Origin of the sequence: Streptomyces rubrogriseus (assembly GCF_027947575.1) — a bacterium.
Taxonomy (GTDB): Bacteria; Actinomycetota; Actinomycetes; order Streptomycetales; family Streptomycetaceae; genus Streptomyces; species Streptomyces rubrogriseus.
The window spans coordinates 1712559-1824127 of record NZ_CP116256.1; the positions used below are offsets into that span (position 1 = coordinate 1712559).

The 111569-nt window shown below is 72.9% G+C and carries 107 protein-coding genes, 1 other RNA gene and 1 pseudogene (2 of these 109 cut by a window edge); 45 read left to right on the top strand and 64 right to left on the bottom strand.

Annotation, left to right across the window (positions count from 1 at the left end; all coding sequences use genetic code 11):
* A protein-coding gene (locus tag Sru02f_RS07405; RefSeq protein ID WP_109031658.1) for an MFS transporter crosses the window boundary here: on the bottom strand, positions 1-166 show its beginning. It extends 1592 nt beyond the left edge of the window; only the first 166 of its 1758 coding nucleotides appear in the window; the start codon lies at positions 164-166; its stop codon lies beyond the left edge, outside the window.
* Positions 167-458: 292 nt separating this feature from the next.
* On the opposite strand from Sru02f_RS07405, the gene Sru02f_RS07410 reads away from it, so the two are divergent.
* On the top strand, positions 459-1919 hold the full coding sequence (locus Sru02f_RS07410) for an MFS transporter (RefSeq protein ID WP_167469502.1): 1461 nt from the start codon (positions 459-461) through the stop codon (positions 1917-1919).
* A gap of 141 nt (positions 1920-2060) precedes the next feature.
* Here Sru02f_RS07410 and Sru02f_RS07415 read toward each other — a convergent pair whose 3' ends face one another.
* From Sru02f_RS07415 to Sru02f_RS07430, 4 genes are all read right to left on the bottom strand, one after another.
* Positions 2061-2741 carry a response regulator transcription factor gene (locus tag Sru02f_RS07415; RefSeq protein ID WP_373103410.1) on the bottom strand — a complete coding sequence of 227 codons (681 nt, stop codon included), beginning with the start codon at positions 2739-2741 and terminating at the stop codon, positions 2061-2063.
* A gap of 78 nt (positions 2742-2819) precedes the next feature.
* The gene (locus Sru02f_RS07420) at positions 2820-4061 is read right to left on the bottom strand and encodes a sensor histidine kinase (protein WP_109031661.1); all 1242 of its coding nucleotides are present in this window, start codon (positions 4059-4061) and stop codon (positions 2820-2822) included.
* A gap of 37 nt (positions 4062-4098) precedes the next feature.
* The gene (locus Sru02f_RS07425) at positions 4099-4815 is read right to left on the bottom strand and encodes an ABC transporter permease (protein WP_109031662.1); all 717 of its coding nucleotides are present in this window, start codon (positions 4813-4815) and stop codon (positions 4099-4101) included.
* On the bottom strand, positions 4812-5738 hold the full coding sequence (locus Sru02f_RS07430) for an ABC transporter ATP-binding protein (RefSeq protein WP_109031663.1): 927 nt from the start codon (positions 5736-5738) through the stop codon (positions 4812-4814). Before Sru02f_RS07430 ends, Sru02f_RS07425 begins: the two co-directional genes overlap by 4 nt.
* A gap of 226 nt (positions 5739-5964) precedes the next feature.
* Here Sru02f_RS07430 and Sru02f_RS07435 point away from each other — a divergent pair, with 226 nt between their 5' ends.
* The gene (locus Sru02f_RS07435; RefSeq protein ID WP_109031664.1) at positions 5965-6861 is read left to right on the top strand and encodes a MaoC/PaaZ C-terminal domain-containing protein; all 897 of its coding nucleotides are present in this window, start codon (positions 5965-5967) and stop codon (positions 6859-6861) included.
* 113 nt (positions 6862-6974) lie between these two features.
* Here Sru02f_RS07435 and Sru02f_RS07440 read toward each other — a convergent pair whose 3' ends face one another.
* Together Sru02f_RS07440 and Sru02f_RS07445 are read right to left on the bottom strand one after the other, a co-directional pair.
* A complete protein-coding gene (locus tag Sru02f_RS07440; protein WP_109031665.1) occupies positions 6975-7142 on the bottom strand; it encodes a hypothetical protein in 168 nt (55 codons plus the stop codon).
* Positions 7143-7239: 97 nt separating this feature from the next.
* Positions 7240-8508, bottom strand: coding sequence for a hypothetical protein (locus Sru02f_RS07445; protein WP_109031666.1), 1269 nt, complete (start codon positions 8506-8508; stop codon positions 7240-7242).
* Between the two features lie 208 nt (positions 8509-8716).
* On the opposite strand from Sru02f_RS07445, the gene Sru02f_RS07450 reads away from it, so the two are divergent.
* From Sru02f_RS07450 to Sru02f_RS07460, 3 genes are read left to right on the top strand one after another with little or no spacing between them, the layout of a single operon-like run.
* Positions 8717-9574: a Nif3-like dinuclear metal center hexameric protein gene (locus tag Sru02f_RS07450; RefSeq protein WP_109031667.1), complete on the top strand. Its 858-nt coding sequence runs from the start codon at positions 8717-8719 to the stop codon at positions 9572-9574.
* Positions 9571-10314 (top strand): zinc ribbon domain-containing protein, encoded by a 744-nt coding sequence (locus Sru02f_RS07455; RefSeq protein ID WP_164275393.1) that lies wholly within the window; start codon positions 9571-9573, stop codon positions 10312-10314. Before Sru02f_RS07450 ends, Sru02f_RS07455 begins: the two co-directional genes overlap by 4 nt.
* Before the next feature lie 11 nt (positions 10315-10325).
* Positions 10326-11798 (top strand): bifunctional RNase H/acid phosphatase, encoded by a 1473-nt coding sequence (locus Sru02f_RS07460; RefSeq protein WP_109031669.1) that lies wholly within the window; start codon positions 10326-10328, stop codon positions 11796-11798.
* On the opposite strand, the gene eda is transcribed toward Sru02f_RS07460, so the two are convergent.
* The 4 genes from eda to Sru02f_RS07480 form a co-directional block, all read right to left on the bottom strand.
* Positions 11773-12432 carry a bifunctional 4-hydroxy-2-oxoglutarate aldolase/2-dehydro-3-deoxy-phosphogluconate aldolase gene (gene eda / locus Sru02f_RS07465; RefSeq protein WP_109031670.1) on the bottom strand — a complete coding sequence of 220 codons (660 nt, stop codon included), beginning with the start codon at positions 12430-12432 and terminating at the stop codon, positions 11773-11775. The genes Sru02f_RS07460 and eda overlap by 26 nt on opposite strands.
* Positions 12433-12505: 73 nt before the next feature.
* Positions 12506-13288: a peroxide stress protein YaaA gene (gene yaaA / locus Sru02f_RS07470; RefSeq protein WP_109031671.1), complete on the bottom strand. Its 783-nt coding sequence runs from the start codon at positions 13286-13288 to the stop codon at positions 12506-12508.
* Between the two features lie 39 nt (positions 13289-13327).
* Complete coding sequence (locus tag Sru02f_RS07475; RefSeq protein WP_109031672.1) at positions 13328-13942, bottom strand: hypothetical protein; 615 nt, start codon at positions 13940-13942, stop codon at positions 13328-13330.
* Positions 13939-14700, bottom strand: coding sequence for a MerR family transcriptional regulator (locus Sru02f_RS07480; protein WP_109031673.1), 762 nt, complete (start codon positions 14698-14700; stop codon positions 13939-13941). Before Sru02f_RS07480 ends, Sru02f_RS07475 begins: the two co-directional genes overlap by 4 nt.
* 111 nt (positions 14701-14811) lie before the next feature.
* Between Sru02f_RS07480 and Sru02f_RS07485 the strand changes: the two genes are divergently transcribed.
* The 3 genes and pseudogenes from Sru02f_RS07485 (at position 14812) to rnpB (ending at position 16968) form a co-directional block, all read left to right on the top strand.
* A complete protein-coding gene (locus Sru02f_RS07485) occupies positions 14812-15648 on the top strand; it encodes an AraC family transcriptional regulator (RefSeq protein ID WP_109031674.1) in 837 nt (278 codons plus the stop codon).
* A gap of 82 nt (positions 15649-15730) precedes the next feature.
* Positions 15731-16495, top strand: a pseudogene (locus Sru02f_RS07490) (DMT family transporter); the annotation flags it as partial.
* Positions 16496-16565: 70 nt separating this feature from the next.
* An RNA gene (gene rnpB / locus Sru02f_RS07495) (RNase P RNA component class A) lies at positions 16566-16968 on the top strand.
* Between the two features lie 50 nt (positions 16969-17018).
* Here the strand turns inward: rnpB and Sru02f_RS07500 are convergent.
* Positions 17019-17660 (bottom strand): LysE family translocator, encoded by a 642-nt coding sequence (locus tag Sru02f_RS07500; RefSeq protein WP_109031676.1) that lies wholly within the window; start codon positions 17658-17660, stop codon positions 17019-17021.
* Positions 17661-17741: 81 nt separating this feature from the next.
* On the bottom strand, positions 17742-18791 hold the full coding sequence (locus Sru02f_RS07505) for an LLM class flavin-dependent oxidoreductase (RefSeq protein WP_109032080.1): 1050 nt from the start codon (positions 18789-18791) through the stop codon (positions 17742-17744).
* Between the two features lie 322 nt (positions 18792-19113).
* On the opposite strand from Sru02f_RS07505, the gene Sru02f_RS07510 reads away from it, so the two are divergent.
* Together Sru02f_RS07510 and Sru02f_RS07515 are read left to right on the top strand one after the other, a co-directional pair.
* On the top strand, positions 19114-20136 hold the full coding sequence (locus Sru02f_RS07510; protein ID WP_109031677.1) for a glycoside hydrolase family 11 protein: 1023 nt from the start codon (positions 19114-19116) through the stop codon (positions 20134-20136).
* 34 nt (positions 20137-20170) lie between these two features.
* Complete coding sequence (locus Sru02f_RS07515; protein WP_109031678.1) at positions 20171-21178, top strand: polysaccharide deacetylase family protein; 1008 nt, start codon at positions 20171-20173, stop codon at positions 21176-21178.
* A gap of 64 nt (positions 21179-21242) precedes the next feature.
* On the opposite strand, the gene Sru02f_RS07520 is transcribed toward Sru02f_RS07515, so the two are convergent.
* A complete protein-coding gene (locus Sru02f_RS07520) occupies positions 21243-21584 on the bottom strand; it encodes a MazG-like family protein (protein ID WP_109031679.1) in 342 nt (113 codons plus the stop codon).
* 32 nt (positions 21585-21616) lie between these two features.
* Positions 21617-22159: a DoxX family protein gene (locus tag Sru02f_RS07525; protein WP_109031680.1), complete on the bottom strand. Its 543-nt coding sequence runs from the start codon at positions 22157-22159 to the stop codon at positions 21617-21619.
* Positions 22160-22312: 153 nt separating this feature from the next.
* Between Sru02f_RS07525 and Sru02f_RS07530 the strand changes: the two genes are divergently transcribed.
* The gene (locus tag Sru02f_RS07530) at positions 22313-22639 is read left to right on the top strand and encodes a nuclear transport factor 2-like protein (RefSeq protein WP_109031681.1); all 327 of its coding nucleotides are present in this window, start codon (positions 22313-22315) and stop codon (positions 22637-22639) included.
* A gap of 235 nt (positions 22640-22874) precedes the next feature.
* On the opposite strand, the gene Sru02f_RS07535 is transcribed toward Sru02f_RS07530, so the two are convergent.
* Positions 22875-23666 carry an SDR family oxidoreductase gene (locus tag Sru02f_RS07535; protein WP_109031682.1) on the bottom strand — a complete coding sequence of 264 codons (792 nt, stop codon included), beginning with the start codon at positions 23664-23666 and terminating at the stop codon, positions 22875-22877.
* Between the two features lie 132 nt (positions 23667-23798).
* On the opposite strand from Sru02f_RS07535, the gene Sru02f_RS07540 reads away from it, so the two are divergent.
* Complete coding sequence (locus Sru02f_RS07540; RefSeq protein WP_109031683.1) at positions 23799-25469, top strand: alkaline phosphatase D family protein; 1671 nt, start codon at positions 23799-23801, stop codon at positions 25467-25469.
* Here Sru02f_RS07540 and Sru02f_RS07545 read toward each other — a convergent pair.
* Positions 25456-26502 (bottom strand): Gfo/Idh/MocA family protein, encoded by a 1047-nt coding sequence (locus tag Sru02f_RS07545; protein WP_167469503.1) that lies wholly within the window; start codon positions 26500-26502, stop codon positions 25456-25458. The two genes, Sru02f_RS07540 and Sru02f_RS07545, sit on opposite strands and share 14 nt — an antisense overlap.
* Positions 26503-26620: 118 nt before the next feature.
* On the opposite strand from Sru02f_RS07545, the gene Sru02f_RS07550 reads away from it, so the two are divergent.
* The 6 genes from Sru02f_RS07550 (at position 26621) to Sru02f_RS07575 (ending at position 32797) form a co-directional block, all read left to right on the top strand.
* Positions 26621-27907, top strand: a complete 1287-nt coding sequence (locus tag Sru02f_RS07550) for a multidrug effflux MFS transporter (protein WP_109031685.1) — start codon at positions 26621-26623, stop codon at positions 27905-27907.
* On the top strand, positions 27868-29040 hold the full coding sequence (locus tag Sru02f_RS07555; RefSeq protein WP_174855062.1) for a serine hydrolase domain-containing protein: 1173 nt from the start codon (positions 27868-27870) through the stop codon (positions 29038-29040). The genes Sru02f_RS07550 and Sru02f_RS07555 overlap by 40 nt, the downstream gene beginning before the upstream one ends.
* Positions 29041-29572: 532 nt before the next feature.
* The gene (locus Sru02f_RS07560) at positions 29573-30553 is read left to right on the top strand and encodes a small ribosomal subunit Rsm22 family protein (RefSeq protein ID WP_109031687.1); all 981 of its coding nucleotides are present in this window, start codon (positions 29573-29575) and stop codon (positions 30551-30553) included.
* A 31-nt stretch (positions 30554-30584) separates the two neighbouring features.
* Complete coding sequence (locus tag Sru02f_RS07565; RefSeq protein ID WP_174855082.1) at positions 30585-31247, top strand: response regulator transcription factor; 663 nt, start codon at positions 30585-30587, stop codon at positions 31245-31247.
* Positions 31248-31306: 59 nt separating this feature from the next.
* The gene (locus tag Sru02f_RS07570) at positions 31307-31960 is read left to right on the top strand and encodes a TetR/AcrR family transcriptional regulator (RefSeq protein WP_109031689.1); all 654 of its coding nucleotides are present in this window, start codon (positions 31307-31309) and stop codon (positions 31958-31960) included.
* 105 nt (positions 31961-32065) lie between these two features.
* Complete coding sequence (locus tag Sru02f_RS07575) at positions 32066-32797, top strand: bifunctional DNA primase/polymerase (RefSeq protein ID WP_109031690.1); 732 nt, start codon at positions 32066-32068, stop codon at positions 32795-32797.
* Positions 32798-32812: 15 nt separating this feature from the next.
* Here Sru02f_RS07575 and Sru02f_RS07580 read toward each other — a convergent pair whose 3' ends face one another.
* The 7 genes from Sru02f_RS07580 to Sru02f_RS07610 all read right to left on the bottom strand — a co-directional run bounded on the left by Sru02f_RS07580 (position 32813) and on the right by Sru02f_RS07610 (position 40273).
* Positions 32813-33802 (bottom strand): hypothetical protein, encoded by a 990-nt coding sequence (locus Sru02f_RS07580; protein WP_164278156.1) that lies wholly within the window; start codon positions 33800-33802, stop codon positions 32813-32815.
* Positions 33762-34634, bottom strand: a complete 873-nt coding sequence (gene efeU / locus Sru02f_RS07585) for an iron uptake transporter permease EfeU (RefSeq protein WP_109031691.1) — start codon at positions 34632-34634, stop codon at positions 33762-33764. Before efeU ends, Sru02f_RS07580 begins: the two co-directional genes overlap by 41 nt.
* 2 nt (positions 34635-34636) lie before the next feature.
* The gene (efeB, locus tag Sru02f_RS07590; protein ID WP_109032082.1) at positions 34637-35899 is read right to left on the bottom strand and encodes an iron uptake transporter deferrochelatase/peroxidase subunit; all 1263 of its coding nucleotides are present in this window, start codon (positions 35897-35899) and stop codon (positions 34637-34639) included.
* 14 nt (positions 35900-35913) lie between these two features.
* Positions 35914-37068, bottom strand: coding sequence for an iron uptake system protein EfeO (efeO, locus tag Sru02f_RS07595; RefSeq protein WP_109031692.1), 1155 nt, complete (start codon positions 37066-37068; stop codon positions 35914-35916).
* Positions 37069-37311: 243 nt separating this feature from the next.
* Positions 37312-38154, bottom strand: coding sequence for a heme ABC transporter ATP-binding protein (locus tag Sru02f_RS07600; protein ID WP_109031693.1), 843 nt, complete (start codon positions 38152-38154; stop codon positions 37312-37314).
* On the bottom strand, positions 38151-39248 hold the full coding sequence (locus Sru02f_RS07605; RefSeq protein WP_174855063.1) for a FecCD family ABC transporter permease: 1098 nt from the start codon (positions 39246-39248) through the stop codon (positions 38151-38153). Before Sru02f_RS07605 ends, Sru02f_RS07600 begins: the two co-directional genes overlap by 4 nt.
* Complete coding sequence (locus Sru02f_RS07610) at positions 39245-40273, bottom strand: heme/hemin ABC transporter substrate-binding protein (protein ID WP_109031694.1); 1029 nt, start codon at positions 40271-40273, stop codon at positions 39245-39247. Before Sru02f_RS07610 ends, Sru02f_RS07605 begins: the two co-directional genes overlap by 4 nt.
* A 103-nt stretch (positions 40274-40376) precedes the next feature.
* Between Sru02f_RS07610 and Sru02f_RS07615 the strand changes: the two genes are divergently transcribed.
* The 4 genes from Sru02f_RS07615 to Sru02f_RS07630 are packed head-to-tail and all read left to right on the top strand — an operon-like array spanning position 40377 to position 45042.
* Positions 40377-41807, top strand: a complete 1431-nt coding sequence (locus tag Sru02f_RS07615; protein ID WP_109031695.1) for an HtaA domain-containing protein — start codon at positions 40377-40379, stop codon at positions 41805-41807.
* Between the two features lie 42 nt (positions 41808-41849).
* Positions 41850-43469 (top strand): HtaA domain-containing protein, encoded by a 1620-nt coding sequence (locus Sru02f_RS07620; protein WP_109031696.1) that lies wholly within the window; start codon positions 41850-41852, stop codon positions 43467-43469.
* A 41-nt stretch (positions 43470-43510) separates the two neighbouring features.
* The gene (locus Sru02f_RS07625; RefSeq protein ID WP_167469504.1) at positions 43511-44389 is read left to right on the top strand and encodes a hypothetical protein; all 879 of its coding nucleotides are present in this window, start codon (positions 43511-43513) and stop codon (positions 44387-44389) included.
* Between the two features lie 8 nt (positions 44390-44397).
* Complete coding sequence (locus tag Sru02f_RS07630) at positions 44398-45042, top strand: PhzF family phenazine biosynthesis protein (protein ID WP_003976544.1); 645 nt, start codon at positions 44398-44400, stop codon at positions 45040-45042.
* 1 nt (position 45043) lies between these two features.
* Here the strand turns inward: Sru02f_RS07630 and Sru02f_RS07635 are convergent, their stop codons facing one another.
* Together Sru02f_RS07635 and map are read right to left on the bottom strand one after the other, a co-directional pair.
* Positions 45044-45691, bottom strand: coding sequence for a biliverdin-producing heme oxygenase (locus tag Sru02f_RS07635; RefSeq protein ID WP_109031697.1), 648 nt, complete (start codon positions 45689-45691; stop codon positions 45044-45046).
* Positions 45692-45834: 143 nt separating this feature from the next.
* Positions 45835-46692 carry a type I methionyl aminopeptidase gene (gene map / locus Sru02f_RS07640; RefSeq protein ID WP_109031698.1) on the bottom strand — a complete coding sequence of 286 codons (858 nt, stop codon included), beginning with the start codon at positions 46690-46692 and terminating at the stop codon, positions 45835-45837.
* 58 nt (positions 46693-46750) lie between these two features.
* Here map and Sru02f_RS07645 point away from each other — a divergent pair, with 58 nt between their 5' ends.
* The gene (locus Sru02f_RS07645; protein WP_167469506.1) at positions 46751-46993 is read left to right on the top strand and encodes a hypothetical protein; all 243 of its coding nucleotides are present in this window, start codon (positions 46751-46753) and stop codon (positions 46991-46993) included.
* Here Sru02f_RS07645 and Sru02f_RS07650 read toward each other — a convergent pair whose 3' ends face one another.
* Both Sru02f_RS07650 and Sru02f_RS07655 read right to left on the bottom strand, forming a co-directional pair.
* Positions 46994-48337, bottom strand: coding sequence for an MFS transporter (locus Sru02f_RS07650; RefSeq protein ID WP_373103412.1), 1344 nt, complete (start codon positions 48335-48337; stop codon positions 46994-46996). It lies immediately after the preceding gene.
* Positions 48338-48395: 58 nt separating this feature from the next.
* Positions 48396-49010, bottom strand: coding sequence for a hypothetical protein (locus Sru02f_RS07655; RefSeq protein ID WP_003976549.1), 615 nt, complete (start codon positions 49008-49010; stop codon positions 48396-48398).
* A gap of 131 nt (positions 49011-49141) precedes the next feature.
* Here Sru02f_RS07655 and npdG point away from each other — a divergent pair, with 131 nt between their 5' ends.
* Together npdG and Sru02f_RS07665 are read left to right on the top strand one after the other, a co-directional pair.
* Positions 49142-49861 (top strand): NADPH-dependent F420 reductase, encoded by a 720-nt coding sequence (gene npdG / locus Sru02f_RS07660; protein ID WP_109031700.1) that lies wholly within the window; start codon positions 49142-49144, stop codon positions 49859-49861.
* A 53-nt stretch (positions 49862-49914) separates the two neighbouring features.
* Positions 49915-50115, top strand: a complete 201-nt coding sequence (locus Sru02f_RS07665; RefSeq protein ID WP_167469507.1) for a hypothetical protein — start codon at positions 49915-49917, stop codon at positions 50113-50115.
* Between the two features lie 22 nt (positions 50116-50137).
* Here Sru02f_RS07665 and Sru02f_RS07670 read toward each other — a convergent pair whose 3' ends face one another.
* On the bottom strand, positions 50138-50935 hold the full coding sequence (locus Sru02f_RS07670; RefSeq protein ID WP_003976552.1) for a site-2 protease family protein: 798 nt from the start codon (positions 50933-50935) through the stop codon (positions 50138-50140).
* 187 nt (positions 50936-51122) lie between these two features.
* Here Sru02f_RS07670 and Sru02f_RS07675 point away from each other — a divergent pair, with 187 nt between their 5' ends.
* Positions 51123-54473: an AfsR/SARP family transcriptional regulator gene (locus tag Sru02f_RS07675; protein WP_455431895.1), complete on the top strand. Its 3351-nt coding sequence runs from the start codon at positions 51123-51125 to the stop codon at positions 54471-54473.
* Positions 54474-54494: 21 nt separating this feature from the next.
* Here the strand turns inward: Sru02f_RS07675 and Sru02f_RS07680 are convergent, their stop codons facing one another.
* From Sru02f_RS07680 to panB, 3 genes are all read right to left on the bottom strand, one after another.
* Entirely contained in the window at positions 54495-55340 is an 846-nt protein-coding gene (locus tag Sru02f_RS07680) for an ABC transporter permease (protein WP_109031703.1), read from the bottom strand.
* Positions 55337-56368 (bottom strand): ATP-binding cassette domain-containing protein, encoded by a 1032-nt coding sequence (locus tag Sru02f_RS07685; RefSeq protein WP_164270950.1) that lies wholly within the window; start codon positions 56366-56368, stop codon positions 55337-55339. The genes Sru02f_RS07680 and Sru02f_RS07685 overlap by 4 nt, the downstream gene beginning before the upstream one ends.
* A gap of 165 nt (positions 56369-56533) precedes the next feature.
* Positions 56534-57409: a 3-methyl-2-oxobutanoate hydroxymethyltransferase gene (gene panB / locus Sru02f_RS07690; protein ID WP_109031705.1), complete on the bottom strand. Its 876-nt coding sequence runs from the start codon at positions 57407-57409 to the stop codon at positions 56534-56536.
* 319 nt (positions 57410-57728) lie between these two features.
* Here panB and Sru02f_RS07695 point away from each other — a divergent pair, with 319 nt between their 5' ends.
* The 4 genes from Sru02f_RS07695 to Sru02f_RS07710 all read left to right on the top strand — a co-directional run bounded on the left by Sru02f_RS07695 (position 57729) and on the right by Sru02f_RS07710 (position 61289).
* Positions 57729-58781 carry an endonuclease/exonuclease/phosphatase family protein gene (locus Sru02f_RS07695; RefSeq protein ID WP_109031706.1) on the top strand — a complete coding sequence of 351 codons (1053 nt, stop codon included), beginning with the start codon at positions 57729-57731 and terminating at the stop codon, positions 58779-58781.
* A gap of 121 nt (positions 58782-58902) precedes the next feature.
* Complete coding sequence (locus Sru02f_RS07700; protein ID WP_109031707.1) at positions 58903-60138, top strand: MFS transporter; 1236 nt, start codon at positions 58903-58905, stop codon at positions 60136-60138.
* A gap of 78 nt (positions 60139-60216) precedes the next feature.
* Entirely contained in the window at positions 60217-61071 is an 855-nt protein-coding gene (locus Sru02f_RS07705) for a helix-turn-helix domain-containing protein (RefSeq protein ID WP_109031708.1), read from the top strand.
* A complete protein-coding gene (locus Sru02f_RS07710; protein WP_109031709.1) occupies positions 61068-61289 on the top strand; it encodes a DUF397 domain-containing protein in 222 nt (73 codons plus the stop codon). Before Sru02f_RS07705 ends, Sru02f_RS07710 begins: the two co-directional genes overlap by 4 nt.
* On the opposite strand, the gene Sru02f_RS07715 is transcribed toward Sru02f_RS07710, so the two are convergent.
* The 6 genes from Sru02f_RS07715 to Sru02f_RS07740 all read right to left on the bottom strand — a co-directional run bounded on the left by Sru02f_RS07715 (position 61273) and on the right by Sru02f_RS07740 (position 67028).
* A complete protein-coding gene (locus Sru02f_RS07715; protein WP_239106616.1) occupies positions 61273-61860 on the bottom strand; it encodes a hypothetical protein in 588 nt (195 codons plus the stop codon). The two genes, Sru02f_RS07710 and Sru02f_RS07715, sit on opposite strands and share 17 nt — an antisense overlap.
* Before the next feature lie 133 nt (positions 61861-61993).
* The gene (locus tag Sru02f_RS07720) at positions 61994-62821 is read right to left on the bottom strand and encodes an MBL fold metallo-hydrolase (RefSeq protein ID WP_109031710.1); all 828 of its coding nucleotides are present in this window, start codon (positions 62819-62821) and stop codon (positions 61994-61996) included.
* A gap of 158 nt (positions 62822-62979) precedes the next feature.
* The gene (locus tag Sru02f_RS07725) at positions 62980-63204 is read right to left on the bottom strand and encodes a hypothetical protein (RefSeq protein ID WP_109031711.1); all 225 of its coding nucleotides are present in this window, start codon (positions 63202-63204) and stop codon (positions 62980-62982) included.
* 400 nt (positions 63205-63604) lie between these two features.
* Positions 63605-64102, bottom strand: a complete 498-nt coding sequence (locus tag Sru02f_RS07730; RefSeq protein ID WP_109031712.1) for an FBP domain-containing protein — start codon at positions 64100-64102, stop codon at positions 63605-63607.
* Between the two features lie 52 nt (positions 64103-64154).
* Complete coding sequence (locus Sru02f_RS07735) at positions 64155-65696, bottom strand: MFS transporter (RefSeq protein WP_174855064.1); 1542 nt, start codon at positions 65694-65696, stop codon at positions 64155-64157.
* A 732-nt stretch (positions 65697-66428) separates the two neighbouring features.
* Positions 66429-67028 (bottom strand): TetR/AcrR family transcriptional regulator, encoded by a 600-nt coding sequence (locus tag Sru02f_RS07740; RefSeq protein ID WP_109031713.1) that lies wholly within the window; start codon positions 67026-67028, stop codon positions 66429-66431.
* 128 nt (positions 67029-67156) lie between these two features.
* On the opposite strand from Sru02f_RS07740, the gene Sru02f_RS07745 reads away from it, so the two are divergent.
* On the top strand, positions 67157-67993 hold the full coding sequence (locus Sru02f_RS07745; protein ID WP_373103709.1) for an SCO6745 family protein: 837 nt from the start codon (positions 67157-67159) through the stop codon (positions 67991-67993).
* Positions 67994-68143: 150 nt separating this feature from the next.
* Here the strand turns inward: Sru02f_RS07745 and Sru02f_RS07750 are convergent, their stop codons facing one another.
* The gene (locus Sru02f_RS07750; protein ID WP_109031715.1) at positions 68144-68722 is read right to left on the bottom strand and encodes a TetR/AcrR family transcriptional regulator; all 579 of its coding nucleotides are present in this window, start codon (positions 68720-68722) and stop codon (positions 68144-68146) included.
* Between the two features lie 90 nt (positions 68723-68812).
* Here Sru02f_RS07750 and Sru02f_RS07755 point away from each other — a divergent pair, with 90 nt between their 5' ends.
* Positions 68813-69259, top strand: coding sequence for a DUF1772 domain-containing protein (locus tag Sru02f_RS07755; protein WP_109031716.1), 447 nt, complete (start codon positions 68813-68815; stop codon positions 69257-69259).
* A 34-nt stretch (positions 69260-69293) separates the two neighbouring features.
* On the opposite strand, the gene glnA is transcribed toward Sru02f_RS07755, so the two are convergent.
* Entirely contained in the window at positions 69294-70655 is a 1362-nt protein-coding gene (gene glnA, locus Sru02f_RS07760; protein ID WP_104631010.1) for a type I glutamate--ammonia ligase, read from the bottom strand.
* 291 nt (positions 70656-70946) lie between these two features.
* Here glnA and Sru02f_RS07765 point away from each other — a divergent pair, with 291 nt between their 5' ends.
* From Sru02f_RS07765 to Sru02f_RS07775, 3 genes are all read left to right on the top strand, one after another.
* Positions 70947-71615, top strand: a complete 669-nt coding sequence (locus Sru02f_RS07765) for a DUF3105 domain-containing protein (RefSeq protein WP_109031717.1) — start codon at positions 70947-70949, stop codon at positions 71613-71615.
* A complete protein-coding gene (locus Sru02f_RS07770) occupies positions 71612-72238 on the top strand; it encodes a DUF305 domain-containing protein (RefSeq protein ID WP_109031718.1) in 627 nt (208 codons plus the stop codon). The genes Sru02f_RS07765 and Sru02f_RS07770 overlap by 4 nt, the downstream gene beginning before the upstream one ends.
* A gap of 82 nt (positions 72239-72320) precedes the next feature.
* The gene (locus Sru02f_RS07775) at positions 72321-74090 is read left to right on the top strand and encodes an NAD+ synthase (protein ID WP_174855065.1); all 1770 of its coding nucleotides are present in this window, start codon (positions 72321-72323) and stop codon (positions 74088-74090) included.
* 46 nt (positions 74091-74136) lie between these two features.
* Here Sru02f_RS07775 and Sru02f_RS07780 read toward each other — a convergent pair whose 3' ends face one another.
* The 3 genes from Sru02f_RS07780 to Sru02f_RS07790 form a co-directional block, all read right to left on the bottom strand.
* Complete coding sequence (locus Sru02f_RS07780; RefSeq protein WP_059302823.1) at positions 74137-74583, bottom strand: VOC family protein; 447 nt, start codon at positions 74581-74583, stop codon at positions 74137-74139.
* 62 nt (positions 74584-74645) lie between these two features.
* On the bottom strand, positions 74646-74900 hold the full coding sequence (locus Sru02f_RS07785; RefSeq protein WP_109031720.1) for a Txe/YoeB family addiction module toxin: 255 nt from the start codon (positions 74898-74900) through the stop codon (positions 74646-74648).
* Entirely contained in the window at positions 74897-75160 is a 264-nt protein-coding gene (locus Sru02f_RS07790; RefSeq protein ID WP_109031721.1) for a type II toxin-antitoxin system Phd/YefM family antitoxin, read from the bottom strand. The genes Sru02f_RS07785 and Sru02f_RS07790 overlap by 4 nt, the downstream gene beginning before the upstream one ends.
* A gap of 174 nt (positions 75161-75334) precedes the next feature.
* On the opposite strand from Sru02f_RS07790, the gene Sru02f_RS07795 reads away from it, so the two are divergent.
* On the top strand, positions 75335-78337 hold the full coding sequence (locus Sru02f_RS07795; protein ID WP_109031722.1) for a bifunctional [glutamine synthetase] adenylyltransferase/[glutamine synthetase]-adenylyl-L-tyrosine phosphorylase: 3003 nt from the start codon (positions 75335-75337) through the stop codon (positions 78335-78337).
* 158 nt (positions 78338-78495) lie between these two features.
* On the opposite strand, the gene Sru02f_RS07800 is transcribed toward Sru02f_RS07795, so the two are convergent.
* Together Sru02f_RS07800 and Sru02f_RS07805 are read right to left on the bottom strand one after the other, a co-directional pair.
* Positions 78496-79359 (bottom strand): phosphatase PAP2 family protein, encoded by an 864-nt coding sequence (locus Sru02f_RS07800; RefSeq protein WP_109031723.1) that lies wholly within the window; start codon positions 79357-79359, stop codon positions 78496-78498.
* 94 nt (positions 79360-79453) lie between these two features.
* Positions 79454-80488 (bottom strand): LacI family DNA-binding transcriptional regulator, encoded by a 1035-nt coding sequence (locus Sru02f_RS07805; protein ID WP_109031724.1) that lies wholly within the window; start codon positions 80486-80488, stop codon positions 79454-79456.
* A gap of 391 nt (positions 80489-80879) precedes the next feature.
* On the opposite strand from Sru02f_RS07805, the gene Sru02f_RS07810 reads away from it, so the two are divergent.
* The 6 genes from Sru02f_RS07810 (at position 80880) to Sru02f_RS07835 (ending at position 92064) form a co-directional block, all read left to right on the top strand.
* Positions 80880-82151 (top strand): extracellular solute-binding protein, encoded by a 1272-nt coding sequence (locus Sru02f_RS07810; RefSeq protein ID WP_109031725.1) that lies wholly within the window; start codon positions 80880-80882, stop codon positions 82149-82151.
* 115 nt (positions 82152-82266) lie between these two features.
* Positions 82267-83271: a carbohydrate ABC transporter permease gene (locus Sru02f_RS07815; protein ID WP_003976584.1), complete on the top strand. Its 1005-nt coding sequence runs from the start codon at positions 82267-82269 to the stop codon at positions 83269-83271.
* Positions 83272-83284: 13 nt separating this feature from the next.
* Positions 83285-84196 carry a sugar ABC transporter permease gene (locus Sru02f_RS07820; RefSeq protein WP_109031726.1) on the top strand — a complete coding sequence of 304 codons (912 nt, stop codon included), beginning with the start codon at positions 83285-83287 and terminating at the stop codon, positions 84194-84196.
* A gap of 136 nt (positions 84197-84332) precedes the next feature.
* Complete coding sequence (locus tag Sru02f_RS07825) at positions 84333-86015, top strand: glycoside hydrolase family 13 protein (RefSeq protein WP_109031727.1); 1683 nt, start codon at positions 84333-84335, stop codon at positions 86013-86015.
* Between the two features lie 209 nt (positions 86016-86224).
* Positions 86225-91639, top strand: coding sequence for a pullulanase-type alpha-1,6-glucosidase (gene pulA / locus Sru02f_RS07830; RefSeq protein ID WP_167469510.1), 5415 nt, complete (start codon positions 86225-86227; stop codon positions 91637-91639).
* 65 nt (positions 91640-91704) lie between these two features.
* Positions 91705-92064: a 5-carboxymethyl-2-hydroxymuconate Delta-isomerase gene (locus tag Sru02f_RS07835; RefSeq protein ID WP_109031729.1), complete on the top strand. Its 360-nt coding sequence runs from the start codon at positions 91705-91707 to the stop codon at positions 92062-92064.
* An 18-nt stretch (positions 92065-92082) separates the two neighbouring features.
* Here Sru02f_RS07835 and Sru02f_RS07840 read toward each other — a convergent pair whose 3' ends face one another.
* From Sru02f_RS07840 to Sru02f_RS07865, 6 genes are all read right to left on the bottom strand, one after another.
* Positions 92083-92529 (bottom strand): hypothetical protein, encoded by a 447-nt coding sequence (locus Sru02f_RS07840; RefSeq protein WP_109031730.1) that lies wholly within the window; start codon positions 92527-92529, stop codon positions 92083-92085.
* Positions 92526-93218: a TetR/AcrR family transcriptional regulator gene (locus tag Sru02f_RS07845; RefSeq protein WP_109031731.1), complete on the bottom strand. Its 693-nt coding sequence runs from the start codon at positions 93216-93218 to the stop codon at positions 92526-92528. Before Sru02f_RS07845 ends, Sru02f_RS07840 begins: the two co-directional genes overlap by 4 nt.
* A 66-nt stretch (positions 93219-93284) precedes the next feature.
* Positions 93285-94418 (bottom strand): PDR/VanB family oxidoreductase, encoded by a 1134-nt coding sequence (locus Sru02f_RS07850; RefSeq protein WP_109031732.1) that lies wholly within the window; start codon positions 94416-94418, stop codon positions 93285-93287.
* Complete coding sequence (locus tag Sru02f_RS07855) at positions 94415-95308, bottom strand: metal-dependent hydrolase (RefSeq protein WP_109031733.1); 894 nt, start codon at positions 95306-95308, stop codon at positions 94415-94417. Before Sru02f_RS07855 ends, Sru02f_RS07850 begins: the two co-directional genes overlap by 4 nt.
* Before the next feature lie 119 nt (positions 95309-95427).
* Complete coding sequence (locus Sru02f_RS07860) at positions 95428-97359, bottom strand: hypothetical protein (RefSeq protein WP_109031734.1); 1932 nt, start codon at positions 97357-97359, stop codon at positions 95428-95430.
* A 91-nt stretch (positions 97360-97450) separates the two neighbouring features.
* Complete coding sequence (locus Sru02f_RS07865; RefSeq protein ID WP_244941835.1) at positions 97451-97960, bottom strand: tetratricopeptide repeat protein; 510 nt, start codon at positions 97958-97960, stop codon at positions 97451-97453.
* 134 nt (positions 97961-98094) lie between these two features.
* Between Sru02f_RS07865 and Sru02f_RS07870 the strand changes: the two genes are divergently transcribed.
* Positions 98095-98541 (top strand): hypothetical protein, encoded by a 447-nt coding sequence (locus tag Sru02f_RS07870; RefSeq protein WP_109031736.1) that lies wholly within the window; start codon positions 98095-98097, stop codon positions 98539-98541.
* A gap of 75 nt (positions 98542-98616) precedes the next feature.
* On the opposite strand, the gene Sru02f_RS07875 is transcribed toward Sru02f_RS07870, so the two are convergent.
* The 8 genes from Sru02f_RS07875 to Sru02f_RS07910 all read right to left on the bottom strand — a co-directional run bounded on the left by Sru02f_RS07875 (position 98617) and on the right by Sru02f_RS07910 (position 106915).
* On the bottom strand, positions 98617-100125 hold the full coding sequence (locus Sru02f_RS07875; protein ID WP_109031737.1) for a DUF1996 domain-containing protein: 1509 nt from the start codon (positions 100123-100125) through the stop codon (positions 98617-98619).
* A gap of 159 nt (positions 100126-100284) precedes the next feature.
* Positions 100285-100938 (bottom strand): LuxR C-terminal-related transcriptional regulator, encoded by a 654-nt coding sequence (locus Sru02f_RS07880; RefSeq protein WP_109031738.1) that lies wholly within the window; start codon positions 100936-100938, stop codon positions 100285-100287.
* A complete protein-coding gene (locus Sru02f_RS07885) occupies positions 100923-102200 on the bottom strand; it encodes a sensor histidine kinase (protein ID WP_109031739.1) in 1278 nt (425 codons plus the stop codon). Before Sru02f_RS07885 ends, Sru02f_RS07880 begins: the two co-directional genes overlap by 16 nt.
* A gap of 52 nt (positions 102201-102252) precedes the next feature.
* On the bottom strand, positions 102253-103287 hold the full coding sequence (locus Sru02f_RS07890; RefSeq protein WP_109031740.1) for an SDR family oxidoreductase: 1035 nt from the start codon (positions 103285-103287) through the stop codon (positions 102253-102255).
* A 70-nt stretch (positions 103288-103357) separates the two neighbouring features.
* Entirely contained in the window at positions 103358-103945 is a 588-nt protein-coding gene (locus tag Sru02f_RS07895; RefSeq protein WP_109031741.1) for a winged helix-turn-helix domain-containing protein, read from the bottom strand.
* A 340-nt stretch (positions 103946-104285) separates the two neighbouring features.
* Entirely contained in the window at positions 104286-105215 is a 930-nt protein-coding gene (locus tag Sru02f_RS07900) for a DUF6891 domain-containing protein (RefSeq protein ID WP_109031742.1), read from the bottom strand.
* A gap of 55 nt (positions 105216-105270) precedes the next feature.
* Positions 105271-106302, bottom strand: coding sequence for a glutamine synthetase (gene glnII / locus Sru02f_RS07905; RefSeq protein ID WP_109031743.1), 1032 nt, complete (start codon positions 106300-106302; stop codon positions 105271-105273).
* 136 nt (positions 106303-106438) lie between these two features.
* Entirely contained in the window at positions 106439-106915 is a 477-nt protein-coding gene (locus Sru02f_RS07910) for a MarR family transcriptional regulator (RefSeq protein ID WP_174855066.1), read from the bottom strand.
* 169 nt (positions 106916-107084) lie between these two features.
* On the opposite strand from Sru02f_RS07910, the gene Sru02f_RS07915 reads away from it, so the two are divergent.
* Positions 107085-107957, top strand: a complete 873-nt coding sequence (locus Sru02f_RS07915) for an alpha/beta fold hydrolase (RefSeq protein ID WP_109031745.1) — start codon at positions 107085-107087, stop codon at positions 107955-107957.
* 3 nt (positions 107958-107960) lie between these two features.
* On the opposite strand, the gene Sru02f_RS07920 is transcribed toward Sru02f_RS07915, so the two are convergent.
* Both Sru02f_RS07920 and Sru02f_RS07925 read right to left on the bottom strand, forming a co-directional pair.
* Positions 107961-108632 (bottom strand): RlpA-like double-psi beta-barrel domain-containing protein, encoded by a 672-nt coding sequence (locus tag Sru02f_RS07920; protein WP_109031746.1) that lies wholly within the window; start codon positions 108630-108632, stop codon positions 107961-107963.
* A gap of 118 nt (positions 108633-108750) precedes the next feature.
* Positions 108751-109110 carry an arsenate reductase family protein gene (locus Sru02f_RS07925; RefSeq protein ID WP_109032088.1) on the bottom strand — a complete coding sequence of 120 codons (360 nt, stop codon included), beginning with the start codon at positions 109108-109110 and terminating at the stop codon, positions 108751-108753.
* A gap of 174 nt (positions 109111-109284) precedes the next feature.
* Between Sru02f_RS07925 and Sru02f_RS07930 the strand changes: the two genes are divergently transcribed.
* The gene (locus tag Sru02f_RS07930) at positions 109285-109599 is read left to right on the top strand and encodes a hypothetical protein (RefSeq protein ID WP_109031747.1); all 315 of its coding nucleotides are present in this window, start codon (positions 109285-109287) and stop codon (positions 109597-109599) included.
* A 54-nt stretch (positions 109600-109653) separates the two neighbouring features.
* Here Sru02f_RS07930 and Sru02f_RS07935 read toward each other — a convergent pair whose 3' ends face one another.
* From Sru02f_RS07935 to htpX, 3 genes are all read right to left on the bottom strand, one after another.
* On the bottom strand, positions 109654-110841 hold the full coding sequence (locus Sru02f_RS07935; protein ID WP_109031748.1) for a winged helix DNA-binding domain-containing protein: 1188 nt from the start codon (positions 110839-110841) through the stop codon (positions 109654-109656).
* An 86-nt stretch (positions 110842-110927) separates the two neighbouring features.
* On the bottom strand, positions 110928-111506 hold the full coding sequence (pspAB, locus tag Sru02f_RS07940; RefSeq protein WP_109031749.1) for a PspA-associated protein PspAB: 579 nt from the start codon (positions 111504-111506) through the stop codon (positions 110928-110930).
* Positions 111507-111515: 9 nt separating this feature from the next.
* Positions 111516-111569, bottom strand: partial view of a zinc metalloprotease HtpX gene (gene htpX, locus Sru02f_RS07945; RefSeq protein WP_109032089.1) — the 3' portion only. 861 nt of this gene lie beyond the right edge of the window; the window shows 54 of its 915 coding nt (coding positions 862-915); its start codon lies off the right edge, out of view — the gene reads right to left on this strand; it ends in the stop codon at positions 111516-111518.

A 111569-nucleotide genomic window follows, 5' to 3' on the forward strand; every position in this document is an offset into this window, starting at 1 on the left:
CCCAGCTGGCGTTGCTGGGTGAGGTGTCCAGGAGTCGGGGCAGGTCCTTGATGACCGGGACCAGCAGGGTCTGCATCACCGCGACGACGATGCCCGCGAACGCGAGCACCGGGACGGTGGCCCCGCTCGCTCGCCGCGCGGGCTCGTCGGTCGTCGTGTGGGACATGGGGTGGGGCCTCCAGGCCGGAGTTGGCGGGTGCGGAGCGTGATCGTGATACGTGCAGACTGAACCTCGTGCGCCGGGGCAACTATTCCGTTGCTTCGAGTCCCTAACTAATTCTTGACCTTCTCTTGGCGTTCACGGGAGGAGGACGGAGGAAGGAGGGAGGGCGGGGGAGGGACGGACGGGAGAAACGGACGGGAGAACGGATGGGGGGCGGCTAGGTCGTGAGACCTAGGCCGGGCGGGGGCCGAAATACCGATGCAAGGGTCAGGTCGGGGTTGAGACCATGACACCCATGCTCGAAGCCACCGGTTCCCCCGCCTCCGCCACCGCGCGGATATCCCCGCGCCGTACTCCGCCCACCTGGCTGGTCGTGGCGCTCGCCTGCGCCGGACAGTTCCTGGTCGTGCTCGACGTGTCCGTCGTCAACGTCGCCCTGCCCTCGATGCGGGCCGACCTCGGCCTGAGCGCGCAGGGGCTCCAGTGGGTGGTCAACGCCTACGCCATCGCCTTCGCCGGGTTCATGCTGCTCGGCGGTCGGGCCGGCGACCTCTACGGGCGCAAGCGGATGTTCCTGGTCGGGCTCGGGCTCTTCACGCTGGCCTCGCTGGGCGGCGGCCTCGCCCAGGAGGGCTGGCAGCTGCTGCTCGCCCGCGCCCTGCAAGGGCTCGGCGCGGCCGTACTCGCCCCCTCGACGCTGACGATCCTGACCGCCGCGGTGCCCGAGGGCGCGGCGCGGGCCCGCGCGATCGCGACCTGGACCGCCGTGGGCGCGGGCGGCGGCGCAGCGGGCGGTCTGGTGGGCGGCGCCCTGGTGGACGGGCTGTCCTGGCGCTGGGTGCTGCTGATCAACGTGCCGGTGGGCGCGGTCGTGCTGGCCGGTGCGGCGCTGTGGCTGGCCGAGAGCAAGGGCGGTCCGCGGCGCCGACTCGACCTGCCCGGCGCGCTGCTGGTGACCGCCGGTCTCGCCACGCTGGCCTACGGCATCTCGCAGACCGAGTCCGAGGGGTGGGCGGCGTCGGCGGCCCTGGTACCGCTGGTGGCCGGACTCGCGCTGCTCGGACTCTTCCTCCTCGTCGAGGCGCGGACGGCGGCGCCGCTGATGCCGCTCGGGCTGCTGCGGCTGCGGTCGGTGGCGTCGGCGAACGTGGCGATGCTGGTGTCCGGCTCGTCGATGTTCTCGATGTGGTTCTTCATGACCCTGTACGCGCAGAACGTGCTCGGCTACTCGCCGCTGGAGGCCGGAGTCGCCCTGGTGCCCAGCTCCCTGGCGGTGATCCTCGGCTCGAAGGCGGCCCCGCGGTTCATGCCGGTGCTCGGGGCCCGGAACGTGGCCGTGCTCGGCACGCTCGTCGCGGCGGTCGGCTTCGGCTGGCAGTCCACGATGACCGCCGACGGCGGCTATCTGACCGCGATCATGATCCCCGGCGTACTGATGATGCTGGGCGCGGGTACGGCGGCGACTCCGCTGGCCTCGCTGGCCATCTCCGGCGCGGCACCCGGGGACGCCGGACTGGTCTCCGGGCTGATCAACACCTCCCGGACGATGGGCGGTTCGCTGGGACTCGCGGTGATGTCGACGATCGCGGCCACCCGGGCCGGGGGCGAGGGCGCGGGCCCGGTGGCCCTGACGGACGGCTACGCGCTGGTCTTCCGCACGGCGGCGGTGGTCCTGGTCGCCGCGGCCCTGCTGATGTGGACGTGGCTCCCGGCAGGCCGCCCGAAGCCCGAGCCGATGGCCCACAGCACGGACTGAGCGCCCCAACGGGCACCGTCTGCCGCCGGGTTCTCGGAGCGTCCCTGAAAGGGGCGCGGGGAACTGCGCGACCAACCCCCACCGGCCCGCGGCCGACGGACCGCCCCGGCCCGTAGGCCGACGAGCCGCACCCGGGTCAGATCAGAGCCACCCCTGCGCCCGAGCCGCGCGCAGCGCCTCCGCACGGTTGCGGGTGGCGGTCTTGCCGATGGCCGCGGAGAGGTAGTTGCGGACCGTGGACTCGGACAGGTGCAGCGCGCCGGCGATGTCGGCGACCGTCGCGCCGTCCGCCGAGGCCCGCAGGACGTCGCACTCCCGCGCGGTGAGCGGGCTGGGACCCGCGCTGAGCGCGGCGGCGGCGAGCGCCGGGTCGACGACCGTCTCGCCGCGCAGCACCCGGCGGATCGCCCCGGCCAGCTCCTCCACCGGACCGTCCTTGACCAGGAAACCGGCGGCGCCCGCCTCCATGGCCCGCCGGAGGTACCCGGGGCGGCCGAACGTGGTCAGGATCAGCACCCGGCAGCGGGGCGCCCGCTCCCGCAGTTCGGCGGCGGCGTCCAGGCCGCTCAGGCCCGGCAGTTCGATGTCGAGGAGGGCGATGTCGGGGCGGTGCGTGAGCGCGGCGGCGACGATCTCGTCCCCGGCCGACACCTGGGCGACCACCTCGATGTCGTCCTCCATCCCGAGCAGCAGCGCGAGCGCGCCCCGCATCATGCCCTGGTCCTCGGCGAGGAGGACACGGACGGGGTGGGCGCGGGGCGTCTCGTCGGTCACGGGGAAAGGGTAGAGGGCACGCGCCGGAGGGCAGGCGCCGGAGCACATCGGGTGGAGCGCATCGGGTGGAGGGCACGCGCCGGAGGGCAGGCGTACCGGAGCCCGGCGCCTCGCACGGCACGGGTGCTACGCCGGTGCGCCCACCGGTTCCCCCTCCGCCGGAACCGGCAGCTCCGCCGTCACCGAGAACCCGCCCCGCGGTGCCACCCCCGCCGTCAGCGATCCGCCCGCGGCGGCGAGGCGTTCCCTGAGCCCGGTCAGACCGGTGCCCGGCCCCCGGGCGGAGACGGCGGCGCCCGTGCCGTCGTCCGTGACCGTCAGCCGGACCCGGTCCGCGCTGCCCGCGACGGCGATCTCGCACCGGCTCGCCCCGCTGTGCCGTACGACGTTGGTGACCGCCTCCCGCACCACCCACCCGAGGAGCGCCTCCGCCTGCGGGGGCAGCGGCGGGCCGGAGCGGCGCACCACCGGGTCCACGTCCGCCGCGCTCAGCGCGGAGCGGGCCCGGTCCAGCTCGGTGCCGAGGCTGCCCTCCCGGTAGCCGGTGACCGCCTCGCGGACCTCGGTCAGTGCCTGGCGGCCGACCGACTCGATGTCCGTGATCTGGGTCAGCGCCGCGTCCAGGTCGCGGGGCGCCAGCCGCCGGGCGGCCTCCGACTTGACCACGATCACCGACAGCGTGTGTCCCAGCAGGTCGTGCAGGTCCCGCGAGAACCGCAGCCGCTCCTCCGCCACCGCCCGCGTGGCCAGTTCCTCCCGGGCGGCCCGCAACTGCCGTACGGCGTCGGACAGGCTCAGGATCGCGGCCGTCACCATCGTCGACAGGAAGGTCCCGTAGGCGATGTTCAGGCCCGTCCAGCCGTCCTTGACACCCGCCACCGCACCGGCCACCACCGCCAGCGACCAGCCCCACCGGCCCAGCCACCGGCCGCGCAGCGCCGCCCCCGCGGCCAGGCCGAGCAGCGGGAAGAAGAGCAGCCAACTGCCCCCGTACGCAAGAGCCAGACCACAGGTCACCAGCGCCATGGCGGCCAGCGCCAGCCGCGTGGACGGCGACTCGCGCAACTCCTTGTCGAAGGAGCGGAAGGCGACGTAGATGTAGAGCGAGTTGAAGACGAACAGGCCGAGGCCGCCGACCCAGGGGTTGGCGCTGTTCCCCTGGAAGATGTTCGCCAGGCTGCCCAGGCCCATCAGCAGCCACGGCAGCAGGGTGAATCCGGTGGGCGGCGGTCCCATCCGCTCCGGCCGCTCGCCCGCCCCCGCCCCCTCCGCCGCCCCGGCCGGGTCGGCCGGATCCGACTGCCGTGCCAGCTGCCACGCGTCCAGACGGCACGACATCCCACGCAGCCGCCCTCGGGTCCCGGTCATGGGTGTCGGCTCCCTTCCACTCCGGCGCCCGCGGCGCTCAGTCTTTCGCCGCGCCGCGACGGTAGGACAGGACGGCGTACGCGCCGAAGGCCAGCAGCCACCCCGTCAGGACGAGAATGGCACCCGCGGGGGGCGCGTGCCCCGTGGCGACCGAGGTGCCCAGTTGCGCGAAGCGGTTGGTCGGGGTGTACGCCGACACCGTGCGCAGCCACTCCGGGAACAGCACCAGCGGGAACCACAGCCCGCCGAGCACCGCGAGACCCAGGTTGGCCACCATGTTCGCCACGCCCGTGGTCTGCCCGGTCAGCCGGTAGCCGTTGCCCAGCCCCAGCAGCGTGAACGGCACCGACCCGAGCCACAGCAGCAGCGCCAGCGCCGCCCACTGCCAGGCGTCCAGCCGTACGCCGTTGAGCAGACCGCCCGCGGCGAGCACCGCCGTGATCGCGGGCAGCACGGTGACCGAGGCGGTCAGGGCACGGCCCACGACCACCTGGTGCGGGCGCATCGGAGTCACCCGCAACTGCCGCAGCCAGCCGATGGCACGGTCCTCGGCGACCCCGCCGCCGGTGTTGAGGGCGGAGCCGACCGCGCCGTACGCGGCCATGCCGACCATCGCGCCCGTCTTCCACTCGCCCGCGTCGCCCCCGAGGTTGGTGAACAGCAGGTACATCAGCACCGGCATGGCGACACCGCCGACCACGAAGCCGGGGTCGCGCAGTGTGCGGCGCGTCTCGAGGATCAGGTAGTCCCTCATCGCACGCTCTCCTTCTCCGGCACCGGTGCCGCCGTCGTCAGGGCCAGGAACGCGTCGTCCAGGGACGCGGGGGCGACCTCCAGGCCGCGTATCGCGCCGAGCCGCGCGAGCGCGATCACGGTCGCGTCGGAGTCCTCGGTGCGCAGCAGCGCGCGGTCCCCGCGCACCTCCAGCGAGTGGACCCCGGGCAGCAGTGTCAGGTCCTCGGTGGTCCGGCCGGCCAGGTCGAAGGAGACGCGGCTGCCGCCCGCCGCCCGGCGCAGCTCGTCACCGGTGCCGTCCGCGACGATCCGTCCCCGGTCGACGACCAGGATCCGGTCGGCGTGCGCCTCGGCCTCCTCCAGGTAGTGGGTGGAGAACAGGACCGTGCTGCCGCGCCGGGCGTACGCCCGCATCGACTGCCAGAAGGCCTGCCTGGCCTCCACGTCCAGGGCCGCCGTCGGTTCGTCCAGGACCAGCAGGTCGGGGCGGCCGGCCAGGGCGAGCGCGAACCGCACGCGCTGGGTCTGCCCGCCCGACAGCCGGTCCACGCGCCGCCCGGCCAACCGCTCGATCCCGGCCAGCTCCAGGGCCTGCCCGACCGGCATCGGCGCCGGATAACGGCCGGCCACGAAGGCCACCAGTTCCCCCACCGTGACCCGGGGCACCGCCCGCGCCTCCTGGAGCATCGCGCCCACCCGGCCGGCCCGCACGGCACGCTCCGCAGGCCCGCCGAACAGCTCCACGGTGCCCGCGTCGGGCGGGCACAGGCCGAGCAGCAGTGCGATCGTCGTCGACTTGCCCGCGCCGTTGCGGCCGAGCAGCGCGACCGTCTCGCCGCACCCGATGCGCAGGTCCACGCCGTCGACGGCGCGGACGTCGCCGTAGGCCTTGGCCGCTCCCGTGAAGGCTACGGCGGGGGTGGTGCCCTCTGTCGGTCTCATACCGGTGACGCTACGGAGCCGGCCCGGACGGGCGGCAGATGCGGTTGTCCGGAGTTGGCGATGACAAATGTCATGGGTGGCCGGCGTCCCGTACGGTCGGGGTGTCCGTGATCGTCGTCGCGTCCGGGGCGTCGCGTCCGGGGCGTTGTGCCCGGTGCGTCGCGTCCGGGGCGTTGTGCCCGGTGCGTTGTGCCGGGTCGTGCTGCCCGGGAGGAGCAGGAGGGCCATGCCCGTCGACGCAGCGGGGGCGCTCGCCGCCGCACCCCGGGTCCGTGAGATCGCCTGGGACCACAAGGACGTCCAGCTCTACCACCTGGGCATCGGCGCCGGACGGCCCGCCGCCGACCCGCGCGAGCTGCGCTACACCCTGGAGTCCCGGCTGCACGTCCTGCCGAGCTTCGCGACGGTGGCCGGCGGCGGCGCCCCGGGGGTGATCGGCACCCTGTCCGCACCCGGCGTCGACGTCGACCTCGCCCGCGTCCTGCACGGCGGGCAGCGTCTGCGCCTGCACCGGCCCGTCCCGGTGCGCGGCCGGGCGAGCGCGGCCTCGCGGGTCGTCGCCGTGTACGACAAGGGCACCGCGGCCGTCCTCGTACTGCGCACCGAGGTCACCGACGCGGACGGGCCGCTGTGGACCGACGAGGCCGAGGTCTTCGTACGCGGGGAAGGCGGCTGGGGCGGTGAGCGGGGCCCGTCCGGGCGCCCCTCGCCACCGCCCGCCGACCCGCCGGACCAGATCGTGGAACGGGCCGTACGGGAGGACCAGGCGCTGCTCTACCGGCTCTGCGGCGACTGGAACCCCCTGCACGCCGACCCGGAGTTCGCGGCGCGGGCCGGCTTCGAACGGCCCGTGCTGCACGGCCTGTGCACCTACGGCGCCACGCTCAAGGCGGTGGTCGACACGCTGCTGGACGGCGACGTGGCCCGGGTGCGCGACTACCGCACGCGGTTCGCCGGAGTGGTGTACCCGGGCGAGACACTGCGGGTCCGGATGTGGCGGACCGCCGGGACGGGGAGTGCCGGGCCCGGCGGTGCCCGGACGGGGGAGGCGCGGGTGGCGGTGAGCGCCGTGGAGCGCGACGACGCGCCCGTCCTCGCCGACACGGTCGTCCGGTACGGGTGACGGCGACCGGACGACGACAACGGCCCCGTCCGCCGGATGCGACGAACGGGGCCGGAGCCGCTTGCTTTCGTGTGTGCCTGTGCCTGTGCCCGTGCTTGTCCTCGCGCGGGCCGTCAGGCGGCCGTCTCGGACTCCTCGGCCGGCTTGCGGTGGCGGCCCTTGGGAGTCACCACGCCCTCCTGGCTGGAGACCGGTCCGCGGTGCTTGCCGTGGCCGGTGTCGGTCTCGGGAACGTCGGCACCGGCGGCCTGCATCGGCTGGGTCGTGCTGGCGTCGTTCATCGGAAGGAATTCACCCCGTCAACATGATCTTTCCTACAGCCGGGCGAGTCTAACCGGCACACCTCGGGCCGAATCCAGGCGGCCACGCCAACCGGCACTACTTCGTTACAAGCCGTGCCAGCGGGGCCTGTTGGAGCGGTACGGGGCAAGGACGACCGGGTGCGGAGGCGCGCGTCGAGGGGGCCGTCGCGGCCGGGTCGCCGGACTCGTCCGGAGCCGATTCCGCCGATTCCGCAGTATCCGCCGTATCCCTCGTATCCGCCGCACCCCCAGAGCCCCCCGGGGTTCCCGCGCCCCCCTCGTCGTTCGTCCCCTCCGTCCGTCCATCGCCCGCGTCGGGTGCGGCCAGCCGGGCCACGCCGCACGGCGACTGCGGTGTGGAGCAGGGCAGCCGCAGCTCCCCGTCCGGGGTCCACAGCCCGGCGCCCGTCAACCAGCCCTCGGGGGCGGGGACATGCCGCACCCGCCGTTCGGCGGGCCGCCACACCCCGACCCAGCTGCCGAACGCGCCGTCCACCCGCAGGGCCACCGCACAGCGTTCCGGGGTCAGCACCTGCCCCGGCTGGATCGCGAACGGCGTCACGACGCAGTCCGGCATGCGCAGGCACTCCGGGAAGCGCACCGGCAGCGTGCTGCCGAGCACGCCCCAGCCGAGCCGCTCCCGCCCCGGCGAGGGGGCGTCCGAGCCGATCAGCACCAGCCCGCTGTCGGGGTCGGCCAGCAGGAGCCGGTCGTCGCTGTCCGCGGCGATCTGCAGCAGCGGCGAGACCTCGCCGCCCCGTTCCAGGTCCACCACGACCGCCTTGGTGCGCCCGCCGGTCTCCCGGTCAACCGCCAGCATCCGGCCCGTGCGGTCCAGCCAGACCCCGCCCGAGCAGCGGCCGGGGATCTCCGCCACCCGCTCCGGTCCGAAGGCGCCGCCCGCGACCTGCCACAGCACCGTCGAACGCGGACCGGCCGCGAGGGCGTACGCCCGCTCGCCGTCCGGGGCCGGCGGCAGCAACCGCAGTCCGGTGGTGTCCGCCGGGCACTCGACCGCGCCGAGCGGCAGCTCGCCGGTGCCGGGCCCGGTCGGGTACAGCAGCGCGAAGACGTGCCGCCCGGCGGCGACGCGGTGGACCAGGACCCGCCCGTCGCCCATCGGCTGCACCTCGGTGCCCGCCTCCTCGGGCTGGTTGCCCGGCAGCGGCACCGCGTACGGCTCGGGGCCGTCCAGGGTCCAGCGCTCCGGGTACCAGGCGTCGCCGTCCGGCCCGCTCCGGGCGAGACGGGCGGCGTAGGCACCCGCCGCGGTGATGCTGCAGCCCGCCCGCGGGGCCCCGCTGTTCCCGGGGTCCGCCGAGGGCTCGATCGCACAGGCCGTCATCGTTCGGTCACCTCCGGCGACGAAGCTAGTTTTCGTACGCACGGGCGGGGGACCGGAGCGGCCCCCATCACACATACGTGTGTCACAGGAACGATTCGCCTGAGGGAAGGGCACGGTGTGTGCTGCGCCGGACCGGCCGGTCGCGGGGGCGGGCGGGGAGTGCGTCCGCGGGTACAACGGCGCAGAACCTCCAGGTAGCCTTGCACGCGTGCCCCGTCTGTCAGAAGTCATCGCCGCGCTGGACGCCCTGTGGCCCGCCGAGCGGGCCGAGTCCTGGGACGCGGTCGGCACCGTCGTGGGCGAGCCCGACCAGGAGGTCTCCCGGGTCCTGTTCGCCGTGGACCCCGTCCAGGAGACCGTCGACGAGGCGGTGAGGCTCGGCGCCGACCTGCTCGTCACCCACCACCCGCTGTACCTGCGCGGGACGACGACGGTCGCGGCGTCCACCTTCAAGGGCCGCGTGGTGCACACGCTCATCAAGAACGACATCGCCCTGCACGTCGCCCACACCAACGCCGACACCGCCGAGCCGGGCGTCTCCGACGCGCTGGCCGGCGCCCTCGACCTGAACGTCGTACGGCCTCTGGTGCCGGACCCGGGCGACCCCGAGGGACGCCGGGGCCTGGGCAGGGTGTGCGAGCTGACGCACCCCCTGACGGTCCGCGAGCTGGCCGCCCGCGCCGCCGAGCGGCTGCCCGCCACGGCGCAGGGCATCCGGGTCGCCGGCGACCCGGATGCGACCGTGCGCACCGTCGCGGTCAGCGGCGGCTCCGGCGACAGCCTCTTCGACCACGTGCGGGCGGCCGGCGTCGACGCCTTCCTCACCGCGGACCTGCGCCACCACCCGGTCTCGGAAGCCCGCGCCCACAGCCCCCTGGCGCTGCTCGACGCGGCGCACTGGGCCACCGAGTGGCCCTGGTGCGAGCTGGGCGCCGCCCAGCTCGACGAGATCTCCGACCGCCACGGCTGGGACCTCAGGGTCCACGTCTCGAAGACGGTCACCGACCCCTGGACCGCCCACGTGGCGTCCGCCCCGACCTCTAGCGCAATGGGAGCCCCCAACTGAAAGCCGCGCCCGCCGACCAGATCCGACTCCTCGACGTCCAGGGCCTCGACACGCGGCTCCAGCAGCTCGCGCACAAGCGCCGGTCCCTGCCCGAGCACGCCGAGATCGAGTCGCTGACCAAGGACCACACCCAGCTGCGCGACCTGCTCGTGGCCGCGCAGACCGAGGAGAGCGACTGCGCCCGCGAGCAGACCAAGGCCGAGCAGGACGTGGACCAGGTGCGCCAGCGCGCCGGCCGCGACCAGCAGCGCCTGGACTCCGGCGCCGTCACCTCCCCGAAGGACCTGGAGAACCTCCAGCGCGAGATCGCCTCCCTCGCCAAGCGCCAGGGCGACCTCGAGGACGTCGTCCTGGAGGTGATGGAGCGCCGCGAGTCCGCGCAGGAGCGGGTCGCCGAGCTGACCGAGCGAGTCGGCGCGGTCCAGGGCAAGATCGACGACGCCACCGCGCGCCGGGACGCCGCCGTCGAGGGGCTGGACGGCGAGGTGACCTCGGTGACCAAGGAGCGCGAGGTCGTCGCGGGCTCCGTCCCGGACGACCTGCTGAAGCTCTACGACAAGCTGCGCGAGCAGCAGGGCGGCGTCGGCGCGGCCAAGCTGTACCAGCGCAGCTGCCAGGGGTGCCGCCAGGAGCTGGCCATCACCGAGCTGAGCGAGATCCGCTCCGCGGCGCCCGACACGGTCGTACGCTGCGAGAACTGCCGACGCATCCTGGTGCGTACGGCCGACTCCGGGCTGTAGGCGGCGGCCCGGTGGCTGACCAGGCGCCGCGCCCCGCGCGGGAGTTCGTCGTCGAGGCCGACGGCGGGTCGCGGGGCAACCCGGGGCCCGCGGGCTACGGCGCGGTGGTCCTCGATCCGGTGACGGGGGAGGCTCTGGTGGAGGCCGCCGAGTACCTCGGCGTCGTCACGAACAACGTGGCCGAGTACCGGGGCCTGCTGGCCGGCCTGCGCGCGGCCGCGGAACTGGACCCGGACGCCGCGGTGCACGTCCGCATGGACTCCAAGCTCGTCGTCGAGCAGATGTCGGGGCGCTGGAAGATCAAGCACCCCGACATGAAGCCGCTGGCGGCCGAGGCGGCCCGCGTCTTCCCGCCCGGCCGCGTGACGTACGAGTGGATCCCCCGCGCGAGCAACAAGCACGCCGACCGCCTGGCCAACGAGGCGATGGACGCGGGTGCGCGCGGCGAGGCGTGGTCCCCGTTCGACTCGACGGCGGAACTGGACGCGGCCGCCGCCGACCGTGCCGCACCCGCCGGTCGTACGGCCGGATCCCGCCGGACCGGGGCCGCGTCGGCCGTCGCTCCCGCCGGGACCGGAGGCGGCGACGGCGGGGAGCCCGCCCCGGACGGGGGCGGAGCGGCGGCGGGCGAGCGCCTCGCGCGGGCGGGCCGGGGCCGCGTCGAAGCCGCGTCGCCCGGTGCGGGGACACGCGCCGCCCTCGGCACCCCCGGCACCGACGCACCCGCCACCGGTGCTCCCGCTATCGGCACTCCCGCCACCGGTGCTCCCGGCCCCGGTGTCGCCGCCGAGACCTCGGGTGAGGCCGACGTGCGCGCCGCGAAGGTCGTGGCCTCGCCCGGCTGGGGGCCGCCCGACATGGGTGCCCCCGCCACCTTCGTCCTCCTGCGGCACGGGGAGACCCCGCTCACCCCGCAGAAGCGGTTCTCCGGGAGCGGCGGCAGCGATCCGTCCCTGTCGCCCGTCGGCCGGGAGCAGGCCGAGAGGGTCGCCGAGAGCCTCGCCCGGCGCGGCACGATCGAGGCCGTCGTCGCCTCGCCCCTGGCCCGCACCCGCGAGACCGCCGGCATCGTCGCCGCCCGCCTGGGTCTGGAGGTGGCGGTCGAGGAGGGGCTGCGCGAGACCGACTTCGGCGCGTGGGAGGGGCTCACCTTCGGCGAGGTGCGCGAGCGCCACCCCGCCGACCTGGACGCCTGGCTGGCCTCCCCGGACGCGGAGCCGACCGGCGGCGGCGAGAGTTTCGCGGCCACCGGCACCCGGATCGCCGCCACCCGCGACAAGCTCGTCGCGGCGTACGCGGGCCGCACGGTGCTGCTGGTCTCCCACGTCACGCCGATCAAGACGTTCGTGCGCCTCGCCCTGGGCGCCCCGCCCGAGTCGCTGTTCCGGATGGAACTCTCGGCGGCGTCCCTGTCGGCGGTGGCGTACTACGCGGACGGCGGCGCCAGCGTGCGCCTGTTCAACGAGACGTCCCACCTGCGCTGAGCGCGGCCGCCTCACGGGCCAGCGCCTCCACGCGCGCCCAGTCCCGGCCGACCACCGCGTCCTTGGGCAGCATCCAACTGCCGCCCACGCAGCCGACGTTGGGCAGCGCCAGGTACTGGGGCGCGGAGGCCGGGGTGATCCCGCCGGTCGGGCAGAAGCGCGCCTGCGGCAACGGCGCGGCGAGCGCCTTGAGATAGGCGGTGCCGCCCGCCGCCTCGGCCGGGAAGAACTTCATCTCCCGCACCCCGCGCTCCAGCAGCGTCACCACCTCCGACGTGGTGGACACCCCCGGCAGGAACGGCACCCCGGATCCCCGCATCGCCTCCAGCAGTGCGTCCGTCCACCCCGGGCTGACCAGGAACCGCGCCCCGGCCGCCACGACCTCCGCGACCTGCTCCGCGGTGACGACCGTGCCCGCGCCGACCACCGCGTCCGGCACCTCGGCGGCGATCGCCCGGATCGCGTCGAGGGCGACCGGCGTCCGCAGCGTCACCTCGATCGCGGGCAGCCCGCCGGCGACGAGCGCCCTGGCGAGCGGCACGGCGTCGGCGAGGTCGTCGACGACCACGACGGGTACGACGGGCGCGAGATCCAGCACCGAGGCGGCGGGGGAGGAGGGCAGCGGAGAACTCATGCCCTCATCGTGCCGCCGAAACGCACTCCCTGCAATCACCGTTGCAACAAGTGCAACGGCCGAGGGTGACGGTTCAGTGGACCTCGTGCACGAGTACGTCCAGCGACCACGGCCGCCCGCCCTTCGCGGGCGCCTCCGCCTCCACCTCGTACCCCAGGTCCCGCAGCGCCTCCACCAGCTCCGCCGGTCCCTCGGGCGCGGTCCCGGACGCCAGCAGGCTCCGGACGATCCGCCCCTTGGTCGCCTTGTTGAAGTGGCTGACCACCTTCCGGGTCGGCGCGTGCAGCACCCGCACGGTCGCGGTCCGCGGGGCGACCTCGCCCTTCGGCTTCCACGCCGCCGCGTACGCCGCCGACCGCAGGTCGAGCACCAGCCCGTTCCCGGCCGCCTCCGGCAGCACCTCGGCCATCGGCGCCCGCCAGTGCGCGCCCAGCGCCCCCAGGCCGGGCAGCTTCACGCCCATCGAGCACCGGTAGGAGGGAATCCGATCGGTCACCCGCACGGCACCCCACAGTCCCGAGAACACCAGCAGCGACCTGGCCGCCCGCCGCTTGGCGGCCGCGTCCAGCGAGGTCAGGTCCAGCGCGTCGTACAGCACACCGGTGTAGATCTCCCCCGCCGGACGCGCACCCGCCGTCAGCAGCTCCGTGTTCTTGGCGACCTCGCCGCGCAGCCCCTCGCTCAGCCCGAGCACCTCGCGCGCCTTCTCCTCGTCACCGGCGCACAGCTCCACCAGCTCGCCGAGGACGGCCTCCCGGGCCGCGGTGAGCCCCGGCAGGGACAGCGACCCGGTCTTCAGCGGGGCGCCCCGGCCGGACGCGGCCTTCCCCTCGGACGGCGGCAGCAGGACAAGCACACGTACTCCTTCACATCGAACTGGGTCCCCAGCCCCCGGTCAGGGTACGGCGTGCCCCTCCCGCGCCTGCTCGACGGCCCGGACGAACGCCCCCGGATCGTCGGCGTGGCACCGCACCACGCGCACCTCGCGCCGGCGCCCGAAGAAGGAGAGGTGGGCGACGGGCTCGGTGAGCTCGACGGTGACGGAGGTCTGGGACCCCACGGCCAGATCGAGCTCCCCGTCCGCGGGCGTGTGCGTCGTGCGCAGCTCGCGCCGGACGGAGGCGATCCGCTCCAGCGGTATCCGCACGTCGACGTGGAGGGCCCGGCGGACGCGCAGCGTCCCGGCGGCCGCGTCCAGGACATGCGGCCGGACCACGGACGCGGCGTGCAGCCCGACCACCATCACCACGGTGTACACGTCCAGCACCAGCACCACATGGTGTGCGGCGGGCCAGTCCCGCAGCAGCACGGACATGGTCACGGACTCGACGACACACACGAACGCGAGCCCGAACATCATCGCGCCCTGTCCCCGCGCGTACCCGAAGGCCGCCCCGCCGGCCGCCGAGTCGTGCGTCCGCCGGGCCGCCCACAGCCACAGGCTCGCCCACAGCCGCAGCTCGTGCCGGGCGAGCAGGTACGGAAACGCGGCGGGACCGGTGGCTCTCACGACCGCCGTCCCCGGGCGGCGATCTCCATGGCCCGCCGGACCGCCTCCGCCTGGGCCGGCGCGAAGTCGGCGTACAGGGCGCGCAGCAGACCGTGGCCGGGGTCGAGGTCGAAGCCCTCCTCGGGCAGCAGCTCCGCGGGCATGCAGTCGGCGAGTACGCGGGCCGCCTCCGCCACACGGGGGTCGTCGGCGTCGGCGTCGGCGAGTTCGTCGAGCAGCTCATAGGTACGGCGGGCCCGTGCCGCCGCCTCCGGCGAGCCCAGGGCACCGCGCATCGCGGCCAGCAGCCCCGCCCGCTCCTCCGGGGCGACGGTGCTCTCCAGCAGCACCAGCATCTCCCGGTCCCGCAGGGCCATCGGCGAGCCGGACACGTCCCCGATCCCGGCGAACAGTTCGGCCAGCTCGGGCGAGACCGGCCCCTCGGGCGGCACCCCGCCCTCCGCCCCCAGCAGCGCCCGCAACCGCGTCCGGCGGTCCCGGATCGCCGCCTCCTGCCGTGCGAGATCCGCGTCCAGCTCCTCCAGCACCTCGGCGAGATCCTTCCCGGCGTCGTCCGCCAGCACGTCCCGTACCTCCGCCAGGCCGAGCCCCAACTCGGTCAGCCGCCTGATCCTGGCCAGCACGACGACGTGCCGCAACGTGTACGTCCGATACCCGTTGGCCAGCCGCTCCGGTTCGGGCAGCAGGCCCTGATGGTGGTAGTGCCGCACGGTCCGCGTGGTGACGCCGACGGCGTCGGCGAGTTCTCCGATCCGCATGACCTCAGTAGAAACGTTGACGTTGCGGCAGGGTCAAGCGGACAGACTCCGCGGCCCTGGACACCGCGGGCTTCCTCTGATCGGCTGGGGGAGGAGAGGGGGTGTGCGGCGATGGCGGGCGCGCGCGAGCAGGCACGGTGGAGCAGGGCCCGGCTGGGAAGGGGCGGCCCGCCCCTCGACCTCCTCACCGCACGCTTCGACCGGCACGTCTACGCCCCGCACGCCCACGACGAGTACACGGTCGGCGTCACCGTCGGCGGCCTGGAGGTCATCGCCTACCGGGGCGGCCACATCCACTCAGGACCGGGCTCCATCGTCGTCCTGGAGCCCGGCGAGGTGCACACCGGCGGCCCCGCCGCCCCCGAGGGCTACTCGTACCGTGCCCTGTACGCGGCCCCGAACCTCCTCACCGACGGCGCCCGGACGGACACCGCCCTCCCGCACTTCCGCGAACCCGTCCTCGACGATCCCGAACTCGCCGCCGCCCTGCGCGCCGCGCACACCGACCTGGCCCGCTGCCCCGACCCCCTGGAGGCGGAGTCCCGGCTGCCCTGGCTGCTCACGGCGCTCGCCCGCCGCCACTCCACGGCCCGCGCGGCCGACGACACGGTCCCCGGCGCCGACCGTGTCGCCCGCGTCGTACGCGACCGGCTCGCCGACGAACTCCTCGCCCCGCCGTCCCTGGCGGCCCTCGCCACCGACCTCGGCCTGTCCCGCTACCAGCTCCTGCGGGCCTTCCGTACGGCGACGGGGATGCCGCCGTACGCGTGGCTCGCCCAGCACCGGGTGGCCAGGGCGCGCGGGCTCCTGGACGCGGGCCTGCGCCCGGCCGAGGCGGCGGCCCTGGTGGGCTTCGCCGACCAGGCGCACCTGACCCGCTGGTTCCGGCGGGTCCTCGGGGTGACCCCGGCCGCGTACCGCAACAGCGTTCAAGACCGCACCGGGTGAGGCGGCCGAGACTCACCGCATGACTGCACGCGGCTGGTTCCTGTTCTCCCTGATGGGAGTGGTCTGGGGCGTCCCCTACCTGATGATCAAGGTGGCGGTGGACGAGGTGTCCCCGTCCGGGGTGGTGTTCGCGCGGTGCGCGCTCGGCGCGGTCCTCCTGCTGCCCTTCGCCCTGCGCAAGGGAGACCTCCTCGGCACCGTACGGCGCCACTGGAAGCCGATGCTGGCCTTCGCCGTGATCGAGATCATCGGCCCCTGGTGGACCCTGACGGACGCCGAACGGCACCTGTCCAGCTCCACCGCCGGGCTGCTGATCGCGGGCGTGCCGATCGTCGCCGTCCTCCTGGCCCGGTTCTTCGGCGCCGAGGAACGGGTCGGCGCCCGCCGGATCACCGGCCTCGGCCTCGGCCTCGCAGGCGTCGCCGTCCTCACCGTCCCGCACCTCACCGGCGGCGACGCCCGCTCGCTGGCCGAGGTGCTGGTGACGGTCGTCGGTTACGCCACCGCCCCGCTGATCGCCGCCCGCCACCTCAAGGACGTCCCCACCCTCCAGCTCATCACCCCCTGCCTCACCCTGGCCGCCGTCGTCTACGCCCCCGCCGCCTTCCTGACCCGGCCCACCACCCTCCCCTCCGGCGAGGCCCTGGCAGCCCTGGCCGGTCTCGGCCTCGTCTGCACCGCGATCGCCTTCGTGGCCTTCCTGGAGCTGATCAAGGAGGTCGGCCCGACCCGGGCCGGCGTCATCACCTACGTCAACCCGGCGGTCGCCGTCGCCGCGGGCGCGCTCCTCCTGGACGAGGAGCCGACCCTCGGCATCGGCGTCGCCTTCACCCTGATCCTGGCCGGCTCGGTCCTCGCCACGGCGGCTGCCGGTCCGGGGCGGGAGGCCCGCCGGGTACCATGGTCGACACGGCAGACGAGCCGGGCGGGCGGCCGCGTGGAGTCCCTCACGGGACTTCCCGAGGAACGTCCGGGCTCCACAGGGCAGGGTGATGGCTAACGGCCACCCGGGGTGACCCGCGGGACAGTGCCACAGAAAGCAGACCGCCGGAGGCTTCGGCCCCCGGTAAGGGTGAAACGGTGGTGTAAGAGACCACCAGTGCCCAGGGCGACCTGGGCAGCTAGGTAAACCCCACCCGGAGCAAGGTCAAGAAGGAAGCACCCCGGTGCTTCTGCGCGGACGTTCGAGGGCTGCCCGCCCGAGTCCGCGGGTAGACCGCTGGAGGCCGGTGGCAACGCCGGTCCTAGATGGATGGCCGTCGCCGACGGGACCGCGAGGCCCCGTCGGAACAGAACCCGGCGTACAGCCCGACTCGTCTGCCGCTCACCGCCCCGGGGCGGGGCGGTGGCCCGAGCCGGAGCCGCGCGCGTCAGTCCTTGCGCCCCGTCGCCGCGACCGTGACGCCGAGGCCGATCATCGTGAGGCCGCCGATCCCGCCGACCAGGGAGAGCCGCCGGGGTGAGCGGGCGAACCACTCCCGACCGGTCGCAGCGGCCAGTCCCCACACGCTGTCGCAGGCCACCGCGATGAGGTTGAAGACCAGGCCCAGCAGCAGCATCTGGACGACCACGTGTCCCTGGGCGCGGTCCACGAACTGGGGGAGCACCGCGGCGAAGAACACCATCGTCTTGGGGTTGGCCACCCCGACCGCGAACCCCTCCCACAGTGTGCGCGGACCGCCCCCGCGTGCGCTCCCGTCCGTGGTGACCGCGGCCTGCAACGAGCCGCGCTTCCGCCAGGCCCGCACGCCCAGGTACACCAGGTAGGCCGCGCCGACGAGCTTCAGCGCCGTGAAGACGAGGACCGAGCGCTCCACGACCGACCCGACGCCGAGCGCCACCGCCACGACGAGCACATAGGCGCCCACCGTGTTTCCCACGACCGTGGTCAGCGCGGCCCGGCGGCCCTGGGCCAGCGCCCGCCCGATCACGAACAGCACGCTGGGCCCGGGGACCACGATCAGCAGGAACGACATCGCCGCGAAGGCGAGCAAGCGCTCGGAGGACACCATGGCCTCATCGAAGCACGGCCGGGTGCCGGGCCTCAGCCCCTTTTCGCGGGGTGCTGAGCCTGCCGCCATGCAGCCTTGCCCTCACCCGAACCCCGGCATCACCCGTTCCGCGATCAGACGCAGCTGGGTGTTCACGTCCGCCGCGCCCGGCAGGTCCCGGCCCGTGAACGTCTGCACCAGGGCGCGGTCGGTGATCGCGCAGATCATGTGGTTGACGCCGCTGGGTGCGATGTCCCGTTCGATCTTCTCCCGGCACTCCTCGGGCGTGCCCGCGACCGAGAGGCGGTCGGCGATCTCCGGGGTGGTCAGTTCGATGCCGCGGGCCAGGTCGCCGGCGCCGATCGCGTCGATGACCGGCTTCAGCTCCGCCGGGTCGACGCCGTTGCGGCGCAGTTGCTCCTCGGGCATGGAGGAGGCGTAGATGCCGACCATGCTGCGCGCCGCTTCCTTGGCGACCGCCGAGTCGGGGCCGGTGGCGAAGACCACCCAGGCCCCGATGTCCAGCGAGCGCCAGTCCTTGCCCGCCCGCTCCGCGCCCGCCCTGATGTGCCGCACCGCGTAGTCGTAGGCCTCGCGGGTGTAGCTCAGGGCGTGGTGGCAGCCGTCCGACAACTCACCGGCCGCCTCGAAGGACTTCGGCCCCCGCATCGCGCCGAGCTTCAGCGGCAGCCGGTCCTGCACCGGGCGGGCGAAGGTGAACAGGCCGTCGTAGGAGAAGAACTCGCCCTCGTGCGTGATGGTGCCCTCGTCGAGGAACGTGCGCATCACGTGCAGGGCTTCCTTGACCCGGGACAGCGGTCTGGTGCGGGCCCAGTCGATGCGGTACTGGGCCAGCAGGCCGAAGTTGCCGCTGGACAGCACGCCTTCGGCGCGGCCGCCGGAGAGTTCGTCGAGCGTGGCGAGGGCCTGCGCGACCAGGGTCGGCTCGCGCAGCGTCACCGGGGAGACGCTCGGTCCGAGGCGGATGCGGTCGGTGCGGCCGGCCGCCACCGCGAAGAGGAGCCACAGGTCCTTGTGCCAGGTCTCGTCGGCGGCGTAACAGGCGTGGAAACCGAGTTCGTCGGCGAGCCGGATCGACTCCAGGGACTCGGCCAGGGGGTAGTCCGGGAGCATCGCGTAGCTGAACTTCACGAGCGCCAACCTCCGTTGTTCCGTCGTGGGGAACGGTGCGCTGCCTCTACCGAGGATGTGAGTTCGGGGGTCGGCTGTCCAGGGAGCGATGCTTCGAAATTTTCGAACCCACTCAGCCTCCTTTCCGGGAGAGTTGGCGAGAAGGTCCCGGGGGATGTGTGCTGGCTTCGAGTAGGGGCTGAGTGATCTGCGGCTTTGCGTTTCGCACCGTTCTTCCTGGCGTGCCGAAGGTTTCGAAACTTCTACCGAAACTGTTGACGCTTGATGGGTGCAGGTCAACACTGTCGCCGTTGTCCGAACCCGCAGGAGAGGAACACCCCCCATGAACCTGCTCGTCCAGCCGGGGCGCCGCAGACGCGGTCCCGTCGCCTTGCTCGTCAGGAGCGCGTGGGCCGTCGCGCTGGCGGCGCTCGCCGCGCTGATGCTGCCGGGCACCGCCCAGGCCGACACGGTCGTCACGACCAACCAGGAGGGCACCGACAACGGTTACTACTACTCGTTCTGGACCGACAGCCAGGGCACCGTCTCCATGAACATGGGCTCCGGCGGTCAGTACAGCACCTCGTGGCGCAACACCGGCAACTTCGTCGCGGGCAAGGGCTGGAGCAACGGCGGGCGCAGGACCGTGCAGTACTCGGGCAGCTTCAACCCGTCCGGCAACGCGTACCTGGCGCTCTACGGGTGGACGTCGAACCCGCTCGTCGAGTACTACATCGTCGACAACTGGGGCACCTACCGGCCCACGGGCGAGTACAAGGGCACCGTCACCAGTGACGGCGGCACCTACGACATCTACAAGACGACCCGTGTCAACAAGCCCTCCGTCGAGGGCACCCGCACCTTCGACCAGTACTGGAGCGTCCGGCAGTCGAAGCGGACCGGCGGCACCATCACCACCGGCAACCACTTCGACGCGTGGGCCCGGGCCGGGATGCCGCTCGGCAACTTCAGCTACTACATGATCATGGCCACCGAGGGCTACCAGAGCAGCGGCAGCTCCAGCATCAACGTCGGCGGGACCGGCGGCGGCGACAACGGCGGCGGCGACAACGGCGGCGGCGACAACGGGGGCGGTGGCGGCGGGTGCACCGCCACGCTGTCCGCCGGGCAGAAGTGGGGCGACCGGTACAACCTCAACGTCTCCGTGAGTGGCGCCAGCAACTGGACGGTGACGATGAACGTGCCGTCCCCGGCGAAGGTCATGTCGACCTGGAACGTCAACGCGACCTACCCCAGCGCGCAGACACTGACCGCCAAGTCCAACGGCAGCGGCAACAACTGGGGCGCCACCATCCAGGCCAACGGCAACTGGACCTGGCCCAGCGTGTCCTGCAGCGCGGGCTGACCCACCCCACCAGCGGAGAGGAGGAATCACTCGCATGCGTACCAGTACCGGACCACGCGCGTCCTCGCGCACCCTGCGCACCCTGGCTTCCGGCGTCGCCGTCACCGCGCTCGCCGCCGCGGGCACGGTCGCGGCCGGCGCCGCCCCGTCCCAGGCCGCGGCCTGCAACGGCTACGTCGGGCTCACCTTCGACGACGGCCCCTCCGGCAGCACCCAGTCCCTGCTCAACGCGCTCAGGCAGAACGGGCTGCGGGCCACCATGTTCAACCAGGGCCAGTACGCCGCCCAGAACCCGTCCCTGGTCCGGGCCCAGGTCGACGCCGGGATGTGGGTCGCCAACCACAGCTACACCCACCCGCACATGACCCAGCTCGGCCAGGCCCAGATGGACTCGGAGATCTCCCGGACCCAGCAGGCGATCGCGGGCGCGGGCGGCGGGACGCCCAAGCTGTTCCGCCCGCCCTACGGCGAGACCAACGCGACGCTCCGGTCGGTCGAGGCCAAGTACGGGCTGACCGAGGTGATCTGGGACGTCGACTCCCAGGACTGGAACAACGCCAGTACCGACGCGATCGTGCAGGCCGTCTCGCGGCTCGGCAACGGCCAGGTCATCCTCATGCACGACTGGCCCGCCAACACGCTCGCCGCCATACCGCGCATCGCGCAGACCCTGGCGAACAAGGGGCTGTGCTCCGGCATGATCTCGCCGCAGACCGGCCGTGCGGTGGCTCCCGACGGCAGCGGCGGGGGAGGAGACGGCGGGGGCGGTGGCGGTGGCGCCTGTACCGCGACGCTGTCCGCCGGGCAGCGGTGGGGGGACCGGTACAACCTCAACGTCTCCGTGAGCGGGTCCGACGACTGGACGGTGACGATGAACGTGCCGTCCCCGGCGAAGGTCATGTCGACCTGGAACGTCAACGCGAGCTATCCCAGTGCGCAGACGCTGACCGCCAAGTCGAACGGCAGCGGCAACAACTGGGGTGCCACCATCCAGGCCAACGGCAACTGGACCTGGCCCAGCGTGTCCTGCAGCGCGGGCTGACCGAGCCCGGACCCCCCGGGTCCGTACCCGTGGACGAGGCCCACGGGTACGGACCTTCGGTCACTCACTCACCCAGCGACCGGTCCGCCACCCGCGCCAGATGCCGCCCGAACACCTCGCGCGCCTCGGGCGTCAGCGTCCGCAGGGCCACCATCGCCGTGATCACGACGTCGCACAGCTCCGCCTCCACGTCGTCCCAGGTGTGCGTGACACCCTTCCTCGGGTTCTGGCCGGTCGCGCCGATCACCGCCTCGGCGACCTCGCCGACCTCCTCCGACAGCTTCAGCATGCGCAGCAGCAGGCCCTCCCTGCCGCCGACGGGCCGGTCCGCCTCCAGCCACCTCCACAGGGCGTCGACGGTGGTCCAGAGGTCGTCGGCCCGCGCGCCGTCCGGGTTGTCGCTCATGTGGAGCAGCGTGCCACGTCCCCGAGGGGGCGTCAGTCGAAGAGCGTCTCCTGCTGCCCCTCGGCCGCCCTGCGCAGCCGCCTGTTCCGCGCCCCCACGACCACCGTCGTGGCCGCCGCCGTCACCGCGAAGGCGGCCGGGACCATCCAGTTCCGGTTGACCGCGTGACCGAGGGCGTGGTCGAGGGAGAGCCGGCCGGGGCCCGAGACCGCGAGGCTCGCCGCCGTCAGGCCGAGGGAGACGGCGTACTCGTAGCCGCCCGCCTGGGCGAAGAAGCCGTTGGGGGCGTGCACCGCGGCGGCGCCCGCCATCGCGCCGACCGCGGCCGCGCCCGCCGCCGGAGTGGCCAGTCCCAGCGCCAGCAGCGTCCCGCCGCCCGCCTCCGCGAGACCCGCCGCGGTGGCGCTGGCCCGGCCCGGCGCGTAGCCCATGGCCTCCATGGCCCGACCGGTCTCCCCGAGGCCGCCGCCGCCGAACCAGCCGAGCAGCTTCTGCGTGCCGTGCGCGGCCAGGACCCCGCCGGTTCCCAGGCGGAGCAGCAGCAGTCCGAGATCCCGCCGGTCACAGCACTTCACGTCGACTCCCTCGCGGACGGTGGCGGCTCATCTGCCCACCGTCGCCCCTCCGCGGCGTACGGGCCCGTCGCCGGGCGCCGTTCGGGTGGTGGCGGGCGACGGCGGGCGGTACGCCCGGTGGCGGGGGCGTGGAGCCGGTGTGACGCTGCCGCCATGACCATTCAGACCACGCGACTCAGCGACCCGGCCGTCCGCGCCTTCGTCGCCGCCGTCAACGCCCACGACCGCGAGGCCTTCCGCGCGCTGCTCGCGCCGGACGCCACCATGGCCGACGACGGGGACGACCGGAACCTCGACCAGTGGGTCGACCAGGAGATCTTCTCCTCCAACGGCCACATGGAGGTCGACAACGAGTCGAACGGCGGTCGCGCCCTCATCGCCCGCTACCGCAACGACACCTGGGGCGAGATGCGCACCCGGTGGGACTTCACCGTCGACGAGGACGGGCGGATCGCCCGCTTCGAGACCGGGCAGGCATAGCCGGGAAACGGTGCGGCAGCCGTTCCCCCCACCGGTGCGACCGGTGTGGCGGAACGGCTGCCGCCTCCCCCCTCGGTATGGCATGTGCGGCGTTGTGGATGCCCAACGCCTCATATGTGAAAGTCTGGTGAAGGAGATTTGAGCATACGTCCGCCACCGGCCGCAATACGGCGGACCTTGAAATTCCGATTGTATGAATCGATGTGTTGCGCGCGTGTGTGCCCGCGGGCCGCGCTCAGCCGCGCCCCACGTACGGCATCGCCGTCGCCATGACCGTCGCGAACTGCACGTTCGCCTCCAGGGGCAGCTCGGCCATGTGCCGCACCGTGCGCGCCACGTCGGCGACGTCCATCACGGGCTCGGGTGCCGTCTCCCCGTTGGCCTGGAGCGCGCCGGTCCGCATCCCGGCCGTCATCTCGGTCGCCGCGTTGCCGATGTCGATCTGGCCGACCGCGATGCCGTAGGGACGGCCGTCCAGCGACAGTGACTTGGTCAGACCCGTCAGCGCGTGCTTGGTCGCGGTGTACGCCACCGAGTGCGGACGCGGCGTGTGCGCGGAGATCGAGCCGTTGTTGATGATCCGGCCGCCCCGCGGGTCCTGCTCCTTCATCTGCCGGTACGCCGCCTGCGCGCACAGGAACGCCCCGTTGAGGTTGGTGTCCACCACGTGCCGCCAGGCCTCGTAGGGAAGGTCCTCGACCGGCACGCCGCCGGGACCGAACGTCCCCGCGTTGTTGAACAGCAGGTCCAGTCGCCCGAACCGGTCGCGCACGGCGCCGAACAGGGCCGCCACGTCCTCCGGGCGCGACACGTCGGCGCGGACGGTGAGCGCCGTGCCGCCGCCCGCCGGTGCCGCCGCGGCCGTCTCGGCCAGGGGCTCGGGGCGGCGGCCGGCCAGGGCGACCGACCAGCCGGCGGTGAGCAGTTCGACGGCGACCGCCCGGCCGATGCCGGATCCGGCGCCCGTGACGACGGCGACCTTCCGCACGCCGGCGCTTTCCTCGTCGGTGGTTCTCACGGTGTTCATGACTCGGCAGCGTACGGGTCGCGGAACATGCGGAACTCATCCGTCCGACACGCGATCGCCATGTCCGTGCCAAACCGGGGACGCTCCCGGCGCTTCGAATGCCCCTTGCAACCACCGCAAGGGGAGGAACGGATGACACCCGCGAACCACCAGGCCCCGACCCGGGTCCCGGCCCAGTCGCAGTCCTCGCACGCGCCCGAACTCCGCGCCGCCGCCCGCAGCCTGGGCCGCCGCCGCTTCCTGACCGTCACCGGCGCCGCCGCCGCGCTCGCCTTCTCCGTCAACCTGCCGGCCGCCGGCACCGCGAGCGCCGCCGAGCTGGACGCCGCGCGGCTGACCGCCGACCCCTTCACGCTCGGTGTCGCCTCGGGCGACCCGCAGCCCGGTTCGGTGCTGCTGTGGACGCGTCTGGCCCCGGTGCCGTACCAGGCCGACAGCGGGCTGCCGGCCGAACGCGTCGAGGTGAGCTGGGAGCTGGCCCTGGACGAACGGTTCCGCCGCGTCGTCAGAAGGGGCCGGACCACCGCCCACCCCGAGTTCCACCACACCGTGCACGTCGAGGTCGACCACCTCGCGCCCGGCCACGTCTACCACTACCGCTTCCGCGCCGGCCGGTACGTCAGCCCGGTGGGCCGTACCCGCACCGCGCCCGCGCAGCACAGCCGGGTGCCCGGCCTCACCTTCGGCCTCGTCTCCTGCCAGAAGTACGACCAGGGGTACTACACCGCCTACAAGCACCTCGCCCAGGAGGACGTGGACGTCGTCTTCCACCTCGGCGACTACCTGTACGAGTACGCCGTGAACGCCACCGGCGGCTCCCGCGCCTACCCCGCGGGCACCCTGCCCGCGCACTTCAACCACGAGACGGTGACCCTGGAGGACTACCGCCTGCGGTACGCCCTCTACAAGTCCGACCCCGACCTGCGCGCCGCGCACGCCGCGCACCCCTTCGTCGTCACCTGGGACGACCACGAGACCGAGAACAACTACGCCGACGAGACACCGGAGAACAGCGTCCCGCCCGAGGAGTTCCTCATCCGCCGGGCCGCCGCCTACCGGGCCTACTGGGAGAACATGCCGCTGCGCCGCCCGCAGCTGCCCGACGGCCCGGACCTGAAGCTCTACCGCCGGCTGCACTGGGGGCGGCTCGCCCAGTTCGACGTCCTCGACACCCGGCAGTACCGCTCCAACCAGGCGTACGGCGACGGCTGGCAGTTCCCCGGGCCCGAGTCCGAGGACCCGGGCCGCACGCTCACCGGCGACGCCCAGGAGCGCTGGCTGATCAACGGCTGGCACCGGTCGAACGCCCTGTGGAACGTGGTGCCCCAGCAGGTCACCTTCTCCCAGCGGTACAACTCGACGAGCACGCCGTCCAAGGTCTCCATGGACTCCTGGGACGGCTACCCGGCCTCGCGCGAGCGGGTGCTGGCCGGCGCGCAGGCCGCCGGGATCGAGAACCTCATGGTCCTCACCGGCGACGTGCACGTCTCCTACGGCTTCGACATCAAGCGCGACTTCGACGACCCGGACTCCAGGACCCTGGGTACGGAGATCGTCACCACGTCCGTCACCAGCGGCGGCGACGGCGCGGAGAAGCCGTCCAACTGGGACACCCTGATGGCCGCCAACCCGCACCTGAAGTTCTTCAACGGGCGGCGCGGCTACGCCACGGTGTCCCTGGGCCGCGAGTCGGCGCGCGCCGACTTCAAGACGGTGTCCCACGTCGGCACCGAGGGCGCGCCGCTCACGACCGCCGGGTCCTTCGTGACGGCGGCGGGGGAGCCGGGGCTCACGCCGGTGTGACCACCGGGTCCGCCGCTTCTCCCTGTGCCGTCGATCCTGTTTCTCCCGGGTAGCGGACGCCGACGCGGTCCCGGATCGCGTCGAGCGTCCGCATCACGGCCAGCGTGCCCTCCAGCGGGACCAGCGGCGACTCGGTCTCCCCGGCGCGCAGCGCCCGCATCACCTCCTGGGCCTCGTGCCGCAGGCTCTCGCGGGGCCCGTCGGCCGGGTCGGCGCGGAACTCCTGCGGGTCCCGGCCGGTCCGGTGCAGCACGAAGCGGTCCGGGAAGAAGAAGCCGTCCGGGACGTCGATGCGGCCCTCGGAGCCGGTGATCGAGGCGGAGTTGGGCGTACCGCCGGTGATGGAGCAGTGGATGGAGGCGAGCGCGTCGTTCTCGTACGAGAGCAGCGCGCCCGTCTGGAGGTCGACGCCCTCCTCCGAGAGCACCGCCCGCGCCGCGACGTCCGACGGCTCGCCGAGCAGAAGCTGCGCGAAGGACACCGGGTACACGCCCAGGTCCAGCAGCGCGCCGCCGCCCTGCGCGGGGTCGCGGAGCCGGTGCGCGGCCGGGAAGGGGCCCGCGAGGCCGAAGTCCGCCTGGAGACTGCGGACCTCGCCGATCGCGCCGTCGGCGACCAGCTCCTTCAGGCGCCGCACCAGCGGGTTGCAGTACATCCACATCGCTTCCATGAGGAAGACGCCCCGTTCGCGGGCGAGCGCGACCAGTTCCCCGGCCTCGCGCGCGTTCAGCGTGAACGGCTTCTCGCACAGCACGTTCCGGCCCGCCTCCAGGCACAGGCCGGCCGCGGTCCGGTGCGCCGAGTGCGGGGTCGCGACGTACACCACGTCGACGTCCTCGTCCCGCGCCAGCGTCTCCCAGGCGCCGTACGCCCGCGGTATCCCGAACCGCTCGGCGAACGCCTTCGCCGACGCCTCGGTCCGCGAGGCCACCGCCACGACCTCCGCGTCCGGCAGATCGACCAGATCCGCCGTGAACCTCGCCGCCATCCCGCCGGTCGCGAGAATCCCCCAGCGCACCTTCTGTCCGGTCACCGCTGACACCCTGCCCCACCCTCGCTCAGGTTCGTTCGTCGTTCGGGTTCGTTCGTTCAAGTCCGTACGAGCTGAGAGCATAGGTGGCGGATCCGAAGAAGAGGGAGGGGCACATCACATGCCCGAGCGCGGGCCGTCCACGCAAACGCCGCAAACGTCTCAGTCGTCGCACATACCGCGAACGCCGCCCGCCGGGCGGCGTATCAGTCTTCTCGTCACGCTCATACTCGGCAGCCTCACCGCTACGCCGCCGCTGGCGATGGACATGTACCTCCCCGCCCTCCCGGAGGTCACCCGGTCCCTGGGCGCACCGGCCGCGACCGTCCAGCTCACGCTCACCGCCTGCCTGGCCGGCATGGCCCTCGGGCAGATCGTCGTCGGTCCGATGAGCGACAAGTGGGGGCGCCGGCGTCCGCTGCTGGCCGGGCTCGCCGTCTACGTCGTCGCCACCGCGCTGTGCGCCGTCGCGCCGAACGTGGAACTCCTCGTCGCCTTCCGGCTGGTCCAGGGACTCGCGGGCGCCGCCGGGATCGTCATCGCCCGGGCCGTCGTGCGCGACCTGTACGACGGCGTGGCCATGGCCCGCTTCTTCTCCACCCTGATGCTGATCTCCGGCGTCGCGCCGGTCGTCGCGCCGCTCATCGGCGGGCAGATCCTGCGCGTGACGGACTGGCGGGGCGTGTTCGTCGTCCTCGTGGTGGTCGGGGTGGTGCTGGGCGTCGTCGTGTGGGCCCGGCTGCCGGAGACGCTGCCCGTCGAGGAGCGGCACGCCGGCGGCGTCGGCGACACCCTGCGCGCGATGCGCGGCCTGCTCGCCGACCGGGCCTTCACCGGGTACATGCTCGCGGGCGGCTTCGCCTTCGCCTCGCTCTTCGCCTACGTCGCGGCGTCGCCGTTCGTCATGCAGGAGATCTACGGAGCCTCCGCGCAGACGTTCAGCCTGCTGTTCGGCCTCAACTCGATCGGCCTCGTGGTGGTCGGGCAGATCAACGGCAAGATCCTCGTCGGGCGGGTCAGGCTGGACCGGGTGCTCGGCCTCGGCCTCGTCGTCGTGATCGCCGCGGCGACGGTGCTGCTGCTGATGTCCCTGGGCGTCTTCGGCGAGGTCGGGCTCGGGCCGGTCGCCGCCGCGCTGTTCGTGCTGATGTCGGCGATGGGTCTCAGCCTGCCCAACACCCAGGCGCTCGCGCTGATGCGGGTGAAGAAGTCCGCCGGTTCCGCCTCCGCGCTGCTCGGCACGTCCTCCTTCCTCATCGGCGCGGTCGCCTCGCCGCTGGTCGGGATCGCGGGGGAGGACACCGCCGTACCGATGGCCGTGGTCCAGCTCGCGGCCGCTGTGGTGGCGCTCGGCTTCCTCGTGACCATGTGCCGCGGGGAGAGAGCAGGCAAGGGAGAGGACAACTGAGCGCTCCGAGACTGCGCCGCGACACCCCGGAGCGGGCCGGACTCGACCCCGGGCAGCTCCGGCGTGCGGTCGCCCAGGTGCGCGACCTCACCACCGGCGAACGCCCCTGGGCGGCGGGCGCCGTCGTGGCCGTCGGACGCGGGCCCGTGCTCGCCGCCGAGGCCGCGGCGGGCTGGGCCGTGCGCTACTCCTCCTACGACCCCCGCTCCGACGCGGGCGTGGAGCTGCCGGAGGGCTCGCGGGTGCCGATGAGCGTGGACACGCCCTTCGACCTCGCCTCGCTGACCAAGCTGTTCACCGCGGTGGCGGCCGTGCAGCAGATCGAGCGGGGCACGCTCGGCATCGACGCGGAGGTCGGCGCCTACCTGCCGGACTTCCGGGCCGCGGCCGAGCACCGCGTCACCGTACGGCAGTTGCTCACCCACACCTCCGGGCTGCGGCCCGAACTGCCGCTGTACGACCGCGCCGCCTACGCCGACAAGGAGGCACGGCTGCGGCGGCTGCGGGCGGAGCCGCCGGTGGGGGTGCCGGGCACGTACTGCTACTCGGACCTGAACATGCTGCTCCTGCAACAGGTGCTGGAGCGCATCACGGGGCGGGGGCTCGACGTCCTCGTCCGGGACGGGATCACCCGGCCGCTGGGCATGACGGCGACGGGCTTCGGGCCGTGTCCGGGGGCCGCGGCCACGGAGGACCAGCGGCGGCCGTGGGCCAAGGCGGACCGGGGGATGCTGCGCGGGGTCGTCCACGACGAGAACGCGTGGGCGCTGGGCGGGGTGGCCGGTCACGCGGGGCTGTTCTCCACGGGGCGGGATCTGGCGGTCTTCTGCCGGACGCTGCTGGCGGGGGGCTCCCACGGGCCCGCGCGCATCCTCGGGCCGGACTTCGTGGAACTGCTCCTGGCCGAACCGGGGCTCGGGTTCGCCCTGGACCAGCCGTGGTTCATGGGCGAGCTGGCGGGGCGCGGGGCGGCGGGGCACACCGGCTTCACCGGCACGATGCTGGTCCTCGACCGGGTGACGGACACCTTCGCGATCCTCCTCGCCAACACGGTCCATCCGCGCCGCCGCGCCCCGGACAACCGGGCCCGCGCGGCGCTGTGCACGCGGGTGGCGCGGGCGGTGCGGGCCTGATCGTCCGTGGGGGGATGCCTGCGGCGGCCTGTGCGGCTTCGGTGGGGGTGCGTGTAGCGCGGTGTGTCCGGTGGGTGGGTCGGGGTCGCGCCGGGGGGTGTCCGTCCTCGGAACGGCGCGGAATCGGTCGGCTACGGGGGTGCGGGGCGTGGACGCGCCAACCGCTGCGGGCGGACACCCCCCGACACGCCCCCTTCTCGCCGTACGCGGCTGCGGCCCGCCCTCGCTCCGCGCCCCTTCTCGCCGTACGCGGCTTCCCCGCCGCGTCGCCCCCGGCCGCAACTGCGCGTGACCGCCCCCTCCCGCCGCAGCTGCGGGCAGTCGCTGCCCCCCGCCGTAGCTGCGGGCAGTCGTGCCGCTGGGGCGGCACGGGTGGGCGCAGCGGCACCCCGTAACGCCGGGCCGCGCTCCCCCTCGGGCCCGCACACACGCCGGGTGCCAGGACCACGCCGGGTCACACGATCCGCCCCGCGCTCACTCCGGGCACCAGGCAGCCCCGCCCCACCCACGGAGTGCCTCGTACAATCTCCGGGTGAACGACCCCGCCGACACCCTGCGCGCCACCCTCGCCGACCTCGTCGACGGCTTGCCGCCCCGACAGGCCGCCCGGGCCGTGGAGCGGCTGATCGCCAACTACCGCGGGGACACCCCCACCGACGCCCCCATCCTGCGCGACCGCGCCGACGTCGTCGCCTACGCCGCCTACCGCATGCCCGCCACCTTCGCCGCCGTCCGCTCGGCGCTGACCGCGTTCGCCGAGGCCGTGCCGGACTGGGTGCCCGGCAGCCACGTGGACGTGGGCGGCGGGACCGGCGCCGCGACCTGGGCCGTCAGCGACACCTGGGGCGGGACCCGTCCGGTGACCGTGCTCGACTGGGCCGAACCCGCGCTCGCCCTCGGCCGGGAGATCGCCGCCTCGCTGCCCGCCCTGCGCGAGGCCCGCTGGCAGCGCTCCCGGATCGGGGCGGCGCTCGACATCGAGAGCGTTGATCTCGTCACGGTGTCCTACGTACTCAACGAGCTGACCGGTTCCGACCGCGCCGCCCTCGTCGACGCCGCCGCCGGCGCCGCGCGCGCCGTCGTGATCGTCGAGGCCGGCACCCCCGCCGGGTACGCCCGCGTCATCGAGGCCCGAGACCGGCTGATCGCCGCCGGGTTCCGGGTCGCCGCGCCCTGCCCGCACAGTGCCGCCTGTCCCATCGAGCCCGGCACGGACTGGTGCCACTTCGCGGCCCGCGTCAGCCGGTCCAGTCTGCACCGGCAGGTCAAGAGCGGGTCCCTCGCGTACGAGGACGAGAAGTTCAGCTATGTCGCCGCCACCCGGCTTCCCGTCGAACCCGCCGCCTCCCGGGTGGTCCGGCGTCCGCAGATCCGCAAGGGCCAGGTGCTGCTGGACCTGTGCGAGTCCGACGAGCGGTTGCGGCGGAGTACGGTCACCAAGCGGCACGGCGACCTGTACAAGGCGGCCCGTGACGCGGCCTGGGGCGACTCCTGGCCGCCGGGGGAGGAGTGACGGAGAAGTGGAACGTGACGTGCGGCGCGCCCTGCGGATCGTGATCGCCGAGGACGATCCGCTGCTGCGCGAGGGGCTCGCCCTGCTGCTGCGGGCCGAGGGCCTGGACGTGGTCGCCACCGCGGACACCGCGGAGTCGGTGCTCGCGGCCATCGACGCGCACGAGCCCGACGTGGCCATCCTCGATGTGCGGATGCCGCCCACCCACACCGACGAAGGGGTCCGCGCGGCCGTCGAGGCGCGGCGGCGGCACCCCGGGCTCGCCGTCCTGGTGCTGTCCGCGTACGTGGAGCAGTCCTTCGCCACCGACCTGCTGACCGGGGGAGTGGGCGGTCTGGGGTACCTGCTCAAGGAGCGCGTCGGGCGGGTGGAGGAGTTCATGGACGCGCTCGGGCGGGTCGCGGGCGGTGGCACCGCCATCGATCCCGAGGTCGTCGCCCAGTTGTTCACCCGGACGCGGCAGGACAGCCGGATGGAGCGGCTCAGTCCGCGGGAGCGGGAGGTGCTCGCCCTGATGGCCGAGGGCCTGGGCAACAGCGCCATCGCCGGGCGGCTCGTCGTCACCGACGGCGCCGTCCACAAGCACATCCGCAGCATCTTCGCCAAGCTCGACCTGTCCCCGGCCGACCAGGTCGACCGGCGGGTGGCGGCCGTACTGCACTATCTGGAGAACGCGCGGGCGCCACGCCACTGAGCCCCGTCCACTCGCTTTTGGCGAGACGGTCCGTCTTGTCGGCCTGGTAGCTTCGTCGCATGGCCACCATCCGGAAGTCCGCCCGCAGTACGCATCCCGCCGCCGAGCGGCCGCACCCCGACGCCACCCGGCGCAGTCAGCGGTCCCGCCAGGCGATCTACGACGCCGCCCTCGCCCTGGTCGGCGAGGTCGGCTACCCGAAGACCACCATCGAGGGCATCGCCGCCCGGGCCGGCGTCGGCAAGCAGACCATCTACCGGTGGTGGTCCTCGAAGGCGGACGTCCTGCTGGAGGCCTTCCTCGATCTGGGCGAGCGGCTGGTGGAGGCCGCCGGTGAGGAGGCGTACACCATCCCGGACACGGGTGACGTCGCCGCCGACCTCAAGGTCGTACTGCGCGCCACCGTCGATGAGCTGCGAGACCCGAGGTTCGAGGCGCCCTATCGCGCGCTGGCGGCGGAGGGCGTCGTCAACGAGGAGCTGGGCCGGACCTTCGTCAGCCGGCTCCTGGAGCCGTCGCTCCAGCTGCACGCCGACCGGCTGCGGGCCGCCCAGGAGGCGGGCCAGGTACGGCAGGACATCGACCTGCGGATCGCGCTGGAGCTGTTCGTCTCCCCGCTCGCGCAGCGCTGGCTCCAGCACACGGGACCGTTCTCCCACGCCTACACCGACACCCTCGTCGACTACGCGCTGCACGGGCTCGCCCCGCGGTGACCGAAGAGGCCTGACCAGGGAAGTTTGTCCCTTCGCGACCCCGAAGCGGGGAATGGTGCGACGATAGGGCATGCTGGTGCGCACGACGGCGAGGCAAGGGGATAGATGAGCGCGGAGTTCGGCGGTCGGAGCGGTCTGCAGGGCAAACTCTCCTCGTGGCTGCGCGGACGCCGCCCCAAGGAGGCCGCCGGAGACGGTGGCCGGGAGGACCTGCTGCTCGCCGCCGCCGGTGCCGGGCTGCCCCTGGCGCCCGCCGCGCACCCCGCCGGATACCGTTGCTCCTGCGACCGCGTGGGCTGTCCCACCCCCGCCCGGCACCCGGTGTCGTTCGCCTGGCAGACGCAGTCCACCACCGACCGCGCCCAGATCGAGCGCTGGGCCCGGCACCAGCCCGAGGCCAACTTCATCACCGCGACCGGCATGGTGCACGACGTCCTGGACGTGCCCCTGGAGGCCGGTCGGGAGGCGGTGCGGAGGCTGCTCGACGCCGGGGTCGAGGTCGGGCCGGTCGCCGAGAGCGACGACGGGCGCATGCTGCTGTTCACCCTCACCCGCGGCACCCCCGAGGACGAGGACGAGTGGTGGCCCTGCGAGCTGGACTGCCACCCCGAGACCATGGACGAGCACCCGGGGCTGCGCTGGCACTGCCGCGGGTCCTACGTGCTGGTGCCGCCGGCCCGGCTGCCCGGCGAAGGCCGGACCGTGCGCTGGGTGCGCGGTCCCGAGCACCCGCTGCCGGACCCGCTGACCCTGCTGGAGACCCTCACCGACGCCTGCGCCCGGCACGCCGGTGCGGAGGGCGACCACGAGGGAGCATCCTGGCCGCTGCGCCGCTGAGCGCCGCGGGCTCTCCTATTCGCCCTTGCCCGAGGTGAGCCCCTGGACCCGGCCCAGTACCGACACCTGCCCGTCCGCCGGGTCGAGTGCCACCCCGTTGGAGACGAACTCCATCGTCAGCGACTGCTTGATCTCGCCGTCCGTCAGGGCCAGCACGTCCTTGTTCGGCGTCGGCACGGACGCGCCCCGGGCGGCGGTCTGCTTCTCGAAGTGGCGGCTGGTGAAGAACACCAGCGCGCCGCCGTCCTCGGTGCGCAGTGCCAGCGGTGCGTAGTCGCCGTTCGTCAGCGGCTCGTCGATGTACTGGGTGACCAGGCCGGGGCGGGTCGAGCGCTTCTCGCGCAGTGCGCGCCAGGAGCTGGTGTGCACACCGTCCGCGAAGGTCTTGCCGCCGTCCTGAAGGTACGTCGTGTAGTCCTTGCTCAGACCGGCCGGCGGGACGCTCACGTCGGTGGCGTTCGCGGGCACGGCCTCGGCCCAGCCGTCCTGGTCGGTCTTGAACTCGGGCACCTTGCCGGGGGCGACCAGCGTCAGGTACGCCGCCTCCCAGGCATCCTCCAGGCCGTCCCGGGTGAAGACCAGCAACCAGCGTGCCTTGCCGCCCTTGTTGGCCTCGGTGTCCGCGACGAACCAGCGCGGCCAGCCCGCCTTCTTCGGGATCGTGAACTTCGCGTCGGTCAGCTCCAGCGGCTCGTGCGCCGGATTGCCGTCCGGGTGGTTGGCCGCCCCCGCCTTCAGCCGCGCCGAGTCGATCGCGGCGAGGGCGCCGGTGGTGTGGTCGGCGTCCAGGGAGGCGTCGTACGCCTTGTCGGCCTTGTTGTACGCGGTGGTGAACTGCTCCAGCGCCTTCGCGGCCTCGGCCCGGGTGGCCGAGGGCAACACCTCGCGCTCACCGTGCACCACCACGCAGCCGCTCGCCGTCAGCGACAAAGCGGTCGCCGAGGCGGATATGAGCGCGTACTTCTCAAGCCTGCGGGGCCTTCGAGGGCCGCGATCCTGGCTCATCAGGTTCCTTCACCTTCCCCTTCCCGGAGGCGAACCCTACCGGGGCGAGGAAGAGCGCGAGCGTCGGGACCAGGTACAGCAGCCACACCGTGACCTGGAGGACGGTCGGATCGGGCTGGAAGTTGAACACGCCCTTGAGCAGGGTGCCGTACCAGCTCGACGGGTCGATCGTGCTGCTGATGTCGAAGGCCAGGGTCGTCAGGCCCGGCAGCAGGTCGGCCTCCTGGAGGTCGTGCAGGCCGTAGGCCAGCACGCCCGCCGCCACCACGACCAGCATGCCGCCGGTCCAGGTGAAGAACCGGGCCAGGTTGATGCGCAGCGCGCCCCGGTAGAACAGCCAGCCCAGCAGGACGGCGGTGGCCAGCCCGAGGGCCACGCCGATCAGCGGGCGCGGGGTGCCGTCGCTCGCCGCGTGCACCGACGCCCACACGAACAGCGCCGTCTCCAGGCCCTCCCGGCCGACCGCCAGGAACGCGGTGGCCACCAGGGCCCCGGTGCCCATGGCGAGGGCCGCGTCCAGCCTGCCGTGCAGCTCCGTCCTGAGGTGGCGGGCGGTGCGGCGCATCCAGAAGACCATCCACGTCACCAGGACGACGGCCAGGATGGAGAGCGAACCGCCCAGCGCCTCCTGTGCCTTGAACGTCAGCTCCTGCGAGCCGAACTCCAGCGCGCAGCCGAAGCCGAGCGCGATGGCGACCGCCACGCCGATGCCCGCCCAGATCGGTTTCAGGGCGTCCCGGCGGTCCGTCTTGACCAGGTAGGCGATGAGGATGCAGACGACGAGTGAGGCCTCCAGGCCCTCGCGCAGTCCGATCAGGTAGTTGGAGAACACGGTTACGCCTCCTTGCCGAACAGCGTGCTGCCCCACCAGTCGTCCGCGTCGCGGACGCCGGGCGGGACGGCGAAGACCGCCGAACCCACGTGCTGGATGTACTCGTTGAGCGCGTCCGTCGCCAGGTTGCGCTGCACGGGGACGAAGCCCGTGCGGATGTCGCGCTGGTAGGCGAGGAAGAACAGGCCGGCGTCCAGGCGGCCCAGGCCGTCCGTGCCGTCGGTGAAGGAGTAGCCGCGGCGCAGCAGCGTCGCCCCGCCGTTGGAGTCGGGGTGCGCGAGCCGGACGTGCGCGTCGGGCTTCATCGCCTTCAGGAACGGCTCGTCGCGTTCCTTGGCCTTGCCGACGGGCGCGCCTTCGCCCTTGTCGCGGCCGAACACGTCCTCCTGCTCCTGGAGGGAGGCCCGGTCCCAGGTCTCGATGTGCATGCGGATGCGGCGGGCGACGAGGTAGGAGCCGCCCGTCATCCACGGCGTCCCGTCCTTCTCGGCGGCCCAGACGAACCGGTCCAGACGGTCCTTCTCGGTGCCCGCGATGTTGCGGGTGCCGTCCTTGAAGCCGAGCAGGTTGCGCGGGGTCTGTTCGTCGGGCGTCGTGGACGAGGTCTTGCCGAAGCCGAGCTGCGACCAGCGCACGACGACCTTGCCGAAGCCGATGCGGGCGAGGTTGCGGATCGCGTGCACGGCGACCTGGGGGTCGTCGGCGCAGGCCTGGACGCACAGGTCGCCGCCGCTGCGGGCCCTGTCGAGGTTGTCCCCGGGGAACTTCGGCAGGTCGGCCAGGGCCTCGGGGCGCCGGTCGGCGAGGCCGAACCTCGTGAAGAGGGACGGTCCGAAGCCGATGGTGAGGGTCAGCCGGGAGGGCTTGAGGCCCAGCGCCTCGCCGGTGTCGTCCGGCGGGGCCTCGGGCAGTCCGCCGTAGGCGCCCTCGCCCACCGCGTGACCGGCGGTCAGCCGGCGGGCCGCCGCCGTCCACTCCTTGAGCAGCGCCACGAAGGCGGCGCGGTCCTCGGTCGTCACGTCGAACGCCGCGAAGTGCAGGCGGTCCTGCACCGGCGTGGCGATGCCCGCCTGGTGCGCCCCGTGGAAGGGGACGGCGGAGCCCGCGTCGGCGGCGGCGGGGTCCGCGTCGTCACCGGTGCGGTCCATCGCCACCACGCCGCCCGCGGCCGCGGCGGCGCCGAGCGCGAGGCCCGCGCCGCCCCAGCCGATCAGCGACCGCCGGGAGGGCGAGGGCGCCGGTGCGGGGGAGTCGATGTCCGTCATCTCGCCTCCCACGCCTACTTCGTGACCACGGCCGCGGCGAGCTTGGACAGCGGCTCCGCGAGCGCGTTGACCGCGTCCGACAGCTCCTTGCGGTCCTCCTTGCCGACCTTGTCGTAGGAGGTGAACTCGTAGGAGGAGGTGCTCGGGCGGTACTGGTCGAGCAGCTTGTCCAGCGCCGCGAACTGACGGTCCAGCTCCGTCGTCAGCGCCGCGTCGTTCTCCTTCGCGACCGGCTTCAGGAGTGCGTACGACTGCTGCGCGCCCTCCACGTTGGCCTTGAAGTCGACCAGGTCGGTGTGCGAGTAGCGCTCCTCCTCGCCGGTGACCTTGCCGGTGGCGACCTCGTCGAGGAGTTCCTTGGCGCCGTTGGCCATGGAGGTGGGGGTGATCTCGGCCTTGCCGACCCGGTTCTGCCAATCCTTCAGGTCGGTGACCAGGGTGGCGGCCAGCTCCTTCTCGCGGTCGCCGATCTTCCCGTCCTGCCACAGCGCCTTCTCCAGGCGGTGCCAGCCGGTCCAGTCGGTCGCCGGGTCCTGGCCGTCCTCCAGACCGTCCTCGCGGACGTCGACCTTCGGGTCGATGTCGCCGAAGGACTCCGCGACCGGCTCGGTGCGCTCCCAGCCGATGCGGGAGGGGGCGTACGCCTTCTTCGCGGCCGCCAGGTCGCCGGCCTTGACGGCCTTCGCGAACGCCTCCGCCTTCGGCAGGGTCTCGTCGGCCTGCTGCTGCACGTACTGGCGGTAGGCGGCCACGGCCTGGTCGAGGCGCGGGTCGCGCGCGGCGGCCTTGCCGCCGGTGGCCTTCACGTCCTGGCGGATGCCCTTGCCCTTCATGCCGGGCTTGCAGGCGATCCGGTAGTCGCCCGCCTTCACCTCGGCGGTGACCCGCTGCTTGGTGCCGGGGCCGATGTTCTCCCGCTCGGTGACCACCCGGTCGTCGGGGAAGAGCAGGTAGACCTCGGTGACCTTGGAGCCCTTGTTCTCGACGGCGAGTTCGACGTGTCCGGCCGGGAACCGGACCTTCGACACCTCGCACTTGTCGTCCGTCGCCGTCACCGTGATGACGTGCTCGCCGTCCTCGGCGCCGCTCTTCTCCGTGCACCCCGTGACGGCGGCCAGGGCCGCGGCGGTGGCGACGGCGGTGACGAGGGGGAGTCTGGCGGCTCGCATGCGGGCTCCAAGGGATGGCCGAAAGTGCGCGTGACGGGTCTCATAGGGAAGGTGAGGCTGGCCTAACATACCTAAGGATTTCCTAAGCAAAACCCGTCCATACGGTGATCCGAATCTCATGGACGGTGTATGAGCACGGGCCGGTCACGGTGGCTCAATGAAGTGCTCATAGGAAGGTCAAAGGTGCGTCAAGGACTGCCTCGTCGGGGGTGGCGGTCGCCATGACGGTCGCCGCGGCGGGCGTCAGGGCTCGCGGCGCGGGACGACCAGGAGGGCGCCCGTGCGCGGGTGCGGGAACACCTCCACCGGCTGGTCGTAGACCTCGGACAGCAGCCCCTCGGCGAACACCTCCGAGGGCGGGCCCCCGGCCGCGATCCGGCCCGAGCGCAGGAGTGCCACCCGGTCCGCGTACGCCGCCGCCAGCGCGAGGTCGTGCAGGACGACGACCACCGCGTCCCCGGCCCGCGCCCGCTCCCGGCACAGCCGCAGCACGAGTTCCTGGTGCCTCAGGTCCAGCGCCGCGGTCGGTTCGTCGAGCAGCAGGAGGGGAGCGCGCTGGGCGAGGACGCGGGCGAGGGCCACGCGGGCCCGCTCGCCGCCGCTGAGCGCGGAGAACGGGCGACCGGCGAATCCGGCCACCTCCGTGCGCGCCATCGCCTCGGCCACGGCCGCCTCGTCCTCGTCCTCCCGGTCGCCGCCCGCCCAGGGTGCCCGGCCCATCCGGACGACCTCCTCCACCGCGAACGGGAAGGACAGCGACGCCGACTGGGGCAGCACCGCGCGGCGCAGCGCGAGTTCGGGCGCCGACCAGTCCGACACCGGGCGGCCGTGGATGCGTACGGACCCCTCGACGGCCGGGACGTCGGCGGCCAGCGCGCCCAACAGGGTCGACTTGCCCGCGCCGTTGGGGCCGACCAGGGCGAGCACCTCGCCCGCGCGGACCTCCACGTCCACCCCGTCGAGGACCGGCCGGCCGCCCAGGCGCACGCGCAGTCCCTCGGCCGCGGCCAGGACGTCGCCCGGTGCGGCCGGGGGCGGCGGCACCGGACGGGACGGCACCAGCCGCGGCAGCTTCACGCTTCTCATGCCCAGCCTCCCTGCCTGCGCCGGGTGCGGCGCAGCAGCCAGAAGAAGAACGGACTGCCCAGCAGCGCCGTCAGCACCCCGAGCGGCAGTTCGGCCGGCTCCGCGACCGTGCGGGCGGCCAGGTCGGCGGCGAGCAGGACCAGCGCGCCGAGCAGCGCGCTGCCCGGGATCAGGAACCGGTGGCCCGGCCCGGCCGCCATCCGCAGCAGGTGCGGGACGACGAGCCCGACGAAGCCGATGACACCGGCCACGCTCACCGCGGCCGCGGTCAGCAGGGCGATCACCAGGACCAGGACGATCCGCAGTCGCTCCACGTCCACCCCCAGGTGCCGGGCCGGGCGTTCGCCGAGGGCGAGGAGGTCGAGGCGACGGGCGTAGAGCGGGGCCAGCCCGAGGCCGAGCGCCGCGCACGGCAGGACCGCCAGCACCTTCGGCCAGGTCGCCTGGGCGAGCGAGCCCAGCTGCCAGAAGGTGATCTGGTTGACCGCCGCCGTGTCCGCGAAGAACAGGAACAGACCGATCAGCGCCCCCGCGAAGGCGTTCACCGCGATGCCCGTGAGGATCAGCGTCACGACCTCCGTACGGCCGCCCGAGCGGGACATCGCGTAGACGACCAGGACGGTGACCAGACCGGAGACGAAGGCGAAGACGGACACCGTCCAGGTGCCGAGGAAGTTCAGGCCGAACGCGATGGCGCCGACCGCGCCGACCGCCGCGCCCGAGGAGACGCCGATGACGCCCGGCTCGGCCAGCGGGTTGCCGAACACGCCCTGCATCAGCGCGCCCGCGCACCCGAGCGAGGCGCCGACCAGCAGGGCCAGCACGATCCTGGGGAACCGCACGTTCCACAGCACCGACTCGGCCACCCGGTCCAGTTCCGCGCCGCCGAGCCCGGCCCGGTGCAGCAGCGAGCCGAGCACGTCGCCGACCGGGATCGGGTAGGCGCCGGTACCGGCCGCGACCGGGACGAGGACCAGCAGACCCGCGGCGAGGGCCGCGGTCAGCAGCCAGGCGGTGGTGCGCCGGGCACGGGGCGGGGCGGCGGGGTCGGCGGATGCCCGGGGGCGGGCCTGCTTGTCGTCCAGTACGGTCACCGGTCGCCGTCCTCGCCGTACAGCTGTGCCACGACCGACTTCAGCACCTGGTCGGTGCGCGGGCCGTAGTTGAGGAGTACGCCGTCCTCGACGGAGACGATCCGGCGGTCCATCCCGGCCGGGGTCTGGGCGACGCCGGGGATCTTCACCAGGCCGTCCACGCCGCCGACCGATTCGAGGCCCTTGCTCATCACCAGGATCGCGTCCGGCGCGGCCTTGACCAGGGCCTCGCTGGTGATGGCGGTGAAGTCCTTCTCGAGGCTGGAGGCGGCCCCGGCGTCCACCGCCCCGGCCGCCTCGATCAGCGAACCGGCGCCGGAGTCCTCGCCGCCGATGAGGTAGACGGAGGCCGAGCCGCGCAGGTAGAGGAAGGCGACCCGCGGCTCCTGCCCGTGCGGAACGTCCCCCCGTACGGCCTCGATCCGCTGCTCCGAGCGCCGGGTCAGCTCCTTCCCGGCCGCCGGTACGCCGAGTGCGTCGGCGACCGCCCCGATGCGCGGGCCCACGTCGGCCAGCCCCTTCGCCGCCTCGACGAAGAGCACCGGGACCCCGGCGGCGCGGATCTGGTCCACCGCCTCCTCGGGACCCGAGGTGGTCTCGGCGAGCACCAGGTCGGGTCTGAGGGAGAGCACGCTCTCGGCGGAGACGTCGTGGCCCCGGGTCACCACCGGGAGCTTCGCCGCCTGTTCGAAGGTGGCGGTGACGTCCCGGGCGACGACCCGGTCGCCGAGCCCGAGCGTGAAGACGATCTCGCTGAGGCTGCCGGACAGGGGGACGATCCGCTCGGCCCGTTCGACCGTCACACGCTCGCCGTCGGCGGAGCGGACGGTGACGGGAAGCCGGGGCTCGGGGCTCTTCCCGAGTGGTTCGACCCGGTTCGCGACGGGCTCCACCGCCGAGGGGGCCGCCGCGCCGGAACCGGCGCCGGACGAGGCCTCGGAGGAGCCCGCGCATCCGGTCGCGGTCAGGGTGAGGGCGAGCGCCACCAGCAGTGCTCCCGCCAGTCGGTCTCGCAAGCGTCGCACTTTTCCGTCCGTCCTCTCCGGTCGACCGCCAGTGTCAGTCGACTAGAGCTTAGGTTAGCCTTACCTTCGTTCGCTACCGGCCCCCCGATCCGGAGGACTTCGCATGCCCGCCCGTCTTCGCGCCCTGGTCACCGTGTTGTGCGCGGCGGTCCTCGCGGCGCTGCTCCCCGCGGCCGCCGCACACGCCGAGAGCCGGACCGTGCAGGGCGGACGGCTCGACTGGGGCATCAAGTCCTCGTTCCAGACCTATGTCACCGGGCCCGTCGCGAAGGGCAGTTACTCCCTCAACGGGGGTGCGGCCACCGTCGGCGGCAGCTCGTTCCGCTTCCACTCGGCGACCGGCACCTACGACGGCGACACCGGTGCCTTCCGCGCCGCCTTCTCCGGTGGCGTGCACTTCCTCGGCCACCGCACCGGCACCGGCGCCCACCAGCTCGACCTCACCCTCAGCCGTCCCACCGTGAGCATCTCCGGCTCCAACGGCACGCTCCACCTGGACGTCGTCAGCAAGGCGAAGGACACCGGGGCGGTCACGACGTCCCGTCAGGTGCCCGTCGCCTCCCTCTCCCTCGGCGGCATCGACATGCGGGGCGGCGGCGGCACCGTCGCCCTGAACAACCTCCCCGCCACCCTCACCGCCGAGGGCGCCCGGTCCTTCGCCGGGTACTACACCGCCGGCACCGCACTGGACCCGGTGAGCCTGTCCGCCGACGTGAAGGCGCCCGCGCCGAAGCGGGAGACGCAGCCGTCGGACACCCCCGCACCGTCCGCCGAGTCGCCGGAGCCCGCGAAGACGTCGGGCGGCACGGTCCGGGACGGTGCCGTCGACTGGGGCGTGCGCCGCACCTTCCGCGAGTACGTCACCGGCGACATCGCCGACGGAGAGTGGGCCCTCACCGCGGGCGCCCAGGACGGCGGCGCGCTCTTCCGCTTCCCCGGCGGTGAGGGGACGTACGAGGACGGCGGCCTCAGCGCCGTCTTCAAGGGCACGGTCCGCTTCACCGGTGCCCACGGCCTCGACCTGAGCCTCGGCAACGTACGGACCGTCGTCGAGGACGGCAGGGGCACGCTGTACGCCGACGTGACGAGCCCGGACGTCAGGGAGAAGAAGGTGCCCCTGGTCACCTTCACCGCGGGCGAGCTGAAGCCGGCGGGCGGTCTGGTGAAGGTCACCGAGGCCCCCGCGAAGCTCACCGCGCGCGGTGCGCAGGCCTTCGGCGGCATGTACCAGGCGGGCACCGAGATGGACCCGGTGTCCCTCGCGGTCGCCCTCACCGCCGACGCGGAACTGCCCGCCCTGCCCGACCTCGGCAGCGAGCCCGCGCCGAGTGCGAGCCCGCGGCCCGAGAAGACCGGCGCGGATCCCTCCGCCGCCCCCGTCGCGAGCACCACCGACGACGGCGACTTCCCCGCACTTCCCGTCTCCCTCGCGGCCGGCGCCCTGCTGCTGGCGGCCGCGGTCCTCGTGGCCGTCGCCCTCCGCAGGCGCCGCGCCCGGCCCGCCGCGTCCCCCGGGGACCCGGAGCAGGGCTGAACACCCCCCTGACACCCCCCGACACCCTAGGAGAACCGAGCCATGCCCGTCAGACGACGCCGCTCCACCGCACTCGCCGCCGCCGTCGCCACGGCCGCCGCCCTCGGCACGACCGCCCTCGCCACGCTGGGCGGCGCCACCACCGCCTCGGCCGCCGGATCCCCGCTCGCGGACTACGAGTTGACGTGGGGCATCAAGCAGTCCTACCGGACGTACGTCGGCATGTTCGGCGCCTTCACCGCGTCGGAGGGCGCCACCCAGGCCGCCGGGAACGGCGCGTTCACCTTCACCGACGGCACCGGCACCTACGACCACACGACGAACGTCGTCGACCTCGGCTTCCAGGGCAAGCTGGTGAGCGCCTCCGCCGCGCACAAGTTCGAGGTCACGCTCACCGACGTGCGCTTCGACAGCGGCGCCGGTGAGATCACCGCCGACGTGACGACGGTCGACACCTCCGGCGCGACGCCCACCAAGAAGGGCGACGACGTGCCGCTCGCCAAGGTCGCCGTGACCCGCGCGATGACGGACATGGCGACCACCCTCACCACCGAGGCGGGCGAGTACCTCGGCAGCGCGAGCTACGCGGGCGCGGCCGGGGACCCGCTGACGGTGGTCAGGAAGACGCCGGAGCCGACCACCGGGCCGACCACGGAACCCACCACCGGGCCGAGCACCGGGCCGAGCGCGGAGCCCTCCACCGACCCGACCGACCCGACCGACCCGGAGCCGACCGGGACCGACTCCACCGGACCCGGGCCGACCGATCCGCAGACCACGCCCGCCACCCGGGACCCGAGCCCCACGGCGAGCACGAGCGCCTCGCCCTCGGCCCCCGCGAGCACGGCCCCCACCAAGGGCGAGATCGCCGACGGCACCCTCGGCTGGGGCGTGAAGGAGTCCTTCCGCGCCTACGTCGTCGGCAACATCGCCAAGGGCCGGGTCACCGTCTCCGGCGGCGCCACCCAGGCCGCCGGGAACGGCGCGTTCACCTTCAAGGACGCCACCGGCACCTACGACACGGACGCCGACAGGCTGACCGCCACCTTCAAGGGCGCCGTCAACTTCAAGGGCCACGAGTCGGGCGGCACCTACGGCCTCGACCTGACCCTGAGCAACCTCAAGGCCACCCTCGACGGCGGCACCGGCAAGCTCACCGCCGACGTGGACAGCCTCGGCACGCGGACCGAGGGCGTGGTCCTGGCCGGCCTCGAGGCGAAGTCCGGCGACCTGAAGGCCGACAAGAACGTCATCACGGTCGACGGCATCGCCGCCACCGTCACCGACGCAGGTGCGAAGGTCTTCGGCAACTACCCGGCAGGCACGGCCCTCGACCCGGTCGGCCTCTCGGTGGCGCTGAGCGACGACGCCCAACTGCCGGACGGCGGCGGCTCGGACACGTCCGGCGGCACGGGCGGCGGCTCCGGCACGGCGGGCGGCTCCACCGGCGGGGGCACGGGCACCGCCGGTGGCGCCGGATCGACCGTCGGCGGCACCGGAACGACCACCGGCGGTTCGATCGGCGGCGGCAGCCTCGCCTCCACCGGCTCGGACGTACCCGGCCCGGCGCTGGGCGCGGCGGCCGGTGCCGCGGTCGTGGTCGGCGCGGGCGCGGTGTACGCGACGCGCAGGCGGCGGGGGCAGGCGCGGTCCGCCGGGTAATCCGTTGCGGGCCGGGGCGGTCCGCGCCCGATACTGTCCGGATGGAACGGACGGTGCGGGAAGCGACTCCGGGACCCCTGGTCCTGGACGTCCGGGGCCGCCCCGGCCCACCGCCGCTGCGATTCGTCCGGGCCCGGGACGGCGGCCCGCCCACGCTCCACCAGGGCGACCGCCCCCTCACCCGGACCCTCCCCCAGACTTCGTCCGGGGGGACCCCCATCTCGCTTCGCTCGCACGGCGACGGCTGCTGCCGCGAGCTGCACCTGCGCCGCCTGCCCGGCCACCGCTCCCCGCTGCCGCCCCTGCGCGCCGCGTCGATGCGCACACCGGACGCCGACTGGCGCCACCGCTGCGCCCGGTGGCTGGAGGACACCCCCCACGGCCCGCTGCACGACGGACGCTGGTCGCTCACCGCACGCGCGTCGTTCGCTCCCGGCATCTGGACCGAGGACTTCGTACCGGACTGGCCCGACACCGTCCTCGAACTGCTCTGCGGGGGCGGCTGGCACGGCGTCCTGCCGCTGCGCCCGCTCTCGCCCCCCGACGCGCCGCGCGTGAAGGCGTACCGCAAGCACGCCCGGGACGGCACCCTCGCCCCGGTCCTGCTGTGGTGGGCGTCCTTCCTCGACGGCTGGCTGATCCTGGACGGCCACGACCGGGCCGTGGCGGCGCTGGCGGAGGGCATCGAACCGCCCTGCGTGGTGCTCGCCCGGCTGCCGGACGAGGCGGAGTGGCGCCGGACCGCCGACGCGGTCGCCGAGGGGCACGCGGAGCGCATGGCCCGGCTGTCGGAGCACCCCGCCGGACCCGGGACCGAACGCCGGCGCGCCGCCCTGGAACGCGGGTACGCGGACGCGCTCGCCACCCTCCCGTACGACGAGGCCCCCACCCCGCTCTGGCCGCCCGCGGACGATGCTTGAATGCCCCGGTGACCGACTACGACGTACTGCGGGTCTTCTGCGCGCCGAACGGCGGATACGGCAACGAACTGGGCGTCGTCCGGGACGGATCCGTACTGCCGGAGCCCGAGCGGCGGCAGGAGTTGGCCGCCAAACTCGGCTTCAGCGAGACCGTGTTCGTGGACGACCCCGAGCGCGGCGTCGTCGACATCTACACGCCCACCCTGCGCCTGCCCTTCGCCGGGCACCCCTGCGTCGGCACCGCCTGGCTGCTCGACGTGCCCGAACTCGTCACGCGGGCCGGGGTGGTGGGCGCCCGGCTGGACGGGGAGTTCAGCTGGATCGAGGCCCGGCCGGAGTGGGCCCCGCCGCGCACCCTGCGCCAGTACGCCACCGTCGCCGAGGTCGACGACCTCGCGGTGCCGCCGAAGGGGGAGTGGGTCTACGCCTGGGCTTGGGAGGACGAGGCGGCGGGACGGGTGCGGGCCCGCGCCTTCCCGGGCCGGGACGACGGCATCGACGAGGACGAGGCGACGGGCGCGGCGGCACTGCTGCTGACCGGACGCCTGGGACGCGCCCTCAACATCACCCAGGGCGTCGGCTCCCAGATCCTCACCGCGCCGCAGCCCGAGGGCTGGGTCGAGATCGGCGGCCGGGTCCGCCTGGAGCGCTGACTCAGGCGGACAGCGGGAACTCCTCGCCGAGCGCCCGGAACACCGCCGTGTTCAGGGCGAAGGCGCGCTTGCACTCGGCGACCACCCGCTGCTTCTCCAGGTCGTCGGCGCGGATGCCGTCCAGCAGGTCGCGGTACTCCCGCTTGAAGGCGGCCGGGTTGGAGATCTCCTCGAAGACGTAGAAACGGACCCCGTCGCCCTTCCTGGCGAAGCCCCAGGTCCGCTCGGCCTTGTCCCGGATGATCTGGCCGCCCGACAGGTCGCCGAGGTAGCGCGTGTAGTGGTGGGCGACGTACCCCGCCGGCCACTCCTCGGCGCACTCGCGCACCCGGGCCGCGTACGCCTCGGTCGCGGGCAGGGCGGTCAGCCCCGCACGCCAGCCGGCGCCGCGCAGGTGCGCCAGGTCCCGCTCCAGCGAGGCCAGCCGCAGCAGCTCCGGCCGGACGAACGGCCCCGCCACCGGGTCCGCCGCCAGCCGCCCGGCGGCGGCCTCCAGGGCCTCGTAGACGAACCACAGCTGCTCGGTGTAGCGCGCGTAGGCGTCGACACCGAGCGCTCCGCCCAGCAGGTCGCTCATGAACGTCGAGGTCTCCGCCTCCACGTGCTGCTGGTGGGAGGCGGTGCGGATGAGCGTCGAGAAGGAGTCCATGCGCATGATTTTCTATGGTTAGGCTTACCTAAGTCAATAGGCTTGCCGACGGGCTGTCGGTAAAAGCGTACCCACTCGGACGCGAAACGGCCCGCCCTCCGGGGAGAGCGGGCCGTCGAGCGACGCGGATCGGGGGACAGGGGTCAGGGCAGCGTGAGGATCTCCGCGCCCGAGTCCGTCACCACCAGGGTGTGCTCGAACTGCGCGGTCCGCCTGCGGTCCTTCGTCACGACCGTCCAGCCGTCGTCCCACATGTCGTACTCGTGGGTGCCGAGCGTCAGCATCGGCTCGATCGTGAAGGTCATTCCGGGCTGGATGACGGTCGTCGCGTGCGGGCTGTCGTAGTGCGGGACGATGAGCCCCGAGTGGAACGACGAGTTGATCCCGTGGCCGGTGAAGTCCCGCACCACCCCGTACCCGAACCGCTTCGCGTACGACTCGATGACCCGGCCGATGATGTTGATCTGCCGGCCCGGCTTGACCGCCTTGATCGCGCGGGCCAGCGACTCCCGGGTCCGCTCGACCAGCAGCCGGCTCTCCTCGTCCACCTCGCCGACCAGGTAGGTCGCGTTGTTGTCGCCGTGCACCCCGCCGATGTACGCCGTCACGTCCAGGTTCACGATGTCGCCGTCGCGCAGCACCGTGGAGTCGGGGATGCCGTGGCAGATGACCTCGTTGACCGAGCTGCACAGGGACTTGGGGTAGCCCCGGTAGCCGAGCGTCGAGGGGTAGGCGCCGTGGTCGCACATGTACTCGTGCGCCACCCGGTCCAGCGCGTCCGTCGTCACGCCGGGCGCGATGTGCTTCGCGGCCTCCTCCATCGCCCGCGCCGCGATCCGCCCGGCCACGCGCATCGCCTCGACCGTCTCGGGCGTCTGCACCTCCGGTCCGGTGTACGGCGTCGGCGCGGGTTTGCCGACGTACTCGGGCCGGCGGATGTTTCCGGGCACGGAACGGGTGGGGGACAGCTCCCCTGGGACGAGCAGCGACTGGCCAGACATGCGGCGAGTCTAACCAGCGGCCATGGGGGAACATGTCGGTGGCGAGAGGAGCTGTCCCATGGCCCTGTTCAAGAAGCGCACGGTCGGCAAACCGGGCGAGTGGTACTACTGCCTGGAGCACCAGAAGGTCGAGGAAGGACCGGACTGCCCGGGCAAGGACCGCTTCGGGCCGTATGCCACCCGGACCGAGGCCGAGCACGCGATGCAGACCGCCCGCGAGCGCAACCTCGAATGGGAGAACGACCCCAGGTGGCACGACGTCCCCTCCGCGGGAAGCGCCGACGGCGACCGCGACGACTGATCAGCCGCTCGCGGCGTCGGCTGCGCGCTTCTCGCGCAGCCGCACCGCGTGCTCGTTCGTCCGCGCGTCGTACGTCATCATCGTCGGCAGGCACAGCGCCAGCAGCCCCACCGCGCCGGCGCACAGCAGCCCGCCCGACCACACCGACGCCCGCACCCCGACGAGCGCGGCCGTGCCGCCCGCCCGGACCTGGCCGAGCTGCGGACCCACCGAGTACGACAGCAGCTCGATCCCGGCGAGCCGGCCGCGCAGCTCGTCCGGGATGGTCTGGTTCCACATCGCGCTGCGGAAGACGCCGCTGACCATGTCGCAGGCGCCGGCGAGCACGAAGCACAGCAGCACCAGCCACACGTTCCCGGCGAAGCCCGCCGCGGCGATCGCCACGCCCCAGCCGGCCGCCGCGAGTACCACCATCCGCCCGTGCCGGTGCACCCGCGAGGTCCAGCCGCTGCTCACGCTCACCAGCAGCGAGCCCGCCGGAATCGCCGCGTACATCAGCCCGAGCGACCACTCGGCGTCCAACTCGTCGGCCAGGAACGGCAGGACCGCGAGCGGCATCGCCAGGAGCATCGCCGCGAGGTCGACCGCGTAGGTGCCCAGCAGCTCCTTGCGGCTCCACGCGTACCGGGCGCCCTCGGCGATCGCCGCCCACGACGGCCTGCGCGCCTCGTGCGAGGCGGGCGAGGAGGCGAGCCCCGCCACCAGGGCCACCGAGGCGGCGAAGGTGACCAGGTCGACCGCGTACGCCCAGCCGAGCCCCGCGTACGCCACCACCACGCCCGCCAGCGCCGGTCCGGCGATCCCGCCGACCTGCCAGCGCAGCGCGTTCAGCGAGGCGGCGGCCGGCAGGTGCTCGTGGGCCACGATCCGCGGGATCAGCGAGTCCAGGGCCGGACGCTGCACCGCGCCGAGCGCCGAGGTGAACGCGGCGATCACATACAGCGGCCAGACGGCCGGGCTCGGCATCAGCGCGTTGACCAGCAGCGCCGCGCACGCCACGCCCTGACCGGCCTCCGTCCACAGGATCAGCCGCCGTTTGTCCCAGGCGTCGGCCAGCGCACCGCCGTACAGCCCGAAGACCACCAGCGGCACCAGCTCGACGGCCCCGATCGCGCCCACCGCCGCCGCCGAGCCGGTCAGCTCCTTGATCTGCACCGGCAGCGCGACGAACGTCAGGAAGCTCCCGAAGTTCGTGATCAGACCCGAGATCCACAGCCGCCGGAAGTCCCGGGAGGCCCGCCAGGGCGAGAGGTCGGGCAGTAGCGCCCGCAGTCCGGTGGGCGCACCGACGGGCACGTCCGCGGGTTTGTCGGCGGGCGCGTCGGCGGGGGAGGTGTCGGTCACGAGGGCCCATCGTCCGGCGCCCGCCGGAGCACGGGCAACCGGTTTTCCGGCAAGCCCGTCACCAGCCCGACGGTGGTGGGGCCGTCAGGTGGTCGGCGAGGCGGGAGAGGCGGTCGCGGAAGCGGCGGCGGCCCCGGGGTGGCGGTACCGCGTTCTCCCCGGCCGAGGCGCTGACCAGGTGCTGCACCGTGTCCAGGTCCAGCTCGGCGCCGTCCGGGACGGTCAGCGTCTCGTGCGCCATCGCCGTCAGCTCCCGCTCGCCCGGTGCGCGGTCGGTGCCCAGCGCCAGCACCGTCGCACCCGCCCGGCGGGCGTCGTGCACCCTCTCCAGGAGCCGGGCACCGGGGTCCTCGGGCGTGACCACCAGCAGCGTCTCCCCACGCCGGGCCGCCGCCAGCCGCCCGAGGCCGACCGCGAGGTGGGCCGGGTCCGAGGGGCGCGCCCCGTGCCGGACCAGCGTCGGCGCCAGCTCCGGCGTCCCCGACCAGGCGGCCTCGTCCACCAGGTGCGCCGCCAGGTGCCAGGGCTCGTACTCGGGGGTGCCCACCAGCAGCAGACCGCCCCCGTGCGGCACCACCGACCCCCGCAGCGCCCCCGCGAACCGCCGGGTGGCCCCGAGCCACTCGGTCCCGGCGAGCACTTCCCGCAGCAGCGCGACCCGTACGGCGTCCATGCGGTCGCATCCTGCCGCAACCCCCTCCGCGCGGTCCGGCGTTCGCCCCGGATTCACCCGCCCCGGGGACCGCCTCCCGGCGGGCGGGACCCCTACCCCTGGGCAGGCCGACGCGGACGTAGGGTCGGCCCATGACCTCTACCGACAGTGCTGCACAGAAGGCCCCCGCCAAGGCACCGGCCAAGGACCCCTGGGACCTGCCCGACGTCTCCGGGCTGGTCGTCGGCGTGCTCGGCGGCACCGGCCCGCAGGGCAAGGGCCTCGCGTACCGCCTCGCCAAGGCCGGCCAGAAGGTGATCGTCGGCTCCCGCGCCGCCGAGCGCGCCGCGGCCGCCGCCGAGGAGATCGGGCACGGCGTCGAGGGTGCCGACAACGCCGAGACCGCGCGCCGCAGCGACGTCGTGATCGTCGCCGTACCGTGGGACGGCCACGGCAAGACCCTCGAATCCCTGCGCGGGGAACTGTCCGGCAAGCTCGTCGTCGACTGCGTCAACCCGCTCGGCTTCGACAAGAAGGGCGCCTACGCGCTCAAGCCCGAGGAGGGCAGCGCCGCCGAGCAGGCCGCCGCCCTGCTGCCGGACAGCCGGGTCGCCGCCGCCTTCCACCACCTCTCGGCGGTGCTCCTCCAGGACCCGGAGATCGACGAGATCGACACCGACGTGATGGTCCTCGGCGAGGAGCGCGCCGACGTGGAGATCGTGCAGGCCCTCGCCGGGCGCATCCCCGGCATGCGCGGCGTCTTCGCCGGGCGGCTGCGCAACGCCCACCAGGTCGAGTCGCTGGTCGCCAACCTGATCTCCGTCAACCGGCGCTACAAGGCACACGCCGGGCTCCGCGTCACGGACGTATGAGGCGATGGGGGACACTGGTCGGTACCAGTGTCCCCCCGACAGGAGCCGTTCCCATGCCCCGCCTCGCCCTCTACGCCCTGGTCGTCTGCGTACTCGCCGTGGCCGCCGCCGTCGTCTCCTTCGTGCAGGGCAGCGTCGTGATCGGCGTCGTGTGGGTGCTGCTGTCGGGGCTGTCGTCGAACATGTGCTGGTACTACGCCAAGCGCGGCCGGGACGCCCGCCGCGCCGACTCGTCCACGTCCGTCACCGGCTGAGTCCGGCACCGGCCGAGCGGCCTCACCCGCCCGGCGTGCACAGCGGGTCGGTCTGCCAGAAGCGGTACAGCTCGAAGCCGCAGTACGTGTCGACCTCGCCGATCCCGAGGCCCCGCAGCAGCGCGTCGATCGCGTCGAAGAACACGCCGTTGAGCGCCGGGATCCACAGCAGCGCGAACACGATCAGCAGCCCGAACGGCGCGAGCGGCTCCACCTGCCGCCGCACGTTGTACGACAGCCAGGGCTCGATCACGCCGTAGCCGTCCAGGCCCGGCACCGGCAGGAAGTTCAGGATCGCGGCGGTGACCTGGAGCAGCGCCAGGAACGCCAGCGCCAGCCGGAAGTCGCGCGGCACGCCGTCCAGCGCGTCCAGCCAGAACGGCGCGGTGCACACGACGGCGAACAGCACGTTCGTCAGCGGACCCGCCGCCGAGATCAGACTGTGCCGCCAGCGCCCGCGGATCCGCCCGCGCTCGATGAAGACGGCACCGCCGGGCAGCCCGATCCCGCCCATGATCACGAAGAGGACGGGCAGCACGATGCTGAGCAGGGCGTGCGTGTACTTCACCGGGTTCAGCGTGAGGTAGCCCTTCGCGCCGACCGAGATGTCGCCGCTGTGCAGCGCGGTGCGGGCGTGCGCGTACTCGTGCAGGCACAGCGAGACGACCCACGCGGCCGTGACGAACAGGAACACGGCGAGCCCCGGCTGCTCGGCGAAGCCGGTCCAGGTGGCCCAGCCCGTGACCGCGGCGACGGCGACGATCCCGAGGAAGACGGGACTGATCCTCCGGTCGCTGGGACGGGCGGTGGCGGTGGACATGGAACTCCCTGACTGTCGGGCACGCGTGAGCGGGCACCCGCGGGGGTGCGGGACTGCCCGACCGTACCGGGCGCACGGGGGAAACGTCCCGCGGGCGGCGGTCGTTCCGGAACGGAACCGTCGGTCGGCCACGCCGCGCGGACAAAACCCCGTGACCGGCTCCGACGGCAGCGGGGACAATGGCCCCGTGCGCTATCGCATCCTCGGCACCACACAGGTACTCCGTCCCGACGGCACGGCCGTCCCGCTCGGCGGGGCGCGGCTGCGCGCGCTGCTGACCGTGCTCGCCCTCCGGGCCGGCCGCGCCGTCCCCGCGGGGCTGCTGGTGGAAGATGTCTGGGCCGGGGACCCGCCCGCCGACGCGACGGGCGCCCTGCAGGCGCTGGTCGGGCGGCTGCGCCGGGCGCTGGGCGCCGATTCGGTCGCCTCGGCCGACGGCGGTTACCGGCTCGCCGCCGCCCCCGACGACGTCGACCTGCACCGCTTCGACCGGCTCGCCGGCGAGGGCACCCGCGCCCTCGCCGACGGCGACCCCGCCAAGGCGGCCGTCGTGCTCGACGACGCGCTCGCGCTGTGGCGCGGGCCCGTCCTCGCCGACCTGCCCGACCGCACCGCCGAGGCGGCCCGCTGGGAGACCCGGCACTTCGACGCCCTGCGCACCCGCCACACCGCCGCCCTGGACCTGGGGCAGGCCGAGCACTCCCTGCCCGAGCTGACCGCCCTGTGCGACGGCCACCCCCTGGACGAGCCCCTCCAGGCGCTGCGGCTGCGCGCCCTGCGCGACACCGGCCGCACCGCCGAGGCACTGGCCGCCTACGAGGCCGTACGCCGCCTCCTCGCCGACCGCCTCGGCACCGACCCGGGGCGTGAGCTGCGAGACCTGCACGGCGGGTTGCTGGCGCCCGCGGACCCGGTGAGGCCCGTACCCGCCGACGCCCCACCGGGGACCCGGACGCCCGGGACGCGCGGGCCGGCCGCCGCACCCGTCCCGGAGGGCTTCCGTCCCCGCGGCAACCTGCGCGCCCGGCTCACCTCCTTCGTCGGGCGGGACGGCGACGTGGAGAGACTGCGTGCCGACCTGGCGGCCACCCGGCTCGTCACCCTGCTCGGGCCCGGCGGCGCCGGGAAGACCCGGCTGTCGCAGGAGGCCGCCGAGGGGGCCGGGGACGCCGCGCGCGACGGGGTGTGGCTGGCCGAGCTGGCCCCCGTGGACGACCCCGCCGACGTACCCGAGGCCGTCCTGACCGCCGTCGGCGCCCGCGAGACCGTGCTCTACCGCGCCGGTGCCGAGGAGATGCGGGCCGCCACCGCCTCCGAGGGGCAGGACACCGCCGTCGAGCGGCTCGTGGAGCACTGCGGCCGGCGCCGCATGCTGATCGTCCTCGACAACTGCGAGCACGTCGTCGACGCCGCCGCCCGCCTCACCGAGGAACTCCTCGCCCGCTGCCCCCACCTGACCGTCCTCGCCACCAGCCGCGAACCCCTCGGCGTGCCGGGGGAGTCGCTGCGCCCCGTGGAACCGCTGCCCGAGCCCGCCGCGTTGCGGCTGCTCGCCGACCGGGGCGCAGCCGCCCGCCCCGGCTTCCGCGTCGACGCCGACGAGGAGACCGCCGCCGCCTGCGCCGAGATCTGCCGCCGCCTCGACGGCCTGCCGCTGGCCATCGAACTGGCCGCCGCCCGGCTCCGGATGCTCACCCCGCGCCAGATCGCCGACCGGCTCGACGACCGCTTCCGCCTGCTCACCTCCGGCAGCCGCACCGTCCTGCCCCGCCAGCAGACGCTGCGCGCGGTCGTCGACTGGTCCTGGGACCTGCTCGACGCCGACGAACGCGAGGTGCTGGGGCGGCTGTCCGTCTTCGCGGGCGGCTGCGACCTCGCCGCCGCCGAGGCGGTGTGCGGGCCCGCCGCGCTGGACGCCCTCGGCTCCCTCGTCGACAAGTCCCTGGTCGTGGCCGCGCCGGTGACGGACCGCCTGTCCGGCGACGGCATGCGCTACCGGCTCCTGGAGACCGTCGCCGAGTACGCGGGCGAGCGCCTCGACGAGACCGGCACACGCGCCGCCGCGGCTCGCGCCCACCTGACGTACTACCGAGAACTCGCCCGCACCACCGACCCGTTGCTGCGCGGTCCGCGGCAGCTCGCCGCCATCGAGCGGCTGGAGCGCGAGTACGAGAACCTGCGCACCGCCCTGCGCCACGCCGTCGCCGAGCGCGACGAGCAGGAGGCGCTGTGTCTGGCGCTGTCGCTGGTCTGGTACTGGCAGATGCGCGACCTGAGGGTGGAGGCCCGGAACTGGTTCGTCGAGGTGATGGCACTCGGCCCGGACCCCTTCGCCGAACCGGGCACCCCCGCCCGGCCGGTGTGGGAGCGGTGCACGTCCGCCCCGCCCCCGATGACCGGCGAGGTTCTCGCCGAGGCCCGGCGCGGGGTGCACCTGGCCCATCTGGCCTGTATGGACACGGAGCTGGACGCGTGGCAGAACCCGGCGGCCCAGCGCAAGCTGCGCATCATCGCGGGCACCTACGAGCCGGGGATGCCGCAGACCTGTTCCAGCCCCGGCCTGCTCTGGTTCTACTCCGTGATGCTCACCGGTGACATGGACCGGCTGCGCGAGATCATGGACGCCACCCTGCGCACCTGCCGGGAGACCCCCGGCTACGAGTGGGAGCTGGCCGGCGGCCTTCAGATGCGCGCCCAGATGCTCGCCAACCGCACCGACTGGGCGGGCGACGCGGTCCGCGACGCCGACGAGTCGCTGGAGATCTACCACCGGCTCGGCGACGCCTGGGGCATGGCCGAGGCCCTCTCCGGGCGGGCCGAGGCCCGCGAGCGCGTCGGCGAGTACCGGCTGGCCGCCGCCGACTACCGGGCCGCCGCGCAGCACGCCGAACGGCTCGGCGCCCACGCCCAGGTGGACATCCTCGACGCCCGCCTGGGCAGCGTGCTCCTGGAGGCGGGCGACACGGCGCGGGGCGAGCGCGTCCTGCGCGACGTGATCGGCCGCACGGCGGGGACGGGCCACAACGGCGCGATGCCCGCCGCCCGGCTGTTCCTCGCCGGGCACCTGGGCATGACCGGCCGCACCGCCGAGGCGAGCGAGCAACTGCGGCTGCTGCGCGAGGAGTTCTCCATCGCGCACTTCGTGGTGTTCGACGCCTTCATCCTCGCCGCCGAGGCATGGCTCGCCACGCTGGAGGACCGGCACGAGGAGTGCCTGACCCGGATCCGCAAGTCGCTGGAACGGGCCGAGGACCCGCTGTCCAAGGCCATCGCCCCGCACATGCGTTCCGCGTACCTGACCATCGCCGCGATGGCCCTGGCCCGCCTCGACGGCGGTCACCGGGCCGCGGACGGCGCCCGGTGCCTCGGCGCCGCCGACGCGATGCTGCCGCCCGGCCACGTGTCGACGGGCATGGAGCGGGACGCGCGCGGCCGGGCCGTCGAACGGGTCCGCGGGGCGCTCGGTGGCGAGGCGTACGACGCCGCCTACGCCGAGGGCGCCCGGCTCTCCCCGCAGGAGGCCGTCGCCCTCGTCTGACGCGTGCCGCACGTGCGCGGTTCAGGTCTTCGTACGGAACTTGTGGACGGCGATCGGCGCCATCACCGCGGTGATCGCCGCCGACCAGCCGAGCGTGATCCACAGGTCGTGCGCGACCGGGCCGCCCACCATCAGTCCGCGCGCCGCGTCGGCGAGCGTGGACAGCGGGTTGTAGTCGGTGAAGGACTGCAGCCAGCCCGGCATCGACTGCGTCGGCGCGAAGATCGAGGAGCCGAACTGCAGCGGGAACAGCACCATGAAGCCCATCGCCTGCACGGACTGCGCGTTCTTCAGGACCACGCCCAGGGTGAGGAACACCCACATGATCGAGGAGGCGAACACCGCGGACAGGCCCACCGCCGCGAACAGTCCGGCCCAGTGGTCGATGTCGAAGCCGACCAGGACGGCGACGATCATCAGCACCGTGGTGGCGAACAGCATCCGGGCCATCTCGACCGCGATCTTCGCGAAGAGCACCGAGCCGCGCCCGATCGGCAGCGACCGGAAGCGGTCCATGACACCGGAGTTGAAGTCCTGGCTGAAGCCGGTGCCGACGCCCTGGGACAGCGTCATGCTCATCATCGCGATCATGCCGGGGATCACGTACTGCACATAGCCGTCCTGCCCGCCGCCCAGGGCCTGGCCGATCGACCCGCCGAAGACGTACACGAACAGCAGGGTGAAGACGATCGGCATCAGCAGGGCGTCGAACATCGACTCCGGGTCCTGCCGGATCCACAGCAGGTTCCGGCGGACCAGGGCGCCGGTGTGCCGCACGTGCGCCCGCAGCGAGATCCGCGCGTCGGGAGCGAGCGCGGCAGGGGCGGCGGTGGCGGCTGGAGTGGCTGGAGTGGTGGCGGCGCTCATACGGCGACCTCCTGGCGGGTGTCGTCGGTGGCCGGGGCGGGGTCCTGCGGGGCACTGGCGCGGTGGCCGGTGAGGGACAGGAAGACCTCGTCCAGGCTGGGGAGTTCGGTGGTGACGGCGGAGACGGTGATGCCGCGCGCGGTGACCGCGCCGACCACGGCCGTCAGCTGCTCGTCGCTGAGGATCGGCACCAGCACGGCACCGCGCTCGGCGTCCACGGTGGAACTGGCGAGCCCGGTGATGCCCAGCTCGTCCAGGTAGGCGGCGAGCGGGCGCAGTTGCAGCGGGTCGGCCGGGCGGACCCGCAGGGTGCGGCCGCCGACCTTGGCCTTCAGCTCCTCGATGCCGCCGTTCGCGATGACCTTGCCGCGGTCCACGACGGTCAGCTCGGAGGCGAGCTGCTCGGCCTCCTCCATGTACTGGGTGGTGAGCAGCACGGTGACACCGTCGCCGACCATGCGCTTGACCTCGTCCCACACCTCGTTGCGGGTGCGCGGGTCGAGACCGGTGGTGGGCTCGTCCAGGAACAGCACGGCCGGGTGCCCGATCATGGAGGCGGCCAGGTCGAGCCGGCGCCGCATGCCGCCGGAGTAGGTGGACGCGGGCCGCTTGCCGGCCTCGGTGAGCGAGAACCGCTCCAGCAGCTCGTCGGCGCGGGTGCGGGCGTCCCGGCGGGACAGGTCGAGCAGCCGGCCGATCATGTAGAGGTTCTCCCAGCCGGGGAGCTTCTCGTCCACGGAGGCGTACTGCCCGGTCAGCCCTATGACGCGGCGCAGCTGCCGCGGCTGCCGTACGACGTCGTACCCGACGACGTGCGCCTGGCCGGAGTCGGGGGTGATGAGGGTGGACAGGATGCGTACGAGGGTGGTCTTGCCGGCGCCGTTCGGACCGAGCACGCCCATCACGGTGCCCTCGCGCACGTCCAGGTCGACGCCGTCCAGCGCCTTGGTCTCGCCGTAGTGCTTGACCAGCCCCCGCACGGTGACCGCGCTGTCCGCGGCCCGGGGGATGTCGTCGATTCGCTTCATGCCCCAGACGATGGCAGGGGGCACCGACAAAGCACCGACATCCCACCGACAGCCGGCCGGCGCCACCGACTTCCCGCCGACACCGCGCCCGGGAACCACTCGGCCCCGCCGACGGGGGAAGATCGGCGGGGCCGGCGGTCGTACCGCGATGGTCTGCTGGTGGAGCTAGTGCACCGAGTGCTCGTCCTGCGGGAACGTGCCGCCGACGACGTCCTCGGCGTACGCCTTCGCCGCGTCGCCCATGACCTTGCGCAGGTCGGCGTACTGCTTGACGAACTTCGGCATCCGCCCGCCGGTCAGCCCGAGCATGTCGGTCCACACCAGCACCTGGGCGTCGGTGTCCGGGCCGGCCCCGATCCCGACCGTCGGGATGTGCAGCGTCCGGGTCACCTCGGCGGCCAGCTCGGCCGGCACCAGCTCCAGGACGACCGCGAAGGCGCCCGCGTCCTGCACCGCCTTGGCGTCGCGCAGCAGCTGCTGGGCCGCCTCCTCGCCGCGGCCCTGCACCCGGTAGCCCATGGAGTTGACCGACTGCGGGGTGAGGCCGATGTGCGCCATCACCGGGATGCCGGACTCCACCAGCAGCTCGATCTGCCGGTGCGAGCGCTCGCCGCCCTCCAGCTTGACCGCGCCGACCCCGGCCTCCTTGACCAGCCGGGTCGCCGAGCGCAGCGCCTGCACCGGGCCCTCCTGGTAGGAGCCGAAGGGCAGGTCGCCCACGATCAGGGCGCGGCTGGTGCCCCGGACGACCGCGGCCGACAGCATCGTCATCTCGTCCAGCGTGACGGGCACGGTGGTCTCGTAGCCGAGGTGGCAGTTGCCCGCGGAGTCGCCGACGAGCATCACCGGGATGCCGGACTCGTCGAAGACGGACGCGGTCATCGCGTCGTACGCGGTGAGCATGGGCCACTTCTCGCCGCGCTCCTTGGCGGCGGTGATGTCCCGGACGGTGATACGGCGGTTGATCTTGCCCCCGTACAGCGCCCTGCTCCCGTCGGCGGGGGTGCGCTGCGGCGTCTGGGCAGCCGAAAGCTGCGTCATGGCAACGGCTCCTTCATGTCATCTCGAGGCGCCCTGACGGCGTCCCCGGATCCCTTCCATGGTGGCACTTGTCGCGCCCCGTCGGCTAGGGGACCCCCGTCACGTACCCCGTCAAGGGGCAGGGAGCGACTCATGGGATCAAATATGCCCGTTCTGTCACAGAGCCGCCCGTCCCGGCACAGTGCGGAACTCCGCGGGACGGCCCGTACGTCCTCGTTCCCGTACGGCCGTCCAGGGCGGCGGGATCGGAACCGATCATCCCCTATGGTGCTGAGTCACAGGGGGCGACGGTGTGCACAGCAGGCAGTGAGGCAACGGTATGGCGCAGCAGGCGTACATGACGGAGACGGACGGCGGCGGCTCGGATCCCGAGCGCCGGGAGCCCCGGATTCGGCGCCTGTTCGACCGGGCGGTCAGCGGCTGGCGCGGCGACCGGCGGATCTGGCGCCGGGGCCTGGTCACGGCCGCGGTCGCGCTGCTCCTGTCGGCGGTCATGGCGGCCCACTCGCACATCCCGAACGCCATCGGCAACCTCGGCAGCCTCACCGAGACCTTTCTGCCGTGGTTCGGCCTGCTGATCCCGGTCCTGCTGGTGATCGCCCTGGTCCGCAAGTCGGCGACGGCGCTGATCGCGCTGGTGGTGCCGGTGAGCGTGTGGCTCAACCTCTTCGGCGGCCTGCTCTTCGACAAGACCGGCTCCGGCGGCGACCTCACCGTGGCCACGCACAACGTCAACGCCGACAACGCCGACCCGGCGGGCACCGCCCGCGCCGTCGCCGCCGCCGGCGCGGACGTGATGGCCCTGGAGGAACTGAAGGCGTCCGCCGTACCGACGTACGAGAAGGCGCTGGCGGCCAAGTACCCGCACCACGCGGTGGTCGGCACCGTCGGGCTGTGGAGCAAGTACCCGATCAGCGGCGTGAAGCCGGTCGACATCGAGCTGGGCTGGAAGCGCGCGATGCGCGCCACCGTCGCCACGCCCTCCGGACCGATCGCCGTCTACGTCGCCCACCTGCCCTCCGTACGGGTGAAGCTGGAGGCCGGTTTCACCGCGCGGCAGCGGGACAAGAGCGCCGACGCCCTCGGCGAGGCCATCGCCGACGAGAAGCTGCCCCGCAAGATCCTGCTGGGCGACCTCAACGGCACCATGAACGACCGCTCGCTCACCGCGATCACCTCCCAGCTGCGCTCCCCGCAGGGCGCCGTGGGCGACGGCTTCGGCTTCAGCTGGCCGGCGTCCTTCCCGATGGCCCGCATCGACCAGATCCTGGTCACCGGCGTGGAACCGACGACCAGCTGGACCCTCCCGGCGACCGGCAGCGACCACCTGCCGATCGCCGCGCGTGTGAAGGTCGACACAACGGCTTCCTAGAATTCGTCTGCGGAATACCCGCCCTGAGAGTCTTTGTTCCGTACGGGAACATACAGTCGTCCCCGCCGGGCCCTCCCGGCTTCCCGTACGCAACCCCGCTCTCGAAAGGCGAGACCCCCTCATGCCCCTGGCCCTGCTCGCCCTTGCCGTGGGCGCCTTCGGCATCGGTACCACCGAGTTCGTGATGATGGGCCTGCTGCCCGACGTCGCGGACGACCTGGGCATCTCCATCCCCACGGCCGGCCACCTCGTCTCCGCCTACGCGCTCGGCGTCGTCATCGGCGCCCCGCTGCTCGCGGCGGCCACGACCCGGATGTCCCGCCGCGCCGTCCTGATCGCCCTGATGGCGCTGTTCGTGGTGGGCAACGCCCTGTCGGCCGTCGCCCCCGGCGAGATCTCCCTGCTCGCCGCCCGCTTCGTCAGCGGCCTGCCGCACGGCGCCTTCTTCGGCGTCGGCGCGGTCGTCGCCACCGGCATGGTCGCGCCGGAACGCAGGGCCCGCTCCGTCTCCCTGATGTTCCTCGGCCTCACCGTCGCCAACATCGTCGGCGTCCCGGCCGCCACCGCCATGGGCCAGCAACTCGGCTGGCGGGCCACCTTCCTCGGCGTGAGCGCGATCGGCGTGGCGGCGATAGCGGCGCTGGCCTTCCTGATCCCGCGCGACAGCGCCCCCGCCCCCGCCACCGGCCTGCGCGGCGAACTGGCCGCCCTGCGTTCCCTGCCCGTGTGGCTGGCGCTCGGCACGACGGTCGCGGGCTTCGGCGCGCTCTTCGCGGCCTACAGCTACATCACGCCGATGCTGACCGACGCCGCCGGGTTCGCCGAGACCAGCGTGACGCTGCTGCTGGCCCTCTTCGGCGTCGGCGCCACCGCGGGCAACCTGCTGGGCGGCCGCCTGGCCGACCACTCCCTGCGCGGCACCCTCTTCGGCGGCCTCGCCTCCCTCGTCGTGGTCCTCGCCCTGTTCCCCCTCCTGATGCGTACGCCGGTCACGGCGGCCGCGTCGGTGGCCCTGCTCGGCATGGCCGCCTTCGTCACCGGCTCGCCCCTCCAGCTGATGGTCATGGAGAAGGCCGCCGCGGCCCCCTCCCTGGCCTCCTCCGCCAACCAGGCCGCCTTCAACCTCGCCAACGCGGGCGGCGCCTGGATCGGCGGCCTGGCCCTGGCCGCCGGATTCGGGGCCACCTCCCCGGCGACGGCGGGCGCGGCCCTGGCGGTCCTCGGCCTCGCGGTCGCGGCCACGGCACGGGCGGTGGACCGCCGCCGCGCGGCCCTCGCCCCGGCTCCCGGCCGCGTGGTCGCGGGCCACGTGCCGGACTCCGACCGGGCCGCATCCCACGCCGGAGTGACGGACTGACCGTTTCGCGTCACGCGCCGTAGCCCTCCCTCTATCGTGTCGCACGTCGCGATACGACGCGTACGAGGGAGGGTGCGGATGCCTGTGAACGGCGAGGCGGGCGAGCCGGGTTGGGAGGTCGACCCGGACGACGAGTGGGGTGTGGCCGTCCTCACCACGGTGGGGAGGCAGCTGAAGCTGCGCCGCGAGGCGGTGGGCATGCGGGCGGGCGACTTCGGGGTGGCGGTCGGCTATGGCGAGGATCTCGTCTACAAGGTGGAGGGCGGGAAGCGGATCCCCCGGCGGGAGTACCTGGAGAAGGCGGACCAGGTCCTCGACGCGGGCGGTCTCGTCGCTGCGGCCTGGGAGGACGTGAAGAGGGTCCGCTATCCCAAGCAGGTGCGGGAACTCGCCAAGCTGGAGGCGACAGCGGTGGAGGTCTCGTTGTACGCCAACCACAACATCCACGGGCTGTTGCAGACCGAGGAACACATGCGCTCGCTCTTCGACACATGGCTGCCCGCGTACACCGAGGAAGAGACCGAGAGCATGGTTGCGGCACGACTGGCACGCCGGTCGGTGTTCGAGCGGTCCCCGGCGCCGACCCTCAGTTTTGTCCAGGAGGAGGCGACGCTTCGCCGGCCGGTAGGGGGCAGAATGGTGTGGCGTGGGCAGCTCGAACGACTGCTTGAGCTGGGCGAGTTGCGAAGCGTCTCGATTCAGGTGATGCCGACCGACTGCGAGGAGCACTTCGGCACGGGCGGCATGATCGAGGTCCTGAAGTTTCCGGACGGTACGGCGGTGGGGCGCTCCGAAGGAGCGTTCAACGGGCGGCCGGTGTCCGACCCGAAGCAGCTCCGGATCCTTGAGCTGCGCTATGGCATGATCCGGGCCCAGGCTCTCACGCCCCGAGAGTCGCGGGCCGTCATCGAGCAGATGCTTGGAGAGTCATGAACCGCGTCACCTCAGCCTCGGAAGCCCCCGGTCCCGTCTGGTTCAAGAGCAGCTACAGCAGCAGCGGAGACGGCAACGACTGCGTCGAGGTCGCGATAACCCCCGCCACCATCCACATCCGCGACTCCAAGCGCCCCGACGGCCCCCGCCTCGCCGTCGAATCGGCGACGTGGACGACGTTCGTGGCCTGGCCGGGCGCGGTCAGTCCTCGGGTTTGATCTTCGAGGCCACGAAGAGCAGTCCGGCCGTTGCCGCGATGAGGACTCCGGCCAGTTCTTCGTAACCGGTGAAATAGACGACGGGGACGGCGAGCCCGCAGGCTGCCCCGAGCAGCTCGAAGGAGCCCCCGATCAGCCGCCGGGGGCGATTCGCGGGCGGAGGGTGATGGGGGTTGGGCGGGCTTCGCCAGTAGTGGAGAGGGCCCGCCCTGGGCTTCCAGCCGTTCGCCCGGAGTTCCAAGTACTCCGGGTGGTGGCGGGCGTAGCCCAAGCGGCGGGGCGCCAGGCGCTGCCACGGCAGGCGGCCCAGGCGGATCGCGATCCATACGAGCCCCGGCAGACAGGCGACGGCCGCCCAGATGGCCGCGACCACCCGCTCCCCGGTCGTAGGCGACAGGATGCCCAGCAGCCGGTCCAGCTGGCCGCTGGCGGCGTAGGCGATCAACGCGGCCAGGGAGAGCACCGCCGCGGTCCGGTCCAGCTGGTGCCCGGTGTGGCAGCGGGCGCAGCGGGGCACGGACACGGTTTCCATCCGCCAGGTGGAGCGCAGGACGATGATGAACGGGGTCATGGTGGTGTCCGCGTCCCTGTGCAACCCCAGGACGTGGTCGTGCCACGACGGTGGAGTCTCCTCCCCGCAGAACCAGCACTCCCGCACCACGCGTTCCCTCCCCCCGGCCGCCGCGCCGAACCGACGCTGCCAACTAGCCGTCGGCGCCGTTTTGTTCGTTGCGTCGCGCCGTCCTCGCGGCCTGGCCTTCGTGGATGTCGTTCACCCACTCCCAGCCGGGCTCGACCGAAGACCCGAGCCTCGGGTCGTCCGGAGCGCGGCCGTCCCTCAGTGCGTGCAGGTACTCCCGGTCCTGGCCGATCCGCACCCGGACCTGATCGGCGAGGGCGACGGATCCGTGCCCCGGCACGAGCACTTCGACGTCGTCCGCCACCTTCTCCAGGAGCCGTAGCCCGGCGAGATAGTCCTCGACCGGATGCTCCGTGTCGTCGAGCATCGGAACGAAACGATCGGACAGCATGTCGCCGGCGACGAGCACCCCGCGATCCTCGACCAACAGCGCCGCATGGCCCGGAGCATGAGCCGGATGTTCGATCACCCGTACCTCAGGCCCGTCCCACGGAATCAGCTCTGCTCCAGCGGGCAACCCCACGATGAGTCCGAACAGTTCCAACGGTGTCTCGTCGGCGATCTCCGGCGGCAGCCCTGCTGCGACGCGAGCCTTCCACCCCTCTTCCGAGCGGAGCTCTCGCAGGTACGCCGAACAGCGGGCCGTGCCGTAACGCGGCACCTGCCCGAGCTCCGGGTGCCACAACGCGTGATCCCAATCCGGATGCGTCGCAAAACCTGCCACGACGGGCTGACCCAACTGGCGAAGGTCCTCCGCCAGGCAGCCCATCTCGCCGGTCGTCAACCCGGGATCGACGACCAGCACACCGGCCTCGCCCTGCACGACAACGGTGTTGTTCCGCAGCAACTCGCTCTGGTGTACCAGCACACCGTCCGCGACCGGCGTCAGCATGAGGTCTCCTCACATCAGCCTGCAAACCCTTGCCGAGACGGTAGTTCCGGACACTCGGGCAACGCAGCCCTTTGGACAACCCGGTTGCCCGGCGCGCGAAACCCGGGCCCCGGACACGGTGGTCCGGGGCCCGGGTGTGGTGCGGGGCTGCCGTCGGGTCAGACGCTCGTCGTGTGGGCGTGGGCCGCCGCACCGCCGAAGGGCGCCGAGACGCCGAGACCGCCGGTGAGGGCGAACGGGCCGGACTCCGCGTGGAGGCCGGCGGCGAACGCGCCGTCGCCCGCGACGAGGGCCGCGCCCGCGGTGAGGCCGATGCCGCCGGACACCTGGTCCAGGTCCGCGTCGGAGATCTCGGCCGTTTCGACCTGGGGGACAGTGCTCATGGCAGGTCTTTCCTTTCGTGGGGAAGGGGAGCGGTGCGGTACGCACGTCCGTCGACCGGAGTCGGGGCTCCGGCGAGGGCCGTCGGCGTGCCGCGCGCACCGATCAAAGCACGGGGCCGAACGGCCCACCATCGCCGAGCCGCTGCCCGCCACTGCCCGGCGCCGCCGACTTCACCGGTGTGTGAATGCGGTCGGAGAAAGCGTCCGGATCTTCACGCCATCCCCTGGGGCAAAGGGCTCTTCGGCGCCCCGGCGCGCGCGGTCCGCCCAGTGAGCGGTGACCGCGTCGCGACGGTGCGACCGAGCGATGAACACTGTGGAGATTCACGGCCTTTCCGGGACCGATCCGCGGCCGGGCCCCGGCCCACGGGGGTGTGACACTTCAGCACCCCCGTCGGCCTCAGTGGAGGATCCGCTCCACGAACGCGTCGAGGTTGCCCCGCAGGCGCTCGATCTGCTGCTCGACGGTGAGCGACTCCTCCATCCGCCCGCCCGGTGCCGCCTTCTTCTTCCCCCGTACGTACAGCGAGCAGTCCAGGTCGGCGCAGACGTAGAGGCCCACCGAGTTGCCTTCGCGGCCGGCCGGGCCTGCCTTGGGGGCGGTCATGAGGCAGACGCCGCCGCCGGGATGCGTGGTCAGGCACAGCGAGCACATGCTGCGACGCAGGAAGCCGCGGTTGCCGGAAGCGGAGCGCAGGGTCAGGCCGACGGGTCCGGCGGCGCGTTCGAGGACGAGATAGCTGCGGTCGGGCGCGGACAGATCGGACCAGCCCAGGAAGTCCAGATCGTCCCAGTGGTCGAGGTCCGCCAGGTCCTTGGGCAGTGGGAGGCGTTTGGCCGCGCCCTTCGAGCAGTTGACGAACGAGGTACGGATGTCGTGCTCGGTCAGGGGTTTCATGAGGATCCTTCGGGAAGTGCGGTGGACGGTGGCGGGGGGACGACCCCGGCTGCTAGGCCGGTGCGTCGTGTCCGGCGTGCTTCGGCGTCCTGTGCCAGACAGTGAGGCCCGCTACCAGCGCGGCGAGCAGCAGAACGCCCGCCGAGCACCGGTAGGCGACGGAGAAGCCGTGCACCATGCCCTGGTCGAGGGTCGCGCCGTCGGCGTCCGGACCGCGCACGTGCGAGTGGAGGTAACGGCCGGTGGCGCCGGTGGCGATGGTGTTGAGCAGTACGGTGCCCAGCGAAGCGCCCATCTGCTGAACGGTGTTGAGGACGGCCGAGGCCACACCGGCGTCCTGAGCGGGTACGCCCGCGGTGGCCGTCGCGTAGACCGGCATGAAGGTCAGGCCCATGCCCAGACCGAGCAGCAGCAGGGCGGGCAGCACGTGCGTGACGTACTGCGCGTGCACGGTCACGCTGCTGAGCAGCACCATGCCGGCGGCGGCCAGCACCATGCCGGACGACATCAGAGTGCGCGGCGCCGTGCGTGGCAGCAGGCGGGCCGCGATCTGGGTCGCGCCGATGACGATGCCGGCCGAGATCGGCACGAAGGCCAGACCCGTCCGCACCGGCGGGTAGCCGAGGACGACCTGGAGGTAGTACGTCAGGAACAGGAAGACGCCGAACATGCCGATGGTGGCCAGGCCCATCGTCGCGAGCGATCCCGCCCGGACGCGGTCCCTGACGATGCGCAGCGGCAGCAGCGGGCTCGCCGCGCGGCTCTGCCACCACACGAAGGCGGCGAGCAGGACCACTCCGGCCACGAGCGGCGTGAGCACGGACGGGCTGGACCAGCCGCGGGGTTCGGCCTCGCTGAAGCCGTACACGAGGGCGACGAGCCCGCCGCAGCCCAGCAGCGCGCCCGGCACGTCCAGGTGCCCGCTCCGGCGGCCGGAGCGGTCGCGCAGGAAGGCCGGTGCGCCGAGCAGGGCGGCCAGCGCGATGGGCACGTTGACGTACAGGGACCAGCGCCAGTTCAGGTACTCGGTCAGCAGACCGCCCACGATCAGCCCGACCGCGCTGCCGCCGCCGGCCAGCGCACCGTAGACCCCGAACGCCCTGGCCCGCTCCTTGGGATCGGTGAACGTCGTAGCCAGCAGCGACAGGGCCGAGGGCGCCAGGACCGCCGCGAACGCACCTTGCAGGGCCCGCGCCGCGAACAGCATCCCGGGACCGGCCGCCGCGCCGCCCAGCGCGGAGGCCGCGGCGAATCCGGCCAGGCCGATGACGAAGGTGCGCTTGCGGCCCACCAGATCGGCGATCCGGCCGCCGAGCAGCAGCAGCCCGCCGAAGGCCAGCGTGTAGGCGGTGATCACCCACTGCCGGTCGGCGTCCGACATGCCGAGGGCGCGCTGGGCGGAGGGCAGCGCGATGTTCACGACGGTGCCGTCGAGGATCACCATCAGCTGAGCGAGGGCGATGACGGCCAGCGCCCACCAGCGCTTCGGATCCGGTGCCGGAGTCGCGGCGGGGACCTCGTGGTCCGGGGAAGGGCCGGTGGCCGTGGAGGGGGCGGACGGGAGGGATTCCCCTCCAGGACGTTTCTTGCTCATGGCGATCACGCACGTTTCGTGTCGAAGTGCTGACGAGACAGCCGGCCGGGGCGGTCGCGGTGGCGACGACGGGCCGGGGGTACGGAGCACGGGGACACGCCCCCGCGGCCCGCGCGGCGGCTAACCGCACAGGTCAGGACGTCTCGTGACGCGACACCTCAGGAAGGTGCCGAAGACAGGAAACGAAAAAGGGGGGAAGAGCTACCGCGCGCCGCAGAGGAGGGAGGGCACACGGCCGGAGGCAACTATGGCCGCAACGCATTCGGCACGGTCCATGTCTCTCGCCTCCTTCCGGGCAGGGCACGCGGTGCGTGTCGACGCCGAGCGCGCCGAGCGGGGTGGCAGGGAACCCGCCACGCGAAATCCCGGACAGACTAATCCCGTCGACGCCACCGCGCGACCGAATTCGATCGAGCACCCGCGCACGGAGAGCCGTTGACGATGTCCGACACTTGCTGGTGCAGTCCCCGCACGTGGCGATTACCGGCGGAGATCGGTCCCTACCGGCTGGGTCGCCGCGGGCCTGGGAATCTCACTGATCCCCTCCATCGCGCAGACCCCGCCGGTGGAGGGAGTACGCACCGTCCCGATCGTGCCACCGGCCCCGACCCGGCACATCGGCGTCGCCACCATCGTCCGTCGCGGTCTTCCCCAGGTCGTGACGATGGTACGAGCCCTCCAGCGACAGGCCGCGGTGCTGGACCGGACTGGCCCGCACCCCACGGCGTGACCTCATTTCTGCTCATCCGGCTGAGAAGACCGTGGGACCGGTCCGAACATCACGCTCGTCAGCGCCCCGAAGGCGGCTTCCGGATTCCGTCCGTCCAGCAGACCGTCAAGGTTGTGGGAGAGCAACAGCGTCGCGAAACCGTGGGCCATCGACCAGGCCGCCGTGAAGGCGATGACCGGATCGTCGGCATGGCCCTGCACGGCCGTACGGAGCATGCTCCGCGTCTGTTCGCGTGCGGCGAGGAGCCCGGGGTCGTCCGGGCGCAGCAGCTCCGGCCGGAACATGACCTGGAAGTGCGCCGGGTGGGCGGCGGCGAAGCGCACGTACCGGACACCCAGGTCACGCAGGTCCTCCGCCTCGCCGAGTACGGCGGACAGGAGGCTGTGGCCCTCGGTGGCGATGGCGGTGAGAAGTCCCGAACGGTCCTTGAAGTGATGCGCGGGCGCCGCATGGGAGACGCCCGCGCGGCGGGCCAGGTCGCGCAGGGAGAGGGCTGACGGCCCTTCGGCGGCGATGACGTCGAGGGCCGCGTTGAGCACGGCCCGCCGCAGGTCTCCGTGGTGGTACGGGCGTTCGGGGTGCGCGGGGCGTTCGGTGGGCATGAGGGCAGCCTAGCGTCATCTAGTCATTGACAAGATGAGGTGGCGAAGGAAGTCTGAGCCCGGACAAGCCGTGCAGGCCGAGGGCAAGGGGAGCTGTCTTGAGCAACGACAACGGACGCGTGAGGCAGATGTGGCACCTCTTGGAGCCCCTGCATGCCGTCGTCTACTTCGCGCCGCAGGTCTTCGAGGAGGTCGAGTCGCTCGGCTACGGCACCGGCGAGCGCTGGCCGAGCTACTTCGCCCTGCGGGCGGCGCCGCTCGGAGCACGCGGATCCCGTCAGGTGGCCTCCGCGTTCTACAGCTTCAGTCCGCGGATGGTCGCCGAGCACATCCCCGCCGCCTGGGACGTCGCCGCGCCGGCCAAGGTGATCGACGCCCGGACGCGCGGCGTCGACCGGGCGTACCGAGCACTCTTCGGCGCGTGGACGGACGGCCCCGAAGTCGCCGAGGCCGCGGCACTCGCCCGTCGGGCGGCCGAGGCCGCACGTACCGAGGGCCGCCCGCTCGCCGCCGCCAACGCCGAACTGCCGTGGCCGCGGGAACCGCACCTCGTGCTGTGGCAGGCCGCGACGATCCTGCGCGAGCACCGCGGCGACGGCCATCTCGCCGCACTGCTGACCGCAGACCTCGACCCGGTCGAGGCGCTGGTGTCGTTCGCGGCGATCGGCGCGGCACCGGCCCACGTCTTCGCGAGCCGCGGCTGGACCGGGCAGGAGTGGGCCGCCGCCCGCGAACGGCTCCTCGTACGGGGTCTGCTGAACGCCGACGAGTCCGCGACCGACGCGGGCCGTGCCCTGCGTGCCGAGATCGAGCTCCGCACCGACGAACTGGCCGCCGCTCCCTGGCGGGCCCTCGGCGACGAGGACACCGCGAGACTCGCCGACCTCCTCGGGCCCGTCTGGCTCGAGGTCCTGGGCTCGGGGATGCTGCCGCGTGACACCACGCTCGGCATCGGAAAGGTCTGACGTCGCGCGCCGCGTGGTGATCACGTCATCGATGCCGCGCGGGGCCGTACGGAATCCGCGACATCGGCCCCGCCCGCGCCGGAGTCCCACCGCACCGGCACCGGCCGCGGCTTCCGCGGTTCCCGCGAGGGGAGCTGCGACCGGCCGTCATCAGACCACGGGGAGCCGGTCCACCAGCAGCCGCACCCTCCGCTCGGTTTCCTCCGGCGGCAGCCGGCCCGACCGGGTCAGGGTCGTCACCCCGTGCAGGGACGCCCAGAACACCTCGGTGAACAGCCCCGGTTCGACGCCGTCCCCGGCGACCTCCCCGAGGCTCTCCAGCAGTGCGGCGAAGGCGTCCTTGAGGGGCTCGGGGGTGTCCTCCCGCGCGTACGCCAGGCCGCCGTCGAGTTGGAAGATGGCGTCGTAGACCGCCGGATTGCGTTCGGCGAAGGCGAGGTAGGCACGGGCGAGGGCGTGCACCCGGGCGCGCGGGCCGTCGGCGGCGGCCGTCGCGGCCCGCATCGCCACGGCCATCTCGGTGGCGCCCTGGAGGGCGACGGCGCCGATGATCTCGCGTTTGCCGCGGAAGTGGCTGTAGAGGACGGGCTGGCTGTACTCGATGCGCTCGGCGAGCCGACGGGTGGTGACCGCGTCCCAGCCCTGCTGCTCGGCGAGTTCACGGGCCGTCGCCACGATGAGGCGCTCGCGCTCCGCCCGTTCCCGCTGCTTGCGTTCCTGTACCGACATGACTCGATCCTAGCACCGCTAGACAATGAAGCGTTGGCAGTACTAGCGTTGCCTCATCGGCTAGCAGCACTAGATTCCGAAGGGGTCGTCATGCTCAACGCACTCGAGGTCGTCACCACGGTCGTCGTCGGCGTGATGGTGGGGGTGGAGTTCGCCGTCGCGTTCGTCATGAACCCGATCCTCAACGCCCTCCCGGAGGACAGCCGTCAACTCGGCCACGCGCACGGGGGCCGGATGCTCGGCGCCGTGATGCCGGTCTGGTACATCGGCTCGCTCGTGCTCGTCGCCATATGGGCGGCAGTCGGATGGCACCACCACGGCACCGGCCTCGTCGTCACCGCCGGCGCACTGCTGATCCTCAGCGTGGTCATGTCGATTCTGCTGCTCGTCCCGATCAACAACCGGAACAAGACGTGGACCCCCGAGAACCGGCCCGAGGACTGGAAGGAGCAGACGCAGCGCTGGTTGCGCTGGCACTACGTCCGCCTTGCCGTCATCGGCGCGGCCTTCGCCCTGCTGGCCACCGCCCTCGTCTGAGCCCTCGGGGTCCGCCGGGCCGCCAACGCCCGCCCTACAGCACCGGCAGCGACTTCCGCAGCTCGAAGGCGGTGACCTGGGAGCGGTACTCCTCCCACTCCTGGCGCTTGTTGCGGAGGAAGAAGTCGAAGACGTGTTCGCCCAGGGTCTCGGCGACCAGGTCGCTGCGCTCCATCAGGGCGAGGGCCTCGCCCAGGTTCTGGGGGAGGGGCTCGATGCCCAGGGCGCGGCGCTCCGCGTCGGAGAGGGCCCAGACGTCGTCCTCGGCGCCCGGCGGGAGTTCGTAGCCCTCCTCGATGCCCTTGAGACCGGCGGCGAGGAGGACGGCGTAGGTCAGGTACGGGTTGGCGCCGGCGTCGATGGAACGGACCTCGACACGGGCCGAACCGGTCTTGCCGGGCTTGTACATCGGGACCCGGACCAGGGCCGAGCGGTTGTTGTGGCCCCAGCAGATGTAGGAGGGGGCCTCGCCGCCCGCGCCCGCCGTGCGCTCGGTGCCGCCCCAGATGCGCTTGTAGGAGTTCACCCACTGGTTGGTGACCGCGGAGATCTCGGCGGCGTGGCGCAGCAGGCCCGCGATGAAGGAGCGGCCCACCTTGGAGAGCTGGTACTCCGCGCCGGACTCGTAGAACGCGTTGCGGTCGCCCTCGAAGAGCGAGAGGTGGGTGTGCATGCCCGAGCCCGGGTACTCCGAGAACGGCTTCGGCATGAAGGTGGCCTGGAGACCCTGCTCCAGGGCGACCTGCTTCATGACCAGGCGGAAGGTCATGACGTTGTCGGCCGTGGAGAGCGCGTCCGCGTAGCGCAGGTCGATCTCCTGCTGGCCGGGGGCGCCCTCGTGGTGGGAGAACTCCACCGAGATGCCCATCGACTCCAGCATGGTGATCGCCTGGCGGCGGAAGTCCATGCCGATGTTCTGCGGGGTGTGGTCGAAGTAGCCCGAGTTGTCGGCGGGGGTCGGGACCGAGCCGTCGACCGGCTTGTCCTTCAGCAGGAAGAACTCGATCTCCGGGTGGGTGTAGAAGGTGAAGCCCAGGTCGGAGGTGCGGGCCAGGGCGCGCTTGAGGACGTAGCGCGGGTCCGCGAAGGACGGCGACCCGTCCGGCATGAGGATGTCGCAGAACATGCGGGCCGTGCCGGGGGCCTCCGCGCGCCACGGCAGGACCTGGAAGGTCGACGGGTCCGGCTTGGCGATCATGTCGGACTCGTAGACCCGGGCGAAGCCCTCGATCGCGGAGCCGTCGAAGCCGATGCCCTCGTCGAAGGCCTGCTCCAGCTCGGCCGGGGCCACGGCGACGGACTTGAGGAAGCCCAGCACGTCCGTGAACCACAGGCGTACGAACCGGATGTCGCGCTCCTCCAGCGTCCGGATCACGAACTCCTGCTGCTTGTCCATCTTCCGCTTCCCCATCCTTGCTGGTCAGGCCGCCTGTCTCCGGTACGGCGGGAGGCGGTCGGGCACTTGAGCATCACACCACAGCGCCGTTACGTGTGCGTTGCGGACCTCCGTCGGCCGGCCCACCCCGTGACCGCAGCGTAGAGGCCACCTGTTCGATCGGGCCATTCCGGGGATCCGGCCGGGACGGATCCGGTGCCCGCCCTACGAAGGACGGGCCCCGCGCCATTACGATCAGCGGACCTCACGCTCGTCCGTTCCCCAGATTCCTTCCCAGAAGGGCAACACCCCATGGGTTCCGCCAAGAAGAGCAGCAACACGGCGCGACAGGCCCGCATAGCCGAGATGCGGCGCGCCGAGGAGGCCCGCAACCGCCGGAACCGGATCCTCACGGTCACGCTCAGCACCGTGGTCGTCGCCGGTCTCGTCGTCGGCGGTGTCCTCCTCGTCCGGTCGCAGTCCGACGACTCCTCCGGCGACACCGCCTCCGACGGCAAGACCTCCGGCAAGTTCGAGACCGACGCGGACGGCGTACGGACCTGGAAGGGCGACCTGGGGCGCAACCACGTCACCAAGAAGGTGACCTACCCCGTCGAGCCCCCCGTCGGCGGCGACCACAACCAGGTCTGGATGAACTGCAACGGCGACGTCTACACCAAGCCGCTGAACAACGAGAACGCGGTGCACTCGCTGGAGCACGGCGCCGTCTGGGTGACGTACACCGACAAGGCGCCCGAGGCCGACGTCGAGAAGCTGGCCGCCAAGGTCAAGAAGACGCCGTACTCGCTGATGAGCCCCGACGACGAGCAGAAGGACCCGATCGTGCTGTCCGCCTGGGGGCACCAGCGCACGGTGACCGGTGCCGACGACCCGAACGTGGACAAGTTCTTCGAGAAGTTCGTCCAGGGACAGCAGACCCCCGAGCCGGGGGCCGCGTGCACCAACGGGCTGTCCCAGTGACCCCGAAACGGGCCGGCTGGATCGCGGGGGCCGCGACCGCGGCCCTCGTCGCGGCCGGCGGGATCACCTACGCGGTCGCCGGGGACGACGGCGGCAGCAGGACCCCGGCCGCCGACTCCGCGGACGCCGGGTTCGCCCGGGACATGTCGGTCCACCACCAGCAGGCCGTGGAGATGTCGTACATCGTGCGCGACCGCACCGACGACGAGGAGGTGCGGCGGCTCGCGTACGACATCGCGCAGACCCAGGCCAACCAGCGCGGCATGATGATCGGCTGGCTCGACCTGTGGGCGCTGCCCAAGGTGTCGTCCGACCCGCCGATGACCTGGATGGGCATGGGCGACGCGCCCTCCGCCGGCGAGGGTTCGCTGATGCCCGGAATGGCCACCGACGCCGAGATGAAGAAACTCGGGACGCTGGACGGGAAGCAGGCCGAGGTCTACTACCTCCAGCTGATGACCGAGCACCACAAGGGCGGCGTCCACATGGCGAAGGGGTGCGTCGAGAGGTGCACGGTCGGCGTGGAGAAGCGGCTGGCCCAGGGGATGGTGGAGTCCCAGGAGTCGGAGATCCGGCTGATGGCCGACCTGCTGGCCGAGCGGGGCGCGAAACCGCGGAGCTGAGACGGCGTGTGTGAGGTCTCGGACATCATGCGGTAACACACCCGTCGCCCCATTGCGTCGTTCTGACGATTACAGTGGACCCGTGCCTCGACTACGACTCGCCCTGAACCAGATCGACTCCACCGTCGGCGACATCGACGGCAATGCCGAGTCGGTCCTGCGCTGGACCCGGCACTCGGCCGAGCAGGGAGCGCACCTGGTGGCGTTCCCGGAGATGACGCTGACCGGGTACCCGGTGGAGGACCTGGCCCTCAGGTCCTCCTTCGTCGAGGCGTCCCGCGCCGCCCTGCGCTCCCTCGCGGCGCGGCTGGCGGACGAGGGCCTCGGCGAGGTCCCCGTGGTCGTCGGTTACCTCGACCGCTCGGCGACCGCGCAGCCCAGGTACGGCCAGCCGGCCGGCGCCCCGCAGAACGCGGCGGCCGTGCTGCACGGCGGCGAGGTGGCGCTGAGCTTCGCCAAGCACCACCTGCCGAACTACGGGGTCTTCGACGAGTTCCGCTACTTCGTGCCCGGCGACACCCTGCCCGTGGTGCGGGTGCGCGGCGTGGACGTGGCGCTGGCCATCTGCGAGGACCTGTGGCAGGACGGCGGCCGGGTGCCCGCCGCCCGCTCGGCGCGGGCCGGGCTGCTGCTCTCCGTCAACGCCTCCCCGTACGAGCGCGACAAGGACGACACCCGGCTGGAGCTGGTGCGCAAGCGATCGCAGGAGGCCGGGTGCACCACCGCCTACCTGGCCATGACCGGCGGGCAGGACGAGCTGGTCTTCGACGGCGACTCGATCGTCGTCGACCGGGACGGGACCGTACTGGCCCGGGCGCCGCGGTTCACCGAGGGCTGCATGGTGCTGGACCTCGACCTGCCCGCCGCCGACACGCAGGCGCCCACGGGCGTCGTGGACGACGGCCTGCGCATCGACCGGGTGGTGCTCTCCGAAGCGGAGGAGGCGGCGGACACGGTGCCCGCCGGTGAGCCGTGGCGGTCCGGCGGGCACGCCGAGCCGCTGGACGACGACGAGGAGGTCTACTCGGCGCTCGTCACCGGCCTGCGCGCGTACGTCACGAAGAACGGCTTCCGCTCGGTGCTGATCGGACTGTCCGGCGGCATCGACTCCGCACTGGTCGCGTCGATCGCCTGCGACGCGCTCGGCGCGGAGCACGTGTACGGCGTCTCGATGCCCTCCAAGTACTCCCCGGGTCACTCCAGGGACGACGCGGCCGAACTGGCCCGGCGCACCGGCCTCCACTACCGCACCGTGTCCATCGAGCCGATGTTCGACGCGTACACGGGCGCGCTGGAGCTGACCGGCCTGGCCGAGGAGAACCTCCAGTCCCGGCTGCGCGGCACGCTGCTGATGGCGCTCTCCAACCAGGAGGGCCACCTCGTGCTGGCCCCCGGCAACAAGTCGGAGCTGGCGGTCGGCTACTCCACGCTGTACGGCGACTCGGTGGGCGGCTACGGGCCCATCAAGGACGTGTACAAGACGTTGGTCTTCCGGCTCGCCGAGTGGCGCAACCGCGCGGCCCGGGACCGCGGCCGGACCCCGCCGATCCCGGAGAACTCGATCACCAAGCCGCCGAGCGCGGAGCTGCGTCCCGGCCAGGTCGACACGGACTCGCTGCCGGACTACCCGGTGCTGGACGCGATCCTCGCCCTGTACGTCGACCGGGACCGGGGCGCGGACGAGATCGTGGCCGCCGGGTACGACCGGGAGCTGGTGACGCGGACGCTGCGCATGGTGGACACGGCCGAGTACAAGCGGCGGCAGTACCCGCCGGGCACCAAGATCTCGCCCAAGGGCTTCGGCAAGGACCGCCGCCTGCCGGTCACCAACCGCTGGCGGGAGAGCGGCTGAGGCGGCGGGGTACGCGTACCGGCCGGCCCTCGCGCTTGAGGTCGGCCTAGCCCTCGCGCTTGAGGTCGGCCAGCACCTTGTGCAGCGGCTCCGCCACCCGGCGCCGGTACTCCTGGATCGCCCAGCCGTTGCCGTCCGGGTCCTTGAAGTACATGAAGGTGGCGCCGTCGTCCGGGGCGTACTGCACCGGCTCCGAGACCTCGAGACCACGGGCGGTCAGCTCCGCGTGGGCCGCCTTGATGTCGGCGACGCAGAGCTGGAGGCCCTGGTACGAGCCCGGTTCCGGCCGGGTCTGGCCCTGCGCCATGTCCCAGATGGCGTCGCCGAGGGCGACCGAGCAGCCGGAGCCCGGGGGCGTCAGCTGGACGATCCGCATGCCCGGCATGACCTCCTGGTCGATGTCGACGTGGAAGCCGACCTTGTCGCGGTAGAAGTCCCGGGCGCGGTCGATGTCGGTGACGGGGAGCGGGATGACTTCGAGCGTGAAGTCCATGGCGTGACTCCTTCGGCTTCGGCTCTCGCCGGTCGCGGGTGTCGGGTCCGTACCGGCGGGTGTCAGTAGTGGTAGCGCGCCTGGACGATGACCAGCTGGTCATCGGTGGGCTTGTACACAAGACGGTGCGTGTCGTCGATGCGCCGTGACCAGTAGCCGGACAGGTCGCCCTTGAGCGGCTCCGGCTTGCCGATGCCCTTGAACGGGTCACGGGCGATGTCGGCGATCAGTCTGTTGATCCGCTTGGTCACCTTCCGGTCGCTCTCGGCCCAGTGGACGTAGTCCTCCCAGCCGTGGGACGTGAAAGTGATCCTCACGCCCGCTCCGCGTCCGGGTCGATCAGTTCGTGCTGCCGTGCGTCGCCCGCCTCGGCCTCCGCGATGGAGTCGAGCAGACGGCGGGCGTTCCTGGGCGAGCGCAGGAGGTGGACCGTCTCCGTCCACGCCGTGAAGTCCTCCTCGGACATGAGCACGGCGTTCCCCTTGCGGGAGGTGATGTGCACCGGGGCGTGGTCCTCGTTGACCTGCTCTATCAGCGGGAACAGATTCTGACGGGCTTCGCTGGCGGTGATGGACATACCAGTGCCTCCCTTCCTCGGCTGGTACAAGATATCGTACGAGTCTGGGGCGGTCCACCGGAAAGCGGGAGCGGTACGTCCCGGCGCCCGCACGCCGTTCCCCGGCTACGCTCAGCCCGTACGACCTTGATCCCACCCGGGCCCGTGTGCCCCGCAGTCCGACAGGAGGCCGAGATGACGGCGCCGGGGCGCAGGAGCAGTACCTTCACGCGACTGCTGCGGCACGGTTTCACCGATCCCTCGGCCGCCGAACGGCTGCTGGACGGGGCCGAGCTGGCCGAGCTGCGGGCCGACCCCGTGCTCCTGGAGGCGCTGGGCGCCACCGCCGACCCGGACCTCGCCCTGCACGGCCTGGTCAGGCTCCTGGAGGCGCAGCCCGACCCCACCGCCCGCCAGGAGCTGCTGGACACCCTGATAGCCGCCAAGCCGCTGCGCGACCGTCTCCTCGGGGTGCTCGGCGCCTCCGAGGCGCTCGCCGACCACCTCGCCCGGCACGCCGGGGACTGGCAGGCCCTGGTGACGTACGAGCCGCGGGACCTGCACCGCGGGGTCGAGGAGTTCGAACGGGGGCTCGCCGAGGCCACCGACCCGGTGTCCCTGCGCGTCGCCTACCGGCGCTGCCTGCTGTCCATCGCCGCCCGCGACGTGTGCGGCACCATCGACGTCGCCGAGACCGCCGCCGAGCTGGCCGACCTCGCCACCGCCACCCTGCGCGCCGCCCTGGCCCTCGCCGAGGCCGCCGCACCCGAGGACGCCGCGCGGTGCAGGCTCGCGGTGATCGCGATGGGCAAGTGCGGCGGACACGAGCTGAACTACGTCTCCGACGTCGACGTCATCTTCGTGGGGGAGGCGGCGGACGCGGGCCCCGACGCCGACGAGGCCAAGGCGATCCGGGCCGCGACCTCGCTCGCCGCGCACATGATGCGGATCTGCTCCGAGACCACCGTCGAGGGCTCCATCTGGCCCGTCGACGCCAACCTCCGCCCCGAGGGCCGCAACGGCCCCCTGGTGCGCACCCTCAGCAGCCACCTGGCCTACTACCAGCGCTGGGCCAAGACCTGGGAGTTCCAGGCGCTGCTCAAGGCCCGCCCGGTGGCCGGCGACCCCGGCCTCGGCGCCGAGTACGTCGCCGCCCTCCAGCCCCTGGTGTGGCAGGCCGCCGACCGCGAGAACTTCGTCCCGGACGTGCAGAAGATGCGCCGCCGGGTGGTGGAGAACATCCCCGTCGCCGAGGTCGACCGGCAGCTCAAGCTCGGGCCCGGCGGCCTTCGGGACGTCGAGTTCGCCGTGCAGCTCCTCCAGCTGGTGCACGGACGGGCGGACACCTCCCTGCACAGCGGCACGACGCTGGACGCCCTGGAGGCGCTCGCCGCGGGCGGTTACGTCGGCCGGACCGACGCCGCCCAGCTCGACGAGGCGTACCGGTTCCTGCGCTCCATGGAGCACCGCATCCAGCTGCACCGGCTGCGCCGCACCCACCTGGTGCCCGAGGACGAGGCCGACCTGCGCCGCCTCGGCCGCTCGCTCGGCCTGCGCACCGATCCGGTGAGCGGGCTGCTGCGCGCCTGGAAACGGCACGCATCCGTCGTACGCCGGCTGCACGAGAAGCTGTTCTACCGGCCGCTGCTCGACGCCGTCGCCCAGCTCGCCCCCGGCGAGGCCCGGCTCAGCCCCGAGGCGGCCCGGGAACGCCTGGTCGCCCTCGGCTACGCCGACCCGGCCGCCGCGCTGCGGCACCTGGAGGCGCTCGCGTCCGGCGTCACCCGCAAGGCGGCCATCCAGCGCACCCTGCTGCCCGTGCTGCTCGGCTGGTTCGCCGACTCGGCCGATCCGGACACCGGGCTGCTCAACTTCCGCAAGGTCTCCGACGCGCTCGGCACCACGCCCTGGTACCTCAGGCTGCTGCGCGACGAGGGCGCCGCCGCCGAGAACCTCGCCCGGGTGCTCTCCGCCGGACGACTCGCCCCCGACCTGCTGATGCGGGCCCCGGAGGCCGTCGCGCTGCTCGGCGACGGCGTCGCCGGGGGACTGCGGCCGCGCGGCCGGGCCCAGCTGGAGCAGGAGACCCTCGCCGCGGTCCGCCGCGCCGACGACGCCGTACAGGCCGTCACCGCGGTGCGCGGCGTACGGCGCCGGGAGCTGTTCCGCACGGCCGCCGCGGACATCGTCGGCTCCTACGGCACCGAGGCCCAGCCCGTCGAGGCCGACCAGGGCGCCCTGGTGGACCTGGTCGGCGGCGCCGTGTCCGACCTGACGGCGGCGACGCTCGCGGGCACGCTGCGGGCGGTCGTGCGGGACAAGTGGGGCGACGTACTGCCGACCCGGTTCGCGATCATCGGCATGGGCCGCTTCGGCGGACACGAGCTGGGCTACGGCTCGGACGCGGACGTGCTGTTCGTGCACGAGCCCCGCGACGGCGTGGCCGAGCGGGAGGCGGGCGACGCCGCCAACAAGGTCGTCTCCGAGATGCGCCGCCTGCTCCAGGTGCCCAGTGCCGACCCCCCGCTGCTGATCGACGCCGACCTGCGGCCCGAGGGCAGGTCCGGGCCGCTGGTGCGGACCCTGAAGTCGTACGAGGCGTACTACCGGCGCTGGTCGCTGGGGTGGGAGTCGCACGCCCTGCTGCGGGCCGAGTTCGTCGCCGGGGACGAGGACCTGGGGCGGCGCTTCGTCGAGCTGATCGACCCCCTGCGGTACCCGGCGGGCGGGCTCGGGGAGGACGCCGTACGGGAGATCCGGCGGCTCAAGGCCCGCATGGAGTCCGAGCGGCTGCCGCGCGGGGCCGACCCCAAGCTGCACGCCAAACTGGGGCCGGGCGGTCTCTCCGACGTGGAGTGGACCGTGCAGCTGCTCCAGCTGCGGCACGGCCACGAGATCGCCGGGCTGCGCACCACCGGGACGCGCACCGCACTGACCGCCGCCCGGGACGCCGGGCTGGTCTCGGAGGAGCACACCGCCACGCTCGACGAGGCGTGGGTGCTGGCGACGCGGGTGCGCAACGCGGTGATGCTGGTGCGGGGGCGGGCGGGGGACACCTTCCCGACCGACCCGCGCGAGCTGGCGGCCGTCGGCCGCTACCTGGGCCACGGCTCGGGCCACGCGGGCGACATGCTCGACGAATACCGCCGCACGGCCAGAAGGGCGAGAACGGTGGTGGAGGACCTGTTCTACGCATAGCCCCGCCGCTGCGGGCAGTCGTACCCCGCCCGTAGCTGCGGGCAGTCGTGCCTCCCCCAGTGCCTGAACGGCCTGGGAGGTACCCCCAGGCGGCACGGGTGGGCGCAGCGGCACCCCGCCCCGCCGGGTAGCGCACTCCCCGGGCCCCCACCCCGCAGCTACGCCCGCCCCGGCAACCACACCCTCCGCCGCCGCGCAGCGGCCGGCACCAGACGAGGCAACGCGTACGGCAGCCTCCCGTACCACGCGGCAGCGACCCCGTACCCGAACGCCAGGCACAGCACGCCCCCCACCGCGTCCAGCCAGAAGTGGTTCGCCGTAGCCACGATCACCACCAGCGTGAGCGCCGGATACACCAGCCCCAGCACCCGCACCCACGGCACCGACGCCAGCGCGAAGATCGTCAGCCCGCACCACACCGACCACCCGATGTGCATCGACGGCATCGCGGCGTACTGGTTGGACATGTTCTTCAGGTCGCCCGACGCCATCGACCCCCAGGTCTGGTGGACCATCACGGTGTCGACGAAGTGCCCGCCGTTCATCAGCCGGGGCGGGGCGAGCGGGTACAGGTAGTAACCGGCCAGGGCGACGCCGGTGGTGGCGAAGAGCACCAGCCGGGTCGCCGCGTAGCGGCCGGGATGGCTGCGGAAGAGCCACACCAGGACACCCAGCGTGACCACGAAGTGCAGCGTGGCGTAGTAGTAGTTCATGCCGACGACCAGCCAGGTCACCGAGTTCACCGCGTGGTTGACGGACTCCTCGACGGCGACGCCCAGTTGCTGCTCGACCCGCCAGATCCAGTCGGCGTTGCGCAGTGCGGCCGTCCGCTGTTCCGGCACCGCGTTGCGGACGAGGGAGTACGTCCAGTAGCTGAGCGCGATCAGCAGGATCTCGAACCACAGGCGCGGTCGGCGCGGGGCGCGGAACCGGGACAGGAGGCGCTTCCCCGTCGTCCCAGTGACGGGGTGTGGAACGCCGTCCTCCAGGCGTTCCCGAGTCCTCACGGTCGCGTCACCCATAGGCATGAAGTCTGCCAGAAAAGCCTTCTTCCACCGATCATCCCTCAGGTGGAACCGACCCGCATCCGGCCCGGAGCCGGCACCCCCACGGGGATCAGGGGCGGCCGCGCTCGCCCGGCGCCGACGCCGTCGAACCGCGCACCACCAGCTCCGGCATGAACACGAACTCGCTGTGCGGCGCGGGCGTCCCGCCGATCTCCTCCAGGAGCGTGCGCACCGCCGCCTGACCCATCGCCGGGACCGGCTTGCGGACCGTGGTGAGCGGCGGGTCGGTGAAGGCGATCAGCGGCGAGTCGTCGAAACCGACGACCGAGACGTCCTTGGGCACGTCCAGGCCCAGCTGCCGGGCCGCGCGTATCGCGCCCAGCGCCATCATGTCGCTGGCGCAGACCACCGCCGTGCAGTCCCGCCCGATGAGCGCGGCGGCCGCCGCCTGGCCGCCCTCCAGGGTGTACAGCGAGTGCTGGACCAGCTCCTTCTCCACCGTCTCGGCGCTCAGCCCCAACTGGTCCTGGACGGTGCGGACGAAGCCCTCGATCTTGCGCTGCACCGGCACGAACCGCTTCGGCCCGAGGGCCAGTCCGATCCGGGTGTGGCCGAGCGAGACGAGGTGGGTGACCGCGAGGCTCATCGCGGCCCGGTCGTCGGGCGAGATGAACGGCGCCTGCACCTGCGACGAGAAGCCGTCGACGAGGACGAAGGGCACGCCCTGCGCGCGCAGCCGCTCGTAGCGCTGCATGTCGGCGGTGGTGTCGGCGTGCAGCCCCGAGACGTAGATGATGCCGGCCACCCCGCGGTCGACCAGCATCTCGGTCAGCTCGTCCTCCGTGGAGCCGCCCGGCGTCTGGGTGGCGAGGACGGGCGTGTAGCCCTGGCGGGTCAGCGCCTGCCCGATGACCTGCGCCAGGGCCGGGAATATCGGGTTCTCCAGCTCCGGGGTGATCAGGCCCACCAGGCCCTCGCTGCGCTGCCGCAGCCGCACCGGGCGCTCGTAGCCCAGCACGTCGAGGGCGGCGAGCACGGACTGGCGGGTGGTGGCGGCGACGCCCGGCTTCCCGTTGAGGACGCGGCTGACGGTCGCTTCGCTCACCCCCGCCTGGGCGGCGATGTCGGCAAGCCGTGTGGTCACAGGGGTGGACTGTACCTGTCGGCCGCTCCCTTGCACACCGATCGGGCGCCGTGGGCGGCCTGTTGGACGGCCCGTCGGACGGCCCGGCGCGGGCTGCTGCGTCATCGCGCTCCCTCGAGAAAGTGGCGGCAAGAGCTTGCAGAGTCTTGCACAACCCGCCCGATACCGCTCGGGCCCCGTAAACAAGCGTCTCACGACGGTCGCCGAGAGGTCACGCCCGGATAACTTCGGAGATCTCTTGCACATTTTTGCAGCAAGACCTTTCGCCAGGCTTTCAACGCTGTTACGTTCACGTCGCCCGACGGCAGCAACGAAGCGGTCGGCGGTCGGCAGGAGCGGCGGACGGGCCCGCACCCTGCACCACACGGGCTTTCACCCTCAAGGAGAACTCATGCGGCGTGGCATAGCGGCCACCGCGCTGGTGGCGTCCCTCGCCCTGGCGGCGACGGCGTGCGGCGGAGACGGCGACAGCGACAGCGAGTCGGGCGGACCGGTCACCATCACTTACTGGGACACCTCCAACGCGACCAACGAGGCGCCGACCTACAAGGCCCTGGTCAAGGAGTTCGAGGCCGCCAACAAGGGCGTCAAGGTCAACTTCGTCAACGTGCCCTTCGACCAGGCGCAGAACAAGTTCGACACCGCCGCCGGCTCCAAGGGCGCCCCGGACGTGCTGCGCTCCGAGGTCGGCTGGACGCCCGCCTTCGCCAAGAAGGGCTTCTTCCTGCCGCTGGACGGCACCGAGGCCCTCGCCGAGCAGGACAAGTTCCAGCCCAACCTGATCGAGCAGGCCAAGTACGAGGGCAAGACCTACGGCGTCCCGCTGGTCACCGACACCCTCGCCTTCGTCTACAACAAGGCGCTCTTCGAGAAGGCCGGCGTCGAGGCCCCCAAGACCTGGGACGACCTGAAGAAGGCCGCCGCCACCATCAAGGACAAGACCGGCGTCGACGGCTACTGGGCCTCCACGGCCGGCTACTACGCGCAGCCGTTCCTGTACGGCGAGGGCACCGACACCGTCGACGCCGACGCCAAGAAGGTCACCGTCGACTCCGCCGAGGCGAAGAAGGGCTACGGCACCTGGCTGAGCCTCTTCGACGGCAAGGGCCTGCACAAGGCCGACACCACCGCGGACGCCTACGCCCACATCCAGGAGGCGTTCGTCAGCGGCAAGGTCGCCTCGATCATCCAGGGCCCGTGGGAGATCACCAACTTCTACAAGGGCTCGGCGTTCAAGGACAAGAACAACCTCGGCATCGTCACCGTCCCGGCCGGTTCCACCGGCAAGGCGGGCGCCCCGACCGGCGGCCACAACCTCTCGGTCTACGCCGGTTCGGACAAGGCGCACCAGGAGGCGGCGCTGAAGTTCGTGAACTTCATGACCTCGGCGAAGTCCCAGGAGACCGTCGCCCTGAAGAACTCCACGCTGCCGACCCGCGACGACGCCTACACCGCGAAGGTCAAGGCCGACCCGGGCATCGCCGGCTTCCAGACGGTCCTGCCCGCCGCCCAGCCGCGCCCGGCGCTGCCCGAGTACAGCTCCCTGTGGACGCCGCTGGACGACGAGCTGCCCCAGATCGCCGGCGGCAAGAAGTCCCTGGACGAGGGGCTGGGCGACGCCGAGACCGCGATCGCCAAGCTGGTGCCGGACTTCAGCAAGTAGCAGCACCGACCGCCGGGCCCCCGCAGTGGGGGGAGGGGCCCGGCGGTCGCCGGCCGTGCGCCGCACCCCGACCGCAGACCCCTGACCTTCCCGATGCTCCCGAAGGTGTCGAACCATGACAGTCGCCATCGACCGCGCGACCGGCAAGCGCCGCGGTGACCGCACCCCGCGGCCCGGCCTCGGCCGGCGTCTGAAAGACGGCTACCAGAAGCACTGGTACGCCTACGCCATGATCGCGCCGGTGGCCGTCGTGATCGGCGTCCTCGTGCTGTACCCGCTGGGCTACGGCCTCTACCTCACCCTCACCGACGCCAACAGCCTCAACAGCGCGCGCACCATCGGCGTCAACGAGATCGAGGCCACCTACAAGTTCGTCGGCCTGGACAACTACGCCGACATCCTGTGGGGCCCGACGGCCTACGACCGGTTCTGGTCGCACTTCATCTGGACCATCGTGTGGACGGCGGTCTGCGTCGGCCTGCACTTCTTCATCGGCCTCGGGCTCGCGCTGCTGCTCAACCAGAAGCTGCGCGGCCGGACCTTCTACCGGCTGATCCTGGTCCTGCCCTGGGCCGTGCCCACCTTCGTCACCGTCTTCGGCTGGCGCTTCATGCTCGCCGACCAGGGCATCATCAACTCCGCCCTGGACTGGCTGCACCTGCCGACGCCCGCGTGGCTCGAGGACACCTTCTGGCAGCGTTTCTCCGCGATCATGGTCAACACCTGGTGCGGTGTGCCGTTCATGATGGTCTCGCTCCTGGGCGGCCTGCAGTCCATCGACAACAGCCTCTACGAGGCCTCCGAGATGGACGGCGCCAACGCCTGGCAGCGCTTCCGCTACGTCACCCTGCCCGGTCTGCGCTCGGTCAGCTCCACGGTCGTGCTGCTCGGCATCATCTGGACCTTCAACCAGTTCGCCGTGATCTTCCTGCTGTTCGGCAACACCGCCCCCGACGCGCAGATCCTCGTCACCTGGGCGTACCAGCTCGGCTTCGGACAGCAGCCGCGCGACTTCGCGCAGTCCGCGGCCTACGGCATCCTGCTGCTGGCCATCCTGATCGTCTTCACCTCCTTCTACCGCCGCTGGCTGAACCGCAATGAGCAGCAGCTCGCGAACTGAGGCAGGAGCCGCCATGAGTACAAGCACCGCGCCCACCGAGGCCCCCGCCGAGCAGGTCGCCGCGTCCACCGCGCCGCCGCGCAAGGTCCGCGGCCGCGGCGAACGCAGCCGCGCCGCGTCCCTCGCCTCCCACGGCGTGCTGACCCTCGCGAGCCTCGTCGCGCTCTTCCCGGTCGCCTGGCTGGTCTACCTGTCCCTCGGCCCGGACAAGAACGACTACCTGCACCCCGGACGCATCTGGTCGAAGATGACCTTCGACAACTACGCGTTCGTGCTCCAGGACACCAACTTCTTCGACTGGCTGAAGAGCTCGCTGATCGTCTCGCTGGGCACCACGGTCATCGGCGTCATGGTCGCCGCCACCACCGGCTACGCGGTCTCGCGGATGCGCTTCCCGGGCTACAAGAAGCTCATGTGGGTCCTGCTGGTCACCCAGATGTTCCCGATCGCGGTCCTGATCGTGCCGATGTACCAGATCCTGTCGAAGCTCCAGCTCATCGACAACTACTTCGGCCTGATCCTGGTCTACTGCTCGACCGCGGTGCCGTACTGCGCCTGGCTGCTCAAGGGCTACTTCGACACCATCCCGTTCGAGATCGACGAGGCCGGGCGGGTGGACGGGCTGACGCCGTTCGGCACCTTCTTCCGGCTGATCCTGCCGCTGGCCCGGCCGGGCCTCGCGGTCGCCGGCTTCTACAGCTTCATCACCGCGTTCGGCGAGGTCGCCTTCGCCTCGACGTTCATGCTGAGCGACACGAAGTACACCTTCGCCGTCGGACTGCAGAGCTTCGTCAGCGAGCACGACGCCCAGCGCAACCTGATGGCGGCCACCGCCGTGCTCGTCGCGATACCCGTCTCCGCGTTCTTCTACCTGGTGCAGAAGAACCTGGTGACCGGCCTCACCGCGGGCGGCACGAAGGGCTGACCGCCCCACCCGGAAATCGTCCGGCCGCGGTGCCCATCCGACCCCGCTGCACCGCGGCCGGCCGCCTCTTCCGCCACCGACGCCTCGACTCCGTACCGCTCCGTTTCGCTTCGTTTCGCTACGTACCAAGGACGACATGAGCCAGCAGCCTTCCGCCGCACCGGCCCCCACCTCCGCCGTCGCCACCGTCTCCGAGCGCCACGACTGGTGGCGGGACGCGGTCATCTACCAGGTGTACCCGCGCAGCTTCGCCGACAGCAACGGCGACGGCATGGGCGACCTGGAGGGTGTCCGCACCCGCCTGCCGTACCTGCGCGACCTGGGCGTGGACGCCGTGTGGCTCAGCCCCTTCTACGCCTCCCCGCAGGCCGACGCCGGTTACGACGTCGCCGACTACCGGGCCGTCGACCCCATGTTCGGCACCCTGCTGGACGCCGACGCGCTGATCCGCGACGCCCACGCGCTGGGCCTGCGCATCATCGTCGACCTGGTGCCGAACCACTCCTCCGACCAGTACGAGTGGTTCAAGCGCGCCCTCGCCGAGGGCCCCGGCTCCCCCTCCCGGGACCGCTACCACTTCCGCCCCGGCAAGGGCAAGAACGGCGAACTTCCGCCCAACGACTGGGAGTCCATCTTCGGCGGCCCCGCCTGGACCCGGGTCACCGAGCCCGACGGCACGCCGGGGGAGTGGTACCTGCACCTGTTCGCGCCCGAGCAGCCCGACTTCAACTGGGAGCACCCGGCCGTCGGCGACGAGTTCCGCTCCATCCTGCGGTTCTGGCTGGACATGGGCGTGGACGGCTTCCGCATCGACGTCGCCCACGGCATGGTGAAGGCCGAGGGCCTGCCCGACCTGGGGTCCCACGAGCAGTTGAAGCTGCTGGGCAACGATGTCATGCCGTTCTTCGACCAGGACGGCGTGCACGCCATCTACCGGCAGTGGCGCCGCATCCTCGACGAGTACAGCGGAGAGCGTATCTTCGTCGCCGAGGCGTGGACCCCGACCGTCGAGCGCACCGCCAACTACGTGCGCCCCGACGAGCTGCACCAGGCGTTCAACTTCCAGTACCTGGGCACCCACTGGGACGCCGAGGAGCTGCGCACGGTCATCGACCGCACCCTCGACGCCATGCGCCCCGTCGGCGCCCCCGCCACCTGGGTCCTGTCCAACCACGACGTCACCCGGCACGCCACCCGCTTCGCCAACCCGGCGGGCCTCGGCACCCAGATCCGCCTGGCCGGCGACCGCGAGCTGGGCCTGCGCCGGGCCCGCGCCGCCACCCTCCTCATGCTGGCCCTGCCCGGCTCGGCCTACGTCTACCAGGGCGAGGAGCTGGGCCTCCCGGACGTCGTCGACCTGCCCGACGAGGTCCGCCAGGACCCGGCGTACTTCCGCGGCGCGGGCCAGGACGGCTTCCGCGACGGCTGCCGGGTGCCGATCCCGTGGACCCGCGAGGGCTCCTCGTACGGCTTCGGCGACGGCGGCAGCTGGCTGCCGCAGCCGGCGGGCTGGGGCGAGCTGAGCGTCGAGGCGCAGACCGGTGAGCCCGGCTCGACCCTGGAGCTGTACCGCGAGGCCCTGGCCGTCCGCCGCTCCACCGCCGACCTCGGCGCGGGCGACGCGGTCGAGTGGCTGCGCGCCCCGGAGGGCGTCGTCGCCTTCCGGCGCGGGGACTTCGTGTGCGTCGCCAACACCACCGGCGAGTCGGTGGCGGTGCCCGCACACGGGCGCGTCCTGCTGGCCAGCGGGGAGATCACCGAGGCGGCCGGCGAGGCGAAGGTACCGGCGGACACGACGGTGTGGTGGACCCGCGCCTGACGCTCCCTGCGCACCGTTGAGGGCCCGCTGCTTCCCCCGGGGGAGCGGCGGGCCCTCGCGCGTCCGCCCGGCCTGTCCCGGTGACCCGGGCAAGTCCTGTGAAAATCCTTTCCGTTACTTTCGCAAGTCTTGCCGCAAGACTTGCGACGGCGTTACGGTCTCGCCGGGGTCGGACCCGAACGAGCCGTACTCGCAAGGAGCTCACGCCTGTGATACCGAGATGGCCGGTGCCTGCCACGCGCCGTACCGCACGAGTGAGACGGGTCGCGGCCGTCACCGTGACCGCGCTCGCCGCCGCCCTGCTTCCCCCGCTCGCCGCCCGGGCCGACGCCCCGCCCGCGCCCCCGTCCGACGCGAAGCTGGCGAAGACCGCCGCACGCCACGACCTGACGCGTGAGCAGTTCTACTTCGTCCTTCCGGACCGCTTCGCCAACGGGGACGCCGGGAACGACCGCGGCGGCCTGACCGGAACCCGGCTCGCCACCGGCTACGACCCCACCGACAAGGGCTTCTACCAGGGCGGCGACCTCAAGGGGCTGACCGAGAAGCTCGACTACATCAAGGGGCTGGGCACCACCTCCATCTGGATGGCGCCCATCTTCAGGAACCAGCCCGTGCAGGGCACCGGCAAGGACGCCTCGGCCGGCTACCACGGCTACTGGATCACCGACTTCACCCAGGTCGACCCGCACTTCGGCACCAACCAGGACCTCAAGAACCTCATCTCCAAGGCCCACGCCAAGGGCATGAAGGTCTTCTTCGACGTCATCACCAACCACACCGCCGACGTCGTCGACTACGAGGAGAAGTCCTACGACTACCTCTCCAAGGGTGCCTTCCCGTACCTGACCAAGGACGGGCAGCCCTTCGACGACGCCGACTACGCGGACGGCGAGCGCCGCTTCCCCCGCGTGGACGCCGGCTCCTTCCCGCGCACCCCGACGGTCCCGGCCGCCAAGAAGAACCTCAAGGTGCCGTCCTGGCTCAACGACCCGGCGATGTACCACAACCGGGGCGACTCCACCTGGGCCGGCGAGTCCGCCACCTACGGCGACTTCAACGGCCTCGACGACCTGTGGACCGAGCGTCCCGAGGTCGTCGACGGCATGGAGAAGATCTACCAGCGGTGGGTCAAGGACTTCGCCATCGACGGCTTCCGGATCGACACCGTGAAGCACGTCAACATGGAGTTCTGGACCCAGTGGGCGACCGCGCTGGACGCCTACGCCGCCAAGAGGGGCCGCGACGACTTCTTCATGTTCGGCGAGGTCTACTCCGCCGACACCTCCGTCACCGCGCCCTACGTCACCGAGGGCCGCCTGGACTCCACGCTGGACTTCCCCTTCCAGGACGCGGCCCGCGCCTACGCCTCCCAGGGCGGCAGCGCGCAGAAGCTCGCCTCCGTCTTCGGCGACGACTACAAGTACACGACCGACAAGGCCAACGCGTACGAGCAGGTCACCTTCCTCGGCAACCACGACATGGGCCGCATCGGGACCTTCCTGAAGCAGGACGACCCGGAGGCCACCGACGCCGAGCTGCTGAAGAAGGACCGGCTCGCCAACGAGCTGATGTTCCTCAGCCGCGGCAACCCGGTGATCTACTACGGCGACGAGCAGGGCTTCACCGGCGCGGGCGGCGACAAGGACGCCCGCCAGCCGATGTTCGCCTCCCGCACCGCCGACTACCTCGACGACGACCAGCTCGGCACCGACCGCACCCACGCCGAGGCCGCCTACGACACGAGCGCTCCGCTCTACCGGCAGATCAGCGCCCTCGCCGAGCTGCGCAAGGCCAACCCCGCCCTCGCCGACGGCGTCCAGACCGAGCGGTACGCGGCCGACGGCGCCGGGATCTACGCCTTCTCCCGCACCGACGCGAAGACCGGCACCGAGTACGTCGTCGCCTTCAACAACGCCGACACCGCGAGGAGCGCCACCTTCGGCACCGGCTCGGCGCACATGACCTTCCGCGGCCTGTACGGCACCGACGCCAACGTGAAGTCGGGCGTCGACAAGAAGGTCACCGTCACCGTCCCGGCCCGGTCGGCCGTCGTCCTCAAGGCCGCGGGCAGGCTCGCCCAGCCCGCCGCCAAGCCGACGATCACCCTGCACGCCCCGGACCCCGGCGCCACCGGCACCGTCGAGCTGACTGCCGACGTCGCGGGCGGCCGGCTCAACCGCGTCGTCTTCGCCGCCCAGACCGGGAACGGCAAGTGGCGCACCCTGGGCACCGCCGACCACGCCCCCTACAAGGTCACCCAGGCCATCGACGCGGACACCTCGGCCGGCACCGCCCTGCGCTACAAGGCGGTCGTCGTCGACTCGGCCGGCCGCACCGCGAGCGCCACGGCCGCCTCCACCACCGGCGCCCCGCCGGCCGAGGAGGTGCCCACCGCCGCCTCCCGGGACTACGCGGTCGTGCACTACAAGCGCGCGGACGGGAACTACGACGGCTGGGGCCTGTACGCCTGGGGCGACCTCGCCGACGGCGAGGCGACCACCTGGCCCGAGACCCACCCCTTCACCGGCCGCGACGCCTACGGCGCCTTCGCCCACGTCAAGCTCAAGCCGGGCGCGTCGAACATCGGCTTCCTCGTCGTCGACAAGGACGGCAACAAGGACGTCGCCGCCGACCGCACCATCGACGTCACCGAGACCGGCGAGGTGTGGATCGAGCAGGGCAAGGAGCAGGTCGCCACGGAGCGGCCCGAGTACCCGGCCCAGGACACCACCAAGGCCGTACTGCACTACCACCGCGCCGACGGGAACTACGACGGCTGGGGCCTGCACGTCTGGGGCGACGCCGCGCAACCGACCGACTGGGCCAAGCCGCTCCAGCCGGTCAGGACCGACCCCTACGGCGCGGTCTTCGAGGTGCCCCTCACCGAGGGCGCGAGCAGCCTCAGTTACATCGTCCACAAGGGCGACGAGAAGGACCTGCCCACCGACCAGGCCCTCGACCTCAAGGCCGACGGTCACGAGGTGTGGCTGCTGAGCGGCGAGGAGCAGTACCTGCTGCCGCAGCCCGCGGGCTCCGCTGCGGCCGTCGACCTCACCACATCCAAGGCCGTCTGGATCGACCGGAACACCGTCGCCTGGAACGGCTCCGACGGCGCCGCCTCCACCCAGCTGCTCGCCTCCCGCACCGGTTCCATCACCGCCGAGGGCGGCCGGCTCACCGGCGCCGACCAGCAGTGGCTCCGCCTCACCAAGAGCGCCCTCACCGACGCCCAGAAGGCGAAGTTCCCGCACCTGAAGGAGTACACCGCCTGGTCGGTCGACCCGCGCGACCGCGGCCGGGTCCGCGAGGCCCTGCGCGGCCAGGTCGTCGCCGCCCAGCGCACCGCCACCGGCGCCCTGCTCGCCGCGACGGGCGTACAGACCGCCGGTGCCCTGGACGACCTGTACGCGGACCGGGCGACCAAGGCCGACCTCGGCCCGGTCTTCCGGCACGGACGGCCCACCCTCTCCGTGTGGGCGCCGACCGCGCAGGACGTGAAACTGGAGATCGGCGACCGCACCGTGCGGATGCGCCGCGACGACGCCACCGGCGTCTGGTCCGCCACCGGTCCGAAGTCCTGGACGGGCAAGGCCTACCGGTACGCCGTGAAGGTCTGGGCGCCCACCGCGGGCAAGGTCGTCACCAACAAGGTCACCGACCCCTACTCCCTGGCCCTGACCACCGACTCCGAGCGCAGCCTCGTCGTCGACCTGGACGACCGCTCCCTCGCCCCGCGCGGCTGGAACGACTACGACAAGCCGAAGGCGGTGCCGCTCAGGGACGCCCAGATCCAGGAGCTGCACATCCGCGACTTCTCCGTCGCCGATGCGACCGCCGACGCGGATCACCGGGGCACCTACCTCGCCTTCACCGACGAGAAGAGCGCCGGTTCCAAGCACCTGCGCGAGCTGGCCGAGGCCGGAACCTCCTACGTGCACCTGCTGCCCGCCTTCGACATCGCCACCATCCCCGAGGAGAAGTCCGAGCAGACTGCGCCCGACTGCGACCTCGCCGCCCTCCCGGCCGACTCCGAGAAGCAGCAGGAGTGCGTGACGAAGGCCGCCGCCAAGGACGCCTTCAACTGGGGCTACGACCCGTACCACTACACGGTCCCCGAGGGCTCCTACGCCACCGACCCGGACGGCACCGGGCGCACCGTCGAGTTCCGCAAGATGGTCAAGGCCCTCAACGAGGACGGCCTGCGCGTCGTCATGGACGTCGTCTACAACCACACGGCCGCGAGCGGCCAGGCCAAGACCAGCGTCCTCGACCGGATCGTGCCCGGCTACTACCAGCGGCTGCTCGCCGACGGCTCGGTGGCCAACAGCACCTGCTGCTCGAACACCGCCACCGAGAACGCCATGATGGGCAAGCTCGTCGTCGACTCGGTCGTCACCTGGGCCAAGGAGTACAAGGTCGACGGCTTCCGCTTCGACCTCATGGGCCACCACCCGAAGGCCAACATCCTCGCGGTCAGGAAGGCGCTGGACGAGCTGACCCTCGCCAAGGACGGCGTCGACGGCAAGAAGATCATCCTGTACGGCGAGGGCTGGAACTTCGGCGAGGTCGCCGACGACGCGCGCTTCGTCCAGGCCACCCAGAAGAACATGGCCGGCACCGGCATCGCCACCTTCTCCGACCGGGCCCGCGACGCCGTGCGCGGCGGCGGTCCGTTCGACGAGGACCCCGGTGTGCAGGGCTTCGCCTCCGGCCTCTACACCGACCCGAACTCCTCGGCGGCCAACGGCACCGAGGCCGAGCAGAAGGCCCGCCTGCTGCACTACCAGGACCTGATCAAGGTCGGGCTGACCGGCAACCTCGCCGACTACTCCTTCACCGACACCGACGGCAAGGAGGTCAAGGGCTCCGAGGTCGACTACAACGGTGCCCCCGCCGGATACGCGGCGGCACCCGGCGACGCCCTCGCCTACGCCGACGCGCACGACAACGAGTCCCTCTTCGACGCGCTCGCCTTCAAGCTGCCGAAGGACACGTCCGCCGACGACCGGGCCCGCATGCAGGTCCTCGCCATGGCGACCGCCGCCCTGTCGCAGGGCCCGGCGCTCTCCCAGGCGGGCACCGACCTGCTGCGCTCCAAGTCGCTGGACCGCAACTCCTACGACAGCGGCGACTGGTTCAACGCCCTGCACTGGAACTGCGCCGACGGCAACGGCTTCGGCCGGGGGCTGCCACCCGCCGCCGACAACCAGGACAAGTGGCCCTACGCCAAGCCCCTGCTGGGCGCGGTCGAGGTCGGCTGCCCGCAGATCAACGGCGCCTCGGCGGCGTACCGGGACCTGTTGAGGATCCGCAGCGGTGAGCGGGACTTCTCCCTCGCCACGGCGGGGCAGGTGCGGACCCGGCTCTCCTTCCCGCTCTCCGGGGCGGGCGAGACACCCGGCGTGATCACCATGCGCCTCGGTGACCTCGTGGTCGTCTTCAACGCCACGCCCGAGCGGCAGGAGCAGCGCGTCGACGCGGCGGCCGGAACCGGTTACCGCCTGCATCCGGTGCAGGCGGCGGGTGCGGACGCGGTGGTGAAGGAGTCGGCGTACGCGGCGAAGACCGGCACGTTCACCGTGCCGGCCCGTACGGTCGCCGTCTTCCAGCGGGCCGGCTGACGGCAGGAGGTCTGCGGTTAGGGTGAGCCCTGCTGTTGACGTGCTGAACGTAAACGGGAGGGCTCATGCCGCAGATCACCGTCGACTACTCCGACCGGCTCGCCGGCGACTTCGACCGGCCCGGCTTCGCGCGGGCCCTGCACGAGGCCGTCGTCGAGATCGCGGCCGCGAAGCCGCCGGCCTGCAAGACGCAGTTCCGCCGCACCGAGGACACCGTGGTCGGCCCCGACGCCGAGGGGCACGCCGTCGTGCACGTCACGCTCGGGCTGCTCGCGGGCCGCACCGACGAGACCAAGGTGCGGCTGACCGAGGCCGTCCTGGAACTGCTGCGGCAGTACGCCAAGCCGGGCGACGGCCTCGCCCTGCACGCCTCCGCCGAGGTCCGCGACCTGGACCCGTCCTACCGGAAGTTCGAGACCGAGTAGCGGGACGGGCACCGGGCCTCACGGCAGGTCGCGGCGGCCCAGCCAGGCCGGCCGCACCGGCACCCCGTCCGCGTCCAGCTCGGGCTCCCGCGCGCCGTCGGGGGCGGGCGGGGCCGCCTCGGCCACCGGCTCCGGGGCCGCCTCGGCCTCGGGTTCCGGCTCGGGCTCGGATGCCTGCGGCGCCGCGGAGTCCGTCAGCAGCTCCGCCACCGTGAACCGGGTGACGAACGACTGCCAGGCCCCGTCCACGACGAGCAGGAACCCGTCGCCGACCCGCAGCAGGCGACGGCGACGGGGACTGAGGGGGTGGGTCGGGGAGTAACTCCGCGCCCGCCGCTCCAGCTCCGCGAGCGCCTCCTCGCGGGACCCGGCGACGTGCGCCACCACCTGGGCCTCCGTGTGCTTGCGCTCCCCGGTGCCCATGGTCGTCTCCACGACCAGCCCCCAGGCCGGCGCGGTACTCACCGGGCCGACAGCGCGAGCAGCCGGTCCACCAGGTCCCCGAACGGGCCGTCGTCCGGCTCGTCGGCGAGGACCCGGCGGACGAGGGCGCCCATCTCCTCGTCGTAGGCGGCGCTCACCGCCATCAGCGCGGCGAAGTCGTGCACGAGCTGCGCCTCCAGCTCGGCGCGCGGGATGCGACGCCCGTCCAGCCAGAGCAGCGCGGTCGACTCGGCGAGCGAGATCCAGGAGCGGACGACCAGTTCCAGCCGCGCGGGCGGCTCGGTGACGTCCAGGTGCGAAAGGATCTGGACATACGCGGCCTGCCGTACGGAGTCCACCAGCGCGTTGGTCGTGGTCGAGCCCACGGCCGGGCCGCCGCGCATCAGGGCCGAGAAACCCGGGCCGTGCTCGTCGACGAAGTCGAAGTAGCGGCCCATCACGCGCAGCAGCCGCGCGCCCAGCGGACCCTGGCGCGGCTCCACGAACCGGTCCGCCAGATCGTCCGAGGCGCGCTGCAACGCGGCCTCGTACAGGCTGAGTTTGCCGGGGAAGTAGTGGTAGACCAGCGGGCGCGAGATGCCCGCCGCCGACGCGATCTCGTCGATCGAGACCTCGTCGGGCGAGCGGCGGCTGAACAGATCGAGCGCGACGCCGATCAACTGCTGCCGCCGCTCCTCGACGCCCATTCTGCGGCGCACCCCGATAGTCATACGAACACCTTACCGATCGAATCCGGCCCCGAACGGGCCGGACCGGGCATCGGCCTTCATCGGCGTTCACATGTCGAGCACGAGCCGGGTGCCGTGGCACCGGGACACGCAGATGAGCATCGAGTCGCCGCGTTCCGAGTCGGTCAGCAACTCGTCCCGGTGGTCGATCTCGCCCTCCAGCACCTTCTGTTGGCAGGTCCCGCACCAGCCCTGCTCGCAGGAGTACGGGGTGTTCGGCAACTCGGTGCGCACGGCGGCCAGCACCGAGGAGTCGCCGGGCACGTTCAGCGTCCGCCCGCTGCGGCGCAGCTCGACCTCGAACTCCGCGTCGCCGTCGGCCGTCGTACGCGGCGCGAACCGCTCCAGGTGCAGCGCGACGCCCGCCGGGAGGCGCTCCTCCACGGCCGCCATCAGGCCCTCGGGACCGCAGCAGTACACGGCCGCGCCCCCGGGGAGGTCCGCCAGGAAGGCGTCGAGACCGGGCCGCCCGTCCTCGTCCTCCGCGACGACGGTGACCCTCCCCCAGCCTCCGGCCGGGGGGACCCCCATCTCGCTTCGCTCGCCGTCCGGGTCCAGCTTCTCGATCTCCTCCAGGAACGGCATCGACGCCCGCGTCCGCCCGCCGTACAGCAGCCGCCAGTCGGTGCCCTCGGGCAGGGACCGCAGCATCGGCAGCAACGGCGTGATGCCGATGCCCCCGGCGACGAACGCGTAGGCGGGCGCCCCGACCAGCGGGAAGCGGTTGCGCGGTCCGCGCACCTCCAGTTCCGTCCCCTCCTGCACCTGCTCGTGCACCTCGCGCGAGCCGCCCCGCCCGTCCTCGACCAGCCGCGCGGCCACGGTGTACGACGAGGTGTCCTCCGGGTCGCCGCACAGCGAGTACTGGCGTACCAGGCCCGAGGGCAGCACCAGGTCCAGGTGGGCGCCCGGCTCCCAGCGCGGCAGGTCGGTCCCCTCCAGGCGCAGCCGCACCACCCCGTCGGCCAGCCGCTCGTGCGCGGTCACCAGCAGCGTCAGCGCGCGGGAGCGGGGCCGCCCGGAGACCGGCGGGTCCAGCGCGGGCAGCGGCCACAGCGGCGAGCCCTGGACGCGGCGCCGCAGCGCCCGGCGGCCGACGAGCGCGGCACCGGCCGTACCGGCCGCGAGGAGCAGCGCCGTCGTCCGCCTCGGAGTCGGCCTCGGGCTCGGGTTCGGGCTCATGCGGCACCTTCCTGGGACTTCTCGGCGGCCGAGGCGGCGGCCACGGCGGCGGGGGAGGCGGCGAGGTAGGCGACGGCCTGCTCGGTGGAACACTCCTTGGACGGGTGGTAGGCGCGGCTCAGATAGCCGGGTATGGAACGCGTGATCGCGCCGGTGGACGGCAGCAGACCCTGCCGGCCGCGTCGGTGGAAGTCCCGGAAGGTGGCCCTGCCGTCGGCGAGCGTCGGGTCGTTCGCCATGAAGAACCGGGTCCCGCGCTGCCAGAGGAACACCAGCGCGGTGAACGCGGTCGCCCAGGTCCGCACCCGCCGCGCGTAGTCCCCGTCCACGTGCACGAACAGGTCGAAGGCGACGGACCGGTGCTCGACCTCCTCGGCACCGTGCCAGCGCAGCAGGTCCAGCATGGTCGGATCGGCGCCCCGCCGGTCGAGCGCCTCGGCGTTCAGCACCCAGTCGCCGAGGAAGGCCGTGTAGTGCTCGATCGCCGCGATCAGCGCCACCCGCTCCAGCAGCCACCACCGCCGCGGGCGGCCCGGCGGCAGGGTGCGGTCGCCGAGCAGTTTCTCGAAGAGCCAGTCGACCTGCGCCGTGTACGGCGTCGGGTCGAGCCCCTGGTCCCGCAGGTGCGGCAGCACCTCGTCGTGGGCCTGGGAGTGCATCGCCTCCTGCCCGATGAACCCGATGACGTCCTCGCGCAGCCGCTCGTCCCGGATGTACGGCAGCACCTGCTTGTAGACGTGCACGAACCACCGCTCCCCGGCGGGCAGCAGCAGGTGCAGCACGTTGATGGTGTGGGTCGTGAACGGGTCCCCCGGCACCCAGTGCAGCGGGGTGTCCTCCCAGGCGAAGGACACCTTCCGCGCCTTGAGCGGGACATGCTTGTTAGACATGGCGTCAATGTACTGACGGGTACGGCCCGGCGGAACCCTCCTGCCGGTACTTGTTGACGCCAGTGTCAGCTAGTGGTGGGGGTGAGCGCGGGACGGGTGAGCACGGGGGCGGGCGGGTTCTAGCGCAGGCCGCCGATCGTCCGCCCGCCGTCCAGCGTGCCCGTCAGCTCGGCCCGCGCGCCCTGCTCGGCCTTGGCGGTCAGCAGGTTGCCGTCGGCGGAGTCGCTGATGCCGCCCGTGGCCGCGATCGACTCGGTGTCGGGGCCGCCCGCCGCCAGCAGGTACCAGTGCCCGCCCTCCGACTTCCACAGCACCCCGGCCAGCACCTGCGGATCACGCTCGCCGCAGGCCGGCACGTCCTGTGCCTTCGCCGCCACCGCGCCCTGCACGCCGCCCGGCGTCCGGAACTGCGCCAGCACCCGGGCCCCCTCGCCGCGCCAGGTCTCGGCGCGGGTGCACACCCACGCGCCCGACCCCGTCCCGTCGGGCAGCGGCTGCGTCGCGAACTCCCAGGCGTTCACCGACCGCACCCCCTGCCCGCGCACCGCGCCCAGCGAGCACGCGTACGGCGCCCAGGCGTCCAGCGCCTTCGCCCCCGAGGCGTCCTTCGCCGCACCGGGACGCCCGGTGGTGAGCCGGGCCGGCACCAGCTCGCCCAGGTCGGTCACCACCCGGGTGTCCGATCCGTCGGTCAGCTCCAGCGCGTTCCACGACGTACAGGCCCCGGACTGCTGCTGCACCGGGCTGGCCAGCGGGGACGTCACGCCGTCGGTGAGCGTCAGCTCCCTGGCCCCGGAGTCCGGCTCGACGAGATCGCGCGCCGCCGCCTTCGTCACCCAGGGCGCCGTCAGATACCGCACGTTGCCGTCGGCGCGCCCCAGCACCACCGCGGTCGCCGCGGCCCGGCCGGCCCCGTCGGTCCGCGCGAAGTCCAGGGCGGCACCGGCGGAACCGTCCTTCGGCTCCGCGTACCGGACCAGGCGCAGACCGTCGTGCAGGATCACCACCCGCGCGGTGTCGACCTCCCCCGCGTACAGCAGCTGCGGCGGACCGGCCGGACCCCCGGTCTGGGTCCCCGGCGTCGCGGACACCCCCACGCTCTCACCGGGCCGGGCCCAGACGGCGAGGGCGCGGCGCAGCAGCTCCTCGTCGCCGGTGAGGCCGCCCCGGGCCGGCCACACCGAGAAGTCCGTGCGCGCGGACGTCTCCCAGGCGGCCGGCGCGGCCTTCGTCAGCCTGCCCGGATCGAGCGCGGCCTCGGCCGCCGGGTTCTGCGCGTACGGCGGCGCCGCGGCACCGTCCGGGCCCCAGCCGTCCCCGGGCAGGCCGAGCAGTGCCCCGCACACCACCAGCGCCGCCCCGGCGACCAGCGCGGCCTTCGTGTGCTGCCGCCGGCGCAGCAGATCGGTCGGCCGGGCCTGCAACGAGCAGGGGTCGAACTCGGGGGAGCCGAGCAGCCCGTACTGACCCGGCACCCCGTCGGCCTCGCGCAGCGCGGCGTCCGGGTCGGCGACCCCGGCGGCCCGCAGCACCTGCCGCACCCCGTCGTCGGGGAGCCGCTCGAGACCGCGCAGCACGTACGCCGCCCGGCCCGGCCCGGAGAGCCCGGACAGCCGCTGGTCCAGGGCGAGTTCGTCCGCGCCGCCCGAGCGCGGGAAGAGCTTGAGGCCCCTGACGTGGGGCAGCAGCGGCGGCAACTGGGACCGCCGGGGCCACGCCCGGCGCCGCAACGGGAGCCCCGCCTCCAGCGCCGTACGCACCACCCGCAGCCGGACCAGCGCGTACCCGGGGTCGACCTGGCGGCCGGTCGACTGGGCCGGGATCACCGGGGTGGTCGTCCGGCTCCGGGGCAGGGCGCGCTGGGTGAGGGCGTGCGCGGACAGGACGCGGCGACCCCGGCCGAGACCCGGCGGGAGCACCAGGTAGGCCAGCCGCGCCAGACGCGGATAGTGCTCGACGAGCGCGGCCTCGGCCTGCTCGACGTCGACGACCGGGTCGGCCGAGGAGGCGGAGGACGGTGCGGGGCGCGGGGCGACATCCTGTGGCTGCACGTTCAGCAGAACGAGCGAACGGGGCGATGGTCACCGTACGACCACCGCCCCGGGATGCGGGGATGCGGGGGTTCGGGGGTTCGGGGGTGCGCTACTCCTCCGGCTCCACCAGCAGCCGCGCGTAGTTGGCCATCGACCTCTGGTAGCGCGGCAGATGGGGTGCCAGCGCGCCGAGCACCAGGGACAGGCCCTCGCGGTCGCGGCCCATGCTCGACAGGCAGAGCGCGAGCGTGGCGCGCACGGCGTCGTCCAACTCGTCCGACGGGGCGACCAGTTCCGGCGAGAGCAGCTTCACGCCCTCCTCCGGGTGCCCGGTGTTCCGCAGCGAGCTGGAGAGCTGGATCTTCGCCCGCCGCCCCTTGTAGGCGCTCGCCTCGCCGAGTCCGCGCTCCAGCGCCTCGCGGTACAGCGGCACCGCCCGGTCGGAGTGGCCCGTGGAGTCCCAGGCGCAGGCCCGCTCGAACAGGCCGAGGGGGCTGTCCGCGGGCAACTCGTCGGCGAGGGCGTCGACGACCGCCCGGAAGTCGGCCGCGTCCTCCTCGGCGTAGTCGTCGAACGCCGCCCAGGCGGCTCTCACCCGCTCTTCCCAGTCCTGGTCCACGGCCCCACTCTCGCACGGCGGCCGCACAACGGCACCCGGACTCCTGAGTACTTCGCGCCCCGTGCCCGTATCGATGACGGGGCCCCTCGCCGGGGCTCCGTGCGGCATGTCGCCCCACCGGACCGGAGGAACACATGAGGCTGACCCGACCGATGCTCGCACCGGCCGCCCTGGCGGCGGTCCTGGCGCTGACGGGCTGCGGCGCCGACGGGGACGGCGCGGACACCGTGCCCGCGACGGCGACCGGCAGCCTGGAACACCTGGCCGCCGAGGCCGAGTGCACCCCGAACATGCAGACCGACGCCGACACCATCCGCCAGGCCCTGTGCGGGAAGGGCGACGGGAAGTACGTCCTCGCCACCTTCTCCACCGACCGCGGCCAGCGCGAGTGGATCAACACGGCCAAGGACTACGGCGGCTTCTACCTCGTCGGCCGCAAGTGGGTCGCCGTCGGCCACGAGGACGTGGTGGCCGACCTGCGCGGCACCCTCGGCGGAACCCTGGAGCAGGGCGTCCAGCACGGGGGCGGCGGCGCCGGGCACTCGGCCGGGCACGGCGAACACGCCGGGCATTCCGGCTGACCGGACGCGGACGCGCGAAGGGGGCCGGTGACGGAAATCCGTCACCGGCCCCTCCCTGCAACCGGGCCGGTACCGCTACTGGCAGTCCTCGCCGCGGTTGATGCAGTCGACCACCTCGTTCATCAGGTCCTCGTCCATGACGTTGATGAAGTCGTTGTGATCCGTGATCGGCTTGTGCAACTGCTCCGGGAAGCTGTCCACGGCGTACGGGTTCTGCACCTGGCCGTTCTCGACGGTCGGGGCCGGAATGTCGTACGCGAGGCGGATCTGCAGCTGGGGCACGGCCTGGAAGCCGTTCGCGCAGCTGCCGTCCTCCTGGACGAACGCCATGTGGTCCCGGTGGTTGGCGCTGTCGATGTTCTGGCCGTCCCAGCAGCTCTGGAAGTTGACCGTGCGCAGCACCTGGCTGCCGTCGGGGCAGAGCGGGTACTTGTCCGTCACCTGCCGGTCCTCGAAGCCGGAGCAGCTCCACGAGGTGTTGGCGTTGGCGTCGCCGTTGGTGAAGGACTTGGCGTCGCCGGTGATGACGCGCAGGAACTTCGGCATCGCGACCACGTCGCCCTGCCGGCTGCCGACGAACCTGATCTGGGCCTCGGCCGGCTTGAGGATCTTGCCGATGTTGCCCTCGGCGCCACCGCCCTGGTCGTTCGCGTCGAACTCCTGGGTACCGTCCTGGAGGCGCAGCACCGGCCAGTAGTAGGTGGACTTGTCGCCCTGGTTCTGGCACGAGGTGTCCGCGTTGGCGAGATCCTCGTCGCTGGAGAAGGCGTCGTTGTCCTGGTTGCCGACGTAGTCGTGCGTGTGGTGCGCGCCGTTGTCGACACCCGGGGCGGCGATCAGGTTGTCGCTGTTGAACAGGTTGTTCTCGTTGACGCCGCAGTCCGTGGTGAAGCTGCCGGTGGAACCGCCGTCGCCGTCGGCGGCCAGGCCGTTGCGGCTGTCGCGGGAGTTCGGCTGGACGTCGTTGATGTCGACGAAGTCGTCGGCGACCGGGCCCGCGACGCCGTTGCCGTTGTCGTCGTCGCCCTCCTGGTCCTGACCGCCGCCGTCCTGCCCGCCGTCCTGGCCGCCCCCGTTCTGGCCGCCGCCGTTCTGGCCGCCGCCGTTCTGCTGGTCCGCGGGACGTCCCTGGCAGCCCGCCAGCTCGTCCAGGTTGTCGTCGGCCTTGCCGCCGGCCCGGTTGATCTCCAGCTGGATCCGGTCGATGATCGCCTTCCGCCGGTCCTTGAGCGGGCCCAGAATGGTGTTCTGCACGAACTGCGAGTCACCCGCCTGCGCCCGCCGGGTGGTGGCCAGGCGCTGGTAGGCGTTGGTGATCTGGCTGTCCATCGTGGCCAGTTCGCCGTCCACCTCCCCGCGCGCCCGGTCCGGCACGTCACGGATCTTCTGGCCGACGTCGGGGCAGTCGATCGTCGCGACCTGCGCGCCGGCCGACCTGGTCCGGTTGTGACCCCCGTGATCCTCGTGCGCCGAAGCGTAGAAGTTGGCCCAGACCAGCCCGCCCCCGCCGACCGCCAGGGCCGCCGCCCCGGCTACGATCTTGGTCGCCAGCGGCGTACGGCGTTTTCTCGTGTTGCGTCCCATGGAACTCCTCAAACTTCCTTGCGGGGGCATCGCTTGCGGGGCATCGAGGGCGCCCGACAGGAGTGAAGCGGCTCCCATCCATACGGAAGCCGCTCCGGAGGTGTTCACCCGACTCGGGAATTGCTGGGGCCGGTGGGGCCCCCGGGACGCGTCACAGGGTCAGCGGCCGCGGTCCAGATACGCCAGAACCGCCAGGACACGGCGGTTGTCGTCGTCCGAGACCTCCAGGCTCAGCTTCGCGAAGATGTTCGCCGTGTGCTTCGCGATCGCCCGCTCGGTGACGACGAGCCTGCCCGCGATCGCCGCGTTGGTCCGGCCCTGCGCCATCAGCTCCAGCACCTCCAGCTCGCGCGGGGTGAGCCGCTCCAGCGGCCGGTCCTCCGCCGCGCGCCGGCTCAGCAGCTGCTGGATGACCTGCGGGTCCATCGCCGTACCGCCCGACGCCACCCGCCGTACGGCGTCCACGAACTGCTCCGCGTCGAAGACCCGGTCCTTGAGCAGGTAGCCCACCCCGCCACTCCCGTCGGCCAGCAGCTCGCGCGCGTACAGCTGCTCCACGTGCTGGGAGAGGACCAGCACCGGCATTCCGGGCCGGTCGCGGCGGGCCTGCAACGCGCACTGCAGGCCCTCGTCGGTGAGCGTGGGCGGCAGCCGCACGTCGACCACGGCGACGTCCGGCTCCAGTTCGGCCAGGGCCCGGGACAGTTCGGGGCCGGTCTCGACGGCCGCGGCGATCTCGAAGTCGTGGGCCTCCAGGAGCCGGACCAGTCCGTCGCGCAGCAGGAACAGGTCTTCGGCTAGGACAACGCGCAAGGGATCTCCATGGTGACCATGGTGGGGCCGCCCGCGGGCGAGCTGACGGCCAGGACGCCGTCGAATGTACCGAGTCGGCGCTCCAGGCCGGCCAGGCCCGAGCCCGCTCCGACCACGGCACCGCCCTTGCCGTTGTCGGTGACACAGACGCGCAGCCGCCCCTCCGTGTAGTGCATGTCGACCCAGATCCGGTCGGCGCCGGAGTGCTTCACGGCGTTGGTGAGGGTCTCGCTGACCGCGAAGTACGCGGCCGACTCCACGGGGGCGTCGGCGCGGCCGGGCAGGTCCACCTCGACCTCGGCGGCGACGGGCAGTCGCAGGGCCAGGGCGCGCACCGCGTCGCCCAGGCCGCGTTCGGCGAGCACCGGGGGATGGATGCCGCGCACCAGTTCGCGCAGCTCGGTGAGGGCGTCGGCGGAGGACTGCCGGGTCTGCGCGAGCAGTTCCCTGGCCTTCGCCGGGTCCTTCTCCAGCAGTGCCTCGATGGTGCCCAGGTCCATGCCGACGGCGACCAGCCGGGCCTGCGCCCCGTCGTGCAGGTCGCGCTCGATGCGGCGCAGCTCGGCGGCGGAGGTGTCGACGGCGTCGCGCCGGGTCTCGGTCAGCACCCGTACCCGCTCGGCTAGTTCGCCCTGGCCGGAGCCGAGGAGCGCGCCGGTGAGCCGGAAGTGGGCCTTCAGCGCGAGAGGGCTGAGCCGGACGGCGGCGACGAGGAGGGCGGCGCCCAGGCACGCGGCGTACAGCGCGGTGATCTGGTCGGTCACGGGCACGAAGCCGTACCAGTAGGTGTCGTCCCAGGCCCGCCACAGCCCGGCCGCGATGACGAAGCCCTCCAGCGGGTAGAGCACCAGCGCGAAGGCCAGCAGCGCGCTGACGAAGCCCGCCGTCATGTCGACCGGCAGCCACAGGACGTCCCGCCAGGTCGCCGGGTCACGGAGCATCCCGAAGGTACGGGCCCACGGGTTGGCACCCTCGGGCAGCGGCCGGTACGCCCGCGGGATCCGCACCCCGCCCCACTCGGCGGCGAGCAGCCGCCGCCAGTCCGCGAACGCCCGTACCCCCGTCAGCACCCACGACGTGGTGACGATGCCGACCCCGATCGGGATGAGGGCGATGGACACCACGGTCAGGCAGAAGCAGATCACCGCGCCGGGCAGGGAGACGAGCGCCAGTGCAAGTCCCCGTACGGCCGACAGCGCCACGCCCCGCGTCCGCCCGGATGTCTGTGGCCGCCCCGTGCCGCTCTTCGTCTCGATGCTCATGGCGTCAGTCTCGCCGAGGCGACGGCGCGGGGCACGGGGCCGACCACCCCGATCAGGGGGTGGTGTCAGATACACCCCCGCCGGGTCCGTCGGCGGCGAGGACCTTCGCCTCCGTCTCCGGGTCCAGGCCGACCGGTGGCCGGTCCGGGCGTTGGGGTGCCGTGCCGCCGAGGGTCCGCAGCCAGGCCCAGGTGTCGGCCGCGGTGTCGCCCACGGACCGGCAGACGAGGCCCGTCGCCAGGGCCCTGGAGACGTCCGCGCTCTGCAGGGCGTCGTGCAGGTCGCTGCCCGGCGGGGTCCACACCGGCAACTGGCCCCACGGTTCGACACCGGCGGCCAGGACGGTCTCGGGGGCGGTCCAGCGCAGCTCCGCGGTGCCGCCCGTGACCGCCGCGCAGGCTTCGAGCAGGCCGCCCATCGTGGTGTGCCCCGGCGGGGAGACCAGGTTGTACGGCCCGCTCAGCTCCCGCTCCACCGCGCCGAGCACCCAGTGGGCGAGGTCACGCACGTCGACGTACTGCAGGGGCAGGTCCCGCGGTCCCGGCGCGAGGACCGGGCCGCCGCGGGCCAGGCGGTTCAGCCACCAGGGCAGGCGGCCGACGTTCTCGTACGGGCCGAGGATCAGCCCGGCCCGCACGAGCACCGAGCGGTCCGCGCCGAAGGCGTCCAGGACGGCCAGCTCGGCGCCCCGCTTGTCCCGGGCGTAGTCGCGCTGCCCGGCGTCCGGCGAGGCGCCCCCGACGAGCGGGGCGTCCTCGGCGTACCCGGCGGGCGGGGCCCAGGCGTACACCGAGCAGCTCGACACGTACACGTACCGTCCGGCGCGCCGCCGCAGCAGCCGGGCCGCGTCCCGCACCGCGTGGGGCGCCGCCGACCAGGTGTCGACGACGGCGTCCCACGTTCCCTCGGCCCCGGTCAGGGCGGCGAGCCCGTCGGGTGCGGTGCGGTCGCCGTGCAGCACCCGCGCTCCGGGGGGCGGGGCGTGCCGTCCGCGGTGCAGGACGGTCACCTCCCAGCCGCGGCCGAGCGCCGCCTCGACCACGGACCGCCCCACGAACTCCGTACCGCCCAGCACCAGTAGCCTCATGCGGCCACTGTGCCGGGCGCGGTGGCCGGAGGGAACGCCGCTCTGCCGTCGGCAGAGCGGCGGCGCGGGCTCAGCGCCCGGTGGGCGGCGTGTACTTGTAGCCGACGCGCCGCACGGTCTGGATCGTCTGCCGGTGCTGCGCGCCGAGCTTCCGGCGCAGTCGGGCCACGTGCACGTCGACGGTGCGGCCGTCGCCCACGTGTCCGTAGCCCCACACCGTGGTGACCAGCTGGTCGCGGGTGTGCACCCGGTGCGGATGCGCGACGAGGTGCGCGAGCAGTTCGAACTCCAGGTAGGTCAGGTCGAGTTCGCGTCCGTCCACGGCGGCGGTGCGCCGGGCGGGGTCGATCCGGACGAGCGGGTTCTCCGCCCGGTCCCGGCCGGGGTCCTGGGCCCGGGGCTGGTCCGGGTCCCGGAACGGCGGCTGCTGGTCGGCCGGGACGAGGACGAGGTAGCCGACCATCGGCGGGTGTCCCGGCAGTGCCGGCAGGGAGTGCGCGGGCGCGGGCAGCCAGGTGGCGCCCGGCGGCAGCAGGTCCACGACGTCCGCCACCTCGTCCGGGGCGACGGCGCGCAGCCGGTGCCGGGGGCCGCCGGAGTCGGGGCGGGCGGTGGGGGAGTCGAGGGTGACGGTGGACAGGGAACGGGTGGTCGCCATGAGACGTCAGCTCTTTCGCGCGAGAGGTTCGTCGGGAGGGGCGACGGGCGCGAGTTCGTGGTCGGGCGCGTCGCGGGACGTACGTCGTGCGCACCGGCGGCAGGCGCGGAAGGCCTGTGAGGTGGGGCTTCTAGCGGGCCGGCGCGGTCGTCGCGCGGCAACACACCCGGTCGAAGTCGTCGTGCTGACGGGAAGGCCAGAACGGCTCGAGGTCATGGCGACCCGTCGCTGCGTACTTCCGGAAGCTGGCCATGGGCTCATTGAAGCAGACGGCGGCGGGGGAGAGGAGACTCCTCTCAGTGCGTGGACGCCGACTGGCCGGAACCGGCCGCCGCAGCGGTCAACCCTCCAGCCTTTTGCGCCAGTCCAGCGGGGCTACGGCGATCGCCCGGCCCGGGTCGCCGTTCCACTCCGTGGACAGTCCGGATTCCGCGAAGGCCGCCACGACCTCGTGGCCGACGGCCGTCGTCGTCTCCTCGGAGCCGTCGAAACCGCCGTAGTGCAGCGTGAGCCCGTGTCCCTCGGCGGCGGCCTCGGTGCTCTGCCGGTGGAAGAAGACGAAGCCGCGGGCGCCCTCGCGCTCGGCGCCGATCTCCGCGGTGCCGCAGCTCCGGCAGCAGGTGAAGTTCTCCCGGGCGGTGACACCGGCCGCGTCCAGGGCCTGGAAGACCCGGGTGAGGCGGTCCGGGTCGGTGGTCTCCTCGCCCCAGGCCGCCTGCTCGGCCAGCCGCTCCCGCCACAGCCGGTCCACCGACCGCCAGGCCTGGGCCCGGGACACCGGCCGCTCCCCGTACTCGCCGCCGACGAGGTGCTCCTGGGCGGCCTGGACGAGCGCCTTGCGGCCGTCGTACCCGCAGCGCAGCCGCTCCCGGATCAGCCGCTCGATCTGCTGCCGGACCTCGTCCGGCAGCTCCGGAACGTCCTCCTGGGGTCCCAGGTCGATCGGCTCCCAGGCGACGCCCGCGTCCCAGCCGGACTCCTGGCGGGCCCAGCCGGTCAGGAGGTCGGCCACGCGGTGGGCGTCGTCGAGGTCGGCCCCGAAGAACGCGTCCGCGGCGGCCCGGTGCTCCAGCCGGTACTCCCCGCCCTCCTTGTGCCACACCTGCGCGAACACGTCGGGGATGTCCGGTATCCGCTGCACCACCAGGAAGTGGTCGCCGGCGTGGCCGATGCGCGACACCAGCTCCCGCAGCTCCGCCGCCCGGATCCGGGTGTGCGACTGCCCGTTCTCCGTCTCGACCCCGATGGCGAGGACACCGTCGATCTCCATGTCCCCACCCTCGCACGCGCCACTGACAACGCGGCCGGGTGGCGGTGGCTCGGGCTCAGACCTGGCCGGCCTTCTCCAGCGCCGTGCAGCAGGTGTCGACGAGCAGGCGGGTCACGACGTACGGGTCGACGTTGGCGTTGGGACGCCGGTCCTCGATGTAGCCCTTGCCGTCCTTCTCGACCTGCCACGGGATGCGCACCGAGGCGCCGCGGTCGGAGACGCCGTAGGAGTACTCGTTCCACGGGGCGGTCTCGTGCAGGCCGGTGAGGCGGTCGTCGATGCCGGCGCCGTAGTTCTTGACGTGGTCCATCGGCTTGGAGCCCTCACCGAGGGACTCGGCGGCCGTGACGATCGCGTCGTAGCCCTCGCGCATCGCCTTGGTGGAGAAGTTGGTGTGCGCGCCCGCGCCGTTCCAGTCGCCCTTGACCGGCTTGGGGTCGAGGGTGGCGGAGACCTCGAAGTCCTCGGCGGTGCGGTAGAGCAGCCAGCGCGCCACCCACAGCTGGTCGGAGACCTCCAGCGGCGCCAGCGGGCCGACCTGGAACTCCCACTGGCCGGGCATGACCTCGGCGTTGATGCCGGAGATGCCGAGTCCGGCCTTCAGGCAGTTCTCCAGGTGCGCCTCGACGACGTCGCGGCCGAAGATCTCGTCCGAGCCGACGCCGCAGTAGTAGCCGCCCTGCGCGGCCGGGAAGCCGCCCTCGGGGAAGCCGAGCGGGCGGGCACCCTTGAAGAAGGTGTACTCCTGCTCGATGCCGAAGATCGGCTCCTGCGCGGCGAAGCGCTCGGACAGCTCGGCCAGCGGGGCACGGGTGTTGCTCGGGTGCGGCGTCATGTCCGTGTCCAGGACCTCGCACAGCACCAGGATGTCCTCGCCGCCGCGGATCGGGTCGGGGCAGGAGAAGACCGGCCGGAGCACGCAGTCCGAGGAGCTGCCCTCGGCCTGGTTGGTGGAGGAGCCGTCGAAGCCCCAGATCGGCAGGGCGTCCAGGCCGGCGGGGGCGTCCGTGATGATCTTCGTCTTGGAACGGAGCTTGGCCGTCGGCTCGGTGCCGTCGATCCAGATGTACTCGGCCTTGAAGGTCACGGGGCCACATCCTTCGGGGTGGGTCTCGGCGCACGTGCGGGTGCGGCGGCGCGGGGGCGGCAGGGGTGCCGCGTCTACTGCCGTGCAGCGTGCCAACGGGCGATTTCCCGGCCGTTGCCCGTATGTGAACCCCGTGTTACCCGGGCTCGTTGTGGCGCGGCTCACCCCCGTCGTCCGCGGCGGCCTCCCGTACGCCGGTCAGGAAGCCCCGGATCGCCGCCAGTTCCCGCTCGTCGTAGCCGCGCAGCAGCTCCACCGCCCGCCCGATCAGCGGGCCGAAGTGGGACCAGCCCAGCGCCACGGCCCGTTCGTCCACCTCGACGGTGACCCTGCGCCGGTCGCGTTCGTCGCGCACCCGGCGCACGTGACCGGCCCGCTCCAGCCGGTCGACCAGCGCCGTCGTGCCCGCGGAGTTCAGCCCGAGGGCGGCGCCCAGGTGTCCGGCGGTCGTCGCCCCGCCCGCCCGTGCCGCGTCCATGAGCGCGATGAGGGCGCGGACGTCGGTGGGGTGCATGCCGTTGCGCTGCGCGAACCGCGCGCTGTGCGCGCCCAGTTCGACGGTGACCGCGCGCAGGAGATGGACGATCTCCAGCTCCGGTTCCGGGTCGGACATGCGGGTGCTCCGTTCGGTCTCTTCCGGCTCTGCCATCTCTGCCATCTCTGCCGTTTCTTCCGACTCTTCCGGCGCTGCGACGATCGCCTCGCTCGACAAGTATCTCGTTCAGCGAGGTAATATCGGGGAAACCAGGAACAGGGAGCAAGCGAAACAGGGGGCACCGCTCATGAGCGCTCGCGGTCCGTACGACGCCGGCCGTTTCCACGACGCCTACGACAAGGTCATGGCCAAGTGGCCCACGGGGACCGAGTCGGTGACCGTACCCACCCCCTTCGGCGAGACGCACGTCCACCTGACCGGCCCGGCCGACGGTCGCCCCCTCGTGCTGCTGCCGGGCGGCGGTGCGGCGACCTCCGCGTCCTGGTACGCCCAGGCCGCCGAGCTGTCCCGCACCCACCGCGTCCACGCCGTCGACCTGATCGGCGCGCCGGGCCGCAGCACACCGGCCGGCGACCGCCACCCCCGTACGGTCGCCGACCTGGCCGGCTGGCTGGACGCGCTCCTCGACGGCCTCGGCATCGCGGAGACGGACCTCGGCGGGCACTCCTACGGCGCCTGGATCGCCCTGCACCACACCCTGCACGCGCCCGGCCGGGTACGCCGCCTGTTCCTCCTGGACCCGACCCAGTGCTTCGCCGGGTTCAAGGCGGCCTACCTGCTGCGCGCGCTGCCGATGCTGCTGCGGCCCACGCCCCGCCGGGTCCGCGCCTTCCTGGAGTGGGAGACCGGCGCGACCCCGCTCGACGCGGACTGGCTCGCCCTCCAGGAGGCCGCCGTCGGCTTCCCGGAGCGCAGGCCGGTCACCGGACCGCGCCCGGCCCCGGAGGCGCTGCGCGCCCTGGACGTGCCGGTCCTGCTGCTCCTGGCCGGGAACAGCAGGACGCACGACGCCGCCGAGGTGGCGGCCCGGGCGCGGACCCTGCTGCCGCACGTGGAGACGGAGGTCCTGCCGGACGTGTCCCACCACGCGCTGCCCCAGTCCGCGCCGCCCGGCCTCGGCCGCCGCCTCGGCGACTTCCTCACCGCGCCCGTCGGCTGAGCCTCAGCCGACCTTCTCGATCAGCGCCCGCCGGATCAGGAACTTGCCCTCCTCCCGGACCTGTTCGAAGGCCGCGTTGTTGAGCAGGGCACAGCTTCCCGAGACCGAGTTCACCTCCACGGTCGTGGACTTGTCGTTGTCGAGGTTGGTCACCCTGAGCTTGGTGCCCACCGGGAACTGGTTGCTGGAGGCGGCGGGCGCGCCGCCCTCGCCGGAGAGGGTGACGGTGGAACCGGCGCAGACCTGCTCGCCGGCCTGCGCGGCGCCTCCGGCCTGGTCACCGGCCTGGTTTCCGGCCTGGTCACCGGTGTCCTGCCCGGACTGCGGCGGCTGCGCGGCCTGGGGGTCCTGAGCCGACTCCCCGACCGCGCACCCGGACGCCGCCTGCTTGCGCTCGATCTCCGCGACGACGGCCTCGCGGTTCTCGATCCGGGCCTGCGACTGCGCGTCGGGATCGGCCCGCTGGCCCTCGATGAACCGCTGGTTGTTGCCGAGCGCGGTGGCCAGGCCCTGGCAGACGCCCGGGTCCTGGGCCGCCTTGGTCCGCGCCTCCGGGGCGGTCTGCGCGGCGTTCGACGCGTTCGCCGCGAGGAAGGCGCCGCCACCGGCCACCGCGGCGGCGCAGACCAGCAGCGCGATCTTCTTCTGCGTACCGAGAGTTCTCCTGCGCGACATGCGCGCCTCCTGAAGAGGTAGGGGAGCGTACGCCGTTATGTACGAGATACCGAACGGAGTTACTCACCGGTCGCGCCGATGCGCGCACGTAACCTGCGTCACACCGCCGGGCCCCCGTCTACCGGGACAGGGCGTCCCGGACCGCCTCGTCGGTGCGGCCCACCACGGCCGTTCCGTCGTCCGCCGTGATGATCGGGCGCTGGATCAGCTTCGGGTGTTCGGTGAGCGCGGTGATCCAGCGGTCGCGTGACGCCTCGTCACGGGGCCAGTCCGTCAGGCCCAGTTCCTTGGCCGCCGCCTCCTGGGTGCGGGTGATGTCCCACGGTTCGAGTCCGAGCCGGCTGAGCACCTCGCGGATCTCGTCCGCGCTCGGTACGTCCTCCAGGTAGCGGCGGACGGTGTAGTCGGCCCCCTCCGCGTCGAGCAGACTGATGGCGCTGCGGCACTTCGAACAGGCCGGATTGATCCAGATCTCCATGCCGGACACGGTAGCCGGAGGGTCCCGAAACTCTTTCACCACGTGGGTCCCAGCGGCCCCGAAAGGCCTTGTGGGCAGGGGCTTTTGTCAGTGGTGGGCAGTAAAATAGAAGCAGTGTTCGAGGGTGTCGCCGGGAGGTCCGGACGGCGCCGCGACCGCGACCGGAGGATGCCTGTGCCCGCTGCCGCACTGAAGCCGAAGCCGTTGCCCACCCAGTCCACCACCAAGCGGCCCGTCCTGCTCGACCTGCCGTACGAACCCGTGGAGAAGCGTCCGCTGCCGGCGGGCCGCCCCCGCGAGTGGTACGTGACGCACAACCGCCGGCTCAAGGCGATGCGGCTCGCCATCGCCCTGCTCGACTCCGGCGTCTACCTGCCCAACCAGGCGCGCAACGAGAGGATACGGAGCGCTGCCCTGACCATCGGGGTCCACCCGCCGTCGGACACCACGTGCCACATGGTGCGGGCGTTGATGCGGTACTCGCGGTGAGCGGGACGCCGGGTGCCCTTTCCGCTGAGGGCGCCCGGCGTTCGAGGGCCTGCGCTACGCCGACAGCTCCCGTTCCAGCGGCGTCCGGAACCGCGGCGTGATCCGGGTCGTGCCCACCCAGGACGACAGGCGTTCCGCCTCCGCCCGGATCGCGGCCTCGGCGTCACCGCCGACGTCCTCGCCGGCCGGCAGCCGCCAGACGATCTCGCCGTCGGCGCGCTGGGCCCAGCCGCCGACCACCACGCCGTTCCACCACACGGTCGGTCCCACGTTGCCGCTGCGGTCGAAGAGCATCGGCCGCAGCTCGGGGGCGAGGTACCAGTCCCGCTGCTGCCAGCCCATCGCGGTGGGATCCAGCGCGGGCAGCAGCGCCGCCCACGGCTCGGCGGGTCCGGCGACCGGGCCGGTGTCACCGGAGACGACGTACCCCGTGCCCTCGTCCAGCGAGACCGCCTCCGCGCCGATCGCGGTCAGCGCGCGGCGCACCTCCGTCACCCGCCAGCCGGTCCACCACTTGAGGTCGTCCTCGGTCGCCGGACCGCATGCCGTCAGCCACCGGCGCAACAGCTCGGCCTGGGCCTCGCCCGGATCCAGCTCGGGATGCTCCGGCGCCGGTGCCCAGCGGAACTGGCTGGACGTCCACGAGCCCAGCGGCCGCCCCCGCACCACCTTGCCCTCCACGCCCAGCACCCTCAGCAGCTGGGTCGAGACGGTGTGCACCCCCTCGTAGCTCTTCCCGGCCGCGTAGACGTACTGCTCCTTGAGACGCGGCTCGTCGCGGGCCAGTTCGGCCGCCGTGGCCTGGCCGCGCCGGGCCAGCGCGGCCAGCGCGGACTCCTCCACCTCGGTCAGCCAGGCGGCGTCCGGCGCCCCGGCCGCCGCCATGTTCTTGAGCAGTCTGGCCCGCTCCCGGGCGGCGACGGCGCGGCCGGTGGAGGCGTGCACGACCGCCGTCAGCCCGGTGGGGAACACGAACACCGTGTGCCGCATGCCGTGCATCCGGACCAGCGCCCCGTCCTCGTACAGCGCCCGCTCCGTCTCGCCCACGGTCTTCGCCGCGTCCGCCAGCCGCGCGCCCACGGCCAGGTGCACCGCCGCCGGGTCCGTGCCGTGCAGCGCCACCAGCGATTCGGCGACCTCCTCCGGGCTCCCCGCCCGCGCGGCCCCCGCCAGCCGCTGCCGCAGGGCCAGCCGGTGCCGCCGCTCGGCCGTCCCGATGTGCCGTCGTCCGCCGTCATCCATGGGGCCCTCCGCCCGTCGTCACGTCCGTAGCGTCCTCGGTACGGACATCGTGCCCGACCCCACTGACAGGCGGCGGCGCACGGCGGTCAGAGTCCGGGCGCGCCCCACACCGGGAACCAGCGGCCCAGGTCGCCCTCCACCGGCAGTTCGTCGCCGAGCGCCGCCCGTATCCGCAGCTCCAGCGCGTTGTCCCGCCGTCGCCGTTCGCCGGGCAGGGGCGCGAAGGGGTAGAAGGTGCCGCGCTTGTAGAGGTAGACGAGGGCGAGCCGCCGCCCGTCGTCGTCCACGAAACCGGCCAGGGAGCACAGCAGCCGCGGGCCGAACCCGCCCGCCTCCAGGGTGGTGTTCACCGCGTGCAGGTCGTTCACCAGGAGGGGCAGCTCATCCGGGGAGCGCTGCGAGACGAGCCAGGAGTACCCGTAGGAGTCGTGGACCGGCTCCACCGGGGTGCGGCCGGCGTCCGCGTCCAGCAGGGCGCGGATCTCGCGGTGGGTGCGCTCGAAGGCGGCGCCCTCGACCGTCGCGAAGCACACCGCCCCCTGCCCGGTCGGACGGAACCCGGCGGCGGCCTCCAGGCCCACCGCCGCGGAGGGCAGGGCGAAGAGCCGGTCCAGATCCGGGGCCACGGCCCTGGAGCGGCCGAGCAGGATGTCCAGCAGTCCCATGCCCGCGCCTCAGGCCCTGCCGGGCGCCGGCGCCTCGCCCAGCTCGGTGGAGATCCGGCCCAG

Excerpts from the sequence above, each read along its gene's own strand:
- Sru02f_RS07510 (WP_109031677.1), top strand. The coding sequence starts at position 19,114 with ATGAACCTGCTCGTCCAGCCGGGGCGCCGCAGACGCGGTCCCGTCGCC.
- Sru02f_RS07715 (WP_239106616.1), bottom strand. The coding sequence starts at position 61,860 with ATGACCCCGTTCATCATCGTCCTGCGCTCCACCTGGCGGATGGAAACC.
- Sru02f_RS07535 (WP_109031682.1), bottom strand. The coding sequence starts at position 23,666 with ATGAACACCGTGAGAACCACCGACGAGGAAAGCGCCGGCGTGCGGAAG.
- Sru02f_RS07635 (WP_109031697.1), bottom strand. The coding sequence starts at position 45,691 with ATGGACTCCTTCTCGACGCTCATCCGCACCGCCTCCCACCAGCAGCAC.
- Sru02f_RS07530 (WP_109031681.1), top strand. The coding sequence starts at position 22,313 with ATGACCATTCAGACCACGCGACTCAGCGACCCGGCCGTCCGCGCCTTC.
- Sru02f_RS07935 (WP_109031748.1), bottom strand. The coding sequence starts at position 110,841 with ATGGATGACGGCGGACGACGGCACATCGGGACGGCCGAGCGGCGGCAC.
- Sru02f_RS07410 (WP_167469502.1), top strand. The coding sequence starts at position 459 with ATGCTCGAAGCCACCGGTTCCCCCGCCTCCGCCACCGCGCGGATATCC.
- Sru02f_RS07730 (WP_109031712.1), bottom strand. The coding sequence starts at position 64,102 with ATGAAACCCCTGACCGAGCACGACATCCGTACCTCGTTCGTCAACTGC.
- Sru02f_RS07580 (WP_164278156.1), bottom strand. The coding sequence starts at position 33,802 with ATGAGCCAGGATCGCGGCCCTCGAAGGCCCCGCAGGCTTGAGAAGTAC.
- Sru02f_RS07870 (WP_109031736.1), top strand. The coding sequence starts at position 98,095 with ATGAGGCTGACCCGACCGATGCTCGCACCGGCCGCCCTGGCGGCGGTC.
- Sru02f_RS07725 (WP_109031711.1), bottom strand. The coding sequence starts at position 63,204 with ATGAGCACTGTCCCCCAGGTCGAAACGGCCGAGATCTCCGACGCGGAC.
- Sru02f_RS07600 (WP_109031693.1), bottom strand. The coding sequence starts at position 38,154 with ATGAGAAGCGTGAAGCTGCCGCGGCTGGTGCCGTCCCGTCCGGTGCCG.
- efeB (WP_109032082.1), bottom strand. The coding sequence starts at position 35,899 with ATGACGGACATCGACTCCCCCGCACCGGCGCCCTCGCCCTCCCGGCGG.
- Sru02f_RS07755 (WP_109031716.1), top strand. The coding sequence starts at position 68,813 with ATGCTCAACGCACTCGAGGTCGTCACCACGGTCGTCGTCGGCGTGATG.
- Sru02f_RS07485 (WP_109031674.1), top strand. The coding sequence starts at position 14,812 with ATGGCGGGCGCGCGCGAGCAGGCACGGTGGAGCAGGGCCCGGCTGGGA.
- Sru02f_RS07875 (WP_109031737.1), bottom strand. The coding sequence starts at position 100,125 with ATGGGACGCAACACGAGAAAACGCCGTACGCCGCTGGCGACCAAGATC.
- Sru02f_RS07920 (WP_109031746.1), bottom strand. The coding sequence starts at position 108,632 with ATGTCGCGCAGGAGAACTCTCGGTACGCAGAAGAAGATCGCGCTGCTG.
- Sru02f_RS07705 (WP_109031708.1), top strand. The coding sequence starts at position 60,217 with ATGCCTGTGAACGGCGAGGCGGGCGAGCCGGGTTGGGAGGTCGACCCG.
- Sru02f_RS07435 (WP_109031664.1), top strand. The coding sequence starts at position 5,965 with ATGCCCGTCGACGCAGCGGGGGCGCTCGCCGCCGCACCCCGGGTCCGT.
- Sru02f_RS07820 (WP_109031726.1), top strand. The coding sequence starts at position 83,285 with ATGAGTACAAGCACCGCGCCCACCGAGGCCCCCGCCGAGCAGGTCGCC.
- Sru02f_RS07520 (WP_109031679.1), bottom strand. The coding sequence starts at position 21,584 with ATGAGCGACAACCCGGACGGCGCGCGGGCCGACGACCTCTGGACCACC.
- Sru02f_RS07550 (WP_109031685.1), top strand. The coding sequence starts at position 26,621 with ATGCCCGAGCGCGGGCCGTCCACGCAAACGCCGCAAACGTCTCAGTCG.
- Sru02f_RS07750 (WP_109031715.1), bottom strand. The coding sequence starts at position 68,722 with ATGTCGGTACAGGAACGCAAGCAGCGGGAACGGGCGGAGCGCGAGCGC.
- Sru02f_RS07680 (WP_109031703.1), bottom strand. The coding sequence starts at position 55,340 with ATGAGCGCCGCCACCACTCCAGCCACTCCAGCCGCCACCGCCGCCCCT.
- Sru02f_RS07815 (WP_003976584.1), top strand. The coding sequence starts at position 82,267 with ATGACAGTCGCCATCGACCGCGCGACCGGCAAGCGCCGCGGTGACCGC.
- Sru02f_RS07925 (WP_109032088.1), bottom strand. The coding sequence starts at position 109,110 with ATGGAGATCTGGATCAATCCGGCCTGTTCGAAGTGCCGCAGCGCCATC.
- Sru02f_RS07740 (WP_109031713.1), bottom strand. The coding sequence starts at position 67,028 with ATGCCCACCGAACGCCCCGCGCACCCCGAACGCCCGTACCACCACGGA.
- Sru02f_RS07885 (WP_109031739.1), bottom strand. The coding sequence starts at position 102,200 with ATGAGCATCGAGACGAAGAGCGGCACGGGGCGGCCACAGACATCCGGG.
- Sru02f_RS07665 (WP_167469507.1), top strand. The coding sequence starts at position 49,915 with ATGCCCCGCCTCGCCCTCTACGCCCTGGTCGTCTGCGTACTCGCCGTG.
- Sru02f_RS07790 (WP_109031721.1), bottom strand. The coding sequence starts at position 75,160 with ATGTCCATCACCGCCAGCGAAGCCCGTCAGAATCTGTTCCCGCTGATA.
- glnA (WP_104631010.1), bottom strand. The coding sequence starts at position 70,655 with ATGGACAAGCAGCAGGAGTTCGTGATCCGGACGCTGGAGGAGCGCGAC.
- Sru02f_RS07900 (WP_109031742.1), bottom strand. The coding sequence starts at position 105,215 with ATGGAGATCGACGGTGTCCTCGCCATCGGGGTCGAGACGGAGAACGGG.
- Sru02f_RS07855 (WP_109031733.1), bottom strand. The coding sequence starts at position 95,308 with ATGTCTAACAAGCATGTCCCGCTCAAGGCGCGGAAGGTGTCCTTCGCC.
- Sru02f_RS07890 (WP_109031740.1), bottom strand. The coding sequence starts at position 103,287 with ATGAGGCTACTGGTGCTGGGCGGTACGGAGTTCGTGGGGCGGTCCGTG.
- Sru02f_RS07625 (WP_167469504.1), top strand. The coding sequence starts at position 43,511 with ATGGAACGGACGGTGCGGGAAGCGACTCCGGGACCCCTGGTCCTGGAC.
- Sru02f_RS07575 (WP_109031690.1), top strand. The coding sequence starts at position 32,066 with ATGAGCGCGGAGTTCGGCGGTCGGAGCGGTCTGCAGGGCAAACTCTCC.
- Sru02f_RS07645 (WP_167469506.1), top strand. The coding sequence starts at position 46,751 with ATGGCCCTGTTCAAGAAGCGCACGGTCGGCAAACCGGGCGAGTGGTAC.
- Sru02f_RS07800 (WP_109031723.1), bottom strand. The coding sequence starts at position 79,359 with ATGGGTGACGCGACCGTGAGGACTCGGGAACGCCTGGAGGACGGCGTT.
- Sru02f_RS07845 (WP_109031731.1), bottom strand. The coding sequence starts at position 93,218 with ATGACTATCGGGGTGCGCCGCAGAATGGGCGTCGAGGAGCGGCGGCAG.
- Sru02f_RS07765 (WP_109031717.1), top strand. The coding sequence starts at position 70,947 with ATGGGTTCCGCCAAGAAGAGCAGCAACACGGCGCGACAGGCCCGCATA.
- Sru02f_RS07745 (WP_373103709.1), top strand. The coding sequence starts at position 67,157 with ATGTGGCACCTCTTGGAGCCCCTGCATGCCGTCGTCTACTTCGCGCCG.
- Sru02f_RS07895 (WP_109031741.1), bottom strand. The coding sequence starts at position 103,945 with ATGGCGACCACCCGTTCCCTGTCCACCGTCACCCTCGACTCCCCCACC.
- Sru02f_RS07695 (WP_109031706.1), top strand. The coding sequence starts at position 57,729 with ATGGCGCAGCAGGCGTACATGACGGAGACGGACGGCGGCGGCTCGGAT.
- Sru02f_RS07615 (WP_109031695.1), top strand. The coding sequence starts at position 40,377 with ATGCCCGCCCGTCTTCGCGCCCTGGTCACCGTGTTGTGCGCGGCGGTC.
- Sru02f_RS07795 (WP_109031722.1), top strand. The coding sequence starts at position 75,335 with ATGACGGCGCCGGGGCGCAGGAGCAGTACCTTCACGCGACTGCTGCGG.
- Sru02f_RS07570 (WP_109031689.1), top strand. The coding sequence starts at position 31,307 with ATGGCCACCATCCGGAAGTCCGCCCGCAGTACGCATCCCGCCGCCGAG.
- Sru02f_RS07835 (WP_109031729.1), top strand. The coding sequence starts at position 91,705 with ATGCCGCAGATCACCGTCGACTACTCCGACCGGCTCGCCGGCGACTTC.
- Sru02f_RS07420 (WP_109031661.1), bottom strand. The coding sequence starts at position 4,061 with ATGACCGGGACCCGAGGGCGGCTGCGTGGGATGTCGTGCCGTCTGGAC.
- Sru02f_RS07710 (WP_109031709.1), top strand. The coding sequence starts at position 61,068 with ATGAACCGCGTCACCTCAGCCTCGGAAGCCCCCGGTCCCGTCTGGTTC.
- Sru02f_RS07655 (WP_003976549.1), bottom strand. The coding sequence starts at position 49,010 with ATGGACGCCGTACGGGTCGCGCTGCTGCGGGAAGTGCTCGCCGGGACC.
- Sru02f_RS07515 (WP_109031678.1), top strand. The coding sequence starts at position 20,171 with ATGCGTACCAGTACCGGACCACGCGCGTCCTCGCGCACCCTGCGCACC.
- Sru02f_RS07430 (WP_109031663.1), bottom strand. The coding sequence starts at position 5,738 with ATGAGACCGACAGAGGGCACCACCCCCGCCGTAGCCTTCACGGGAGCG.
- Sru02f_RS07620 (WP_109031696.1), top strand. The coding sequence starts at position 41,850 with ATGCCCGTCAGACGACGCCGCTCCACCGCACTCGCCGCCGCCGTCGCC.
- Sru02f_RS07440 (WP_109031665.1), bottom strand. The coding sequence starts at position 7,142 with ATGAACGACGCCAGCACGACCCAGCCGATGCAGGCCGCCGGTGCCGAC.
- Sru02f_RS07480 (WP_109031673.1), bottom strand. The coding sequence starts at position 14,700 with ATGCGGATCGGAGAACTCGCCGACGCCGTCGGCGTCACCACGCGGACC.
- Sru02f_RS07910 (WP_174855066.1), bottom strand. The coding sequence starts at position 106,915 with ATGTCCGACCCGGAACCGGAGCTGGAGATCGTCCATCTCCTGCGCGCG.
- eda (WP_109031670.1), bottom strand. The coding sequence starts at position 12,432 with ATGAGTTCTCCGCTGCCCTCCTCCCCCGCCGCCTCGGTGCTGGATCTC.
- map (WP_109031698.1), bottom strand. The coding sequence starts at position 46,692 with ATGTCTGGCCAGTCGCTGCTCGTCCCAGGGGAGCTGTCCCCCACCCGT.
- Sru02f_RS07425 (WP_109031662.1), bottom strand. The coding sequence starts at position 4,815 with ATGAGGGACTACCTGATCCTCGAGACGCGCCGCACACTGCGCGACCCC.
- Sru02f_RS07700 (WP_109031707.1), top strand. The coding sequence starts at position 58,903 with ATGCCCCTGGCCCTGCTCGCCCTTGCCGTGGGCGCCTTCGGCATCGGT.
- efeO (WP_109031692.1), bottom strand. The coding sequence starts at position 37,068 with ATGCGAGCCGCCAGACTCCCCCTCGTCACCGCCGTCGCCACCGCCGCG.
- Sru02f_RS07810 (WP_109031725.1), top strand. The coding sequence starts at position 80,880 with ATGCGGCGTGGCATAGCGGCCACCGCGCTGGTGGCGTCCCTCGCCCTG.
- Sru02f_RS07445 (WP_109031666.1), bottom strand. The coding sequence starts at position 8,508 with ATGACGGCCTGTGCGATCGAGCCCTCGGCGGACCCCGGGAACAGCGGG.
- Sru02f_RS07825 (WP_109031727.1), top strand. The coding sequence starts at position 84,333 with ATGAGCCAGCAGCCTTCCGCCGCACCGGCCCCCACCTCCGCCGTCGCC.
- Sru02f_RS07415 (WP_373103410.1), bottom strand. The coding sequence starts at position 2,741 with ATGTGCTCCGGCGCCTGCCCTCCGGCGCGTGCCCTCTACCCTTTCCCC.
- Sru02f_RS07735 (WP_174855064.1), bottom strand. The coding sequence starts at position 65,696 with ATGAGCAAGAAACGTCCTGGAGGGGAATCCCTCCCGTCCGCCCCCTCC.
- Sru02f_RS07685 (WP_164270950.1), bottom strand. The coding sequence starts at position 56,368 with ATGAAGCGAATCGACGACATCCCCCGGGCCGCGGACAGCGCGGTCACC.
- panB (WP_109031705.1), bottom strand. The coding sequence starts at position 57,409 with ATGACGCAGCTTTCGGCTGCCCAGACGCCGCAGCGCACCCCCGCCGAC.
- Sru02f_RS07720 (WP_109031710.1), bottom strand. The coding sequence starts at position 62,821 with ATGCTGACGCCGGTCGCGGACGGTGTGCTGGTACACCAGAGCGAGTTG.
- Sru02f_RS07850 (WP_109031732.1), bottom strand. The coding sequence starts at position 94,418 with ATGAGCCCGAACCCGAGCCCGAGGCCGACTCCGAGGCGGACGACGGCG.
- Sru02f_RS07500 (WP_109031676.1), bottom strand. The coding sequence starts at position 17,660 with ATGGTGTCCTCCGAGCGCTTGCTCGCCTTCGCGGCGATGTCGTTCCTG.
- pspAB (WP_109031749.1), bottom strand. The coding sequence starts at position 111,506 with ATGGGACTGCTGGACATCCTGCTCGGCCGCTCCAGGGCCGTGGCCCCG.
- Sru02f_RS07540 (WP_109031683.1), top strand. The coding sequence starts at position 23,799 with ATGACACCCGCGAACCACCAGGCCCCGACCCGGGTCCCGGCCCAGTCG.
- Sru02f_RS07915 (WP_109031745.1), top strand. The coding sequence starts at position 107,085 with ATGAGCGCTCGCGGTCCGTACGACGCCGGCCGTTTCCACGACGCCTAC.
- npdG (WP_109031700.1), top strand. The coding sequence starts at position 49,142 with ATGACCTCTACCGACAGTGCTGCACAGAAGGCCCCCGCCAAGGCACCG.
- Sru02f_RS07780 (WP_059302823.1), bottom strand. The coding sequence starts at position 74,583 with ATGGACTTCACGCTCGAAGTCATCCCGCTCCCCGTCACCGACATCGAC.
- Sru02f_RS07670 (WP_003976552.1), bottom strand. The coding sequence starts at position 50,935 with ATGTCCACCGCCACCGCCCGTCCCAGCGACCGGAGGATCAGTCCCGTC.